Raw genomic sequence first — 115,343 nt, 5'->3', positions numbered from 1 at the left:
TGGCGCCAGGGGTCGTCCGCCGCGGCGTCCACACCTGCCGGACGGTGCACGCGGCATGCACGCGGGGTGCACGCACCCGTGGCGATCCTGGCCCGCATGACCGTCCTGACCGCACCCGTCGCCGACCTCCTGGAGTCCACCGTCCACGCCTGGCCGTCCCGGCTGTCCAGGCGGGAGGCCGAGGTGCTGGTCCTCGTGGCCGCCGGACTCTCGAACGCCGAGATCGCCGAGCGCCTCGTGGTCACGGTCGCGACAGTCAAGTGCCACGTGGCCCAGCTGCTTCGCAAGGTGGGTGTCCGCGACCGGGTCCAGCTGGTGGTGGTCGCGTTCGGCAGCGGCTACCTGGCCGACCCCGGCGCCGATTGTCGGTGAGGGCACGGTCCATCAGCCGATCGCCAGGCCGTCGATGATCACCGTGCGGCCGCGGCTGGTGACCTGGATCCTCACGGTGGCTTTCTTCGTGGCCGGCACCGAGCCGAGCCGGATCAGCCGTTGGTGGCGCACCTTCGGGGCGCTCAGCTTCACGGTGCGCAGCTTGTTCTTGCCGTAGAACACCGCAACGGTGCCGTGCCGCGGGCCCTTGCTCGCGACCAGCGACAGTTTGCCGCCCGGCACGCCGGAGCGAGTGAGCGTGGCCCGGTGCGCCCGGGTCACCATGGCGGTTCGCTTGGCGTACCTGGCACCCTTCCGCGCCTTGAACTTCTTCGCCTTGAAGGCCCGGTCGTCGAACATCTGGACGGTCCGCCCGCCCGGGAGGGTCACGGTCGACGTACCGGCCGGGACGGTCGGCTGGCCGGATCCAGCGCCACCGGGTCCCTTGCCGCCGGGCCCCGTGCCACCGGGCACCGCCGGCGGCGCGATCGGCGCCGGCGACCAGTACGGGTCGGAGGCGCCCGTGATGACCTTGGTGCCGGTGCTGGCGGCGCAGTCACCGATCGCCACGGTGTTCACCCAGATGTCCGCGCCCTCGCGGTACACGATCGCCGAGCCGTCGGCCGAGATGGTGATGCTGTCCAGGATCGGGCCGTCGTCGGGACGCGGCTCCGCGGCCGCGCCGAAGCAGCCCTCGCCCGGCGGCGGTGGCGGAGTGGCCGAGCGGGGGTCGCCCGACGTCGGCAGCACGCCGAGGTACCCGAGGCTCTGGTCGGTTGCGTCGTCCCAGACGGCGTCGATGCCCACCGCGACCAGGGTGCCGTCCCTGCTGGTGGCGGGATCGAGGAGATCGTTGTAGCACCCCGCGCAGACCTCCGTGGAGGTGAACCAGGCGACCCCGTCGGGGTCGCCGTAGCCCAGCGGGAACAGCGCGATGGTGCTGCCCTGTCGCAGCACCAGCCGCTCGTTGGACACCCACGCCGGTGAGCTGCCGATCACCACCTCGTAGGTGCCCGGCCCCGTGGGCAGCGTGTCGACCACGGTGGAGAGCGCGTCGGTCTTCAGCGATCCCGCGCAGTTGCTCAGGCGCACCTGGTAGTAGGCGATCCTGGAGCCGTCGGGCGAGATCGTCGGCTCCAGCGCCGGGGTGACGCTCATGGTCGAGCAGCTCCCCTCGATGAAGCTGCTCGGTGGCGAGAGCCGGTTGACCACGGCGCCGTTCTGCTGCAGCACCTCGATGCTGCTGCCGCGCTGGACGGCGATCAGGCCCTGGTCGGACATCGAGGGCCCGGCGTACGGCGCCGCCGCGCTGCCGCCGTGGGTGACCTGGTGGCGCCCGCTGCCGTCGAGCTTGGCCAGCCAGACGTTGTGGTCCTGGATGTAGACGATCGTGCCGTCCGGCGGGGCGGCGTCGGCCGGCTGCGCCGGACCGGCGATGGTGAGCGCGCCGCCGAGCAGGACGCCCGCGAGCACAATAGGCAGCCGTCTGGTCATCGGCGCACCCGCCGCTTCGCGAGGGTCAGGGTGAAGCGATCATGGCCCGGCTTGGTGGCGATCACCCGCACGACGATCCGCTTGCCGCGGTCGCGCCCGGTCAACCGGTAGCGGGGACCGGTCGTCTTGCCGACCCGCTTCGCTCCGCGGAACCACCGGATCGTGACGTCCGCCCGGTCGAGCGCGCGCGAGATCCGCTTGGTGCCGAGCGAGAGCCGCAGGGTCCTGCCGACGACGGCCTTGCCGGTCAGCCGCAGCGGCGTCCCCTTCCACCGCAGGGTCAGCGGGGCCACGACCGGGGTCGTGGTGTCGGCGCGCGGCTCGAGGGTCGGCTCCGGGCTCGGCGTACTCACCGGGCCGGGTGCCGTCGTGGGCTCGGGGTCGGTCGTGGGCTCGGGGTCCGGGTCGGGTGCCGCCTCGACGGCGAGGGCCGCGGAGTAGGCGGGCGCGGAGTCGGGGTGTCCGCCCCGGGTCGCCCGCACCCGGATCCGGAGCTGCTGACCGGCGTCGGCGGCCGTGAGGGTGTACGACGTGCCGGTCGCCCCGGCGACGTCGACGCCGTTGCGCTGCCACTGGCGCTGGTAGGTGTACGCGAGCTCCGCGGGCGCCCAGCCGCCGGCCGTGGCGGTGACGGTCTGGCCGCTGCGGGTGAGCTGGGGCGCCGTCGTGCTCGTCGGAGTGGCCCCGAGCGCGACGGTCGCCGCTGCCGAGTAGTCGGCGACGGACTCGCAGTCGGGCGCGCTCCCGACCACCCGCAGGGTGAGCTGCGTGCCGTACACCGCGGGCGTGGGCGTGTAGGTCAGCGCCGTCGCGCCGGCGATGACGGCGCCGTTGCTCAGCCACTGGTAGGACCACCGGGTGGTGGAGCCCGACCAGGTGCCCCGCGTCCCGGTCACCGGCGCGTCCGTCCGCGGCACCGACGTGATCGTCGGCTCGCCGGTCGCGGCGATGCCGCAGTTGGGACCGCCGGGCCCCGGGAGCTCCGGGTCCTCGCAGTTCAGGCACGGCCGGGCACTGGCGACCCCGGCCGGGGAGAGCAGCAGGACGGTGAGGCTGGCGACGAGCAGGCGGCGTGAGCGCACGCGGCGGGACGGCAAGGTGGAACCTCCTGGGGAGACGACTGAGCCGTCAGCCTGTCCCGGCACCCCACCTCGCCACATCCGTCCCGAGACTGAACCTGGGTGGTCGGGCCGGGACGTCATGCGTGCCGAGGAAGGGGTTCCTCCCACCGCATGACGTCCCGGCCGCCCCGCTCGGCACGCGAGCTTGCGAGCCGAACCGGAGCGACATCGCCCGCGTCCGCAGCACACCGCATGCCTCACAGAGCATGGGCCGCAGACAGACCTGCTACTGCGCGTCGAGGAGGCTCCGCCATCCCGTGGCCGATCCGGGCAACGCCGCGGTGAGCGCCTCCGCCAACGCGTCGCTCCAGGCCAGGCGAGCCGTCACGAACAGGTGGGTGTGATGCACGGACTGCGCGAGAGGCCCCGTGCGCATCGAGAGCACGACCCAGGTGCTCGGGCCAGAAGCCGGTACGACGACCCGCACCGCCGCGGTTCCGTCCAGGGCGGACAGCCCGAGCACGGCCTTCGCGTACGTCGGGTAGCTGCTCCCGGGCACGTCCACCATCATCGGCTTTCCCTGCCCGCCCCACTGCTCGAGGGCCGCCGAGACCGAGCGGGGTCCGGTCGGCGCGCTCCCCCCCGACCCGACGACCATCGTGTCCCACCTGCCGGCGTCCACACCACCGTCGGAGCAAGGGTCCTCCGCGGCGCAGTGCGATCGACCCCAGGCTGGACCTGGGGTGGCGGCCAGCAGCGCGACGAGCGCCGTCAGCTCGGTCAGGGCCGCGATCGGCACCGAGCCGACGCCAGGCTCACCGATGGCCAGGACGAGTCGGTCCGACAGCTCGATCGGGAGCACCTCGGCCGCCTTGACGTCGGCAGGGTCGCCGCGCGGCACCGATCGACAGATCCCCCTGCCGTCGAACTGGTATCGGTGAACACCGCACTGCAGGCCGAGCGGCGTCAGCTTCCCTCCCGAGAGTGGATAGCCCAGATGTGGACACACATCGTGCAGCGCTGCCACGTCTCCCGCCGGGTCTCGGAACAGGACCGCCGGTTGCCCTCCCACAGACAGCGCAACGGGCTCCTCCTCGACCTCCCCCTGCCAGGCGATCGGTTGCAGCACTCCGCCGGCCGGTTCCGCGGGAGCCCGCTCCGACGGGACGGCATCGAACGTGGTTGACTCGGACATCTCCATCACCTTGCCCATGCGAATGCGTCTGGCCGCCGCGGGTCCGCCGCGGCCTCGATGTGACCGTGCTCGGTGGCACGAACGGCGCCGACGGCGCCCGTGCCGTAGCTGTAGGCGGGCAGGCCGGCGACGTCATGCCCCCGGGCCCGCAGACCTGCCAGAACCTCGTGGTTGTCACGGACCTCGAGGACGGCCCTCGGAGCTGCGTGCGCGTGCGGGAAGAACGACGATGGCAACGCGTGGCTCGCGACGCGGGGCGCCTCGACGGCCGACTGCAACCCCAGGCCGCGATCGAGGAGACTGTTCACGAACTGTGCCATCGCCTGGCACTGCAGATCCTCACCCGGGCTGCCGAACGCGAGCACGGCACGATTCCCGCGCATCACCATCGCCGGATTGGGCGTGATCCGGGGCCGCTTGCCGGGCGCCAACCGTCCTGGGTGGCTCGGGTCCAGCCAGAACTGGCCGCCGCGGTGCGAGACCACGAAGCCACGGCCCGCGACCATCGGGCTCCCGAAGACGTGATCCGACGGCAGCGCGGAGAACATGTTGCCCTCGGCATCCATGGCACACACATGCGAGGTGTCCGGCGGGCGATTGCCGGCTGCCGGTGGTGGCGAACCGGCCCCACCGCGGGCGGCCAGAGCTCCGGGGAGAGGGACGCCCGGAGCCGGGAGCTCCGGTGCCGCCGTCTCTGCGATGAGGGAGCGGCGACGTGCGGCGTACTCCTTGCTCAGCAGGCCCGCCATCGGAACCTCGACCGCCCGAGGATCGCCGAAGTACGCCTCCCGATCGGCGCCCGCCAACTTGAAGGCCTCCAGGAAGACGTGCAGGTACTGCTCCTCCGTCATCGCGTCCGGGCTCAGGTCGTACCCCTCGAGCACGTTGAGAACCATCGGTAGCAGCGGACCCTGGGACCAGGGCCCACAGGCGAAGATCGAGTGGCCGCGGTAGAGCGTCTGCACCGGACGCTCCACGCGCGTGCAGTGCCCGGCGAAGTCGGCTGCCGTCATCGGCCAGTCGAAGGTCTTCAGCAGGGCGAGCATGTCTTGTGCGATGCGCCCCTCATAGAACTCACCGCGGGCAGCATCGATGGACGCCTCCCGGCTCATCCCCGCGCCGCGCGCGGCCGCCTCGGCATCGACCAGGTCCACGAAGGTCGAGGCGAGGTCGGGCTGGCGCAGCAACTCGCCGGCTGCCAGGGGAACGCCCCCGGGAGCAAAGACCTCCATCGTCGTCGGCCACAGCCTCATCCGATCCATGAAGAAGCCGCAGAAGCTGGCCAGCCCCGGCGAGACCGGGACCCCGGTCCGACACAGCTCGATGGCGGGCTCGAGCACATCGTGGACCGACAGCGTGCCGTAGTCCCTCAGCGCCGTGAGCCACGCTCCTGGCGCACCCGGGACGACGCTGCGCTGCACGCCGATCGGGATGTCGTCGCCGAACCACTGTGCGATGTGCTCCGGCGAGATCCCCGCCGGCCAACTGCCGACGCCGTCGATGACGACAGGCTCCGCGGTCCGGGCAGGACGCACCATGATGGGCGCGACTCCGGCGAACGTGCACATGTGTGGCTCGATCACCGTCAGCGCTATCCCCGCGGCGACCCCCGCATCGATAGCGTTTCCGCCCGCGCGGAAGATCATCGAACCCACCTCGGTCGCAAGGTGGTGAGAGCTGCTGAGGCCGTGGTTGGAGCCGAGCGACTCCGTACGCCGGAGGGTGCTCGGGTCCCTCGGCGGGATGGCCTCATCGCGACCGGAGAGGACGGGATGCGGATACTTCTTCAAGGCCGCTCGCATTCTGTGTGGGTCACTTGCGGGACTGGACAGGCGAGGGCGAGCCACCGGACGGCGGCTCGCCCTCGCGCGTCATTCAGTCGGTCCAGGACGGCAGGCGCAGCGCTTGGTGCGCGCCCGGGTCCTGCCGCAGGGCGTCCGCCCCTGCCGGGGTCGTGTACTTCTCCCCGGTCGTCAGCGGGATCACGCCGTCGTCGCTCTCGTCGGGCTTCTGCCCCTTGGCGAGGCCACCGCCGTCGACCTCGCGCACTGAGTCGATGATGACCTGCCGGATGAACTTGAGGCCGGCGTCGGCGGTCGGCAGCGGGTTCTCGTTGTGTCGGTCTTCGCGCGGCGGCATGCTCCCGACGACGGATGCGTCCTCGTACCCAGCGCCTTCGGGGATGGTGTAGCCGAGCGTGAGTGGCTCACCGGTCCGCTCGTGCTCCAAGTACTCGTGGAAGGGCTCGATCTCGACGGTGCGCCACATCGTGTCCCACTTGAGATGCTCCGGCTGGGTTGCGATGTCCTCGGCCGCGTGGGCGAACTGCGGAGGCAGGTACATCACGCGGAACATCAGGCTCGACTCGTCGTCGATCGGGACGTTGACGCGTGCGGTGATGGGCGGGGAGTCCGATCCGCGGGCGCCCTCGATCCACATGCCCGTCGCGCCGCTGCAGCCCCAGGCCGGCAGCACCAGGTTGTTGACGCGCACCTGCCACTTGTCCTCCTCGTCGGTCGTCCGGAGAGCGACGTACGCGACACCATGCGGCGTCTCCTCGAACCACATCTCCGGCACGGCGTTGAGTGCGGTGAAGGTGGGTGCGTGGGTGAAGCTGAGGTGCAAGGGGTCCATGCTGTTCTCGGTGACCTGGAGCCAGTTCCCCTTGGTGATCCCGATGAAGCTGGCGATGTGCACCCCCTCCGCGGCAAGGAAGTCGTAGCGCGGGAGCTCCGGCATGTCCTCTGCCGGACCGAAGTACGCGAACAGCAGGCCGGCAAGCTCCTGCACCGGGTATGCCGGGGTCGTCACGTTCTCCTTGAAGGAGTCATCGGGCTCTCCGGGAGTGTCCAGCACCTTGCCTTCCTTGCTGATCAACCAGCCGTGGTATCGGCAGCGGATGCCGTCCTCGACGGTGTTGCCCAGGCACAGGTTGGCGCGTCGATGCGGGCAGTACGCGCTCACCAGGCCGGGGTTGCCGTTCGTGTCCCGGAAGAGGACCAGGTCCTCACCCATGACCTTGATGAACGTGGGCTTGTTCTTGAGATCCTCCGACAGCCCGACCGGCCACCAGTAGCGGCGCAGCCAGTTCCCCATGGGCGTGCCCGCCGCGGTCTCGGTCAACATGGTGCTGGTTTCGAAGTCCATGGTTTCCTCCAATGCCTTGATTTCCTTGCGGTCTGAAACGTGCTGGGTGCTCATGCGGGGTCGATGACCGCGATCGCGTTGATCTCGACGCACAGGTCGGGGTCCATGAGCTCCACCCCGACCGTCGTTCGCGTGGGGCGCAGGTCCTTGAAGCGCTCGGTCCAGACCTGGTTCATCGCCGGGAAGTCCGCCGCGTTCCCCAGGAAGACGGTGAACATGACGGCGTCCTCCAGGGAGCCACCCGCTTCCCGAAGCACCCGGTCGATCTCGTCGAGCGTCAGCCGGGTCTGGGCCGCGGTGTCGTTGCGGAGCGCCTCGGGCACGCGGCCGTCCTCATCGATCGTGCCGGCACCGCTGACGAACACCAGGTTCCCCTGGCGCAGACCCGCCGAGATGCTGAATCCCAGACCGTTCTCGGCATGGCCGATGTAGCGCCTATCCAACTTCTTCACAATTGCCTCTCCTGTTGACCGATCACATTTCGTATGGCGACAAGTGACACGACACTGGCCTCGACGACGTCCCCCGGCTTCAAGAGCGCCGTCGAAGGGTCCTCGGCGAAGATCCCGACGCCGCCCGGGGTCCCGCAGAAGACGACGTCCCCCGGCTGGAGGGTCATCCGCGACGAGGCGAACGAGACGATCTCGAGCGGGGAGAACAGGGCGTTCCCCATCCGCTCCGACTGGCGGATCCGTCCGTTGACCCGTGACTCCAGCACGAGCTCATCGAGGTCCCCGACCTCGTCGCTGGTGACGAAGGTCGACGCCATGGGCAGGAAGCCGTCGTAGTTCTTGCCCTCGAACATCCCGTTGGGCGCGTGGAACAAGACGTCGCGGAGGCTGAGATCGTTGACCACCGTCGCACCGGCGATGACATCGCTCGCCCGCTCGACAGGGACGTCGCGACACGTCGCTCCGATGACCACCGCCAGCTCGACCTCGTAGTCGAGATGAGTACCGAAGGCAGGGATCGCGATCTCCTCGCCATCGCCCGCGAGGGCCGTCGGGACCTTGGCGAACAGCGTCGGTTGCGCCGGTGCCTGCACCGGCTCCCCCGCGCGTTGGGCCTCCGCGATGTGGCTCGGGAAGTTCAGGCCCACACCGAGCAGCTTCCGCGGCACGTCGAACAGTCCGACGCCCGGCGTCGGTGGGCTTCCCCCCTCGGCGTCGCTGACGCAGGCGCCGTCCGCATGGCCCAGCGCATGGTCGTAGGCCGCGCGCAGGCTGCGCAGGAGATCCGGATCGGACAGCAGCCCGACCAGGTCGGTGCCCTGCCAACCCGGCTCGGTCACGCCGTCGAGGCCGGCACAGCGGTGTGCCTGCGCCAGGTCCAGCCGGCCGGAGCCGTCGGGCCGCTCCGCCCACCAGGTCGTTGCGCCGCTGTTGGTACGGCGCCGTTCAATGCGCATGGGTATCGAGCTCTTTCGTCTCAGGGTGATCGTGATGTCGTCGGCGAGATCGGCGGTGTCAGGCCGATGGGGAGGTGAGGGGGTGATGACAGGCGGTGAGGTGCCTGGTCTCCGGGTTCTGCACCAGGCGCGGGAGATCGCGTTCGCAGGCGCCGATCGCCCGGGGACACCTCTCGAGGTAGGGGCACAAGGTGTGCGCCTGCTGCCGCGCCACGGGTACGGCGCGGCCGCTGGACCTGGCCTCACGCTCGGTGCTCGACAGGTCGAGCACCGAGTCCTGCAGCTCTCGGGTGTAGGGGTGGGTCGGCATCTCGGCGACTGCGTTCGACGTACCCGACTCCACGAGCTGTCCGCGGCACATCACGGCCGTTCGGTGCGCCATGTGCCGCACGACCGCGAGGTCGTGCGAGATGAGGAGATAGCTCACCCCCAGCTCGCGCTGGACCTTCTCGAGCATCTCGATCAGCTGGGCCTGGGAGATGACGTCGAGTGCACTCACGGGCTCGTCGAGAACGATCAGCCGGGGCTCGGCCGCAAGCGCGCGGGCCACGGCGATGCGCTGACGCTGACCTCCCGAGAACCGGCTCGGCCTCTCCTTGGCCATCTCTGCCTCGAGGCCGACCACCTCCAGGAGTCGGGCCACCTCCGTCGCCACCTCCGCGCGCGAGCGCTTGCGTCGTCGCGCGAGCGGCTCACCGATCTGGGTCCCGATGCTCATGCCCGGAGTCAGCGAGCGGTACGGGTCCTGCCAGACGACCTGGGCCACCCACCGGTAGTCGAGCGGCACCCGGGTGCCGAACGCGCCCACGTCGAATCCGGCGACGCGGATGGTTCCCTCGGTGGGCCGGACGTTGCCGAGCACGCACTGGCCGATCGTGCTCTTGCCCGACCCGGACTCGCCGACCAGGCCGAGCGTCTCGGCGTGACCGATGGACAACGAGACTCCTCGGACCGCCCATACGTCGTTGCGGGCCCGGCCGAGGCGCAGGTCGGCGGATCGGTACCGCACGCCGACGTTCTCGATCTCGACCAGGTTCGGCGTCCTCATGGCAGGTCCCCCCGTCGCCCCTCGACAGCGAACACATCGCTCTCCAGCTGGGCCCTGAGGCACCGCGAAGCGTGTCCGTGCCGTTCGACGAAGGGCACCCTCCCGGCCGTACACGCGGCCGCCACGTGCGGACAGCGCTCGGCGAACCGACAGCCCGGCAGCTCGCGGGTGGGCCGAGGTACCGAGCCACTCAGTCCCTTGAGCTCCCGCTCACGCATCCTGTTCTGCGGCACGGCGGCGAGGAGGGCCTGGGTGTACGGGTGCTCGGGGTGGCCGAGGACCTCGGAGACAGCGCCGGACTCCACGATCTCACCGCTGTACATCACGTAGACGCGATCGGCGGCGTGCGCCACGACTCCCATGGAGTGGGTGATCAGCAGCAACGAGAAGTGCCGCGTCGCCCGCAGCCCCAGCAGCAGGTCGAGCACTCGGACCTGCACGGTGCTGTCGAGCGCGCTGGTGGGCTCATCGGCGATGATCACCGAGGGCTCACCGGCCAGGGCGGCCGCGATCATCACGCGCTGCGCGATCCCGCCGGACAGCTCATGCGGGTACTTCCGCAGGCACCCCTCCGGGTCGGCGATGCCCACCTCTCCGAGCAGGTCGACCGCACGCTGTCGCGCCTGCTCCCGCGTCAGCCCGCGCAGGACCACGCTGGGGAAGGTGAGATGCTTCTCGACCCGCCAGGTCGGGTTCATGGCTGAGATCGGGTTCTGGAAGATGACCCCCACGTCGGCAGATCGCAGTGAGCGCATCAGTCCCGGGCTGGCACCGACGAGGTCGTGGCCGTTCACCTGGACCTGGCCGGCGACGATCTCCGCCCCCGGCGGCAGGAGGCCCGCCGCAGACATGGCCGTCATCGTCTTCCCGGAGCCCGACTCTCCGACGAGGGCGACGACCTCGCCCCGCTCCAGGTGGATCGACACGTCACGGACCACCGCTCCCTCGTCCACCTGGATCGTGACCGACTCGATCACCAAGGACCTCGACCCGGAACTGACCTCGGGCAGGCGACTCAGGCGTCCTCGCGCGCCGTCCAGTAGCCGGCGGGGTGTCCCAGAGACCGCCAGGAGGTCCGAGATCCCGTCCGACGTCAGGTTCAGCAGCAGGATGATCGCCACCAGGACCAGCCCGGCGGGCAGCACCTGCCACGGCGCTTCGACCGCCGCCTCCTGTGCGTCACGCAGGAGGTTGCCCAGGCTGGGGTGGGGCGGTTGCACGCTGAGGCCGAAGTAGCTGAGCGTGGCCTGGAGCATGAAGCCGGCCCGAAGGATGACGGCCGTCTCCACGATCAGGGGACGGGCCAGCGTCGGCATGATGTGCCGACCGACGAGGCGTGCTCGCCCCACCCCGGACTGCCGCGCCGACATCACGAAGGGCTCGTTCTTGATGTTCAGCGTCTCGGTTCGAGCGATCCGCGCATAGATCAGCGAGAAGCTGAACCCGACACCCAACGCCGTGTTGACCAGGCCCTGGCCGAGCGAGGCCACCGCCACCATCACGACGACCAAGGTCGGGATCGACAAGAACGCGTCGACGACCCTCATGGTGACGCGGTCGAACCAGGGGCCGCCCATGCCGATCAGCACCCCCAGCGGGACGCCGATCACGACAGCCACGGCCACGGCGAGGAGGACCGCGTGGAAGTCCACCGAGATCGCCAGCAGCGTCCGCGCCAGCAGGTCCCGCCCGTACTGGTCGGTGCCCAACAGGTGGTCGCGACCAGGTGGGGCCAGCCGCTCCGTCAGGGACTGCTCGGTGGCCGACTCGGAGGAGATCGTGAACGTCGCTACCAGCCCGACGACGTAGATGAGGACGAGCAGCGCGGCACCGATCCTGATCTGCCGGCGAGTACGTCGTCGCCTGCCGCGGGGCGACGCGGCCGGACGGCCTGCCTGGCCCTTCACGAAGCGGCTCCCAGCCTCGGGTTGAGCGTCGCCTGGAGCACGTCGGCCACGAGGTTGGTGACCACGACGATGGCGCCATACACGATCACTCCGGCCATCAGGACGGGGATGTCCTGACTCAGCGCCGCTGAGAGCACCAAGCCGCCCATGCCCTGGATCGCGAAGACGCGTTCGACCACGATCGAGAGGCTGAGCATGGCGAGCATCTGCAGCGCGACGATCGCCACCACCGTGGTGAGCGCGTTCTTCAGGACTGCACCCCACATGATCGTTCTGCGCCCCAGCCCCGTCGAGACACTCCAGCGGACGTAGTCCTGCCCGAGCTGGGCGACGACCGCGCTGCGCGAGTGACGTCCCAGAGTTGCGGCCACCGGCAGCGCCAACGCGACACAGGGCAGCACGAGGGAACGCGCCCACTCTGTGGGGGACTCCCCGAACGGGACGTATCCCGTCGCCGGGAGCAGCGACCAGTGCAGGGCGAAGGCCGTGACCAGGAGGATGCCGAGCCAGAACTCGGGGACGGAGTGCCCGACGGTGAATCCGGTCGAGATCAGTCGGTCGGTCGCCCGACTCTGGTGCAGCGCGGCGAGCACCCCGAGCCCGACGCCCACGAGAATCGCCAGCGCCATGGACCCGATCACGATCGAGAGCGTCGCCGGGAGCCTCGACAGCACCAGGTCGAGCACCGCCTGCGAGCTCGCCCACGAGGTGCCGAGGTCGCCCTGGACCGCACCCGCCAACCACCGCAGGTACTGCACCAGCAGCGGGTCGTCGAGCCCGAGCTTCTCGTGCAGCAGCTGGACGGACTCGGGCGAGGCGGTCGGACCGAGCAGGTAGGACTCCGGACGCCGGTCGATGAACGCCGTACCGAAGAAGGTCGCGGTCGCTGCGATCAACAGGACGGCCAGGCTGGAGCCCAGCCTCCCGATGACCAGGCGAGCGAGGTACACCATCGCCGCTAGCCCTTGGTTGTGGTGCGGGGGTCGGGCAGCGTCTGCGCCTGGGTCTCGAGCTCAGGATCGACCCCGTCCTGCATGGCCACCGGGGTGTACACCGTGAAGATGGGCTGGATGAAGGCGTTGGTCAGGATCAGCTCCTCCATGAGGTCGCCGTAGCCTGCCGCAGCCTCGGCACCTGTGGGATCGGCCAGTGCCATGACCTCCTCGGCGGCAGCATCGACGCCGTCCGCCGTGATACCGAACGGGTTGTACCGGCCAGTTGCGCCGCCGAACGCCGTGTGGATCTCCCACGGCGATCGAAGCCCCGATGCCACGATCAGGATGGGCGACTGCTTGTCAGCGACGGTGGCTGCGAAGGTCCCCGCGTCGGGCACCGGGGTGATCTCGAGCTCGATCCCGATCTCGGCCAACGAGCCCGCCACGGCCGCGGCGATGTTCTCGTTCGTGGACATCACGAAGATCTTGACGGTGAAGCCCTTCTCGTATCCGGCTTCGCGCATCAGGGACTTGGCCAGCTCGAGGTCATAGGTGACGCCCTCGTCGACCTCGGCGCTGTATCCGATGGAGCCCTCGGGGAAGATGGTCGAGGACGGGGAGCCGTAGCCGCCGAAGACGGCGTCCAGGAGAGCCTGGCGATCCAGCGCGAGGCCGATCGCCCGGCGCACCCGCACGTCACCGAGTGCCGGCACTACCTCGCCCGCCCGGTCGGCGATGTCGACTACGTAGACCATGCTTCCGGTGCTGCCGATCGGGAAGCCCTCCTTCTCCAACTGCACGGCCTGCAAGCCATCGGATCCGATCAGGTCGACCTGCTTGGCGCGCAGCGCGTTGCCGGCGGCGGTCCGATCCGCGATCACCTTCATCACGTAGGTGTCGACGACCTCGGCATCGGGATCCCAGTAACCGTCGTTCCTGACGAACGGGTAGGTGTCGCCGGGGCGGACCTTGTCGCTGTCGAGCACCCACGGCCCGCTGCCGACCGGCTCGTTCTTGAGCGCATCGGTGTCCTGCAACGCCTCGGGGCTCACCATCATCCCGGGGATGAAGGCCAGGTCCGAGACGATCGACGGAAGGGGTTCCTTCAGGTGGACGACGACCTGCGAGTCGTCCGCGACCTCGACCCTGTCGAAGGTGGCGAACACCGAGGTCCACGGGCCGGCCTTCTCGGCCATGCCGCGCTCGAAGTTCGCCTTCACGGCCTCGGCGTCGAACGGGGTGCCGTCGGAGAACTCCACCCCGGTGCGCAGGGTCAGTGTCATGGTGAGAGCCGCCGGGTCGTAGTCCCATCCGGTGGCCAGCCCGGGCTCGAACTCGTCCTGACCCTTGCGCACGATCAGCGTGTCGTAGACCGGAAGCAGGAAGTCGGCGGTGAACGCAGGGTTGGCCAGCGGGTCGAAGCTCGCGAACCCGTAGCGGAATCCGACCGTGAGGGTCGAGTCGTCCCCCGCGCTGCCATCGCCGCTGCCGCACGCCCCCACGACCGAGGCCAGCAACAGGGCCGCTGCGGTCAGAGCGACCCGCCTCGCCGGGCGACGGAGGAAGGAGCCAGTGAAGCCTGACGTACTTGTCATGAAGGAACCTCGTGTTCGTATATGCGAATGCGAGTTGTAAATGCGAATGCCGCACTGTTGCATGTGATCCCGGTCGCTGTAAATAGGTTCGTATGACCGCAGTTGCCCGACAGGAACGGTTGACAGGAGCTGAGCGTGAAAGCTAATCTCCGGATATACGAACAGTGTCCGCAAATACGAGCAGGTGAATGTTGAGCAGATCAGTGGATCGGGCCATGGAGATCCTGTGGCTCCTGGCCGAGGTCGACGAGCCGAAGTCCTGCGCCGAGATCGCGACCGTGCTGGACCTGCCCAAGAGCACCGCGCACGGCATCCTGCGCTCGATGCTCAACCACGACTTCGTGGCGATGAACGACCACAGCCTCTATTCCGTCGGCCTCCGTGCCTTCGAGGTCGGCGCCGCCTACCGACGCAGCATCGACGCCGTGGCCGCGGTGACGCCGCAGCTCGAGACCCTGACCCAGAGCCTGGGACTCACGTCGCACTACGCGATCCTGGATGGGGACGACGCCGTCTACCTGTGCAAGCAGGACCCTCCGGGCCGAGGCATCCGGCTGGCCAGCTCGATCGGGGCCAGGCTGCCCGCTCGCCTCACCGCCGTGGGCAAGGCGTGCCTCGCGTGGCTTCCGGAGTCGCGGGTGGTCACACACGTCGGCGATACGACGGCGGCGGACCCCGCACTGCTCGACGAGTTGATGGCCGAGCTGGAGAAGGTGCGTGCGCGCGGCTACGCCAAGGACACCGGGATCGCTGCGGCCGGCGTGCACTGCGTGGCCGCCCCCGTGTTCCGGGGTACCGACGAGCCCATCGGCGCTATCGGCGCGAGCTTCCTGATGGGCAGCGACGTGGACTCCGCGGAGGTTGCCGAAGCGGTCATGACCGCAGCCCGTCAGGCGACCGTGCTGCTGAGCGGTCGGCGCTGATGTCGCTGCGTCCCAGGCCGTGGCTCGACGCACTGGAGCCCTACGTTCCAGGCCAGACGGCCCCACTCCTCGAGGGATCGATGGCCTCGAACGAGTCGCCCCTCCCGGTCAGCCGCGCCCTGCTGGAGGCCATTCAAGGGGCCGCTCGAACGATCCAGCGATACCCGGACCCCTTGGCCGACGAGGTGCGTCAGGAGCTGGCCCGACTCCACGGGGTCAGTCCGGACCAGATCTTGATCGGCAACGGCTCCGACGAGCTCATCTACCTCTTGGGTTGGGCCTACCTCGCGGGCGGCGGGAGCGTGGTCTGCGCGGATCCGGCGTACCGGATGAACACCGTGATCGGCACGATCGTGAACGCTCGCATCACCCAGGTTCCGCTGCGGGACTGGCACCACGACCTGGCAGCCATGGCACGGATCGAGGCGGACATCGCGTTCGTCGTCAATCCGCACAACCCCACCGGCACGTTGCACTCCCGCGAGTCCCTCGTCCGCTTCATCGAGTCGTCGCGAGCGAAGCTGATCGTGGTCGACGAGGCCTACATCGACTTCTGCGATGACCCCGAGGGGACCACCGCGATCAGCCTGACCGGGTCGGGACGGGTGGCGGTGCTCCGCACCTTCTCCAAGGCGCACGGTATGGCGGGCCTCCGGATCGGGTATCTGCTGGCGTCCCCGGAGATCATTCGCACGCTCCGCACCATCAGGCCGCCATTCTCGGTCGGCACGCTCGCCCAGGCCGCGGCCGTCGCGTCGTTGCGTGATCGAACGCACTTCACCGAGATGCGCGACTACGTCTGTGCGAATCGCACGGCCCTCAGCGAGCTCCTGGCGGCCCACGGCTTCTCGGTCGTTCCTTCGCAGTCGAACTTCGTTCTGGCTGAGGTGCCGGCGGCCGACAGGCTGATCGAGCACCTGCGCCTCAGCGGTGTAGCAGTGCGACCGGGCGCCTCTCTGGGAGTTCCCGGCACGGTGCGCGTGAGCGTTCCGTCTCACGCCGGGCTCGAGCTGATCGCGGCAGCTCTCACCACCTGGGCCGCACAGATACCCGCGACAGCAGACCCGGCGTGAAGCTTCCGGGTCTTCCCCGGAGTGCCGTCCCGCGCACGCACGAAGGAGACGCAGCGCATGGCATTGGAACCTCGACGAACTCAGGCCGAGAAGCCGTCGGACTCCCCCTCGGCATCGATCCGTCTGCTGCCGGACTGGTACCGCAGCGGCCGGTTGGCGCTGACGGCCCATGACAACTGGGGGGATATTCCGATCCAGGCCCGCGACCTGGTGTCGACCGGCGACGAGACGTCCTTCGTCCTCGTCCTGTCCGGTGGTTCCTATGGCGGCTCCGTGCTGAGCGTGGGGACCGCCCTCGGCGTCAACAGACTGCCGGCAGCATGCGACGAGGGCTCCCACGGTCGAGCCCCGGCAGAACCCTGGCTGCTGTCCCCCAACCAAGTGCCGTTCCTGCCCCACCCCGCACGGGCCTTGTTCGAAGCCACGGTGGTCGAGCACCGCCGCGACGGACCCGAGGTGCGCGTCACCTGCCATGTCGACTGCACGTGGGCCGAGACCGACACCACCGCGTGGCCTACGTGCCGCCCCCGCCGGGACGGAGCCGCTCGTGCCCGGCAGTAGAACGTTGGACCAGTCCGGACGCCGAGAGCACACCACGGGCTTCAGGCGTCAGCTGCGCCGACAGGTCCTCGAGCATCGGCACCTCGATGTGAGTCTGATGATCACGCTCACGTTCGTGACCGGTCTCGTCGATGCGGTCGGCTTCCTCTCCTTCGACAGGGTCTTCACCGGCAACATGACGGGCAACCTGGTGATCCTCGGCATGGCCCTGGGCGGAGCGGCAGACCTTCCCGTGCTCGGCCCTACGATCGCGGTCTGCACCTTCGCGTTAGGTGCGATGCTCACGGGAGTGATGCTGCGCCGCCAACCGCCCGGCTGGTCCGGACGCACCATCTGGATGCTGGCGACGTGCAGCGGCGCGCTACTGCTCGTCACCCTGACGGCATTGTTCGTCCCGGCCCACACCGAGGAGATGCAGCTTCTCGGAGCAGCGATCACGGCGGCCGTCATGGGCGCGCAGGCCGGTGTGGCGCGCAAGGTCGCGGTCAAGGACATGACGACAGTCGTCGTCACCTCGACCCTCACCAGCCTGGCCAGCGAGGACCTGATCCGAGCCGATCGAACTGCCCTGCTCAACCGTCGCGGCGGGGCGATCGTCACCATTGTGGCCGGCGCCCTCACGGGCGCGCTGCTCCTGCGCCAGGAGCTCGCGCTTCCCCTGGCGTTGGCCTCGCTTCTGACGGCCCTCGTCGCCCTCACCGCCTGGTGGGCACACCCGCAGGCCGACCGGCGCTCCTGACCTCCGAGATGTCACGTCGCCGAGACCTGGCCGCACCGGTGACCGCGAGAGACTGGGCCGACGACCCACCCCGCCATGCGGACGCCATTCCGACGGGCGGCGACCTGGGCCGCTCCGTCAACCCGATCCAGGACTGCCCGCCGAGTGATCGATCCGCTCAACGAGCGGCCAGTCTTGCGACGGCGTGCATCACCGCCGCGCAGATCGCGACGACCACCAGGACCTCGAGCGTCATGGTCGAGGCCTGCGTGCTGTAGCCGCTCGCGCGGGCGATCGCCACGGCCGGGCCGACCGCGAGCGCACCGGCCGCCAGCAGACCGCCTCCCGCAGTGAGGGCCAGGCGCCGGGAGCTGCCGCTGTCGCGGTGGCCGAAGCCGACGAACACGGCACCTCCGGTCGCGGCCAACAGCCCAGCCAGTACGTGCAGGGTGAGCGCGATGAGACCCTCCTGCGCATAGCTGTCGGCGAAGGCGTCCATGAGCGTCAGACCGACCGGGTAGACGGTGAGCAGCGAGAGGAGGCCGCCGACCAGGGCGCCCGCGAAGGCGAGCATCACGAAGGCCCGCTGCGGCGAGACCTGGCGTGGGGGCGCGGGGCGCCGGGCGACCTCCATGTCGTACGGCGCCTGCGCGGTCGCCACGTCATCGGCGAACCGCACCGGGTCAACCGCCAGGACCTCGCCGAGCGCTGCGCCGTCGAGGCGGGCCTGAGCGAGATCGACGACGAGGTCGCGCCGCCACCGGACCCGCTCCGCCTCTGCCACGCCCAGAGCACGCCACCGGCCCTCGACCCGGTCGACCCAGGCGGTCAGCCGCGGGTGCCAGCCCGCCGACCCGCCCGACGTGCGGCTCATGGGGTGCCGTCCAGCTCGGCGAGCACTCGCTCGGCCGCGGCCGAGGTCGCCGCCCAGCGGTCGCGCCAGTCGCGGAGCGCCGCCTCGCCCGCGGTCGTCACCCGGAGCACCTTGCGCGGCGGGCCGGCCGGACTGGGCTCGGACTCCTGCACGACCAGGCCCTGCTTCCGCAGCCGCGTCACCAGCGGATAGACGGTGCCGTAGCCGATCGACCCGAACCCGCGCGAGCGCAGCCGGTCGACCACGTCGTACGCGTGCGTGGGTGCGGCCGCAAGCGTCGCGAGCACGCACATCTCGAGCACGCCGCGCACCAGGTGTCCGTCGCGCTGCGCCACCACCTCGTCCACTACCATGCGACGCATAGTAGTTCCGCGCGGCCGCCGCCGCCAGGCCTGCACCTCACAGGCGAGCGAGGACCAACCGCTCCCCCGCGTCCAGCACGGCCGCACGCACCTCGGCATCGGCGAAGTCGGCACCACCCGGGTCGATCGCCGGCCCCAGACAGGCGCCGAGGAAGCAGGCGACCGCCAGCCGGGTGGCCATGTCGGGGTCCGCGCCGCCCAGCGCACGGCGTACCCGGTCGAAGAGCTCCGCGAGCTCGGGGTCCGACTCCAGCAGCCGCGTCGCGGTCGGGTCCGCCATCATCACCTGGTAGCCGAGGCGGTTGGTGACCAGGCACTCCGCCATGCCGGCGACGACCGTGCCGGCCCGGGCCCGCTGGTCGGCGTGGCTCTCGGCCAGCCGCACCGCCGCGGCGAGCTGGTCCAGGCCCGGCCGTAGCGCCGTGATCACGATGTCGGCCTTGGTCCGGAAGTGGTGGTACACGGCGGCCTTCGTGACCCCGAGCCGGTCGGCGATCATCTGCAGCGACGTCGCGCCGATGCCGCGTTCGGCGAAGAGCTCGAGCGCGGCCGTGAGCACTCCGTCGCGACCCGGCGCGCGCCCGGGAGCGGCAGGCTTGGTGGTGACCATCCGCCTAGCCTAGCGGTCAGGGAATACTAGCCGAACGGCTAGCATTGAACCGAGCACTACGTCGCCCGTCGAGAAAGGACCCGTGTCATGAGTGCGCAGCAGCCCTCCGATCCCCGCCGAGTCGAGGACACCACCGTCGACCTGCTGGTGATCGGATCCGGCACCGGCATGGCGACCGCGCTGGCCGCCCACGAGCGCGGCCTGAAGGTCGCCATCGCCGAGAAGACCGTCCACGTCGGCGGCTCGACGGCCCGCTCCGGCGGAGCCTTCTGGATCCCCGCCAACCCGGTGCTGGAGCGCGACGGCGCGATCGACTCCGAGGAGCGCGGCGCCGAGTACGTCGAGGCCGTGGTCGCCGGCTCCAGCCCGCGCGAGCGCTGGCAGCCCTTCATCGACAACGGCGCCGAGACCGTCCGGATGCTCGAGCGCACCACGCCGCTGAAGCTGTTCTGGGCCAAGGGCTACTCCGACTACCACCCCGAGAAGCCGGGCGGCAGCGCCGCCGGCCGCTCCGTGGAGTCGCGGGCGTTCAACCTGGGCAGGCTGGGCAAGGAGCGCAGCCGCTTCCAGCCGGCCACCATGGAGGCGCCGCTGCCGATGCCGATCACCGGCGCCGACTACAAGTGGCTCAACCTGATGGCGAAGAAGCCCGGCAAGGGTCTCCCGAAGGCGATCAGGCGCGTGCTGCAGGGCGCGGGCGGCAAGGTCATCGGTCGCGAGTACGTCGCCGGTGGCCAGGCGATCGCCGGTGGCATGTACGCCGGACTCATCGAGGCCGGCGTACCGATCTGGACCGAGACCGCACTGACCCGCCTCGTCGTCGAGGACGGCCGGGTGACCGGCGCCGTACTCACCCAGCGAGGCCGCGAGGTCACCGTGACCGCACACCTCGGCGTGGTGCTGGCCGCCGGCGGCTTCGACCACGACATGGCGATGCGGCAGCAGTACCAGTCGCCCTCACTGGTGGAGGACCTGAGCCTCGGCGCCGTCGGCAACACCGGCGAGGTGATCCGGATCTCCCAGGAGAGTGGCGCGGCGATCGGCAACATGGAGCAGTCGTGGTGGTTCCCGGCCGTGCACCCGGTCACCGCCGGCGCGATGCCCTCGATCCTGCTGGCCGAGCGGTCGCTGCCCGGCTCCTTCATGATCGACTCCCACGGCGAGCGCTTCATCAACGAGTCCACCGACTACATGACCTTCGGCCAGACCGTGCTCCGGCGCGAGCGCGACGGCGACCCGATCGGCGAGATGTGGCTGGTCTTCGACCAGACCTACCGCAACAGCTACGTCTTCGCGGGCGACTCCTTCCCTCGGATGCCGCTCCCGAAGGAGTGGTACGAGGCGGGCATCGCCCACCAGGCCGCCACCCCCGCCGAGCTCGCCCGCGCGATGGGCGTCCCGGAGACCGCGTTCGAGACCACCGTCGCCCGCTTCAACGCGAACGCCGGCGCCGGCACCGACGAGGACTTCGGCCGGGGCAACTCGGCGTACGACCGCTACTACGGCGACCCCACCGTCGTACCCAACCCCAACCTGCGCCCCCTCGACGGCCGCACCTACTACGCCGTCAAGGTCGTGCTCTCCGACCTCGGCACCTGCGGCGGCCTGGTCGCCGACGGCCGCGGCCGGGTGCTCACCGAGGCCGGCGAGCCGATCGAGGGCCTCTACGCCCAGGGCAACACCGCCGCCAACGTGTTCGGCGCCGTCTACCCCGGCGCCGGCGCCACCATCGGCCAGGGACTGGTGTTCGGCTACATCATCGCCTCCGACGCCGCCGAGCGAGCGGCGTGACGCGGGGCGGCGGCCGGCACTGCGGCCGCCGCCTTACCCGACGCTAGAAGAGCTTCCGGTGATGGCCACTAGTCGCCACGGTGATCGACGACGGCGACCGGGCGGTCGGCATCGTGGAGGACCTGCCGGCTGACCGAGCCCATGAGGACTCGGCGGACGATCCCCTTGCCGTGCGTGCCGACCACGACCAACTGCGCGTCGCCGGCATGGGCCAGGATCGCCTCGGCGGGCGGGCCCTCCACGACGACCTCGGCCACGCCGACGGCCGCGGGATCGGCCCACCGCGCCTCCTCGGCGGCGCACGTGATCGTCTCGGCGGCCTGCGCCTCCGCCTCCTTGCGGATCCGCTCGGTGAGCTCCGCGTCGATCCGGTAGACCTGGGACAGGAAGTCGTACGCCGCGACGGCTCTCACCGTGGTCCTGCGCAGCGCCGCCTCGCCGAGTGCGTAGCGGAGCGCGCTGGTGCCGAACTCCGATCCGTCGACACCCACGACGATCGGCCCCCTCGTCGGGAGCTCCCCGTCGCCCACGACGACCACCGGGCACTTCGCCTCGACCGTCAGCCGGTTGCTCACCGACCCCAGCAGGGCGCTTGCGGCACGGCCCAGGCCACGGCGCCCGACCACCACGACGTCCGCGCCCTCCGAGGCGGTCGCCAGGAGGTTCGCGGCGTGCCCCCGCGCGGGGGTGAGAGTGCAGGCCAGCTCGGGAGCCAGCTCGCGCACCCGCGTCGCCGCGGCCTCCAGCACCTGCTGGGAGTGCTCGGCGTACCAGTCGATCGGCTGGGAGTCGGCGAGAGCGTGGTAGCTGTAGAAGTCGAGGGCGGGAGCCACGCTGTAGGCGCTGATGAGCTCCAGCTGCTCTCCGCCGAGGCGGGCACGAGCCACCGCCCACTCGAGCGCGTTCCCGCTGTGTTGCGAGCCGTCGATGCCAACGACGATCCGACGGGTCATGGGTCTCCTCCAGTGTCAACCGTGATCGCGGACGTGGCGGGAAGGTGCCCCCGGTGCCGTTCGGCCCCGCGGCACCTCCTGCCGTTGGTCTCGATATTCCTCCTTCAGGGCCGCAGATGGCGAGGGTTCCTCGTCGTCGGCCGGTACGACGTGGGTCGGCACGCGCCGCCCGCCGCCGGAGTGCAGCCGAAGATGCAGCTCACTCGGAGATGCTGTGGATCCAGATGTGGGTCCTCTCGCCGCGACGGCCAGCGTCTCCGCGGCCGCATCATCAGTGCACAAACGGGTGTTGCGCTCGAACGGGACGAGTGACAGCGTCGGTAGGCAGCACCTCACGACGCCGGCAATCTCGGTGCCTGTACCTCTAGTCGTCGTACTGGGATCCACTCGCAGATCCCGGGTTCTCGGGGAGGGAACTCCGACATCTGGCGGCAGCCATGCGTGGCTTCGGGCTGCCCGCCGTCTCTATCGGTCGGGCGTGCCCCGGAGGGGCTCGCTCCTGTCCTGAATCAGGAGCAACTCGCAGATGAAGACCTGGAAGATCGCCAGCGTCTCGCTGGCCACCGCGGTGACAGCGGCACTGTTCCTCGCCACGCCGATACCTACGGCAACCAGCCAGGCGGCTCCGCTGCCGTGGATGGACACGAGCAAGACCCCCGAGCAACGCGCGGACCTCCTCATCAGCGCCATGACGCTGGACCAGAAGATCGAGCAGATCGCCAACAGACCGGTCTACAACGCCGACCTGGACGACGGCGACCCGGACAATGGCGAGGGCTGCGACTTCACCGAGGTGGGCCGCCACATCGAAGGAATCCCCGAGCTGCAGATCCCGGACTTCCGGCAGGCCAACGGTGGCACCGGCATCCGCGGCGGCGACTGCTCGCCCGAGCCGACCGCGACCGCCCTGCCCGCTCAGGTCGCGTCGGCTGCGACGTTCAACCGCAGGCTGAACTACGAATGGGGCCAGCTTCTCGACCAGGAGATGCGGGCGTGGGGCCACCACGTCCTGTGGGGCCCGGGCATGAACCTGATCCGCACGCCCTACGGCGGCCGCAACCAGGAGTACTTCAGCGAGGACCCCTACCTGACCGGCGCCCTGGCCTCGCAGATCGTGGACGGCATCCAGGCGCGCCGGATCAGCCAGGCCACCATCAAGCACTTCGTCGCCAACGACTCCGAGTACCAGTTCGAGCGGTGGACCTCGGCCAACCGGGTGCCACCGCGTGCCATGCACGAGCTCTACCTGCTCCCGTTCGAGATGGCGGTCAAGGATGCCGACCCCGCCTCGATCATGTGCGCCTACCCGCACGTCAACTTCAGCTACAACTGCGACAGCTCTCCCCTGCTGCAGCAGACCCTGCGCCAGAGCTGGGGCTTCGACGGCTACGTGTTCTCCGACCGGCGGGCCCAGCAGTCCACGGTTCCCTCGGTCCTCGCCGGCGTCGACGTGGAGCTCGACGAGCAGCCCGAGTGGTACACGCCCGAACGGATCAAGGCCGCGATCAACTCCGGTGAGATCACCGAGGGACACATCGACGACCTGCTGCGCGAGCGCTACGTGAAGATGTTCGAGTTCGGCGACTTCGACGACCCCTACGACGCCTTCCAGTGGGACACGATCAGCTTCAGTCCCGAGGCTACCCACGCCCAGCTCGCCAAGCAGGCCGCGGCCGAGTCCCTGGTGCTGCTGCGCAACGACCGCAACATCCTGCCGCTCAACGCCCAGGCCGTGAGCTCGATCGCGCTGATCGGACCCAGTTGGTTCGCCGGCGAGGCGACCCTGCCACCCCGCAGCGGCGATCGCTTCGACAACATCGGCGTCGTCGAGCCGTACCAGGTGACCCCGGAGCAGGGACTCCACAACGCCCTCGACTCCCTCGGCAGCGACGCGACCGTCACCTACAACGACGGTGACGACATCAGCTCTGCCGAGCAGCTCGCCGCGGACTCCGACGTCACGATCCTGATGGTCGGCGACGTCGCCCGCGAGACGTGGGACAAGAACGGCAACGTCGACCAGGAGAACCCCAGCGGCAGCGTCGCCGGCGCTCCCAACGAGGTCGCGGACCTCGATCTGCCGTCCGTCACCGGCACCAACCAGCAGCTGCTGATTCCTCGCATCCTCGCCGCGAACCCGAACACGATCGTGGTCATGAAGACCGAGGGGCAGGTCAACATGCCGTGGATCAACGACGTCCACACCATGGTGCAGGCCTGGTACCCCGGACAGGAGGACGGCAACGTGGTCGCCGACGCTCTCTTCGGCCGCACGAACTTCTCCGGCAAGCTCCCCCTCACCATCGGCCGCACCGACCGCGAGGCCGCCTACCAGACACCCGCGCAGTACCCGGGCTTCGAGGAGCAGACCGGCACCCCCGGCGGCTACGGCCGTGACCCGATCCCCGGTCAGCCCCAACGGGTCGTGCGCTACAACGAGGACCTCACGATGGGATATCGCTGGTACGAGGCCACCGGCACGCAGCCGCTCTTCCCCTTCGGCTTCGGTCTCTCCTACACGACCTTCGCCTACAGCGACCTCCAGGTCTCGCCGATCGGCGGCGACCACGGGCACGGCGGGCTGAAGGTCGACTACACCATCACCAACACGGGGAGTCGCCCGGGCAAGGAGGCCTCGCAGGTCTACCTGACGCTGCCATCCGTCGCCGCCGAGCCATCCCGGCGCCTGGTCGGCTTCGACAAGGTCGATCTCGCACCCGGCCAGAGCAAGCGGGTCTCGGTGATCATCGACGCCGATGCGTCCAACCACCCCTTCTCCTACTGGGTGCCCGCCACCACCACCGACCTGACCAAGTGGGCCGACGGCGACTGGGCGACCGCCAACGGCCCCTACACCGTGCACGTCGGCGGCTCCTCCGCGAGCACGCCCCTGAACCAAGCGGTGCGACTCACGTTCCAGAACACCGCGCCCACGGCCCGGGATGTCACCGCCACGGTCGAGCGGGGCAGCTCGGTCGCGATCGGGCTCGATGCCGCCGACCCCGACGGCGACGCGCTCAGCTACACCTACTCCGGCTACGACGGCCACACCGTCACGCCGATCGGCGACGGATCGGCGATCCGGTTCATGCCGCGCGCCGGATTCACCGGCGCGACGTCGTTCACCTACACGGTGTCCGACGGTCATGGCGGCACGGCGTCCGCGACCGTGCGGGTCGCCGTGACCCAGGGCGAGAAGAGCACCTCGAAGATCCGCGACGTCAAGGTCCGGCCCAAGCGGCTCACCACCGACGACCGCGCGCGCGTGACCTTCCAGGTCCGCTCGGGCGGCGCACCCGCCGAGGGGACGTTCACCGTTCGCGAAGGCCGGAGGACGCTCGGTGGCGGCACGCTCGACGACCGCGGGCGAGGCGCGGACCGGATCAGGCGTCTCGACGCGGGCCGCCACCACGTCAAGATCGTCTATGCCGGTTCCGCCGACTCCGAGCGGGCCGCCAAGACCGTCACGGTCCGCGTCAGGAGGTGACCCACGGCGCCGGTCTGCGCCCACACCAAAGGGGGCGCAGACCGGCGACCACGCACCAGGCGGGTGGCCGCGCTCGGGCCACGCCGATCGAGTCTCAGCCGGGAATGGCGAGGATGGTCCAGATCATCTCGAGCGACCGGTCCATCCAGTCGTCGTCGGCCTGGCCGCGACGGACCAGCTCGCCGAGGTAGGCACCGAGGAGCAGGCTGACGACGCCCTCGGCGTCGACGTCGGACCGAAGGAGGCCCGCGGCCGAGTCGGCGCGGATCCGAGCGACAAGGGCTTCGTCGTAGGGGCGCAGCGCGCCACGGAAGACCTCGGTGAACTCCGGATCCGAGTCGCCGAGGATGGCGGCCAGCCCGCCGGGGCCCAGCACGTCGGTCATCTGGCGCCATGCGTTCCCCAAGGCGAAGCGGAGCTTCTCTCGCACCGTCCCGTCCGGAAGCTCGTCCGGACTGCCGATCGCGTGTGCCAGGGCCGACCTCAGCAGCTCCGCGCGGTTGGCGTGGCGACGGTAGATCGTCGTCTTGGCGACTCCCGCGACCTCAGCCACGGCCTCGACGGTGACTGCCGACGGCCCGCCGCTGCGCAGCAACGACAGGACCGCCGACTCCAGGCGCTGGTCGACCCCTTCCTGGCGCGGTCGTCCACGACGTACCGCCGGTCGATCGGGTGACGAAGACGACAATGGAGCCCCGTGAAATACGAAACGCTTCGCGTAGCGTTATAGAGAGAAGAACGAAAGGAGATTACCCCCATGTCCGACCTCGGCTATCTCATCTGGATCGTCGCCACCGCGCTGATGATCATCACGGTGCTCACCCTCGGGACCCTCGCGTCCGCCGGCATGCTCGGGCGCGACCCGCGTTCCGACCGCAGGACGCAGGACCCGACCGATACCCCGACGCACGCCGTCACGTGGACCGAGCCCGACTCGCCCGCCCGCGAGGCCGCACCCCGGAGGGATGAGCCCGAACGTCAGCACGCGGCCTGAGTCGCCGCGGAGCATGATGGAACGCATGACCGACGACTCGGTGACCGCGGTTCTCGATGGCCTGGGCGCCGTACGAGGCTGGCAGGAGGATCTCTATCGCGACCTGCACGCGCACCCCGAACTGTCCCATGAGGAACAGCGGACCGCTGACCGGGTCGCCGACCTGTTGCGGACCGCGGAGTACGAGGTCTTCGAACGGATCGGCGGCACCGGGGTCGTCGGCATCCTCCGCAACGGTGAGGGTCCGGTCGTGCTGGTGCGCGCCGACATGGACGCCCTCCCCGTGCGCGAGCAGACGGGACTGCCATACGCGAGCACGCAGGTGCGGGACGACGGGACGCCGGTCATGCACGCCTGCGGTCACGACGTGCACGTCAGCTGCCTCGCCGGTGCGGCTGCCCTGATGAGCGCTGCTCGCGACCGGTGGTCGGGCACGCTCGTCGCCCTCGTCCAGCCGGCTGAGGAGACCGCCGATGGAGCCCGCGCGATGGTCGAGGACGACCTCGTCTCACGCGTCGGCCCGGTCGACGTCGCGTTCGCCCAGCATGTACTCCCCTTCCCTGCCGGCAGCCTCGGCACCCGGCCGGGTCCGGCGCTGTCGGCCGCAGACAGCATGCGGATCACGGTCCACGGACGTGGCGCCCACGGATCCATGCCCCAGGCCGCCGTCGACCCCGTCGTCCTCGCCGCGATGATCGTCGTCCGGCTCCAGGGCGTGGTAGCCCGCGAGGTCGCCCCCACCGAGACCGCCGTCCTGACGGTCGGCAGCGTCCAGGCCGGCACCAAGAGCAACGTCATCCCCGACCGGGCCGTACTGCAGCTCAACGTCCGGACCTACGACGAGGGCACCCGCGCCGCCGTGCTGGGCGCGATCAAGCGGATCGTGCGCGCCGAGTGCGCCGCGTCCGGGTCACCGCGAGACCCGGAGTTCGAGCTGTTCGACCGATACCCGCTGACCGACAACGACGCCGACGTGACCCGTCGGGTCGCCGATGCCTTCGCGGGCTTCTTCGGCGACCGTGCCCGCGACCTGCCGGCACAGAGTGCGAGCGAGGACTTCAGCGACATCCCCGCCGCATTCGGTGCGCCCTACGCCTACTGGTTCTTCGGCGGCAGCGACCCCGACGCCTACCGGGCCGCCGAGGAGTCCGGTCGCGTCGGCCAGGACATCCCGGTCAACCACTCGGCCGCCTTCGCGCCGGTCCTCCAACCCACCCTGGACACCGGGACGCAGGCGCTCGTGGTCGCCGCCATGGCGTGGCTCGGCAACCGATGACCTGACGCCTCACGGACGTCGGACGAGCCACCCAGCGGGGTCGCGCCGGGGTGCAAGCGCGGCAGCGACCGCAAGGGCCGAAGCAAACCAAGCAGGCCCTGACCTGTGCCCCGCCGCTCAGTGGCCACCTTCTTGCAGCCGGGGGCAGGATCTGAACCTGCGACCTCCGGATGCCGTCGCGCTCATCGCGACTACGACGGTCTCGGGCGGGGAGGCCAACCGTCGACGGCCATGCTCCGATCCGATCTCCCGGCACGCAGATCACTCACGACAGCCGGTCTGGCCTGCGTGGGCACGAGCGGAGCTTCCGTCGTCGGGGACCTACCGTCCACGTGAGCGACGCGGCTGTCACGGTGCACCCGATCGGTGAGGCCACCGGATCAGTCAGTCGACGGTTGCCGGGGGCACGCCCTCGTCGTCGAGAAGGTGGGCCTCCTCGTGCTTCCGCGGGAGCATCAGGGCAGGGATGAGGGTCAGCACGACGAGCACCCACGCGACCCAATAGGTCTCCGCGAACGCGGCGGCCGCGTCGACGAGGCCCCGCGCCACGGCGGCCGGGTCGAGGTTCAGAGTGGCGAACTGCTCAGGGTTCGTGTTGGAGAGGATCGCCGCCTGGGTCTCGGTGAGGCCGTCGGGCAGGCCGGGGATGTTCTCGGTGCCGGGGATGACCGGGGAGTCGTTGAGGTGACTGGTGAGAAGCACCGACATCAGCGCCACCCCGCAGGAGGAGGAGACCTGCTGGGTGATGTTGAGCAGCGTCGAGCCGCGCGCGACCTCGTGGTTGGACAAGGTCTTCAGGGCGGACGTGAACAGCGGCATCATCGAACCGCCCATGCCCAGCCCCATGACGAACAGCATGGCGATCAGCGCGGGGTACGGCGTGGTGGCGGTGACCTGGGTGAGGCCGAACATGCCGATGATGATCCCGATCAGCCCGAAGGGAACGATCCGCCCGACCGGCATCTTGTCGACCAGCCGGCCGGCGATCGGCATCGTCACCATGGCGCCGATGCCCTGGGGCGCGACCAGCAGCCCGGCCTGCAGCGTGGACTCGCCGCGGATCTGCTGGAAGTAGGTCGGCACCAGCAGCAGCCCACCGAAGAAGGCCGCGGCGAACATGAACATCGTGATGATCGAGACGGTGAGGTTCCGGTTCTTGAACAGCCGCAGGTCGAGCAGCGGGTGCTCGGGACGGAAGGAGTGCCAGACGAAGGCGAGCATCAGCAGGACGCCGACGAGCATGGACACCCACACCCGGGGCGCGCCGAAGTCACCGCCTTCGGCGGGAAGCGACGAGACCCCGAAGAGGAAGAGCGCCAGGCCGGGCGACATGAGCGCCATGCCGAGGAAGTCGAAGGACTCCGACGGCTCCGGGCTGTCCTTCTCCAGGACGAACCAGGCGTAGATCAGCGCCGCGATGCCCAGGGGCAGGTTGATCAGGAAGATCCAGTGCCAGCTGGCGACCTCGATCAGCCAGCCGCCGAGGATCGGGCCGAGGATGGGACCGAGCAGCATCGGCACGCCCAGGATCGCCATCAGGCGCCCCATCCGATGAGGTCCGGCGGCGCGGGTCATGATCGTCATGCCCAACGGCATCAACATCCCACCTCCGAGCCCCTGCAGCACCCGGAATCCGATCAGCACGTTGATGTCCCAGGCGGTCGCACAGAGTGCGGAGCCCGCGGTGAACAGGAAGATGGCGGTCATGTAGAGCCGCTTGGTCCCGAACCGGTCGGCGGCCCACCCCGTCAGCGGAATGACGGTGGCCAGCGCCAGGGTGTAGGCGGTGACGGTCCACGCGACGTGCGAGTACGACACCGGGTTGTCGGGAGTGCCGAACTCCTCCTGGAACGTCGGCAGCGCAACGTTGACCACGGTGATGTCCAGGATCGACATGATCGCGCCGAGCACGACCACGCCCGCGATCTTGAGGACCGCACCGTCGATGTGGTCGGGGTACTCCGTGGTCGGTCCGGGTGCGGACATCTCACCTCCTCGACCGGAGGCGCCGTGTCCCACGGTCCCAACGAGACTACGCCGTCGAACGAAGCCCAGCACCTGCATGGCAGTGCGGCGTCGGGATCTGCGTACGAGAGCGGGCTTCGGTGCTGCTCAGGACGTCGCAGCCGCGTGCCGCGGATAGAAACTCCACAGGTCCGCTGTCTTCAGCTGCCGACTCGCCGCCGCCTGACCGATGCCCAGAGCAGTCGCGATCTCTCGCTGCCCATGGCTGGCGCCCGGCTTTCGTCGTACCCGACCCGAGTGTCGCGCCACCCCGGATCGGGAGCAGCCTCGTCAGGTGCGTGAGTCGCCTTCCGTCGGGAGACGACGGCATGTCGGTCCGTCGCAGGGTCGTGTGCCTGACGACGGTCCATGACACGGCCTGAGGAACACGACCCGAACGCCGGAGATGGAAAGGCTCAAATGACGAAGTGGTCCGTGGCCTGCGTTTCCGCAGGCCACGGACCACTTTTCAGTAGCGGGGGCAGGATTTGAACCTGCGACCTCTGGGTTGAATCAGCGTCTTGCCGACCACTACCGAACGTTGTGGGAAACAGCCGAATCCCTTGTGTTTACTGGGATTCGTCGCTTCGGACTCTGCCGACTGTACCCGATCATCACTGCCCCGACCCGGCTCAATCTGGAGGGTTGTTGGAGGGCGCACCGAATCCACAATCCAGCGTCGATCCGCCCACTAAGACACGGCGTCGGGCCGCCCAGATTGGCGCTCGCTTAGACAGCACAGACTCGCGACCGTCTGGTCAAGGTGGATCCGAGCTTCGCTCCGCCTGGAGCGGATTGTGACGGCGCCCCCAGGGTGGGAGGTCGCCTAGTGGGCTCGCCGCTAGTGCGGACTAACCAGGATCGGGCTAGCGATACCGAACTGCAAATTCAGACGATTTCCGGAGTTGGGGGCCACGAATAGCCGTGCATTTCGAAAAGGTGGTGGAGTCTGATGAAATCAGCTCGATCCTGCCAGTCTTCGGGCAGCGCGACTGGGACGAGCATCTGTGCCTCAATTTGGAGCTTCGGGATCGAGTCCACCACCTTGAGTTGGCGGATCACCATAGCTTGGTAGGCAGTCATCAGACTTCGGTTCACGGGGTCGTCCTTCTCAGCTTCGTCCGCAGCCTCGCGGTACAAACGCATACCCGTAGGAATATCGCCCTTGGCGAGGTGAGCCAGTCCGAGCGTCGCCTTCAGGACGAAGTCGTCGTAGCCCAACGCCTCAATGACGTCGATCGCTTCGTCTGCGCGCCCGGCCATCGCGAGCACGTAGGCGGAGTTGTTCACAACGACCTTGTTTTCGGGGAAGTGGCGTAGCGCGAACTCTGCAATGAGTGCCGCCTCGGCCCAGTTTTCTTCCCCAATGCCGATCGACACCACGGCGGCTGCGGCCGCGCCCGGATTGTTTGGCTCGAGCCGCAACCACTCTGCGGCAGCATCGGCTGCCACTGTGGAGTTGCCTTCAAGCGTCGCCAACTGATGCTTGAGGTAGGCGGCATAGGAAGGAGCCAGGTTGCCGAACCGCGAAAGGGCGGAACGAAGCGGCGCGGCCTCGCTTCGCCTCGTGGCCAACGCGGCGTAGTTCACGACGGCGACGTCCGAGTCCGGGTACTGGTCGATCACATCCTTCATCTGCTGTAGCGCGACCGCGCGACTGATACGTCCCAGTTCCCACCTGAGGCTCGCGAGGTTGCTGAGGACCTCGGCTTCCAACTCGTCGTCGCCCTCTGCCTTCGCGGCCTTCGCGGCACTATCAAGGAGCGTCACCGCTTTGGGCTTGTTCTCTCCCTGCAGAAGCGCTCGGCCGCAGAGCGCCAGCAACCGCGCATTAGCGACGATGCCGCTTTCTTTGAGGTTGCGCACCTCCAAGTTGAATTGCTCGATCTCACCCTGCGCAAGGAGGAGTTCGAGGTAGTGAAGCGAGGCATCCTTGCGACCTGGGGCGACGCGCGTAGCCTGCAGCGCGACGCGGGTTGCCTTCTTCGCGGATCCGAGCGCCCACAAAGAGATAGACAAGTTCAGGAGAGAGTCGACGTCGAACGGTTTCTCCTTCAGCGCGGATCGAAGATGCCGCACGGCGTCGCTCCAACGCTGTTCGCACGCTGCGATATAGCCTCTGTAAGCATCTGCCACGGGACCAGCGAGTTCCTGGATAGCGGCCTTTGCTTCTTCCGTACGCCCGAGAGCCGACGCTACGGCAACGAATGCAAGCGTGAGAGCGTCATTAAGCCGGACGGACTTGAGTGCGTCATAGGCGGCCTGCGGCTCATTAAGTCGAACAAGCACTTCGGCGGCAAGGCGTGCGGATGGAGCATCCGCTATGTGCCCTTCAGCCGAAGTCGTCAGCGCCAATTGCAACGCCTCGCGAGCGAGAGACGTCGCCAGATCCGAATGAGCCGGATCCGAGCCGTACGCTTGAGCTAGGGCAGCGAGCGTCGTTGACGTTCTATTGGATTCAACCCTGCGCTCAGCGCGGCCAACAGCCGCTGCGGCTGCCTCTCTGGAGGCCGCGATCACCCGCTCCTCCGTTGTGCTGCTTACCTTGGCCCCGGTCACTAGCATGGGGGCGGCGATCCCTGGACGCGCAACCGATTCCGAGACCACCTGATCGTCGGGACGAATTGCGTCCAACACACCAAGCGCGGTCATACAGCGCCCTTCCTTCTCCGATACGAGGGCTTGCGCGCCTCCACTTGGAGGCGACGGCCGAGAATGTCAGCCTTATCCAGGAGCCACTTGAGCCCATCTTCGCGACGTGTACGTCTTCCGCTGTATCGGGGAAGTCGCCCGCCCGGAACAGGGTCACAAAGTTGCTCGAGCAGTGTCGCTACGTCATTGCGGATCACGCCTGGGACGTCCTCCACTGCCTCCGCGCACGCCCTCTTGTACTGCGACCGCAGCGTCGAGAGGTTCCTGGTAACACCAGCTGCGAGATCTATCTCGGCCTGCCGAAGAACGTCGTTCCACGAGCCGAGTGCGAGTGACGTCATCCCGTGCCCTGTAGCCAGTTCGGCGAGAAGCGATCCAAGGCCGTATAGATCCGCGAGGCGAAAGTCGTCACCAGAGTTGCCGCCCTGGAGATAGAGGAACTCTGGCGCCGCATGACTTCGGTCTCCCAGCCCACCGAGGTACACCCATGGCGGCAAGGTCGGCGCCAGGCCGAAGTCCTTCGAGCGGCCGAGATCTGAGACCCGAACTTCAATCGCGTTGTGGGTTCCTGCCATCAGCAGGCAGTTCTCCGCCTTGAGGTCCCGGTGGGCGACAGTGCTTAGATGCATCTGATGCACGCCGAGGATGGCCCCTCGCCAGTGCGCCACCCTCTCGTCCCAAGCGATCGTTGCAAGATTTGACGGAACCGCAGTTATTTCGGCGAGCCCACCGGAAGCCAGAGCCATCACGTGGTGGATTCAATCGGTCGAAGCAACACCGATCTGGAGGGTGTTGTGAGATGGGCCGAGGTGTGCCGGGCGAGGTGCGGGTCAGGTTCTTTGATCGGGTGGCCGAGGGTTGGTCGCTCTCGGCTGCTGCCGTGGAGGCGGGCGTGGCGAAGCAGTCGGCGTGGGAGTGGTGGCGGCAGTCTGCTCCGGTGATGTTGAGATTGGTTCAGACCAGACGTGGCGGGTTGCCCGTGGCTCGATCCGACGCGCCGCCCACGGGGTCTGCGCCGCCCACGGGGTCTGCGGGGTCTGCGGGGTCGGTCGTTGTGGGTGATCGGCCCGGGCGGCGGCCGTTGACCAGTGAGGACCGGGCGGTGATCGCGGTGTGTCTGCGGCGGCGGGCTGCGGGCGAGCAGATCACGCTGGCTCAGATCGGGGATCTGATCGATCGGGACAAGTCGGTGATCAGCCGCGAGATTGCCCGCAACAGTGGTCCCGACGGCAGCTACCACGGTGGCTTGGCACATGCTGCCGCGCACCAGCGGCGACGACGGCCCAAGGAGTTCCGGCTGGTGGCCAATCTCCGGCTGTGTCGGCAGATCGAGGCGTGGATGGACGATGGCTGGTCGCCGAAGCTGATCGCGATGATCCTCAGGCGGGACTACCCACACATGATCATGGAGCGCGTGTCCCACGAGACGATCTACCAGGCGCTCTACGTCCAGACCCGCGGATCGCTGCGCAAGGACCTCTACCGCCGGCTGTCGACCAGCCGGTCCCGCCGTCACCCCCGCACCGGCGCGAGGCGGGCCAACAGCCCCTACAAGGAGGCGTTCAAGATCAGCCAGCGCCCACCCGAGGTCGCTGACCGGGCCGTGCCCGGCCACTGGGAAGGCGACCTGGTGATGGGGACCGCCGGCGGCGTCGCGGTCGGCACCCTGGTCGAGCGCCAGACCCGGTTCACGATCCTGCTGCACCTGCCCGGGCGCCACGACGCCGAAGCCGTCGCGCAGGCCATGATCCGGGAGATGCGCCAACTGCCCGAGCACCTGCGCCGATCGCTGACCTGGGACCGCGGCACCGAGCTAGCCCGCTACGACAAGATCCAGCTCGACCTCGCGATGCCGATCTACTTCTGCGACCCACACTCGCCCTGGCAACGCGGCACGAACGAGAACACCAACCGGCTGCTGCGGCACTGGTTGACCAAGGGCACCGACCTGTCCCGATTCACCGCCAACGACCTGCGCCAGATCGCCGCCACCCTCAACGCCCGCCCCCGTCCCACCCTGGACCTCAAGACCCCAGCTGAGATGCTGAACCAGCTGCTCACCGAACCGACAGCAGCATGAACCACGTTGCTACGACCGATTGACCTCACCCGTGAAACGAAACTGGTATCGGCAGGCAAACGCCGCCCAAGGTGACTTGAACCGTCTGAGCCCCCGACTCGAACCAGTTGATGACGTGGCTTCGGCCTTGCAACTTCTGCAAGAGCACGCCTTCGTTCTGGAACTCCGCAGACACATCTGGGTGACCTGCCTTTTCCGGATCGAGTACCTTCACAGCTACGACGGCATCAGTCACGACGTTGCGGCCGCGGTACACGATCCCAAACCCGCCAGCATCGATGTACTCATCGAGCATGTAGTCGCCCACCTGGCACCCGACGAGCGCCAACGCCCAGGCCCCCGCATTCACGCCGGTTCGCCGTACTGACGCCGCAAGCGTTCGATCTCTTCCGGATGCTCTTGCAAGATGCGGAGGACATCGGCAGGTACGTCTCCACCCGTGATGGAGATTAACTCTGCCGGTACGCCGTAATAGGACGAAAGCCGCTCGGAAACCTCTGGAGCCAGGCCGCGTTGCCCGCGTTCCAATCGGGAGAGCTGCGATGGAGCGATACCGATGTCCGCAGCGGCGGTCCGCAGCGACGTGCCCTGCTTGCGCCTCAGTTCGCGCAGCAGGCTCGCAGTCGTTGGGGAAGTCGCCACTTCACAAGTCTACGGACCGTTGCCACAGTTGGCAACGCGAGATCAAAGCGCAAGTCGCGGTCGCAGTAGCAGCCAGGCGTCGCGATGAGCGCGGTTCCGACCGGGTCATTCCACCGCCTTTGATCGGCGGCGGGCCGTCAGAGTCCGAGGTCGCGGCTGGTGGTGGCCATTGCCTCGGCGGGGCGGATGTAGTGGTTGAGCAGGGTGCCGAGGTCGCGGTGTCGAGTCTGGGCGGCGATGCGGTCGATCGAGGCCCCGTTGACCGCTGCTGTGGTGGCGTGGCCGACTCGCAGGGAGTGACCCGAGACGGGGATGCCGTCGAAGCCGGCGACGATCGCGCGTTCCTGCACGGTCTTGCTGATCGCTCGTGGGCCGAGGCGGTCCGCGTCGGGGTGGTCGTGGTGTCGCACGCAGGTGAAGAGCGGTCCTACTCCCGCCGGCCGCACCGCGAGCCAGGCGTCCAGGACGCGGATCGGGTCGGTGATCGGGTGCTCGCCGCGGGCGATGCCGACGAGCTGGCCCTGGGCGTCCGGATCGGTCTTGGACCGACGGATCCTGATCAGGACGCCGGTGGGTTTGCGGAGCAGGTCCTCGACGTCGAGGGCGGAGATCTCGCTGGGTCGCATCGCGGAGGCGTACCCGACGAGCAGGATGGCGCGGTCGCGGACGCCCCTGACCCGGTCGGTGTCGATGGCGTCGACGATCTGCCCGAGCTCGGCAACGGTGAGCGGATGGGCCTGGCGGATCGGCGCGACCCCGAGTATCCGTCGCAGTCCCCGGCGGACCCGGCGTACGACAATCTCGGCGGTGGGGTCCGGGAGACCCTCCTGGTGGTGGCGGTGCGCGATGGCGGAGCAGTAGCAGTCGAGGGTGGTGAAGTGCAGCCCTGCCTCGGCGCGCTCGGCGAGGAAGGCGGCCAGCGCCTCGGGCGGTGCCGGGAGCGGGACGATGCCTCTCCCCCGGCACCACCGCTCCCACTGGCGCCATCCGGACGCGTAGGTCTCACGAGTCGATGGCGCAAGCTCGGCTTCGACGGCGGTGGCGATGCGCTCGGCGTCGCTGGCGGTCAGCGGCCCGCGCGCGGGTCAGGGGGAGCTGCTCAAGCGGGGTGGGTGGGGTGGGTGGGGTGGGTGGGGTGGGTGGGGTGGGTGGGGTGGGTGGGGTCGTCATGGCCCACTCTCGGCGACGCGCCCGGGCCCACGCGAACGGCGGCCGAGGCCGCCGCGACAAGCGGCCGGAAAGGAGGGGTTCTTGGATGGCAGATCAAATCCAAATGCTTTCAGGCGTGGGATCCGGCTGGATCCCACGCCTGAACTTGGTAGCGGGGGCAGGATTTGAACCTGCGACCTCTGGGATATACCCGTAGTGCACTGAGCGCCTGCAGTCGCTTAACGCTGTTCGACATTCTGGGGTCCTGACCTGCGCAAACGCGACAAGCGCGACTTCAGTGATTGACACCGGCTGACTCGAGTCGTCGTCAAATCCGCCCACTTTCCGCCCACCCTCAAGTCTCCAGCCGTACTCTGGCAGGTCCCGAAAGGTGGACGACAAACCCGTTTCGACCCTCAACTCTCTTGCGTCCTACGGGACCGCGATAAACGGGCAACGAAGGAGTCCGATAGTCAGTGGCACCACGCTGACAAGGCCTCGCGTCGCCAGATCTATGGCGCCCATCGTGAGGACCGCCGGTACGCAGTCGAAGGGGCATCGGGACAAACGCTCTCGCCGACGGCGAGGGCAGCCACACCCCCTGAGCCCAGGAAGCGGCGTGCGAAGCGGATGTTGAGCCCGTCGCAGAAGTACGAGATCTGGCTACAGCTTGGTGCGTCAAAGGCCAGGGTGGGGTCAAGTCCCAGGTAGTGGTGTATCGCCTGTGATCCTTCGTAGGGGTTAGGCGCTGAGTTCGAGGACGGGGTCGGTGCTCACCTCCGTCGTCGTGTCGGTCACTGGAGCGAGTCGGCAGCGGGCGAGGACTTCGAGGCCGAGGTAGCGGCGGCCTTCGGCCCATTCGTCGGTCTGTTCGGCCAGCACGGCCCCGACGAGGCGAACGATGGCCTGCCGGTTGGGGAAGATGCCCACGGCGTCGGTGCGGCGCCGGATCTCCTTGTTCAGCCGCTCGGAGGGGTTGTTGGACCAGATCTGGGTCCAGACGTCCTTGGGGAAGGCGGTGAAGGCCAGGATGTCGGCGCGGGCGGCGTCGAGGTGCTCGGCCACCGCCGGCAGCTTGGCGGCCACGTAGTCCAGCAGCCGGTCGAACTGGGCGTGCACCGCGGCGGCGTCGGGCTGGTCGTAGACCGAGTGCAGCATCGCCTTGACCGCCGGCCACATCGACTTCGGGGTCACGCTCATGAGGTTGGCGGCGTAGTGGGTGCGGCAGCGCTGCCAGGTGGCGCCGGGAAGGTTGGCCGCGATGGCCTCGACGAGGCCGGCGTGCGCGTCTGAGGTCACGAGCCGGACCCCAGCCAGGCCGCGGGCCACGAGGTCGGCGAAGAACTCGTTCCACGCCGCCCCGGTCTCGGCCGTGGCCACCCGCATGCCCAGGACCTCGCGGTGCCCGTCACCGTTGACACCGGTCGCGATCAGGACCACGGCGTTGATGACCCGCCCGCCCTCGCGCACCTTCATGGTCAGGGCGTCGGCGGCGACGAACGTGAAGGGTCCGGCCTCGTCGAGGGGCCGGTGGCGGAAGGCCTCGACCTGCTCGTCCAGGTCGGCGGCCATCCGGGACACCTGCGACTTCGACAGGCTGTTGATGCCCAGCTGCTTGACGAGCTTGTCCATCCGGCGGGTGCTCACCCCGGCCAGATAACAGTCCGCCACCACCGTGATCAGCGCCGACTCGGCCCGCTTGCGCCGCTCGAGCAGCCACTCGGGGAAGTACGTCCCGGTGCGCAGCTTGGGGATCGCGACGTCGATCGTGCCGACCCGGGTGTCCAGGTCGCGGTGCCGGTAGCCGTTGCGCTGCGCGGTCCGGTCCGGGCTGCGTTGGCCCCACTCGGCACCGACCACCGCGTCGGCGTCGGCGGACAGCAGCGCGTTGATCACCGTCTGCAGCAGGTTGCGCATGAGGTCCGGGGAGGCTTCCGCCAGGGCCTCGCCAAGCAGGCCGGCAGGGTCGACAATGTGAGGTGCGGTCACCGTGATGCTCCGTTCGAGAGTGCTGTGAAGGGTTCACTCGAAGATCACGCGGTGGCCGCTCCACGTCTACTACGACGAGGCCGGCAACCGCGTTACACCATCATCGGGGACTCAACTCAGGGTGGCCGAGGCCGCCTCGGCGCAGCGGGTCGACCGCTCCACAATCATGCGTATAAGGCACGTCGCTAAGGACGGTGCCCTGGCGGCGCTCGCGGCGTCCAAGCCGGGGATCAAGGGCAGGGAACGCGACTACGAGCTGGACCTGAGTCGGGCCAAACTAGTGCGCACCTCGTCAGTTGATCTGGGCGAGCGCGTCGCGTAGGCGCCGATCACGAACTCGGTCAAGGGGTTCTCGACGTTGGTGATGTAGGCCTTCAGCCCTGCAACGGCGCGGGCTTTGGCTTCCAGGTCCCTGTTGACCGACTTGTCGCCACCGGGGAGCTTCACGAACCGGTTCCGCTTCACGGGTTCCTTGCCAGCCACAGCCCGCTCGGCTTTCGCGACCTGGGTATCGATCCCGTGCAGGCTGCGCCGTGCACTGTCGGCCTTGTACCTGTGATACGTGACCTTGTCGCGCCGCACTAGTTTGGCCCGACTCAGGTCGATGCCGTCGACGCCCGCCACGACGACGGGCTGGTCGACCTCGGCGTCGACGACCAGACGCGGCCCGGTGCTGCTCGCCGTGAGCGACAACCGGCCCCAGATGACCTCGGGCTCGACCAGGGAGTTCATGGCACTGTGCGCGATCGCTCAGCACTTCGGCCGTCCGGGCACACCGACCAACCAGGCCTGGATCGAGTCCCTGAACGGACACATCAAGGCCGAGTCCCCCACCTGCTCGCGATCGCCGACCCTGCCACGTTCCGCGCCCAGCTCCGCACCGTCCGCACTACAACACCGTCCGGCTGCACCAGGGCGTCGGATACGTGACCCCCGACGACGAGCACGAAGGACGCGAGACCATCCGAAAAGCCCGCGAGGCCGGCCTCGAACAAGCCCGACTCCGACTCCTTGCCATGCACCGAGCCGAACTAGAAGATACGACTGTCGGCGGCCATGAAATTCTGCCCGGAGACGGCCACGAAACTGCCCGCTGGCGGACATGAAACCTGCCCGGTGGCGGTCATGGGATCTGCCCGACACGACGTCGTCTGCCTCACCGGCTCCGACGGTTGAGGCCCCTCCTCAGGTGCGATCGGCGGTGCTGAAGCGCCCGTCGCCCTGAGGAGGGACAACTTGAAGTCTGCCGAGGAGATCATGGAAATCCTGGATGCCTACGACCTGACAGGGTCGTTGCGTGATGCCGGCGAGCTGGCCGGATGCTCGCACCACACGGTCAAGCACTACGTGGACCGCCGTGCTGCCGGGGGTGAGCTGGACAAGGCCGTGACTCGGCCGCAGTTGATCGATGAGTACCTGCCCAAGGTCGAGGAGTGGGTCGAGCGGTCCAAGGGCAAGGTCCGTGCCGACAGAGCGCACGAGAAGCTGCTCGCGATGGGCTACAAGGGTTCGGAGCGCACCACCCGTCGTGCGGTCGCATCGGTGAAGAAGTCATACCGGTCAGGACATGTGCGGGTCCACCGGCCCTGGGTCACCGAGCCGGGGATGTGGCTGCAGTACGACTACGGCGACGGACCTGTCGTCGACGGCGTCAAGACGGTTCTGTTCGTGGCGTGGCTGGCGTGGTCGCGGTTCCGGGTCGTGATCGCGCTGCGCGATAAGACCATGCCGTCCGTGTTCGCCGCGCTGGACCAGACCTTCCGCCGGTTGGGTGGGGTGCCGACCTACGTGCTGACCGACAACGAGAAGACCGTCACGACCGAGCACATCGCCGGGATCCCGGTCCGCAACGGACAGCTCGTCACCTTCGCCGAGCACTACTCGGTCGTGGTCCACACCTGTGTGCCGGCGGATCCGGCGTCCAAGGGCGGCACCGAGTCGTCGGTGAAGATCAGCAAGGCCGACCTGGTGCCCAAGGACACCAACCTGCGTGAGGAGTACGCGTCGTTTAGCGAGCTCGAGGAGGCGTGTGAGGCGTTCTGTCAGAAGGTCAACACCCGGGCTCACCGGACCACGAAGCGGCCACCGGTCGAGATGTTGGCCGAAGAGCGGACACGGCTACACCCGGTCCCGACACAGCCGCACACAGTCGCGTTCGGCACCACCCGGGTAGTGCCGGGCAACACGCCGATGGTGATGTTCGAGTCCGGCCAGTACTCGGTGCCACACACCCTGCTCGGCGCCACGGTGTGGGTTCGTGCCCAAGGACTCGGCGACGGCGAGGAGGTCGTCATCGTTCACGTCGGCGAGGACGGACCCGCCGAGGTCGCCCGCCACGCGCGCGCGACGCCGGGCACGCCGAGGATCAACGACGAGCACTTCCCACCGCAGCCGGAAGGTCCGTTGAACCGGCAGCCGCGAGCGAAGAACCCAGCGGAAGCCGAGTTCCTCGACCTGGGCGAGGGCGCCCGCCTGTGGCTGGTCGAGGCCGCTGCGGCGGGCACGCCGCGGATGAGGGTCAAGATGGCCGAAGCCCTCAGCCTGGCCAAGCTGTTCGACCCCGTCGAGGTCGACTGGGCACTCGGCCACGCCGCCGTCCACGGCCGGTTCGCCGAGGCCGATCTGTCCTCGATCCTCGACCACCACGCCCGGCAACCCGCTGTTGGCGAGCACCGTGCCGGCGAAGAACGGTCGCTGACCCAGGGCACCGCCGGATGGGCACGTCTCGGCCAGCACGACAGCCAGCACGACAGCCGCGAGGGGAACGAGGTGACCCGATGACGACCAAGACCACCACACCATCGATGGCGTCCGCGCCGCCGTTGCCGGCCGAGTTGGAGGACCTCTTGCGGCGGCTTCGGCTGCCCCACATCCGTCGCCACGCACCGGAGGTCGTCGCGACCGCGAAGGCCCAACGCTGGGAGCCCGCCGAGGTGCTCAAGGCTCTGTTCGCCGAGGAGGTCGCCGGAAGGGAACGCTCCGCACTGGCCACCCGCAGGGCGGCTGCGGGGTTCCCGACCGGGAAGACGTTCGATGCGTGGCAGCCCGAGGCATCCTCGATCCCGGCACCGACCCAGCAGGCACTCCGCACCCTGGAATGGGTCCACCGTCGGGAAAACCTCGTCGTGTGCGGGCCGTCGGGGACCGGGAAGACGTTCCTACTGGAGGCACTCGGTCACCAAGCCGTCGAGGCCGGGTTGAAGGTCGCCTGGTTCACCCTGGAAGACCTCGGGGTCCTGCTGCGCCGCCATCGTGCCGACGACACGGTGTCCAAGGCCATCGCCCGTGTGCTGCGCGCCGATCTCGTTGTCGTCGACGACATCGGCCTGTTGCCGGTCGCCCAGGATGCCGCCGAGGGGCTCTACCGGCTCGTCGACGCCGCCTACGAGAAGCGGTCGGTCGCGATCAGCTCGAACCTGCACCCGTCCGGGTTCGACGAGCTGATGCCCAAGACGCTGGCGACCGCCACCGTCGACCGGCTACTGCACCACGCCCACGTGTGCCAGACCAGCGGAGACTCCGTGCGACTTACCCAGGCACTCGCCGGCCGAGGGGTGAGTCCCTTGAGCTGAGTGCTCTGGTCGGTGGTGGCCGCAAGCCCACTGGGCAGATCCCATGGCCACCACCGGGCAGTTCTCGTGACCGTCAGCGGGCAGGTCTCACGACCGCCCCTGGGCAGTTCCTACTGTCCCTTGACACGGCGCCAGCGTCAGCTACGAACCGACCTCCAACCCCCCGGGGGAAACGGGGAGGGGGAACGGGCCTTGGGCTCGTGGCGAGTCGCAGCAGCCAAAGCTCAGCGAATCGGCCACGGGCCGAAGCCGGGCGCGGGCCGACGGATCCCTGCGGTGGGTGCCTATAGGGTGTGCCCGCGCGGACTCGCCAGCCTGCAGAAGTGGACTACGCCCTCGTGCGGCGTCGGTGGGGCCCACGTCGGCGCGTGTATCGGGTGCGAATCGTGGCCCGGCTCAGCGCCGGTATCCCGGCGTGTGGTGTCGGGACGATCGGCCCCGTCGGACGAGCGGTGCTCCTCTTCAGTCGCGGGCTTGGCCGCGCCTCGCCCGGAGCTCGTTGATCTTCGCTCCCAGGTTGCCGAGGTCGTCGGCAGCGCGTGCTGGGGGCGAGGAGAGGTCCGTGGTGCGGCCCGTCCGGATCCAATGTTCGGCAGCCACAGGATCCTTGGTGAGGTCGCGGACATAGTCGGCGAGCATGGGAATCGCCCATTCCACGACGCCGCGGGTTTCGCCGCTGATCAAGGCGCGATCGATGAGGCGCTCGCGGTACTTGTTGGCGTAGTCGGGCGCTACCTCTAACCGCTGCGCTACCTTCCGGGTCGAACTGACCTCATCATGGTCTTGGGCCATCGCAGCCAGATACCGCCGGTCGTTGGCGCTTAGCGGTTTCATCGCCTCATCGAGGACCTGCCGTCGCAGATCGCGGAGGGCTTCGTCGAGTCCTGCCTGCACGTCGACGACCTCGAGCCTCGGAGCCCCGGCGTCCGCGTGACGCCACGTGTGGTAGCCGACCAACTGGACCATGTACGGGTATCCGTGCGACTCAACCACCGCCAGTGCCAGCGCGTCGTCGGAGATCGCCCACGTGGCGTCAATCGGGTCACGAAACGCACGCGCGGTATCAGCGTCCGACAAGCTGCCCAGGTCGACCCGCACGGAGCGGCGCAAGAAGGTCAACGGGGAAGGGTCCTTCTCATCCTCGACCTGGAGCAGCGCGGTCATGCTGCCCGGGAGACCGGCTGCCGCGAACGCGACCTGGCGCCGCTCCCGCACCGCGTGCTGCAGGGTCGTCGTCACCGCCTCGAGCTCGTCGTAGACCCCCTTGTGGATCTCGTCCAACGTGATCAGGACTCCGCCGCCGGTGTCGCGCAAGATGTCTGTCAGATCCTCCAGCTGGGATCGCAGCGTCGGCACGGGGGTGTGCTTGTTGCTGACCTCGCGGCCAACGCCGCCCGCCGACAGCGGGAGGTCGAGGTTGGTGACGTGAGACGTGGTCGGTCGAGGGTCGTGATCACGTAGCAAACGCGGCAGCCTGTCGTTGGCGATCCGGTCGACGAGACCCTTCGTCGCGGTCTCCGAGATCACCAACCACCCCTTCGGGCCCGCGATGTCCTCCAACGCGTTCAACGTCACGGTCTTCCCCGTGCCGCGCTGCCCGACCAGCAGCAGGATCCGCCCGTAGGCGCCCGGGCCGGAGTCCAGGGCCTCACCGAACAGCTCAAGGTGGTGGTCACTCTCCACCAGCTTCGGAGGGCTGCTGCCGAAGCCGGGGCGGAACGGATTCGCCCTGCGGTCACGCGTCATGTTTCAACACCTACTAGTCGTTTCATTGCTTCCTAAACCAGCTCGGCAAGGGCAATTCAATGCATACTAGTCGTTTCATTGCTTTCCAGTTAGGGGCAGACCGCGGCGACCCCGCGACGCAGGAGCCTGCGCGCGGAGTCGAGACGGAGGCTGCGCTGAAGCACCTGCGATGTTTCAAGCAGGGCAGTGAGGCGCTGCTCGAGGTCGGCCAGCCCGGACCGCAGGTCGCCGACCTGCACGGGGACGTAGCCGGCGGGTCGGCGTTGGCCGAAGTCGGTGAGTTCGGCGCGGGCCATACCTAGGAACGGCAGCACCGTGGAGTGCTCGTCCTGTCCGGTCGCGTCCTCGAGCGCGGCGAGCAGCGAGACCGCGTAGGCGAAGTCCGGGGCCGCGTCGTACACGTCACCAGAACGAGCAGTGGTGGGAACAGCCATCACGTGTGTCCTTTCGAGAGAGGTCGGTAGCAGGCGGGACCCCGCTACCCAGTGGAACAGAACAGGCGAGCACGGTGCACCCGGCAGTCCTGAACCGGTGGACAGCAGCTGCGCGGGATGAAATTCGCCTTCCGCTCCACCGTCTGCCCCAGGTAGATGTCGAAGCTCGACTCGGTGAAATACCGGTACACCTGAACGGACCACAGCGCCAGCTGATCTGAGTCGTCAACGCTCGCACGCCGTCGCGCCACGCCTGGCACCTCCAACCCTTTGGAGGACGTCGGCCGTAGCACCAGCCCAGGGCTCACCCCCGCCCTCACCACGAAAGGCAGCCACCGGGGTCGCGGATCGGACACCTCGGCGAGAAATTTTGTGGAACGCAAACCACCGGACGTGCGCGAGGCGTCCGATCCGCGCAGTGGCTCGTTGCCTTTCCGGGCATGACCACTACACAGAGCCCAGCCCCGGGCCGGGCAGACCCGACCGGCGAGCATGCCAGTGACCGGCGGACCTTCGAGCTCTGGTCAAGTCCCAGGTAGTGGTGTATCGCCTGTGATCCTTCGTAGGGGTTAGGCGCTGAGTTCGAGGACGGGGTCGGTGCTCACCTCCGTCGTCGTGTCGGTCACTGGAGCGAGTCGGCAGCGGGCGAGGACTTCGAGGCCGAGGTAGCGGCGGCCTTCGGCCCATTCGTCGGTCTGTTCGGCCAGCACGGCCCCGACGAGGCGAACGATGGCCTGCCGGTTGGGGAAGATGCCCACGGCGTCGGTGCGGCGCCGGATCTCCTTGTTCAGCCGCTCGGAGGGGTTGTTGGACCAGATCTGGGTCCAGACGTCCTTGGGGAAGGCGGTGAAGGCCAGGATGTCGGCGCGGGCGGCGTCGAGGTGCTCGGCCACCGCCGGCAGCTTGGCGGCCACGTAGTCCAGCAGCCGGTCGAACTGGGCGTGCACCGCGGCGGCGTCGGGCTGGTCGTAGACCGAGTGCAGCATCGCCTTGACCGCCGGCCACATCGACTTCGGGGTCACGCTCATGAGGTTGGCGGCGTAGTGGGTGCGGCAGCGCTGCCAGGTGGCGCCGGGAAGGTTGGCCGCGATGGCCTCGACGAGGCCGGCGTGCGCGTCTGAGGTCACGAGCCGGACCCCAGCCAGGCCGCGGGCCACGAGGTCGGCGAAGAACTCGTTCCACGCCGCCCCGGTCTCGGCCGTGGCCACCCGCATGCCCAGGACCTCGCGGTGCCCGTCACCGTTGACACCGGTCGCGATCAGGACCACGGCGTTGATGACCCGCCCGCCCTCGCGCACCTTCATGGTCAGGGCGTCGGCGGCGACGAACGTGAAGGGTCCGGCCTCGTCGAGGGGCCGGTGGCGGAAGGCCTCGACCTGCTCGTCCAGGTCGGCGGCCATCCGGGACACCTGCGACTTCGACAGGCTGTTGATGCCCAGCTGCTTGACGAGCTTGTCCATCCGGCGGGTGCTCACCCCGGCCAGATAACAGTCCGCCACCACCGTGATCAGCGCCGACTCGGCCCGCTTGCGCCGCTCGAGCAGCCACTCGGGGAAGTACGTCCCGGTGCGCAGCTTGGGGATCGCGACGTCGATCGTGCCGACCCGGGTGTCCAGGTCGCGGTGCCGGTAGCCGTTGCGCTGCGCGGTCCGGTCCGGGCTGCGTTGGCCCCACTCGGCACCGACCACCGCGTCGGCGTCGGCGGACAGCAGCGCGTTGATCACCGTCTGCAGCAGGTTGCGCATGAGGTCCGGGGAGGCTTCCGCCAGGGCCTCGCCAAGCAGGCCGGCAGGGTCGACAATGTGAGGTGCGGTCACCGTGATGCTCCGTTCGAGAGTGCTGTGAAGGGTTCACTCGAAGATCACGCGGTGGCCGCTCCACGTCTACTACGACGAGGCCGGCAACCGCGTTACACCATCATCGGGGACTCAACTCGAGCTCTACGGACACCGGATCACCCAAACCAACAATCCCGATGCGCAGCAGCTCCTCGCGGCCGCGCACACCGAGCGGGTCCGGCCCCTGTGCATGTGCCGCAACGACGGGGTCGCCATGTACGTCGCCAAGGTCGGACCCGAGAAATACGTCATCAAGCGGATGCCCGACTCCGGTCTCGAGCACGCGCACCGCTGCGCCTCCTACCTGCCGCCCGACGAGCTCTCCGGGCTCGGGCAGGTCCTCGGCAGCGCGATCACCGAGGAAGCCGACTGCGGCCTGACCGCCATCGAGCTCGGGTTCCGCATGTCCAAGGCCGAGCGAGCAGCCCCGACCGGTGCAGGCGGCGGGGGAGTGTCCGACTCCGTGGCCGCGGACCCGAACCGGCTGACCCTCCGCGCGGTCCTGCACTACCTGTGGCAAGAAGCCGACCTCGCGACCTGGTCGCCCGGCATGGGCGGCAAGCGCAACTGGCGGGTCGTGTCGTGGTACCTGCGCCAGGCCGCCCGCGGAAAGTTCACCAAGGGCAAGCCGCTCGCCACCAGGTTGTACATCCCCGAGCCTTTCAACGTCGAGAAGAAGACTGAGATCGCCGCCCGGCGGCTCTCGGCCTGGGCGCCGATGCAGCAGCACGGCTCGGCCCAGCAGTTCATGATGCTCATCGGTGAGCTCAAGGCCATCGACCCAGCCCGGTTCGGGCACAAGCTGGTCATCAAGCACCTGCCCGACGCGCCGCTCACGGTCGACGACACGCTCCTGGCCCGCCTCAACAAGCGGTTCGGTGACGAGATGGAGCTGTGGCAGACCGACGACGAGGGCCACCTGATCGTCATCGCGACCTTCTCCGTCAGCCGGGCCGGCCTCGCCACCGCGGAGGAGATCTCGCTGGTCATGACCGACCGCAACTGGCTGCCGTATGAGTCGCTGTTCGACAAGCTGCTGCTCGACACCGCGCTCGATGCACGCCGCCGGTTCACCAAGTCGCTGCGGTACAACCTCGCCCCCGATGTGCCCATGGCCTCCCTGGTTCTCACGGACACTGAGACACCCACTGCCGCGTTCCTGCTCACCAGGGACGACAACCGCGAAGCGGTCGCGGAGATCGCCACCGGCATCGACGTCTGGACGTGGGTCATCACCGAGGACATGCCGGCCCTCCCGCCGGCGGTCGACCATCGGCTTACCCTGCCCAGCAACGAGCACTACTGAGCAGCGTCATGGTGGTCATCGACGCCATGCCGCCCCGGGGGTCCGGGAACAGCCGTAGGCCAGCAGGCCTCTACGCGTCGTCGGCTCCCGAGGTGCGATCCTCGGCGTCCGTGACGAGTCGAAGGTGAACTCGTCCGGTCCAGTCCAAGTCGAGGCGAGTGTCGTGTTCGGCCGTAGACCTGGAGCCTGGGCAGGTCGGATCATTGCAGGGGCCGAAGATCCGGTCGGCTTCCAGGTGCAGGTCATCCACGACGGGGCCTGCCGGCTCACCTGAGGGCCGTGGGGTGGGTCAACACCCGCCCACCGGCCTCTTCCTCGGGCGCCGGTACCTCGGCGGTCGGCGTCCATGCGCGGCGATCGGCCGCAGCCGCTCGGATGCGGTGGACCCGCTCCATCGAGTCGGCGCCTTGGCGCCACTGCACGAAGTGGATCAGGGGATCAGTGAGGCCACGCCGGGCCACGATGCGGTCGGCGGCGCGCTCCACCACGGCGCGCCAGGTCCGGTCGGCCGCTGGTGCGACGTAGCTGATCGCGACCAGCACACCGGTCGCGCCACCGAGCGTGGGATTTCCGCCCGGCTGGAAGCCCTGGAAGACCGCGACGACACCGATCACGATCCGCAAGTGCCACGCGAACCCGCCCGCCGGCACCCACGAGAAGATGCGCGCGACCTGACGGATGACGACGAACACCAGCGTCCAGGGGAACGCCCACAGCCGCGCCGCCAGATCGAACCGGGACGGCCCGACCCGCTGGCTCGCTACCGCGTGCCCGATCGCCGTCGCAGCATCCGCGGCCGTCAGCCGGCGCTCGTACACGCCCTGCACCAGCCACTGCTCCACGATCACCGTGTCCCGGCCGATCGGAGCAGCAGGAAGCCCGTCAGTGTCGGTCAGCCGCACCAGCACCCGCCCGGGAGCGAGCTCCAGCCTCTCGACCAGGGCCAGCGTCGGCTCGAGCACGGCGCGCTGCCCGGGCCGAAGGCCGCGGGCGAACCCGAAGACCCGGGCAGCTGGAGCCTCCCACCACCCGCACGCCAACACGACCGAGATCACCAGCGTGCCCAGGAACGCGAACACCAGGCCCGCGCCCGGCAGAAAGCCCAGGCCGATGACCGCGACGAAACTGCCGGCGAGACCGGCCGGCACGACGGCGCAGAGGCGGATCAGCTTGGTCGACGTCCGCATGTTCCTCACGTCCCCTCGTGGGCGGCGGGACCCTCACGAATCCGCGCCCAGCCGGCACGACCCGATCGTGCCGACACTTCCACTCTGAGTGTGTGCCGAACCAACGACAGCGCAACCGCACCGCCGACGGCCTGTGGATAGCGAATATCTATCCACAGGTCGCCGGCCGTAACCTTGACAACCGCGGCGTTGGCCTACTCACACAGGCCGCTGTTCAAGCGGTCTTGGTCTCCTCGGCGAGGTAGACCAAGTCGACCTTGGTGCGTCCCGCCGTGTGCCGAGCAGCGAGCGGGAGAGTGGCGGCGAGGAGCTTCGCGAGGCGCTTCTCCAGTCGCGAGCGAGTGTTCTGCACGGGTCTGCCTCCGTCCATCTCAGCGGCCCGGGGCCGACGACTCCGGGCCGGCACCGTTGACGCCGGGGGCGTTTCGGGCGTCCCGGTCGTGGGCACGGCGCTCCTGCGCGAACGTGTCGCTCAATGCCGCCTGCTGCATCAGAGCACCCGCCGCCGCGGGCACCGCACGGTCCCACTCACGCGGGTCCACGGCCTGATCGAGGGCAGCGGCCACCAGGTCCGCCAACGGGTCGCTCTCCGAGAGCTGGTCGAGGGCGGTCCATGCCTGGGCTCCCTTGCCCTCCAGGAACGAGCTCAGCGCCAGCATCGTCGCCGGGCTGTCACGCACCTCACTCGGCGCCCGTCGCACGAGGTCCTGCCAGAACTCCGAGAAGACGGGCGCGTCCTTCCGGCTCATGCTGAACACCGCCGCGTCCCGGGCGCCGCTGTCGTGGAGCACTGCCAGGACCCGGGCCGCGTCGTCGTCGGAGAGGTACTCCCGATCGCGGCGGAAGTGGTCGAGCCGTGCGCCCAGCCACTCGACTTCGGACCGGGTGGTGGCCACATCCATGTCGAGTGCGCGGGCCTCGGCGGCAGGCAGGTGGTCGGCAACCGCGGTTGGATCGCCCTGCATCGCGGCGGCGAGGTCCTCGCGCCGGCCGACGGGCATGACCCGGCCCATCAGGGCGAACTCCGCGTCGATCCGGGCGCGGGTGCTGGGGTCGACGGTTCCGCGGGTGCCTTCGAGAAGGTCGGTCCACTCCTCGCCGTTGACCCACAGCATCGGGCCGACGTCGGGGCCGCGGACCTCGCTGTTGATCAGAGCCTCGCCCAAGGCAGCCAGCGCCTGGACGCAGGCGCGGCCGTCCTCGCCGTACGCTACGAGGGCGACGCGGCGAGGGTGGTGGCGGTGGAGGTAGACGTCGGTGAGCGCCTGGAGGAACTCACCCATCTCCTCGGGAGACTCGGGAATGTCGAGGCGCGCGGTGGGACCGTCGCCGAAGGCGAGGCAGACCATGCCCCGTGGAGTGAATCCCAGCGTGTGGGGGATAGACGAGATTAGCTCGTCGTGCGAGCTGATCTTCAGAGTGTTGGTCATCGACGATCACCTGCTCGGGTTGGAGGGCACGTTCGTCTGGAGAAGCAACCGGTCACGCCCGGGTTCGGACAGCTGGCGTCTACCGATCTGGGGCCGTTGTCGACCGGGCCTGGCCGGGGGCGTCAGCCCCGACCAAGCCGCGTGCCTGGCCGTGGATGACAGCGACCGTCACGGCCCGCGGGTCCTTTGCCGGTCGACAGCGTTCGCAGGCTGCTTCCTCATGGAGCGGGTCCGGAGACCGGAGGAATTGCATCCGGTGAGTGCGCCCAACGTGGGACTGGCATGAGGCGCTGAAAGATTCGCGTGCGCGCGATCGCTGGCACCGCTGCGTGACCTAGGTGATCGAGAAGTCCGACGACAGGTGTCCGAAGTTCCACGATCGCGGTTGCTTCTCCAAACAGACAGCAACCCTGCGGTCGATTCACGAAAGGAGGTGGGCCGTGACCATCGCTCCGATCCGCGTCCCCGATGAGTGGGACGACAACGGCATCATCCTGTTCGAGGAGTTCTGCGCCTTCATCCGTACGCCGCAGTGCACCGTGCGCGACTGGCGCCGTTGCGGTCGAGGCCCGACCTGGCACCGGTTCAACGGCAACGGCCGGCTCTACGTCACCGTCGCGGAGCTGCGGCGCTTCCTGAGAGGAGACCGGTGATATGTCTTCTTCTTTGCGACGCCCCGACCAGCCGATTCCTGGCGACAGGCACTGGATGACCCTCCAGGAGGCCGCGGTATACATCGCGACGTCCGTCAAGACCGTCCGCCGGCGCATCGCTAGCGGTGAGCTGCCGGCCTACGCCTGCGGCAAGCGCGGACTGCGAGTGCTGCGCGAGGACCTCGACAACCTGATGAGGCCAGTCTGAACGAGCAGGCTCATGTGTGTCGTGCGATCAAACCGTGGCAAGAACTCCGCCACCGTGCCGGTCTTCCAGATGCGCTTCGAGCGATCACTCAGTTGCACCTCGAAGAACCAATCGTCCGGCGACCAGAATGAGAATGGCTCAACTATTTGTGCGGGTGCTGACTGCTCGTCCAGTGGGGGGTCAAATCGCTGTCGCGGGGACGCATGATGACGAAGTCGATGTGCTGCCGGGCGCGCGCGGCGTTAGAGGAACCGTGGGTGCTCCGAAGTTCAGCGGTCGCCGCCGAACTGACGCCCAGTGAGTTGACGAGGCGTGACGCGGATGTGCAGTGTTCGAGAACCCGCCGCCCACGGTTCCAGCATCCGCAATGTCGTCTGCTCGTGCGCCTCGTCGCCTTCGAGCGCGCGCGCCCGGCCATGCGCGATCACGCTCCAACCATGGTGGTGCTCGCGATCGAACTCGTCGACTTCGAACGCGACCTCGTTGTGATGAACAAGGGAGGTCAACGGTCCGTACGCGGAAGTGCGGAACACGATGGTGCCGTCGTCGACGGCGAAGTTGACGGGGTAAATCTGGGGGCCGTCGTCGGCGCAGAAGATAACTCGGCCGACGGAGTGAGACCCGAGCCGCTCCAGACATTGGTCCGTGGACAGTTCCACTGGATGCTCAGCCACGACGCCTCTCCCAACTTAGGACCTAGAGGCCATCACCCAACCTATCAAGGAACATTCGCGACGCGAGAGTGCCATTCCAACTTCCCTCCGTTCACGGACCCGGTGCGACGGCCACGGGGCCTGCAGCGAGCTCGTGCCAGAGCTGCTCCGAGCCGAGTGGGGCTATCCCATATCCCTGGGCGGGGAGCGTGACCCGGTGGTCCCGGTCGGCGCTGAAGCCCGCGCCGAGCACGCCGTCCGGTCCTGCCCCGCTCATGGCTCTCAGGCTCGTACAGCCCACCCTTGGAGACGCGCGCCGCCCGTCATCGCACCGTTGACGGCCCGATCAGCGCCAAGCGCAGCGACCATGCGCATGCGTATCTGGATCGCAGCCCCAACGGACCACCTCGTTGTCGCGGTCGGACGTGTTGGCCGACGAAGCCACCCCCAACGCCCACGCCGCCGTGGCGCTTCGGCCACCCCCTCCGTGATTCAACGCCCCATCTCAAAGATCGCAGCGTCAGCCACAACCAGGCGCGCTGCCGACCTCAACGGCGCAACGCCGAACCTGGCCGGGGCCCAGGCTTCGACCTTTGGGTGAATCGCCCAATTTGCGCAGATTCAACCCGCTTCGAGAGTCGCAGAGCTGTCGCAGGCGACGCGAAACGCCAGTCTGCCGCTTCCGGCTTAGTCCGGAAACCGGCCGCGTAGCCTCGCGCAACCTAGCCCCCAGACACGAGGTCAGCGGCGCCTCGACCAGGGCGATCCAATTCAACTCCCAGGAATACGAGTCCGAAAACAACAAATGGGACGATTGCCGGGTGTCAATCCTCGTTCGACAGGCCGAGGATTTCGTATTTCATAGCCTTTGGGGAGAAATCATTGATCTCATTTATATCAGGGCAGGACACGGCTGCAACGAGAACATCCATCTCGGCTCTGAACTCTATTGCATCACCACGTCGGCACCGCGGTGACTCAAATATCAACCCACCGGAATCGTCGTGCGAAACGGACATGAAAACATTGAAGGTTCCTTGGCTGTCGGTGTCCTCGGCGCCGAGCCCGAAAGGCCTCAACGCGTCATCGAAGAGGTCCCAGCAGGTCTTGTCCCCCATAACGACAACCTCCATTCCTCCGCTCAACTCTGCCCAGCGGCGCGAACAACTTCCATTCAGGAAGTGCCTAGCGGAATCGTCACGGACCACCGTGAGCATAACGTTCTCGTATGGTGGCTTCGACCAGAGCTTAGTAATGGCGTGATTGGTCCCCACACCTTCTAGCGTATTTAGCAGCACAGACCAGGAGGACGAGAATTGCTCTTTCATATTCTCGCGACGGATAAACTTCAGATCCGCCACCTGTTTGCCCTCGTGAGCGGTCACTCTCAGAATCTGCCCCTTGTCGAGCGGAAATGCTCGAGCCGAGCATTTGTCTACAATGAATTGTTCCACGAGATCACGGTCTTGATCCATTACTTGCTCTTCCTCTAGGCTAATAGTCGATTCGTGCATTCGTGCATTCTACTCAACCTGTTCCGCCTCAGCCTCTCGCGCACTACCGGTCGTGGGTCGATGAACGAGCACGAAGACAACCAAGCCGGCCATGGCTAAAAAGAATATCCCAATGGGAATCGACCAGTTTAGGTACCACTCAGGATAGATTTTACGGGGCCAAGCGATATTCACAAGCTCCAAAATAGTCCACAGGACCGCCGCAACGGTGATCGGAAAAGTAGCACGGCCGAGACTAAAGACCCCCCCAAGCAATTGGCCACGGGCCTGGATCACCAAAGCCCCGATCAAGGGAAACAAGAATGCGAGAAAGAAACTGCCAGCAGTCAGGTTCAGCATGAGGGCGTAAATGTCGGATGCGACGTTGCTAAGCAGCAGAAGTGCCGCACCGATTGCGGTCGTGAGCAATAGTGCGTTGACTGGTTGACGCCGGCCAGGGCTCAAACGCACCAAAAACTTAGACCCAGGTAAGGCACCGTTGCGCGCGAATGACCAAATGATTCGCGATGCTGACGTTTGGACAGCAAGGAAACTCGCCATGAACCCTATTACAAATAGGATCTCCAAGGGCCTCGCGATTCCAGCGCCGAGTTGACCCGTGAGCGTGTAGTAGACGGGATCGGCAACTTCACCGGCTGTTATAGGGCGCAGGTCTGGAATTGCGAGGATGATGGCCAGGCTGGAGAGCATTACGACAATCGCAACCAGGACCAGGGATCGAAGCATCGCTTTCGGCAACGACTTCCGAGGCTCATGTACTTCCTCTGCAATCGCGCTAGCACTCTCGAACCCGACGAAGGAGAATCCTATGAATACCAAAGCGACAACGAAAGGACCAGATATGGCTAGATAGTCCCCCGATCCTGACGGGCTCCCTTCCGTTAGCACACTCAACGGTTGCTCACGGTGAAACGCGAGCAACCAGATTGCAAGACCTATTGATCCGATAACCTCCGCGATAATACTCGCGGACACGAAGACGCGGAGGACTCGACGGCCGGCCATGTTCAATGCCGTTCCGGCAACTAGGATCGCGAGCGCGATCCAAGCCCTTGTCGCCCCCGATGGATGAGCAATCCCCACAACGTTCGCAATGAAGCCCGCCGTCGCTAGAGAGAGAGTGGACATGCCGATGATCAGGGTCCATTGATATGTCCAACCTGCAAACCAGCCATATCTTGGTCCCAGTAGCTTCCCAGACCATTGATAGATCGACCCCTCGTATGGCCACCTTGACACGAGCATTGCGAACACAAGTGCGACCAGGAACTGGCCCGCGAAGACGATAATGAAGCCCCACCAGAAGGAGGGACCCGCCGTAGAAATTGCTAGACCAAAAATGGAGTAGAGCGCCACGATAGGTGAGACGAAAGCGAAGGAGATCGCGAAGGACGACCACAACGTGAATTCACGTCGAAGTTCGGTGTTACCTTCGATGCTCGTCGTTCCCATGAGAAACCTTCCCAACAGCCTTAGGTGGATGGCAACTGTGACCGCATCCAGCGCGGGTCGCAATACAATAGTTCCATTCAGCAGACCAGCTGGCGGCGGCACTCGAAGGGGAACACTTCCGGCGGTGAAAAGTGATACTCAACGATTGGAGAGTGAGCACCTTGGAGGACTTGGCGCTGATCAGGATGCTGGCTGCTGAGGGGGTGCAGAAGGCGCGGATCGCGGCGCGATTGAGGTTTCGCGGGGCACGGTGATCAAGGCGGTGAACTCCGATGCGCCGCCCGCGGATGAGCGCAAGCCTGGGCCGACATTGTTCACGGTGGTCGAGCGCCGGGTGCAGGGCGTTGTTGGAGCAGACGCCGGACATGCCCGCGACGGTGCTGGCCGAGCCGGTCGGTTGGACGGGGTCGATCCGGTGTTCTCTGAAAACGTGAATCGGCTGTGGCCTGAGCGTCGATCGGTCGATCAGGCCGACCGGCTGGTCTGGCAGCCTGGTGATGCCGCGCCGTGCGATCTGTGGTTGCCGACGCGCTGCGTTCCCGCTCGAGGACCGCACGACCAGGTTGTTGCCGGTGTTGGTGATCACGGTGTCGGGCGCGCCAGCGCTGCGAGGCACGGTCGATTGGGCCATCGGCTCGCGGATGGACTTGTCGCCGCCGAACAACGCCTCTTCGCCGCCGAAAGTGAGGTCCCTCTCGACCTGGATCCATAGGTCCGCGTCGCCGAGCCGAATCTGATCGCCCACCGTAGGCCCGTATAGGGCCTGCTCGCGCCGGGTCGGGTCAGCTCAGCCATGGACTCGCGCCTTGACCTGGATTCCGGGGACGACACGACGTCCGCGCAGCGCCACGATCGGCATGTCGCGCGAAGCGCCGGGATCGAATCGACGGGAGGTGCCGGGAGGGATGTCGAACCGGAATCCATCAGCCGCTCCTTGGTCGAACTCGAGAGCCACGTTGGCGTCGGGAAGGTGGAGGTGCGACCCGATCTGCACAGGCCGGTCACCTGTGTTCACGATTACGAGAGTCCCACGCTCGTCGGGCGACCGGTCAGCATTGATCTCGAGCACCCCGTCCACAGTCGCAAGGCACCCGACCCCTCGTGCGGCTGGTGTGCGATGGGGTCGTGGATCGTGACCAGCTTTCGGCCGTCCGCGAACGTTGCCTCTACCTGGATGTCGCGCAACAGCAGCGTCACGTCCAGCAGCACCTGGGCAGCTGTCAGCACGTGCCTGCCGGTCTCCATCAGTTTCCCCAGACCAAGACCATCCCGAGCCTGCTCGATCACCCAGCAACTCAGCACCGCGACAGTCTCCGGGTGATTGAGCCGCACCCCGCGCTCAAGCCGTCGCGCGCGACCATCCCCACCACCGCGAGCAGCCGCTTCTCGGTATCCTCGGGAGTCAAATGCATGACGCGTCCCTAGATTGATCGTGCAGCGGTTGTAGCGTCAAATGAGATGGGGCTTCATCGCATGCGCAATGCCGAGTCGGCCAACGCACCAGCTTGCTGTGCGAACTGGCTCTGACCTTCGTCAGTTCACGTGAGCCAGTGCCGACCTCAATTCGAACTGTTGCTGATCCCGGCAGTGGGGGCCTCGACGGCAAGTGAACGTGCGAGTGAAAGCGCCGCGGACCGGACCGTGGGTCCTATGTGATGCGGATCAATTTGGTTCCCCAGCCCTGAAACTGAGATGGCCGCGAGTGGCTTACCAGCTGAGTCAAGAACTGCGGCCGCAGCGCACACGACGCCGACTGCCGACTCTTCCCATTCATACGCAATTCCTGTCTTGCGCACTGCGGGAAACTCGCGGACTAGCGACGAAGGCAGCACGATAGTGCGGGGTGCCCGTCGCTGCATTCCGCCGTCAATGACGGCTTGAACAGTCTCCGGCCCTGAATGGGCGAGCATCACCTTCCCCAATGCCGTGCAATAAGCCGGCATCCGTCCTCCGAGGCGCGATGGTATGCGTGGACCCATGGGACCAATTAGCTTGTCCAGGTACACGACTTCCGTCTGCTCGAGCACGGCCAAATGCACGGTCGCGTGAGTCGCGCTGTGCAACCGAGTCAACATGGGCAGGGCTGTCGCGCGTAGCGTCTGTGCCTGTTGGGAAAGTTGGCCGAGCTCATAGAGTCGGATGCCGATCCGGTATCCGTTTCCTTCGCGTTCTACGGCTCCGAACTGAATCAGCGACTGGAGCAGCCGATGCGCTGTCGCCTTCGGCATGCCGGTGCGGCGTGAAAGTTCGCTCAGTCGTATTTCGCCCTCATGCCCCTCGAAGCAGGAGAGCAGCGCGAAGGAGCGACCCAGAACCGATGAGGCGGCGCCATCCCGCTCTGCGTACCGCACTCCGTCAGTGTGCGGCTTGCGCAACGTTCTGTCTAGTACCGCGGCCTTGAACCTTCGCCCTTCCGGTGACGCGCCGGGCGGGGTCCGCTGATCGGGGCTGTGAGTGCCGCAGGCTCGAACCGTTGGGTCCTGTCTTCCCCCAGGAGTACCGATGGCCGAGAGAGTTCGGGTCCGGGAAATCACCAACGACGAGGGCAACCGGCTGTTGCGGATCGTGCGCCGCGGTTCGGGGTCGGTTGTGACGTGGCGGCGGGCGCAGATGGTGCTGCTGTCCGCTCAGGGCATGGACACCGCGCAGATCGCGGAGGTGACGTTCACCAGTCCCGATCGGGTGCGCGATGTGATTCACAACTTCAACGCCGACGGGTTCGACTCACTCGGGCCGAAGTACGCCGGCGGGCGGCCACCGAAGTTCGACACCGCCCAACGCGAGCAGATCAAGCAGATCGCGCTGGCTCGGCCTGGCGATCACGGGCTGCCGTTCTCAACCTGGAGCCTGTCCAAGCTGGCCGACTACCTGGTGGCGCAGGGGGTGGTCGAGGACATCTCTCACGAGGGGCTGCGGATGCTGCTGCGTGATGAGGGCGTCTCCTTTCCAGGCGGTCAAGACCTGGAAGACCAGCACTGACCCGGACTACGAGGCCAAGAAGAACCGGGTGCTGGAGCTGTACGCGATCGCCGACGGCAAGAGGCCTGCCGGTGAAGGCGACCCGGACGTGGTGATCTGCATGGACGAGTTCGGACCGCTGAACCTGCAGCCCCACCCGGGTCGGCAGTGGGCGCGGGTCGCGGATGGCCCGGGCGATCACGCCCGGCCGCGTCGCCGGCGACGGCGAGCCACCTACAAGCGCCCACACGGGGTCCGCCACCTAATGGCCGGCTACGACCTGTCCACCGACCGGCTCTACGGTCACGTCGTGGCCCGCAAAGGACGCACCGAATTCCTCGCGTTCTGCCGCTACCTGCGCTCCCTGCACCCGCCCGAGGTGCGGATCGCGATCGTGCTGGACAACTACAGCCCGCACCTGTCCACCAAGACCGACTCTCGGGTCGGGGACTGGGCCGACGCGAACAACGTCGAGCTCGCCTACGTTCCGTTTTACGGCTCCTGGCTGAATCGGATCGAGGCCCAGTTCACCGCCCTGCGCTACTTCGCCCTCGACGGCACCGACCACCCCAGCCACCGCGCGCAGGCCAGCATGATCCGCCGCTACATCATCTGGCGAAACACCCACGCCACCGACCCACGGCTACGCAAAGTGGTCAAACGCGCCGCCACCATCAAGAGGGCGAAGGTTGCCTGACGCGGTACTAGCAACGCAGCCGGCGTAGCAGGGGTCGGTCTGTTGAGCGGTAAAGCACTCACTGGATCTCCGATCGTAAAAGCATCCGCGTCGCCATGGAGACGTGGTCCCACCTGACTCGCCAATTAGCCAGATGAGCGTCAATCAGTGACTCTTGGAGTCAGGAGCAGGCGATGACCGCACCTGTCGGCATCGGTCTCGGCCGGGCCAGCACGGCGCCCGTTGCCGCGCGAGGCCACCACCGAGCTGCATTCCCTCAAGCGATTGTCCACGAACCGCACGCCCCGCTCGGCCCAAGCAACGGCGTTCGTGGACAATCACGTGTGCTTAGAACCTCAAGCGAGGAAGCCAACACGCTGCCCACCTGCCACCGAGAGTGGCCTGTCCCAGCGCCTTGCGGAGCCGTGTTGTCGACCCAGGAGGTTCTCTTCCTCGTAGTTGTTGACACCCCACGTCGCAAGATCAGTTCCCGTAATCTCAGTCGCTTCGCCCCCGCAAGACGCCCAGCGCCTTGGATAGCACGCACAGGAGGTAGCACGGGACCGCCGCGACAACGACTACCGTGGCCACTCCGATGAGCTGCCAGAGAGGAGTGATCTCCGAGGCCCTCAGGGCGTCCCTTCCCACGAGCTGCGTTTCTTTCGATAGCCGCGAGCGTGACCATCGACCCAAGTGCAATGGAGTCGTTCGTGTCCTCGACTTGGTACAGACCTGCGACCCTGCCTAGGTCCACCACACATTCAGGCTGGGCCAGCCGCATGTTGAGCATAGGCACCAGGCTCTGTCCGCCAGCGAGCAGCACCACGTCGTCCTGTTTCTCGTCGAGGAACTGAAGGACTTCCTCAACGGTACGTGGGTCGTAGTAGGAGAACTGCGCAGGCTTCATCTCGTCCTCCTTCGTAGCTGGCAGGCAACGAAGGCCACTAGGCCCCCTTGCGGGAACGGTTTGCGTTAAATGACCCAAATCGAGGCGCGTCCCACCGAGCTGGAACGCTGCTCGGACGTACAGGCTCGTCCGTGGCGCATTTCGTCACGACGAGCGCATTCGCACGCGCTGCTAAGAGCCCGCCTGCCTGCGGGGTGGCTCGATGTCCGCCGAGGGGCGGAGTAGTGCCGCCTCTGACGCCCGAGTGCCGACGCCGAGAACGATTCACAAACCAACAAGGCGCCATCACCCAATCGCCAACGCAGAACCGAACACACGCTGACTAGACTGCGGCCGTCGTAATCGAATAACAAGAGCGTGGTGTCGTTGAGTGGAACTACCGGCCTGAGGACGGCAAGCCGCGTTTTCTCAGGCCTGATCTTCGGTGCCGTGCGATCGAGGCGCCGGAAGGTCCGGTTGAGTCACGACAGTGTGGCGACCGTCAGCACATAGCGACAACGCAGAGGCCAGCGGTACCTTGCGACGGGCAGGCCCCGAGGTCGAAGTACAGATGGCAGCGCAATCAACGTCTCCCCCCGCACCGACCTCAAGGATGACGGACAGCGGCCTGAGCCCGGAACGGAGCATCACATCCGCCGCAGCGGGGTCGGGAAGGCTGTCAAGACGCAGCCATACGCGCTCGCCAAGAGCGCTCTCTACTTGCAGCTCCGTGCTGTGAACTCCTACCCTGAGTCGGCGAACGATGCCGTAACGGACAACTCGGTCAGGGATAGCAGGACGATCGTGTCGCTGGCGAGCCGACTTCAGATCTACCAGAGACGAGGCGCCGAGTTCTCCTGGGCGGCCGTGGTCGGTCGTCGAGGAGCTCATGGCACGTGACACTAGGTCAGGGCCCTACTTGAGCGCCCGCGATCGGTTCCGCTAACCGAAACACTCTTTGCAAGAAGCGCTCTACGTCTGCCGTGCGACGACGCGACGGAGATCATTAGATGTATCCGCAAGTTCCGCCGGCACCACTGCGACGCCCGACTCCATCATGCGCATCGCGACCCGCACATCGCGTCCGCGATTAATAGCGAAAGTGCCAACTAGTCGCCCGTGACGAATGTGGAATGCACAGAAGTTGCCATCTTCGACGCTGCCACGGACAACGACATCGTCTCCGCCTTCCACAACGCCGGCCGTTTGGATATTGAGCTCGTACTGATCGGACCAGAACCAGGGTGCCGGGCGCTTCGGGAGTTCTTGATCAAGGATGGCCGCCGCCACGGAGTCTGATTGCTCCTGTGCATTCTGGAACGACTCCAGACGGCGGAACCCCGAGCCAGTCCACACGTCGGGCTGAATCGTGACGTCACCCGACGCGAAGACTCGGGGGCGACTGGTCCGGCCCGCTTCGTCAACGAGAATGCCACCGTCTACTTTCAGCTCGAGGGATCGCCCTAGCTCGACGGCCGGCTCCATACCGATGCCGACAACCACGGCATCCGCCTCCAGCAGCTCTCCGTCATCCAGCTCAACTGCACGCACCCGGCTATCTCCGACAAACCGCCGTACCGAGGTGCTGATACGAATCTGTACGCCCTTCTGTCGGTGCTCATGCGCGATCACGTCGCTCCACCGGGGGGGCAGCGCGCGGGACAGGATGTGCGGCATTGCTTCGAGAACCGTAACGTGGCATCCGCGCGTTGTCGCGCTGGCTGCGATCTCACACCCGATATAGCCGCCTCCCACGACGACTAGCCGTGTTCCCGGTTTCAAAGACGTAGACAAGGTCGCGGCGTCCTCGAGGTCTCGCAGGTAGTAGATGGCCTCGAGATCTCCGCCTGGCACGTTGAGGATTCGATTCCGACCTCCCGTGCACAAGACCACGACGTCTACGCCTGAGTGGACCTCTCCCGACTCAGCGTGTAGTGACGACAGGGATCGGTCGATGCTCGCGATTGTCTCCCCGGTTCTGACCTCGACGTCGAGATCGGCCCACTGCTCTGTCGGCGGCCATGAAATTCTGCCCGGAGACGGCCACGAAACTGCCCGCTGGCGGACATGAAACCTGCCCGGTGGCGGTCATGGGATCTGCCCGACACGACGTCGTCTGCCTCACCGGCTCCGACGGTTGAGGCCCCTCCTCAGGTGCGATCGGCGGTGCTGAAGCGCCCGTCGCCCTGAGGAGGGACAACTTGAAGTCTGCCGAGGAGATCATGGAAATCCTGGATGCCTACGACCTGACAGGGTCGTTGCGTGATGCCGGCGAGCTGGCCGGATGCTCGCACCACACGGTCAAGCACTACGTGGACCGCCGTGCTGCCGGGGGTGAGCTGGACAAGGCCGTGACTCGGCCGCAGTTGATCGATGAGTACCTGCCCAAGGTCGAGGAGTGGGTCGAGCGGTCCAAGGGCAAGGTCCGTGCCGACAGAGCGCACGAGAAGCTGCTCGCGATGGGCTACAAGGGTTCGGAGCGCACCACCCGTCGTGCGGTCGCATCGGTGAAGAAGTCATACCGGTCAGGACATGTGCGGGTCCACCGGCCCTGGGTCACCGAGCCGGGGATGTGGCTGCAGTACGACTACGGCGACGGACCTGTCGTCGACGGCGTCAAGACGGTTCTGTTCGTGGCGTGGCTGGCGTGGTCGCGGTTCCGGGTCGTGATCGCGCTGCGCGATAAGACCATGCCGTCCGTGTTCGCCGCGCTGGACCAGACCTTCCGCCGGTTGGGTGGGGTGCCGACCTACGTGCTGACCGACAACGAGAAGACCGTCACGACCGAGCACATCGCCGGGATCCCGGTCCGCAACGGACAGCTCGTCACCTTCGCCGAGCACTACTCGGTCGTGGTCCACACCTGTGTGCCGGCGGATCCGGCGTCCAAGGGCGGCACCGAGTCGTCGGTGAAGATCAGCAAGGCCGACCTGGTGCCCAAGGACACCAACCTGCGTGAGGAGTACGCGTCGTTTAGCGAGCTCGAGGAGGCGTGTGAGGCGTTCTGTCAGAAGGTCAACACCCGGGCTCACCGGACCACGAAGCGGCCACCGGTCGAGATGTTGGCCGAAGAGCGGACACGGCTACACCCGGTCCCGACACAGCCGCACACAGTCGCGTTCGGCACCACCCGGGTAGTGCCGGGCAACACGCCGATGGTGATGTTCGAGTCCGGCCAGTACTCGGTGCCACACACCCTGCTCGGCGCCACGGTGTGGGTTCGTGCCCAAGGACTCGGCGACGGCGAGGAGGTCGTCATCGTTCACGTCGGCGAGGACGGACCCGCCGAGGTCGCCCGCCACGCGCGCGCGACGCCGGGCACGCCGAGGATCAACGACGAGCACTTCCCACCGCAGCCGGAAGGTCCGTTGAACCGGCAGCCGCGAGCGAAGAACCCAGCGGAAGCCGAGTTCCTCGACCTGGGCGAGGGCGCCCGCCTGTGGCTGGTCGAGGCCGCTGCGGCGGGCACGCCGCGGATGAGGGTCAAGATGGCCGAAGCCCTCAGCCTGGCCAAGCTGTTCGACCCCGTCGAGGTCGACTGGGCACTCGGCCACGCCGCCGTCCACGGCCGGTTCGCCGAGGCCGATCTGTCCTCGATCCTCGACCACCACGCCCGGCAACCCGCTGTTGGCGAGCACCGTGCCGGCGAAGAACGGTCGCTGACCCAGGGCACCGCCGGATGGGCACGTCTCGGCCAGCACGACAGCCAGCACGACAGCCGCGAGGGGAACGAGGTGACCCGATGACGACCAAGACCACCACACCATCGATGGCGTCCGCGCCGCCGTTGCCGGCCGAGTTGGAGGACCTCTTGCGGCGGCTTCGGCTGCCCCACATCCGTCGCCACGCACCGGAGGTCGTCGCGACCGCGAAGGCCCAACGCTGGGAGCCCGCCGAGGTGCTCAAGGCTCTGTTCGCCGAGGAGGTCGCCGGAAGGGAACGCTCCGCACTGGCCACCCGCAGGGCGGCTGCGGGGTTCCCGACCGGGAAGACGTTCGATGCGTGGCAGCCCGAGGCATCCTCGATCCCGGCACCGACCCAGCAGGCACTCCGCACCCTGGAATGGGTCCACCGTCGGGAAAACCTCGTCGTGTGCGGGCCGTCGGGGACCGGGAAGACGTTCCTACTGGAGGCACTCGGTCACCAAGCCGTCGAGGCCGGGTTGAAGGTCGCCTGGTTCACCCTGGAAGACCTCGGGGTCCTGCTGCGCCGCCATCGTGCCGACGACACGGTGTCCAAGGCCATCGCCCGTGTGCTGCGCGCCGATCTCGTTGTCGTCGACGACATCGGCCTGTTGCCGGTCGCCCAGGATGCCGCCGAGGGGCTCTACCGGCTCGTCGACGCCGCCTACGAGAAGCGGTCGGTCGCGATCAGCTCGAACCTGCACCCGTCCGGGTTCGACGAGCTGATGCCCAAGACGCTGGCGACCGCCACCGTCGACCGGCTACTGCACCACGCCCACGTGTGCCAGACCAGCGGAGACTCCGTGCGACTTACCCAGGCACTCGCCGGCCGAGGGGTGAGTCCCTTGAGCTGAGTGCTCTGGTCGGTGGTGGCCGCAAGCCCACTGGGCAGATCCCATGGCCACCACCGGGCAGTTCTCGTGACCGTCAGCGGGCAGGTCTCACGACCGCCCCTGGGCAGTTCCTACTGTCCCTTGACATACGACCACCCCGGGACCCGCCGAAGATGTTTGATTCGCCGCAGATCTCTATGGCAAAGTCAGAAACACGTCACCCGGATCGCCAGTGGCGCGATCCACGCCTCGGCAGCCGACCCATCCGCAGCAGATCCGCCAGTTCGGTGCCGTCCCGGACATCGTTCTTGACTCGCCGGTACTTGAACGCCTTCCCTCTCAGCGGGTGCGCAAGATGGACTTGGGCACCGGCCGCTTGGGGCGCCTCGCCGGCCCACTACCAGCCATACGTGGCCTCGAGCACGACCTCCGGCGACTCGCCCGCGCGGGCAATCACACTGGTCAACCGGTCGGTGTCATTGACGATCCGCACCGTCTCCAGCGCCTCGTCCTCGGCGGTGCTCCAGACAATCAAGCTGCGTCGTCGATGAGGTCAGTACCGACGAATCGCTTCCCTGCTGCGTACCGTGGCAAGAGGAGCCTCCTCCGTCGTTGAAGTCGAGTACACCCCCCGCATCCGCCGGGGACGCACGAGGAGGGGAGCCCCACCCCTTCATCGCACCAGCGGCCTATGGGCAGTTGAGCCTCAGCCAGGGCAAGAGGGCGGACATATGAGTGAGTGCCCGGGCCCCAATTCAACTGTCGCGGTGGGCAACGGGAGCGTCGATGGCAAGTGAACCTGCAAGTGAAAGAGCTGCCGTCCGGACCGTGGGACCTATACGATGCGGATCAATCTGGTTCCCCAGCCCTGAAACCGAGATGGCTGCGATTGGCTTACCCGCTGCGTCAAGAACGGGGGCTGCAGCGCACACAACGCCGACGGCCGACTCTTCCCATTCATACGCGATTCCTGTCTTGCGAACTGACTGAACCTCGCGGACTAGTGACGAAGGTAGAACGATTGTGCGGGGTGCCCTCCGCTGCATCCCCCCGTCAATGACGGCTTGAATGGTTTCCGGCGTGGAATGCGCGAGCATCGCCTTTCCGAGGCCAGTGCAATAGGCCGGCATACGCCCGCCGAGGCGCGACGGTATGCGTGGGCCCATGGGACCGACCAACTTATCCAAGTACACGACTTCAGTCTGCTCGAGCACAGCCAAATGAACGGTCGCTTGAGTCGCGCTGTGCAACCGTGTCAACATTGGAAGTGCTTTCGCACGTAACGTCTGTGCCTGTTGGGAAAGTTGGCCGAGCTCATAGAGTCGGATACCGATTCGGTATCCGTTCCCTTCGCGTTCCACTGCCCCGAACTGGATCAGCTTCTGGAGGAGGCGGTGTGCGGTCGCTTTCGGCATACCGGTGCGGCGTGAGAGGTCGCTCAGGCGTATTGCGCCGTCATGCCCCTCGAAGCAAGACAGCAGCGCGAAGGTGCGCCCCAAGACGGAGGAGGCGATCCCTTCCGGGTCTGCGTGGCGCATCACATCAGTCTGACGCTCGCGCAAGGTTCTGTCCAGGAATCGACGAGACTCACGAAGACCGCCCGCGAAACGCTCTCCGTGCCTCACGCAGGAATGCCCGCGAAAACGGTGAACGGCAATGGATCTGGCGGCGCAGGGTCGGTCCGTTGACCGGCAAGGGGTCCATTGGCAGCTCCGTTCGTTAAAGGCGCAGGCGGCGTTGAAGACGAGACGGCCCCCGATCGTCCGCGTCAGCCAGACGGCAGTCATCGGGGTCGACTTTGAGTGACGAGAATCTGGCGGTGACGCCTCTAAGCCCCTCTCGCATCATCGGTTGGCGCAAGCGGCCCAAGTCCTGTCTCGTCGCACAGTGCTGTGTGCCGCTTGGGACATCCAGACTGGCCCCTGGGCCGTTTCTCACCATGAGCACGATCGCAAGCGCTGGTCAGTGATCTGGTTGTCTGCAAGGTGGCTCACATCCCGACGAGGGGCGCGGTCTCCGGCTATTCGGTCGCTGCGGCTAACGGTTCGGTCGCGTGACGACCGTGTGGCGACCATCGGCGCATAGCGATAGCGCAAGGCGCAACGGGACTTTGTGACGGGCAGGTCCCGAGGACGAAGTACAGATGACGGTACAGTCGACGTCTCCCCCAGCACCGACTTCAAGCATGATCGACAGCGGCTTGAGCCCCGAACGGAGAATCACATCGGCAGCAGAGCGATCGGGAAGAGAGTCAAACTCTAGCCAGATGTGTTCGCCAACAGCGCTCTCCACCTGCAGCTCCGTCTTGTGAGCTCCCACCCTGAATCGACGAACGACGCCATAGCGGAAAACGCGACCCGAAGTAGCAGGACTATCGTGTCGCAGGCGCGCAGAAGTCAGCACTACCATGGATGCGGCGCCGGGTTCTCTTGGGTTCTCCTGTTCGGTCGTCGACGAGCTCATGCTAGGTGACACTAGGTCAGGGCCATGCCTCAAGGCGCGCTCCCTGTTCCACTAGGCGACACACTCTTTTTGGAGTCCACAGGCTGCGGGCTGGAAGGACACCACGGCCTGCCAGCTAGCTTTCGTACGAGCAGTCAAGAGTGACGACTGGCGTGCGGCATCGGCCGAGCGCATCGAAAGACCTCGGCTGGGTTTCGCGACGTAGCGGGATGAGTGAATCCGGCCCGGGGCCGCCGGAGGGCGGCAGGCTGATTAGGCGCCGTGTTCGGCAGGCTTTCGTGTGCGCCGTGGAAGGCAGCCCAGCGCGCACGGGCGGCAGCTAGGTTGCGCCGTCGAGCGGCATAGATATCGTGGCCGCCACCGTCCGCGGCATGAGCTTTCCTTCGATGCCCTCGCCGAGCGAGTCGACGCCACGGGGAAGCAACTTCGCAGGCTCGAGCGCTCGAACCGCTGAAACCGTTAACCGGCCAACGCATCGGTCCGACCCTGACTGGCCGGATAATGCTTCGACAGCTCCGTGGCCGAGAGCTTCTTCGCCACTTTGCAGACCGAACTGCTCGACCGGTCCACCTGGCCCACCCGGGGGGCCTGGCGAATGCGATCTTCGCCTTCGTCGAGGGCTTGTCACAACCCACCCGCCGGCACTCCACCCCCCTGGGCTACCTCAGCCCCCGCCGACTACGAGACCCAAGCCGCCCTCCCCGGCCCCGCTGGACCCGCCACCGAGAACCTGACTCGTGCCACCGGGGTGTGTCACTGAGCGCTGATCTCGAGGGCGTCGAGGATCGCCTCGGCGACTGGGGTGATCGGATCGGCGGCGAGGTGTTCGTGGCCGGCGATGCGGACGGTGATCTGCTGGATCGGTCGCAGGGTCTGGACGATCTTCTTGATGCTCAGCCCGGTGGCGTTCTGTATGTGGCGGGCGATCGCGAGGGCGGCGAACACGATGGTGAGGTGGGCCTCGATGGCCTCGCGGGTGTGGTGGAACATAGGTCGCGCGGCCAGGTCGGTCTTCGACATCCTGAAGGACTGCTCGACGTGCCACAGGTCGTGGTAGCTCGCGATCACCTCGCCCGCTGGCATCAGGTCGGCTTCGATGTTGGTGACGTAGCCCTTCAACCCCACGAGGTCGCGTGCCCTGGCCAATGAGGTCTCATCGAGCTCGTTGGCGCCGTTGCGGGTCTTGACGAACCGTGGCGTCCTGGCGGCCTTCTCCCCGGCCACGACGGCACGGGCCTTGTTCTCCTGCAACGTGAGCGTCGCGTTGTCGCGCACCGCTCGCTTCCGCGAGTAGGCCCACACCGCGCGCCACGACTTCGCATGCACCCCCGGGTCCCAGACGGGCTCGGCTCGACGCTTCGGGTCGCTGCTCTTCACCGCGGTGCCACGTTGGTCGCGTGGGGTGATGGTGTCGATGACCTGCCCGTCGGTGAACGCGGTGCCGTGCCAGCGAAAGTGAGACTCCAGGTCCTTCGGCGCCTTGGTGACCCGGGAGCCGACGATGAACCGCAACCCAGCCTCGTCCAGATCACTCAAGTTGCTCGAGGACAACATCCCGGCGTCGGCGACCACGACCATGTCCGCGATGCCGTGACGCTGCGCGAACTGCTTGACGATCGGGATGATCGTCAACGTCTCGGCCTTGTTGCCCTCGAAGCAGCCGATCTCGAGCGGGAACCCGTGCCGGTCGACCAGCAGACCCACGACGACCTCGGGGTCTACGCGGCGCTCCTTGCTGTAGCCGACCTTGCGCAGCTCGTCTTCTTTCTCTGCTTCCAAGTAGAGCGTGGTCACGTCGTAGAGCACCAGGCTCACGTCGCCGTGCGTCATCGCGTGGTTGAAGCAGGCGGTCGCGATCTGGGCGCGGTAGTCGCGTTCCTGGGCTCGTTGCAGCGAGCGGAACATCGTGCGCAGCGACGCCGACGCCACCCCGATCTCCTTCAGCACCCGCACCGAGTCGGCCTTCGAGGTCGGCTCGATGATCCGCGCCAAGACGAGCTGGGCGAAGGCCTCATCGTCGATGGCGTCGAACCCGAGCCGGGTGTACGCCTCGCTCAGGACCTGCCACAACAGCACCGAGCGCTTGCTCGTGATCGGGCCAGGCCGCTGCGGCACACCCTCATCCTCAAGCCCGACACCGTCGAGGTCGAGAGCCTCCTGCCCCTCGTGCAGCCGCCGACGCGCCTGGGCCATGAGCAGCGCCAGCTCGGCGTCAGTGCGGGCCGTGCCGACATGCTCAAGGACGACGTCGCGGCCATCACGGCGCTCAGCGAGCTGGACCTTCGTGCTGCCCGAGCGCCCCGGCGCCTTCCGCACGAACACCAGCAGCGGACCCTACCGAGCCCCGGGGTGTGTCAATCACGCCGTCCGCAACGCGCTCACCTGCGAAAACGCCGACGCAGTCACCGCTCCGCCGTCAAGTGGCACGAGTCAGGCCGGGACTTCGAGGAATGAGTTGCTGAAGCCGACGATGGCCATGATGACACCGGGCGACGACCGGGTCGTGCCCATTATCGGGCCCAGCGCCGGGCCCAGGGACGTCGAGGCTCAGGACAGCACCAGCACCAGGTCGCCGCCTTCGACTGTGTGGGTGCCGGTGAAGGCGAGGCGTTCGACGGTGCCGTCGGCGGGGGCGGTGATGGAGGCTTCCATCTTCATGGCCTCGATGGTGGCGACGGTGTCGCCGGCGGCGACCTTGTCTCCTTCGGCCACGGCCATGGTGACGGCGCCTTGGAAGGGTGCGGCGACGTGGCCGGGCTTGGAGGTGTCGGCCTTCTCGGTGGCTGCGACCTCGGAGGCGACGCTGGTGTCGCGGACGCTGATCGGCCGGAGCTGGCCGTTGATCAGTGCCATCACGGTGCGGTAGCCGCGTTGGTCGGGGTCGCTGATGGCTTGGACGCCGAGGATCAGGGTCTTGCCCTCGCCGAGCTCGACCTTGTGCTCCTCGCCCTGGCGTAGGCCGTAGAGGTAGTCGAGGGTGGGCAGCACGGAGACGTCGCCGTAGCGCTCGCGGGCCTCGCGGAAGTCCTGGGTGGGGCCGGGGAAGAGCAGCTGGTTGAGGGTGGCCCGCCGGGTGGCCTGACTTGCTCCCAGGCGGGAGTCCAGCCCTTCTTCCTGCTCTGCTGTGAGGGTCTCGGCCGGCTTCTTCCAGGTGCGACCCGCCAGGGCCTTGGTGCGGAACGGCTCGGGCCAGCCGCCGGGAGGGTCACCGAGCTCACCGTTGAGGAAGCCGATCACGGAGTCGGGGATGTCGAACTTCGCGGGGTCCTCGGCGAACTCGGCGGGGTCGGCGCCGAGGCCGACCAGCGAGAGGGCCAGGTCGCCGACCACCTTCGAGGAAGGGGTCACCTTGACCACGTTGCCGAGGATGTCGTTGGCAGCGGCGTACATGTCCTCGACCTGCTCGAACTTCTCGCCGAGGCCGAGCGCGATGGCCTGCTGGCGGAGGTTGGAGAGCTGGCCGCCGGGGATCTCGTGGCGGTAGACGCGACCGGTCGGTGACGGCAGTCCGGACTCGAAGGGTGCGTAGACCCGGCGGGTGGCCTCCCAGTAGGGCTCGATCGCATTGATCGCCGACAGCGACAGCCCGGTCTCGCGCTCGGAGTGGTCGGTCGCGGAGACCAGGGCCGACAGAGCGGGCTGCGAGGTGGTGCCGGCCATTGACGCGCAGGCCGCGTCGACCGCGTCGACGCCCGACTCGATCGCAGCGACCAGCGTCGCGAGCTGGCCGCCGGGGGTGTCGTGGGTGTGCAGGTGCACCGGCAGGTCGAACCGGTCCCGCAGTGCGGTGACCAGGGTGCGGGCGGCGGGAGCCCGGAGCAGCCCGGCCATGTCCTTGATCGCGAGCACGTGGGCGCCGGCATCGACGATCCGCTCGGCCAGGGCCAGGTAGTAGTCGAGCGTGTAGAGCTGTTCGCCCGGGTCGGAGAGGTCGCCGGTGTAGCAGAGCGCGACCTCTGCGACGGTGGTGCCGGTGGCCCGGACGGCATCGATCGCGGGCCGCATCTGCTCGACGTCGTTGAGGGCGTCGAAGATCCGGAAAACGTCGATGCCGGTCGCGGCGGCCTCTTCCACGAACGCGTTCGTCACCGCCGTGGGGTACGGCGTGTAGCCGACCGTGTTGCGCCCGCGCAGCAGCATCTGCAGACAGATGTTGGGGACGGTCTGTCGCAGCCGGGCGAGCCGGTCCCACGGGTCCTCGGTCAGGAACCGCAGCGCGACGTCGTAGGTCGCGCCGCCCCAGGCCTCGATCGACCACAGCTCGGGGGTGGTGCGGGCGACGTGGCCGGCGACAGTGACCAGGTCGCGGGTGCGGACCCGGGTGGCCAGCAGCGACTGGTGGGCGTCGCGGAAGGTGGTGTCGGTGACGGCGATCCGGCCCTGGGCGCGCAGCCGACGGGCGAACTCCTCGGGCCCGACCTCGAGCAGCAGCTGCCGGCTGCCTGCGGGCGCGGGCACCTCGAGGTTGGTGTCGGGGAGCTTGGTGGCCGGGTCGAGCGTCACCGGCGCCTCCCCATACGGCTTGTTGACCGTCACATGGGCCAGGTAGCCGAGCAGCTTGGTGCCACGGTCCGCCTGCCCGCGGGCCTGCATCAGGTGCGGGTGGGTCTCGATGAACGAGGTCGTGATGTTGCCCGAGGCGAAGTCGGGGTCGTTCAACACAGCCTGGAGGAACGCGATGTTGGTCGTGACTCCGCGGATCCGGAACTCCGCCACCGCCCGCTTGGCTTTCTCCACCGCCATGTCGAAGGTGCGGCCACGGCAGGTGAGCTTGGCCAGCATCGAGTCGAAGTGGGCCGAGACCTCAGCACCGGTGTACGTCGTGCCGCCATCGAGGCGCACGCCGCCGCCGCCCGGTGAGCGGTAGGTGGTGATCATCCCGGTGTCGGGTCGGAAGTCGTTGGCAGGGTCCTCGGTGGTGATCCGGCACTGCAGTGCGAACCCGTGCGGGTTGATGCTCTCCTGGGAGAGCCCGAGATCGGCCAGTGTCTCTCCGGCCGCGATCCGCATTTGCGACTGCACCAGGTCGACATCGGTGATCTCCTCGGTGACGGTGTGCTCGACCTGGATCCGCGGGTTCATCTCGATGAACACATAGCTGCCGTCGGGGTCAAGCAGGAACTCCACGGTGCCGGCGTTGCGGTAGCCGATCTCGGTCGCGAACCGAACGGCGTCCGCGCACATCCGCGCCCGGATACCTGGGTCAAGGTTGGGGGCCGGTGCGATCTCGACCACCTTCTGGTGGCGACGCTGCACCGAGCAGTCGCGTTCGAAGAGGTGGATCACGTTGCCCTGACCGTCAGCGAGGATCTGGACCTCGATGTGGCGCGGGTCGACCACCGCCTGCTCGATGAAGACCGTCGGGTCACCGAAGGCGCCCTCGGCCTCCCGCATGCACACCTCGATCGCCTCTCGCAGCTGGGCACTCTCCACACCGGGGTCATCGACGCGGCGCATCCCGCGACCCCCACCACCGGCGACAGCCTTGACGAACAAGGGATAAGGCATCGGTTCGGTCGCAGCGACGAGCGCGTCGACGTCTGTCGACGGCTCGACCGACGCCAGCGTCGGTACGCCGGCCGCCTTCGCCGCAGCGATGGCACGGGCCTTGTTGCCGGTCAGCGTGAGCACTTCGGCGGTCGGCCCGACGAACGTGATGCCGGCGTTGGCACAGGCCTCGGCCAGCTCTGGGTTCTCCGACAGGAAGCCGTAGCCGGGGTAGACCGCGTCGGCACCCGAGCGCACCGCGACGTCCACGATCGCCTGGGGGTCGAGGTAGGCCCGCACCGGGTGCCCGCGCTCACCGATCTCGTAGGCCTCGTCCGCCTTCAACCGGTGCTCGGACCAGCGGTCCTCGTACGGGAACACCGCCACCGTCCGGGCGCCGACCTCATAGGCTGCCCGGAACGCACGGATCGCGATCTCGCCACGGTTGGCCACCAACACCTTGGAGAACATGGCGCTCCTACACTCAGAGAATACCGGGCCTCCCATATGTCGGATTTGTCGAGCACGCAACCTCGCGTGGGAGATGGCGAACTGGCGTGAAGCTCCCGCCCCGTCCACAGCAGCCCGGCGCCGTCACGCCATACGGTCTGCCGCGTACCGGCCTAAGTGGACAACGCGAGCATTGATCGCGGGCTTGGACTCCGGAAATCGACTTCGCCACCCCGTGGAGCTATCGCGACGATTGAACAGCTGGGTCGTTACCGGGGACCGCGGCTCATGCATGTCCGCTTCTTGTATGGGCAACAAGAGAAGTCGAGGTCATGGCAGATGGACTGGGTCATCCAAATCGATCAACGGATCCATAACCCCAAGATCAGAACGATGTTGGGCCGAAAGCCAGGATTGGACGAGCTCGTTGAACTTCTCGGCTTCATCGAATTGCGGCCACATGGCGGAGTCGGAGAAAACCTCAACCTCTGCAGTCGGAAGGTACTCAGCCAGCCTTAGCGCCGAGTCGAGACCAAATAGCGGGTTCTGCTCTGTCCAGACTAGGAGCGCCGGAACCTCGAGTTGCTGCAGCGCCGCTCGACTCAGGGAGGTGCGGGGGTTCTGCCTTGCCGTGCGCAGGGATCCCAACAGTTTCCGATGGGCGGCCGTGAAGCCTGGCCGTGTCCAAAAACCCACACGCAGGTCGAGCATCTCGTCGTTGACTTGTTCGCGCTTCAAGTGCAACCAGCTCATACGCTCGCGCATCAACTCGATCGATCCTGGGTCTTCAAGGGCGCGCGCCGTCAACTCTTGAAAGGCAGCTTGGGACTCCATGAGGGACACGTCGTCTGCATCTTCGGTCGGAAGAATGCATGCACCGCACAGGACCACGCGCTGTACCCGAGCCGGGTATTGAACAGCCAACCACTGGGCGACCTGGGCACCGAGCGCTTCTCCGACAAGCGCTGCTGACTCGATACCGAGCGTGTCCATCAATGAGAGGACGTGCTCCGCGACGGTGCGCCAGTCGAACAGGCTGTCGTCGTGGGGTAGATCCGTGTACCCATGCCCCAATAGGTCCATGGCGACGATGTGGAAGTCGTCGGCGAAGAATCCGATATTTCGGAGGAACACCTCAAGGTGCCCACCCGTTCCGTGCAAGAAGAGGAGAGGGGGGCCATCACCTGCCTCGATGATCCGCGTTCGGACCCCAAGGCTCGTTTCGACGTATCGCACCTGGTGAGGTACTCCAGCCAAGCCCTGCCACAGCGACTCACTCCGCAGCGCTGCACCAGTTGACGAATGCAACGCTACGTCGTTGTACGTACTTGCGCTCACGTGTATCGCTCTCCCTGCTCGAAACGGCTCCATCCCCTAGAAGAAGACGCTGAGGTTCTTCGCCAGCACCACATTCTGGTCTAGTAGCACTGTGCGACGGGCAATCTTGAACCCAGCGCGGTCACGACGCAGCAGATCGAACCTTTCGCCGGCCCAAAGGTCGACTTCGGTCTCGAGGCGGTTCCGATACACGATGAAGTTCGACCGGACCTCGTACTCGTCGCCGTCGGATTCCGTCGGCAGGGAGATGCGGACGTTGCTGATGAGATGGCGTGTACGTGAGGGCGGGTCTTCAGCCCAGAACTTCCCCGTCTCCCGCTGCATGATACGAACATTCAGGGACTCTTTGTCGTCGTCGAACAGCGGCATCTCGATCCCGCGTTCGGCAACTTCGTCTTCAAGGCGCTGACGGCGCAGTCGATTCTTGCGAATGGGAGCGCGGTATCGCAGGTCGTCCGCCATGAGATCGAACCAGTCCCGGTAGCGCCAATCATCCAGCAACTGAACCTCACGGTAAAGAAACTGCTCCACCTCGTGCTGCACTTCCACCGTCACACCACTGGCGACGGCTTCTACGGAACGTTCGAGCTGCGTAGTCATCGGTTCACCTTCTTTGACCAGTCGTCGTCGAAGTCGTCACAATGCGGCCATTTTTCGCTGGTCATGAACTCCAACCACCGCCGGTAGAATGCGCGCTGCGGTCCTTCACCGAAGTACATATCGTTGATACGCCCGGGAAGCTTGTCATGGTCGTCGGTTTCATGACCGAGGCCCATCTTATAGTTCCACTTCAACAGCCTGGTTTGATGACCGTCTTGGAGCAGTTGCCCCATCAGGTCCCAGTTCTCTCCGTCGTCGACCTCCACTGTGCCGGCGGCGCCTTCGGTTAGGGCGGACGACAACATCTGCGCCCGCTTCACCTCATCAGGGGCGTCCTTGTCGACGAGCGTCCATGACCAGATCTGGAACGCGTTCGGGCCCTTAGGGTGCCAGACCCTGAGATTGGACTGCCCAGGCAGGCCAGAGAGATTCGGGAAGACCGTAAAGTTCCCCACGGTGTTAGCGCGCTCCGGTCCCAGTCGGTCAATCGCGGTCTGCATCCGCTCCGTCCGGTAGTCGGCTGCGCCATCCTCGAACCTGCTGGGCTGATTGTAGATCCCCGAGTAACCGTGCCCGAGCCTGGAAGAGAACTGGAATCCGGGCGGAGAGGGACCCGTGTAGAGCTCGGTATTGCTGATCTGTGCCAGCGAGCTCATGTGCGTCACATTGACGTGGTACCCGTCACCGGCGAACTGCTCTGCAGCGATTTTCCAGTTGCCGTGGATCGTCCACTTCACGACACCAGGCAGGACCTCGACACCGCCGGGCACGTGGTCCACCCAAGCATCGATGTAGTACACAGAGTCGCCCAAATACTCTAGGAGCGGCGGCGCGTCAGGGTCGAAGGTCGCAAAAATAAGACCCTTGTACGTGTCGATTTGCGCAACCTGCTTCAGTCCGAACTCGGCCTTGTCAAGTTCGCCGTGGTACGCGTCATTCTCGTTGGGAACATTCACCAGATTTCCGGCGATGTCGTAAGTCCAGCCGTGGTAGGTGCACATGAAGTGCTTCGTATTGCCGTCCTCGGCGCGACATACCTTCATTCCTCGGTGTCGACAGGCGTTCAGGTAAGCCTTCACCCCGCCGTCTCGCTGTCGCGCGACGAGGACGGGGTCACCCCCCATGTAGGTGTTGAGGAAGTCGCCGGGCTTGGGAATCATGCTGTCGTGGGCCAGGAACAGCCAAGCCCTTCCGAACAGGCGGTCGAGCTCCAGACGATAGACCTCTTCATCAATGAAGATATCTGCGCTAATTTCGCCTCGCTCCCAGTCAACCTTGGTCGCCAGGTCGTTCATGTCGACTGCCACTGGGCACCTCCTTGGGATGTAGATGATGGTCAAACCAGTGTTCGCATGCCGCCAGTTTCAGGCCGGCGAGTGCATGGATTTGAGTTACGATCCGAGGTTACGTGAGTCCGGTTGAGGGCCTCGGCCACCCACCGATCCAGCAGTGTTCCCGTTTGATGACGACAATGAGCATGCACCGCGCGCTGTCCCTGGACAACGTCGTTGTTCCGTTCAATGGACTCACGGTCAGGAATGGTGCCGCGAGGCAGTCCTCATGCCTACGGTTTCGGGCTCGCAGGAGAGCGATCAGCCTCACCCCCCATCGCGATCGCACCCACCACAGTCGTATCGACGAGAGTTGAAGGCTCGTTCGCTCTTTTTGCGGCTGCGCCCATCGCATGTGTCACAACCCGGCGCGACATCTTCCTCGTCCCGTCAGCGGCCAGCCCGTCATCAACGCTCGAGTTGCCGCAGCGTCTCGAGGTCACCCAACCCGGGCAGCAGCAGCCGCATCTTGGCGTTGGACAGCACCGTCCGCGCTACGTCGCGGGCGCCGAAGAGGTGCTCGAGCTGGGCGATGTCGTGGTAGGCGAGCAGCAGCTGCACGCCGTTGCCCCGCCCGGTGGTGAGCAGGTGCGGCAGCCGCGGGTACCTGAACACGTTCCCCGCCTCGTCGAGTGGAGGAGCAGCCGCGGCGTCACCGGTCCGCCGGCTTGGGCGGCTTGCTGCTCCGCCTCGTGAACGATCGAGGAGATCAGCGCGGTGAAGTACGGCGTGAACCGGTCGACCTCTGACTGAGGAGTGACCATCAACAGGGTGGCCGGTCGGTCGCGGAAGAGGTCGGCTTCGCTGAAGTCGCTGCGGCGTGCCGACTCCAGCACCGTCGGACGGTTGTAGGTGTCGGCGAGCCCGAAGGCGGTGAACATCACTGACCCCTTGCCCTCCTCGTGGATGCGGCAGGTGCTGCGGTACTCGCGGAGCACCTCGACGAAATCGTTGTCGGCGAGGATGTGCTCGACCTGGTCGCGCGCGAGCTCACCCTTGTAGGCCCATTCGACGAAGCCGGCCACTCCACGGCCAGAGAGCTGGGCGGCCAGCAGCAGTCCCTTGAGGTATTTCCGGGCCTGCGCATTCCACGGCCGCGCCTTCGGGTCGCCAGTCATGCCGGAGGAGTCGACCAGCCACTCAGCCATCCGATCTGCGGCGTCGGCGTCCGTGCAGTAGTCGACCGGTGACCACGCAGCGGTGTCGATTCCAGGAGCGCCGGCCGGGGCGATCACCCACACGGGCCCCATCGCCGCGCGGCGAGCCAGCACGGGCACGAGGTCCTGGGGTTTGGCCATGGTCATCACGGCGCTCCCAGCCCACTCCAGCACGTTGGGAGTGATGAGCCCGACCGTCTTGCCGGACCCGTTCGGCCCCTCAACCGGGATCGTCGCAGGTCATGGTCCGTGAGGCTTCGCAAGCGTCCCGCAAGACCCGTCCGCTCGGGTTCCCGGTGAGGGGCCCTATTGGGAACGCGGCCCCGACCATTGGTGCATCTTGATCCCTTCCGGTGTCCGGGCACCTAACGGTTGCTGCGCCTTCCACCAGGGCCGTGATCGCCAGCGAGGCGAACCGAACCGGCGTGCTCGCGATCACCGGCCCCACACGCCTCGAGACGGCGCGTCCAGCGCGGTCGCCTTGTGAGCCGACCGAATCGACTCGCGGTGGTAGGCGGCCTCGCGCAGGAATTCCGCCTCGCCATCGGGCACGTCAGTGGGGGTGACGTGTCCGTGCTCATCCTGGGCGCATGCGCGCACCTCGGTGCCGGTCGACCCCGCGGACGAGCTGTCGACAGGATTGGTGTCCCGGTCGAGTTGCTGGTCGAGTTGCTGGTCGTCGAGCAGCTCGAGGAGCTCGCCGGCGTCCGCGCCAGCGGACAGCCCACGGCCCGACCGTGAAGGCGAAGCCGCTCGGCATCCAGCTCCGCTCGCCGTTGTTTCCCACGCCGGCAGTACCTCGCTGGCCTCGAAGGCCTCGTGCTCCCGCACGTAGGCCTCCTGTCGCGCCGTCAGCGGTTCACCGGCCATGATCGGGCCACACCCAACCGCGGCCGCGCTCGCGGTGAACCGCGGGTAGGCCGACTGGTGCTGCCGCCACCGCTCCCTGGAACTCGACGAGCTGTTCGCGAACCTCGTCGGGCACTGCCTGGCGATCGCCTCGAGTTCTGACCACCGGACCACCTCGACCGGGTTGTGCCAGGAGTCGTCGACGCCGAATCCGAGGCCATCGGCCGTGCCCACGCTCCGCTCCCCGTCTCGAGGTCGCGGCGGCGCGTCGGCCGACCAACCCGCGTCACGGACCTGGACGACCTCAGCCGGGTTGATCAGGATCGAAGTCAATGACCATCCCGACCACGATCTCAGCGGCTCGTGCTGACGCCGTCGCCCAATCACAACCCTCGGCCGGTTCAGCATCACGCCACCTCGGCCTCGGCACCCGCAACAGTGGTGCGGCCCTCGTCCATGCCGTTGTCGGGCTCGTTGTCGTCTGTGGTGAGCTGGCGCAGCCGACGGACCGTCGCCTGGTCGAGTCCGGTGAGCTGCACGACGTCCTTGACCGCGAGCTTCTCCGCCAGCAGCCGCTCTATCGCGCACGCGGCCGCAACGTCCGCGTCCGTGACCGCCTGCTCCGCGCGGGTCCGTTCCTCCCAGGCGACCTCGACGTCGACCACGGCCTCGTCGATGCGCCGCTCACGGGCCAACTGGTCCGGGTCCAACTTCAGCCGGCGCTCACGCGCCGCCTTCAGCCGAGCATCCCGTGCCCGATCCCGACCCGCCTGTGCCTGTGCTGCCTTTCCCACTGGGGACCACCTCTTCCTTGATTTGCAACGTCACGGAGATCGACCGCAGCCCTTCACAAGCAAGAGGCAACCTCGCCCAACCCGAATCGGACACTTCCGATCCACCGAATTTGAACCGCACCACGCCACTCCACCGACCGGACTTCGAACCTCACCAGATCCCTCGCACCCCATGCACTGTCGGAAATTGGTGCCGGGCAGGTGTCCGAAACCGGGTCGCCGCGGTTGCTTCTCCATGGCGTGATGGGTGTGCACAAGCTGACCGCGGGAGACGGGTACACATACCTGACCCGTCAGGTCGCCGTGCACGATGCGACCGACCGCGGCCACCAGGGACTGGCCGACTACTACGCCGAAAAGGGCGAGTCACCAGGCCGCTGGTTCGGTGCCGGTCTCGGTGACCTCGGGCTCACCGCGGGCTCCGAGGTCACCGAGACCCACATGCGGAACCTGTTCGGCGAGGGCCGTCACCCGGACGCGGAGCGGCTGGAGAACGCCGCTCTGGACGCCGGCAAGAGCGTCGCGCAGGCGAAGAAGGCCTCCCAGCTCGGTCGCGTCTTCGCGATCCACCGGGGCAACCAGCCGGAGTTCATCCAAGAGACCGCGAAGCGCTACATCGCCTACAACCTGCAGCACAGTGAGCACTGGAAGACGCCCGTCCCCGCCGAGGAACGCGCGCGGATCCGCACCGAACTGGGCAACGAGCACTTCCACCGCGAGCACGGTCGGGCCCCGATCGACGATCGCGAACGCGGTTCCTTCATGGCTAAGGCCACCCGCCAACAGACCACCGCGGTCGCTGGGTACGACCTCACCTTCGCCCCGGTGAAATCCGTCTCGACGCTGTGGGCGCTGGCCGATCGCGACGTTGCCAAGGAGATCGAGGCCGCCCATCACTCGGCTGTCGAGGCCACGCTCTCGTGGCTGGAGAAGGAAGTGTTGTTCACGCGCCGCGGCCGCGGCGGCCTCCAGCAGGTCAAGGCGAAGGGCCTGATCGCGGGCATGTTCACCCACCGCGACGCACGCTCTTCCGACCCGCACCTGCACACCCACGTCGCGGTCAGCAACAAGGTCCAGGACGAGACCGGCCGCTGGCTCGCGGTCGACGGACGGGTGCTCTACAAGGCCAACGTCACCCTCGCGGAGATGTACAACACCCTCATCGAGTCCGAGCTCATCGCCCGGCTGGGGGTTCGTTTCGAGAACCGCAGGAGCGGTTTGGATAAGGGTGTCGACAAGCGGCCCGTGCGCGAGATCGTCGGCGTCGACGAGCGGCTGGCTAAGACCTGGTCCAAGCGGCACAGCGCAATCGAGGCCCGCCGCCGCGAGCTGGCGGCCGCCTTCCAGACCGAGCACGGTCGGCCGCCGACCGAAGGTGAGGCCGTCACCCTCGCGGAGAAGGCGTGGGACCAGACCCGGCAGGCAAAGCACGCACCCCGCGCCGAGGCCGACCAGCGGGCCGCGTGGCTGGCCGAGGCCGCCGCGATCATCGGTGGTGAGCAGGCCGTCCGGGACATGATCGAGGACTGTCTCGGCCACCGCCCGGACGCCCAGGACGTCACCGACGAATGGACCGCCGAGACCGCGCAGCGTGTCGTCGAGCGCGTCGCCGAGGACCGTGCGACCTGGCAGGTCTGGCACCTGCGCGCCGAAGCACAGCGCCAGGCCCGCGCCCACGGCGTCCGGCTGCCCGACCTCGACGCCGCCGTCGACCGCGTGGTGGCCACCGCGATCGGCGAGCACTCCATCGCCTTCAACGACCCCGACCCGCTCACCCACGCGACCACTGCGGCCGAGCAGGACGTGACGGTCCCCTCTCCCCTGCAGCGCACCGAACACGGGGGCGACGGTGAGGAGATCGTCAGCGTCTACAGCCTCGCCGGCGCCCGCCAGTACACATCCCCGGCCGTGATCGACGCCGAACGGCGCATCGTCGAGTCCGCCCGACGCACCGGCGGCCGCACCATCAGCGAGGTACGCGTCGGCATCGCGATCGCCGAAGCCGCCGCCAACGAGCTCCAGCTCAACGCCGCCCAGCAGTCCCTGGTCCGCGAGATGGCCACCAGCGGCCGCGCCGTCCAGCTCGCCCTCGCGCCCGCCGGTACCGGCAAGACCACCGCCATGCAGGTCCTCACCCGCGCCTGGCAGGACTCCGGCGGTGACGTCCTCGGCCTCGCTCCGTCCGCGGTCGCGGCGCAAGAACTCGGCGCCTCGATCAATCCCGAGACCCGCAATGCGGGTGCGGCGAAGGCCAAGGGGCTCCTGAACGGGCCGTGGCGGCCGGGTCGAAAGAAGGTTCGCGCCGACACGCTGGCCAAGCTCGTGTGGCACGCCCAGAACGGCAACCCACCCGCGTGGATGGAGAAGATCAACCCCAAGACCCTCGTCCTGATCGACGAGGCGGGCATGGCCGCGACCACCGATCTGGCGGCCGCGATCGACTACATCACCTCCCGCGGCGGCCAGGTGCGGCTCGTCGGCGACGACCGACAGCTCGCCTCGGTCGCCGCCGGCGGCGTCCTGCGTGACATCGCCCACCAGATCGGCGCCGTCACCCTCAGCGAAGTCCACCGCTTCCGCAATCCCGACGGCAGCCTCAACCACGCCGAAGCAGCCGCCACCCTGGCGCTGCGCGACGGCGACCCGTCGGCGATCGCGTTCTACGCCGACCGGGGACGCATCCATGTTGGCGACCTCGGTGCCTGTGCCGACCAGGCCTACGCCGCGTGGGCCGCCGACCGGGCCGACAGCACCGACTCAGTCCTGATCGCGCCCACCCGAGGCCTCGTCGCCGAGCTGAACACCCGCGCCCGCAACGACCGCCTCGCCGGACTCGACGAGAAGGAAATCGGACCCGTCTTGACGCTGGCCGACGGCACCAAGGTGTCCGAAGGTGACCGGATCATCACCCGCGAGAACGATCGCCGCCTACGCATCAGCCGCACCAACTGGGTCAAGAACGGCGACCGCTGGCACGTCAAGATGGTCAACGCCGACGGCTCCCTGCGCGTGGTCCACGACCAACTCGGCAAGACCATCACTCTGCCCGCCGACTACGTCTCCAAGACGGTCCAGCTCGGCTACGCCACCACTGTCCACGGCGCACAGGGCATCACCACCGGCACCTGCCACGTCGTCCTCACCGGTGACGAAGACCGCAACCTGCTCTACGTCGCGCTGTCGCGCGGCAAGTTCGCCAACCACCTCTATCTCAACGTCGCCTCCGACGGCGACCCGCACAACCTGATCCGGCCCGAGGCGCTGATCCCGCCGACAGCGCTCGACCGGATCGCCGAGATGCTGCGCCGCGACGGCTCGCCGGTCTCCGCGACCACCGCGCTGCGTGAACAGAGCAACCCGCACCAGCTGCTCGGCGACATGGCCGCCCGCTACCACGACGCCGTCACTGCCGGCGCCGAGAACCTCATCGGCCCGCTCGGCATGGACAAGATCGACGCGCACGCCGAAGCACTACTCACCGGGCTCACCGAGGCCCCCGCGTGGCCGACACTGCGCTCCCACCTCGCGCTCATTGCACTCGACGAGCACAGCCCCCTGAAGCTGCTGACCGCCGCCGTGGGCGTCGGTTCGCTCGGTGACGCCCGCGACCCCGCAGCCGTGCTCGACGCCCGCATCGACGACCTCGTCACCGAACTCACCGCGGCCCGGCCACACGACCCGGACGCTCCCCCGCCCACCGACGGGCCGCTGCCCTGGCTGCCCGGCATCCCCGCCCGGCTGGCCGAGGCCCACGACTGGGGACCGTTCACGGCCGCCTACCACCAGCTCGTGCGTGAGCAGATCGACGCCGTACGGGAACAGGCTCGGGGATGGACCGGAGCCACCGCACCCGTGTGGGCACAGCCCTTCCTCGAGGACCAGGACGCCGACCTGCGGGCCGACCTCGCGGTGTGGCGAGCCGTTGCCGGGACCGACGAGAACGACCTGCACCCCACCGGCGACCGCACCATCGGCGCCCCCGGCGCCTACCAGGCCACGCTCAACCGGGCCGTCCGCTCGGCACGTCCGAGCTACCCCTTCTCCCAGCGCACCTGGTACCAGGTGCTGCCCGACAACGTTCGCGCCGACCCGTGGATCACCCCGCTGTGCCAGCGACTTGCCCGGCTCGAACGCGCCGGGCTGCCCGTGACCGACTACATCAAGCAGGCACTGGCCACCGATCCGTCCCTGTCGGGCGACCAGGACACGGACACGGACACCGCCGCGGCCGCTCGGCCACTGCCCGACGAGCAGCAGGCCGCCGCGCTGTGGTGGCGCATGGTTCCCCACCTCGGGCCGGCTGCACTCGGCGCCGACGAGCACTCCGCGAACCTGCTGCAGCCCACATGGCGCACCGCGCTGGCCGAACTCGTCGGCACCACCAAGGCCGATTACCTGCAGAAGGCTCCCGCCTGGCCCGCGCTCGTGGCTGCGGTCGACGAGGCCTGCGAGCACCACGGCTGGAGCCCGACCGAGATCCTCGCCAGCGCACTGGCCGGTGTCCCCCAAGACGGGAGCCTGACCGGCGTCGAGGTCGCCGACGCGCTCGTACTCCGCATCGCCATGCTCACCGACAAGCCGACAGACGCGCCGCCACCCCGTGACGACGCGGCCCCGTACCCCGAGGCCGACATCCCCGCGGACCCCGACCTGCTGCCACCCGAGGACGCCGACGAGTTCATGGCCGCCTTCCACCGCGACCAGCCCGACCACGAGAGCGCCCCCGTCTTCCACTCCCCCGCCCCGTACGACGCCATCGCCACCGAGCCGGTCGACCGGGAACCGCCACCGGACGAGCACGACACGACGCCAAACGACGCCGTCGCGGCCGTCGACTACCCGTACGTCGAGGACCCGTACGCGACGCCCCTGCCGTGGGAACAGACCGACCAGGTCACCGCCGAGAACGCCTTCCCCGACCCCAACGAGATCCCTGCCGAGCGGATCCACGAGCTCAACCAGCAGGCACTGGCCTACTTCGAGTCCTGCTACCCGCGCTCGTGGGCGCCGGACTACCTGCGCGAGCGGATGGGGACCGACCTGACCGAGCAGCCCAACTACGCCATCGGGTACGCACCTGGAGGCGGCCGCAGCCTCATGCGCCACCTCACCGACCAGGGCGCCACCCTCGACGAACTCGCACAGGCCGGCCTCGTCACTCGGCGTGAACGCGACGACGGCACGAAGTACTACCGCGACTTCTTCCGCGACCGACTGGTCATGCCCATCCGCGACCCCCAGGACCCCGCAGGAGCGGCGATCCTCGGGTTCGTCGGCCGTCGCAACCCCACCAAGACCGACGACGACTTCGCCGGACCGAAGTACCTCAACACCCGCAACACCAGCATCTTCACCAAGGGCGAGGCACTCTGCGGATACGCCGAAGCCCTAGAACTTCTCGCCCACGGCGCGCTCCCGGTCATCGTCGAAGGCCCCATGGACGCATTGGCCATCACCCTGGGCAGCAACGGCGCCGCCGTCGGCCTCGCCCCGATGGGCACCGCGCTCACCATCAACCAGATCAAGCTGCTGCGCGCCAACATCGACATGGTCAACGGCCGCGACCGCATCGCCGTGGCCACAGACTCCGACCCGGCCGGGTGGAAGTCGGCGCAGAAGGCCTTCTGGCACCTGACCGCCGCAGACCTCGACCCCACTCAACTCGACCTGCCCGACGGCCTGGACCCGGCCAAGCTGTTCGAGACTCAGGGTGCCGACGCGATCACCGCCGCTGTCGAGAACCGGTCCCCGCTCGGAGACGCGATGATCGACCACCTGCTCCGCACCGCCGGCCACTGGGCCGAGACCGACGTCCGCCAGAAGCTCATCCACCAGGCCGCGCGCATCCTCGGATCCCGCGGCTCCGAGCGCTGGCTCGACGGCTTCGAACGTCTCCGCCAAAAGCTGCACCTCGCGCCCGGCATCCTCGAACACCAGACCGTCACCGAGAGCATGGAGCGCGACCGCAACCGCCCGGCCTACGCCCAGGCCCGCATCGATGAGATCAACGCCGAAGAGCGCAAGAAGACAGCCAAGGCCGATCCTCAGTCCCGGCGCCGGGCAGCCGAGCAGCGACTCGCAGCGACAACCACCACCACGCTCCGGCCATGCCACGACGTGCCGCCAACAGACCCCGATCACGCGGGTCCCGCCCGGTGACAGCACCTGGCTCAGTATCGCTCTGAGCGAATCAGTGGACCCCACTGTGCCCGAACGGGCCATTCACAGTTCAGGAAGCTCGTCAGAAAGGGCGCCGAACCGCTTGGCGCGTTCAGCGGCCCCCCATCCGGTTCGTCGAACAGCACCATCTACTGCGCCTCGTCTGTCAGTGAAAGTCGAGTGAGTGGGTTGGGGAGAAGCAGCCACCCTGGCCAGCGCGAAGGCTGGCCAAGACTCAAACGGCGCAAGTGGAGTCCAGCAGGCAGCACCCAAGGCGCTCGGGTCATCCTGCCCGTGAAGTGACACGTCGACCGACGACCACGCGAAGCCACCCTTGCGGCGCACCGATCCGACATCGACGCCGAGAACGAGCGGGGGGTGCTCCCTCACTCCTCCCCCTCGGACTGGCCAATGTCAGTGTCGATGTTCAGAACCTGCGTAGCGGGAGTCGTCTGAGCTCGAAGGACGGCGGCGTTCTCCGCCAGGCGACGGGCTGACTTCAGGCGAAGATCAGTGTCTTCACCGTCCTGGATGCTCACGCCCGTAGCGATCGCAAACTCAATCGAGCCCCCGGCCAGTAGATGCTGGACGATCTCCTTGTGGATCCTCCGGCTCGTGCGCTGACGGCTTCGATCCGTCTTGGCATTGCGATAGTTGCTGGCGCGGCGCATGAGCTCGACTGACTCGCCGATGTACAGGGTACGGACACCGGCATCATCTAGGCCGAAGTCGTATCGATACAGGCCAGGCAGTCGCGGTAGCGATGGGAACTTTGGCAGCCCCTCAGCGTCCAGGACGACGGGGCCAGCGCGAAGCCAGTCGAAGGTGACTCGCACGTCCACAGACTCGAGGACGTCGAGTGCCTCTGCGTCGAACGCGGCTCGGTTGGCTCGCGGCTTCGCGCTCCTCGCGTTGGCCGAGATCACCGACCCTCCCTGGCTGACCGAGAAGCCAAGGCGCTCGAGAAGGCGCCGGCTGTTCTGGGATTGGAAGGCCCGACGATCGAGACCCGTAGCAAGCGCCATTACCTGCTTCACCGGCCAGCGGACACCATCGATCTCGACCCAATACTCCTTGATCGATTCCGGCACGCGATCCGTCAGCTTGCGACGGACAAGGTCAGCCGTCAGATCGAATGACCGACTGGCTAGCGTGAATTCCATGCCCACCTCGCCTCTTTGAACGGTTGCTAGTCGCTAGACCCTTCGGGTCTCAGCAAGGACACCACACGCCCTCTGTCCTCGTCAGTGTCGCTCCGTAATGCATTCGAAGTTGCCAAAGGGCTTCGACTCGTCGCTGACCGAAAGAGCTCGATGGGGACACGGCACTGCGCGGCCAGAAGCCCAGCATCGACGCCCTCGCCCTCCAGCAGCTCGAGCGCCCTGGGCAGGAGGGACGGCTGCTCGAGCACTTGAATCTGACCGGGTTCGGCACGGCGCCAGCCGCGCGTCGAGACTGTGGTCATCGCGTTCCGATAGGACACGTCACCCATGACACCAAGCTCCCTTGCGCGGAAGAGGAGCGCCTGCATGCTGACCCCCCACTGCTCCTTGAGCCTGGCCAATGAGGTCCAGCTGCTGCTGTTGATCGAGCGGGGCAGCATCGGGGCTATCTCCTCCGCCGGCATAAGCAGCTCGCCCGCGAATCGGTGCGCCTGAGTTTCGACGATGCGTCCGCCTGGCTCGGCATCTGCGTGCATCACCAAGTGGCCGAGTTCATGCGCCACATCGAACCTTTGTCGGTAGTAGTCCCGCTTCAGCGGGTTGAGGACGACGACGGGACGGAGGCGACTGTCGAATGAGTAGGCATCGACCGCTGCGGCTTGTGGCGGGCTGAACACCACCAGCACGCCGTGGTTCTCCAACTCGCGCACGAGGTGACCAGCGGGTCCAACACCGAGTCTCCAAGATTCCCGAACCTGACGCGCCGCCTCCTCGGGTCCGTCGTTTTCGATGTCGTCGACGTCGACGGCAAGCCGCTGGATGTCAACGTCGGGGAACTCGACGTGGCGCTCAAGGCCCGTCGCGATATCGACCGCAAGTTGGCCGTAGGCCTGTGCTTGATCTCGGGCGAGCTGGCTTGTGGAGCGCAGGGATCGGAAGTGGGGAGGGCTCGTCAGGTTCGATACGTCCTCATGAGCGACCGCGAAGAATGCGGGGTCGACTCCTAGGCCGAGAGACAGCTCGGCAACGGTCGACGCCGTCGGCCGCTTGGTTCCCGACTCCCAGGCCGCGACAGCTGTTGGACTCTTGCGGATCACTCCCGCCAGGTCACTCTTCCGTTTGCCGGCTAACTGGCGAGCAAGAGTTAACCGGGCGCCGTCAAAGAGAGCGGCAGCATCGGCTGCCGACATCGAAGCGTTCATCGCAGGTCATCAGCCTGGGACTGCTGCGCGCGTCGCTGACGAAGACGAACCTGCGCATCCGGGACCTCGTCCGGCGCCGAAGGTGCCGGACTCTCCAGCTGTCGCGAGCCCGAAGTCGTCGGACCACCAAGGAGGTCGACATACCAGTGCCACGCATCTCCCCCGCCGTCGTTAAGGCGTGGCCGGCCAAGGACCAACTCACGGCGCTGACTAACGGTGTCAAGGGAGTGGGCAGACACAAGGGTCGTCAGATCCAGCGCATCATCATCGATGGCGAGCAGACCCGCAACCTCCTCGGCGACCAAGTCGTCGAACAGCGTCATCTCGGGCTCAGGGTTCGGCTGTTTGGCGACCAACTGCTTGGTCGGACTCTTCTGCGGCCAGGGAAGCGAGTCGATCTTGCCGAAGGCGCAGGAGGCGAGCAGGAAACGTAGGTCCTCAATGCGCCAGCCGGGGCTGTGGTTGAGATCCGCACGCCGAACGAGATCCGGCGGCAACTGGGGCATGGTCTCAATTTCGCGCTCGGTCAGCTCGGCATGGACGAGATCCAGACCCTCGCTGGAGTCAGCTCCGACTTGGAGCGCGTACTTGCCACAGGAAGTCACCCGATCGATGCGATCGCGGAACAGGGTGAAGCGCGTGCTTCCCAGCCAAGCTGCGTCGTACCCGGCATCCTCGGAGTAGTCGTCGAGGGTGCGGGTCACCGCGGAGGTGTACGCCCACGCCAAGGCGCCCAGGAGTCCACGGTCCTCGAGCTGGCTGATGATGTCGGTCTTCTCGGTCACGGAACCGAATCTACACCCTATGCCAGTATTTTCTGTGGCAGAATGAACTTATCGGCGATTCCTTCGTCGCGAACACGACTACGCGGCGCCAGCGCCGAGCAGGAAGCAGGGGGTCGAACCCGGTGGACGACGAGAAGCGTCGCGACGAGGTCAAGCGGCTGGGGCGTGCCGTTGTCTTCGTCCACCAGCACGACCACAAGATCACCGATCCCCTGGTGCGTGCCGAGGTCGAGATCCTGCTGCTCACCGGCAAGGCCATGGACCTCGCGGCCCGCCTGAAGGGCCACCAGAGCCTCGTCGTACTCACCCACGAGCTCGTCGTTGGCTACGCCAAGCACGCCGGCCTCGGCGGCCTGGAGCTGACCAACACCGTCCTCCCGGCGCTCAAGGCAGCTGGCCTGATCGACTACCGCATCGACCAGGCTGGGCGGATCTCTCACCTCGAGGAGTACATCGGGGTCTCGGCGACGGTGACCGAGCAGACGGTCGCCCTGCTCGACTCGCTCGGGCCGCAGCGTTCAGACCTGGCCTTCTTGCACTCGGTGGAGATCGGCGCGATCGCGCCACTGGCGGCGAGCCAGCACCTGCAGGAGATCACCAAGCGGGGCTTCACCGAGCCAGAAGCGCTCGAGGCATTGCGCCTGGCCCGAGCTGTCGGCCTCAACCTCGACGCGCCGTCCGACGAGCTCAACGAGCTGGTGGTGTTCAGTCCGTACGTCTGGGGCACGAAGCAGCTGTCGCTCGCCACCTTCCTTGGCGGGCTCCCGCCCAACGAGCGCGAAGCGCTCCTGGGCATGAGCGAGCAGGTGCTGTCGACGCCCGGCCTGCACCTGTCGAAGCTGAACGCCAATCCGGCAATCATCCGCAGTGCCACGAACGTCGGCCTCATCCAGGCAGCCACCGTTCGTTCCGCCACCGGCGCCTCCTCGACGTACGTCTTCTCGCCCCTCCTCGAGGTAGAGGACAACGCCTGCACGACCACCGAGGCCTTCCACCTGCGGAAGCTGTTCGTCGCGCACATTCTCTTCGGTCGCGACTCGGCGGCCCTAGGTGGTGGCCGGGTCCAGGACCCGGCTGTTCTGGTGAATGCGCTGCTGCGCAGGGGCACCGTGGGGCCCGCCACCAACATCGGCACGGACTACCACTTGCTGGAGGCCGCCGGCGTCGTCGCCGTCGAGCCGAACGAGGGTGGCCGGGCCTTCCTGCGTCTCGTCAAGCCGGAGATCGCGGAGTCCGCGCTCACCTGGATCCGTCGCATCACCGACACGTCTGGGACTGCCGACCTGACCCGCGGGCAGCGACCCGCTACGTTCATCACGCCGGAGGACGGCCGGACGAAGGAGAGCCTCGGGGCCTCTCACGAGATCATGGTCGCCTCCATCCACGAGCTGCGGAAGGAGATGCAGCGTGCCGCGCGCCGCGACGACCCCTGGGCTTGATGCCGGAGTCCTGGCCGAGATTCGGGTGGCCCAGGCCTGGTTCTGGGACGGCTTCTACGTACGTCGTGGAGTCGACCTGCAGCACCGCTTTGGCTCCGAGGTCTCGACCGTCACCGACCTCGACGTCTTGGGCTACGCCTTCAGCCAGGCGCTGACGCTCCACAAGCAGATCGGCGAGGTGAAGACCGGCACCTCCAAGAGCACCCCGCGTCCGCTCGACCGTGCCCTGTGGAGTCGTGGTCTCCGCGAGCTCGTCGGCGCCGACCGAGGTGAGATCACGACGGCGTTCAAGACCACCACGGCCACCCGCGACGCTTGCCGACGGCTCGGCGTGACCATCCAGCACATGGATGACCTGGCCTCGCGCGAGAAGCGGCTCGCCATCGGCAGCGTCGACGACGTCGGCTCTCAGGGTGTAACGATCGCCTTGCTGCGCAAGGAAGTGCTGGCGTTCGTGAAGTCCGACGCCATGTTGGAGCGCGGCTTCTGGTTCCTGGTGTCCGAGGTCTGGTTCCTCGAGCCCTTCGACGCCGTCAAGCGCACCCTGGGCTTGATCCGCGAGTTGAGCAAGGCCTGGCCGCCTGAGACCCACGCGGAAGCCACCAAGGCCGCACGGTGGTTCTTCGCAGAGGCCATCTCCATCGTGACCTTGAACTTGGCGATCATCGCGGGCGAGGCGAACACGATGGACGCGGCAACGTTCCAGGAGGTCGCCACAGCGCGCCTTGCGACCGGCGATGTCCCGTACTACGCCATGCGTAAGCAGGCCGAGCGGGTCGACGAGTACGTGGCTAAGATCCTCAACTCCCTCGACGCCCCAGCAGACGTACGCACTGGTGCCATGGGGGCGTTCCTCCCACTGGCACCGGACTACGCCGACCCACTGCTCGAGCTCATCTCGCGTCTCGCCGCTGACGCCGCGACCACGGCCAACCTGCCGCGGCAGATGGACGCCCTACTGTTCGAGCGCCTGGTACGACGACGCGATCTCACGGTCGCCCTGCAGGGTCGGCTGCACATGACCCAGGCGACTGAGCGTCAGGTCCACCTGATCGCAGCGTTCCTGCGCGGCCAGTTTGGCGTGCAGGGGCCGGTCGACAAGGTGCTGACCGCACCGTTGTCGCAGGAGACCAAGGGTGACCGAGCCGAGCAGGCAGCGTTGTTCGACGGTCTCACTGGCCCAACCGGTTAGACCGGTCAGCTGGCTCGGATCGGCGGGACGCTCTCTTCAGGGGAGCCTCCGGCCATACGACGGGCCGCCAGGACTGGGCTCTCGGCGATCACGGTCACCGACCGTGCTCCCCGCGACAGCGCCACGTAGAGCTCCTGAGCCGAGTAGCGGCTGGGATCCAGGATTACGACGTGGTCGTACTCCAGACCTTTTGCAAGGAGGGGCCTGGTCACGATGCGGTCGCTCGGTCGCCGGCCAGCAACTCGGGCGTGATTCCGAGTCAGCAGAAGTGCCTCAGCGACAGTGCAGTCGTCGGTCTCTGCGACGGCGATCGACCGAGTGACCTCGTACCAGGCTTCCCGGCAATGGATGGTGACGCCAGGTAGCGCGGCGATCTCAGTCAACGCCGCACGGATTGCAGTCGGCGATACCTTCGATCGAACGTTGTTGATCGCGGCATAGGCGCTCTTGAGCTCATCCTTGGTCGTCGTGAACGTCTGGCCATTTCCAAGCCGAACTCGTTTAGCGCTGGGGATGTGCCCCGCCAGTCCGGCCGAGGCGTTGATCGCGAAGTCCACGAGCGCCTTCGCCACTTGGGCGGCAGGCTTGGTGTCGATGGTGCTCGCCAGCTTGGCGGGGACTTTCTCGTCGATCGCCTCCATGACCGAGTAAGTGCCCTGCAGGTTGGAGGCGGCGCTGACACAATCGTTGCGGAATTGGCCGAGGACTGCGACGGCGCCGTCGAGTTTCAAGGCTCGGAAGCAGATCCTCACGAACGTTCGTGCATCGTCGCGTCGCACCAAGGCGATGGGGGCAGTCGAGAAGTCGATCGGCCGACCCTGCAGCAAGTTCTCCCGGATCTCGACCAGCCAGGTGCCGAGCGCTTCGTTCTCGGGCCAACGCCGCGGCCGATAGTCGACTTCGACAAGGGGGAAAGTGGGCAGCACGTGGATCGCCCAATCCACCGGCTGGTTCCCGCCGAAGTTGAACAGGCTCTGCAGAGGATCACCGAGCACAGTAGTTGGCACTGCCTGTGCGACGGCGACGACGAGACCATGCTGGTCGATGAGGCAGTCCTGATACTCATCAACAAGCACCATGTCGTAGCTCAGACGCAACATCTTGCGCACTGCCTGGGACTGCGCGGCCGTGGCCGCGCCTCGGTGATACTCGGCCGATCGGTTCCAGTCGGGTGATGGCGGGACGTCGAGTTCGGCGAGGAGCGGGAAGTGACTGATTAGGTCGAAGGCCCAAGAGTCGATGGTCCGAACAACTACCTGATCCCGTGGGACCTCGAACTTGGCCATACGCCGCCGAAGTGCGTCGACACCGGCATGGGTGTGGGTGAGGACGAGAGCTGTACCGCCGTCGGCTGCCGTTGCCGCGACAACAGCGGCGATGAGCTCGGTCTTTCCACATCCCGCAGGGAGCGACACAGAGCATGGCATCCCCTCGCGTATCGCTCTGACACCATCCTCCAGGGAAGGGTCGTCAGGCATCGGCTGTCTCGGCCGTCTGCTGCTCGGCTGCCGCGTCTGGGACGGGGGCTTCGTAGTAGGCGAACTCCTGGACGCGACCGAGGATACTCATCAGTGCGGTGCCCTCGAGGTTGGCCGAGTCCGTCATCACGACTGCCGCCAACGACTCGCCAGCATCTTCACGCTTGAACCAGGCGTTGCCCTTACTCTTTGTTCCCTTGGCTGCGGCGGCGACCGCGTCGCGGAGACCGCTCTCGTCAACCGCTGCTTCAGTCTGCCACTGCGCAAGATCGGTCCCCGTCAGTTGTGCGTCACCGAGCTTGGCGCCGACCGATGCACGGATCGACTCCTCCCCGCGAAGTTCGATGGCGAGATCGAGGAGAGCCTGCAAGCCCTCGACCGTGAGTGATTGCACAACCTCATCTTCAAGCGCCCGACCGTAGGACCATCGTTCGGCCACAACCCCGTCAGCCACAGCCGAAGCGACCTCGTCGTCAACCGTTCGGTCATCGTTGTCCATGAGGAGCAGGCTTGGATATCCGAGGCTCTGAAAGTTGCGGGCGCGCTGTGTCGGTTGCGTGCCTCCGCTGCCGTTGACGATCACGGTGCCGATCGCTGACACCAGACTTAGTTCGGCCGCAAGGCGCAGCTCATCCCAACGACGGATCAGACCGCGCAGGAAGCCAACTTCGGTTGCCCCCTCTCCGACGATTGCGCGGCGTCCCAATAGCGCCGAAGGGGCGGAGCGGAAGGCCCCTTGAGCATTCTCCAAGTGGTCCGGGACGGCGCGGCAGGACGTCGTGCCGCCGTCCGTACGAATCACCGCGAGGTGCTGCACTTCGAGGGTCTCAACCGTGATCGGAGAGTGCGTCGTCAGGATGACTTGCAGGTGCTGGTCATCCGCTCGCCTCTTGAGATAGCGCAGGACGTGCGCCAGGCGATGCGGTTCCAGGCCGTGTTCAAGTTCATCGATACCGATGATCGACCCGCCAGCCATGGCCTGGTCCTGGACAGAAAGGCTCGTGAGGCGACGGGTGCCGAGGCCGTAACTCGACAACGGAACCTCGCCGTCGTGGAGCATCAGGGCGTGGGCGGATGCAGCGGTGCCTGGCTCCAGCCCGGGTCGCAGTTTCGTGAACGGGGAAATGCCGAGCTTGGTGGCCGACGACTGGGCCGTCCCTGCCGCCGCGTGAAGCGGGTTCGGCTCAGCGTCGAAGACGGCACGGCGTGCCTCGCGTTGCGCGTCGAGAATGACCGACGATGCACCATCACTCCCTTCAGTAAGGCCCGAGAGCGCTGACCCGCGCGCCCACCGCAGATGGAAGTCCGGCCGCTCCCCCAAACGAAAGAAGCCGAGTTGGCGCCGCTGAGAAGCGGTGATCCCACGGGTCTCATCCGAGCCCGGTCGCACGACCTCCCACGTCGGCTCGAGTTCACGGGTCACCGTCAACCGGATGACCAGGCACTCCTCGGCGTCGTCGAGTGGGTCATGAACCAGGGTGCCGTCTGACTTCAGGCCAGAGCGCTCCTTGCCCAGCTGACTCTCCTTGACGAGCGAGTCCGGCAGCTCCGTGATGACGGCTTCAATCGTGAGGGGCGCCGACATATCCAAATTGAAGAAGTCCGCATCGGTGAACTGCGGGCTGTAGTTCGGACTTAGGACCAAGCCAACGGCGTCGAGCAGTGTGGACTTAGCACTGTCGCCGGGCCCGACCATGGCGATCAGACGCTGGTCTATGGACCAGTCGCAGGACTTGATCCCGCGGAAGTTCCTGATGCTGAGTCGTCGCAACATCATCGGCTCATCCCCCCGCTACCGATCACGTGCCATCCTCGTCAGCGGAAACTGCGAACGTGTAGCTGGCCCCGGACACCGGCGCCTCCCTCCATGGTGACGACAAACAGCGGCTCACTGCCCGAGCCAAAGTCGCGTTCATGACCATATCCGCCAGGTCCGACGGATTGTGGGAGTGCGCCCCAATCCAGTCCCTTAGACGAGTGGCGAGGCGTTGGCGACTGCGCGTTACCTCAAGTAGGTGCAACACAGAGGACAAATAGACCGCCATGGGTCGGAAGAAGGCATGAGAGAACGAGAGCAAGCGTCGCAACTCCGCGTAGTCCTTGCAGAGCACGTTCGCGCAAGAAGAAGCCGCTCTGGGCGGTGCCTGTAGGTCACCGAGCCGCGGTGGCACACCTCAAAACCATCTGCCATCTCGAGCGCGGAGGGACGTGCTAAGACAATCCCGCCTCGCTGATCTCCGACTGAGCCGCGACTAGCCTTCGATGTCGGGCTGAACGGGGCCTCACCGTCGAAGCACAGGGGCGCAGGGACGCCGCTGCAAGCTGGGCGAAGTGCAGCGGGGCTTGGGGTTGCCTGCATCGAATCACCGGCCTGGATGGCGGCGGACTGGGTCAGCACGGCAGGTGCCGCTGGCTGCCGGTCGAGAAGCTCGAGCAGGTCCACAGGCTCGTCATCGACGATTTGCGGAAGAGCACCGGCGATCGCCGCCTCCCCAAGCCACCTTCCAACACGACCTTCGGCCGGATACGGCGCCAGGTCTCCTTGTCGGTGCCGGCTGCCTTCATCGTCGCCTCGGAGAACCCTGAGTGGTCTTCGAGCCAAAGCGCGTTGCGGTTGTAGTTGATCCAGCAGCCTTCCTGCGGTGCGGAACGGCCGCCTTCCGGTGTCCCGCGTTCGTGGAGGCGATCGAGGAGAGCGTCGGCTGCCATTGCGGAGCCCAGTGCACCCATCAAGTTCTGCTGGTCCCGGTTCAGCATCGCGCTCGGCCCTGCCCTACTTGGCGGGCGCGGCCGAGACCGCGAGCCGCTGGCCGTCTTCGTCCTGGTGCCGCCGGGCAGTCTCGTTGCGGGCTTGGTCGAGGGCGGCCAGCTGCAGCGTTGTGCTGCGCCCGCTCTCGGGGGCGGCGGGGTCCTCGGCGGGGATGCTGGTCGGCTCCGCGTAGTGCTCGTCGAGTTGGTCGACGATGCGGGAGCACACCGCGTTGAGCCGAGGGTTGTTCGCGACCTTGTTCTGGGCATACATGACGCTGGTGTGGTCCTTGCCGAAGTGGGCCGCGATCGCCGGCAGGGTCAGGCCTCCGCGCCGGGCTGCCGTCATGGCCACGGCGCGGGCGTCGGTGACCGCGCGGTGGCGGTCGGCGCTGAGCACCGCGTCGCGGGTGGTGCCGAAGGACTGCGCGGCGGTGGCGATCGCGATCGCGCAGATGCCGTCGGGTCCGACGTCGGCCACCTCGCCAGTCGCGGTCTCGGTGGCGTTGACCTGGGTGGCCAGTGCGATCGCGAGCGCCCGCAGCTGCTCGGCGTTCATCTGGTCGAGTGTCCGCTCGACGGCGGACTGATTCGTGTTGGCGACCAGCGCGGCGAATGCCGCCGCCTGCTGGGCGGTGAGTTCGCTGTCTGGTGCAGCCGCCTCGGCGTGCTGGTCCTGCTGGTCGTCAACGAGCCGGAGCCGCCGGCTGTTGTTGTCTGGAGTGGCCATCGCGGCTACCACCTTTCGTGAAGGTCGTCGTGGTCGGGGGTGGCGTCGTCGTGTCGGGTGGCGGCCGCGGCCAGTTCACCGGCGCGTTCGACGTCGTCTCGGTAGCGCTGCTTGCGGCCGCGGCGCACCGGAGTGGAGGCATGGCTCTCGTCGCGTTCGCGCCGGGGCCGGGGCTGGTGCTTGCTTGGCTGGCAGCCGTCGCCGAGCCGGTCTCGCAGCCGCTCGAGGAAACCCGGCAGCCCGTAGCGGTGCCAGTCCTCCAACGCGGCCGGGGTGACGGCGAAGTTGGTGTAGTAGCGGCTGCAGGCCAGCACCGCGAGGTCGTGCACCAGGTGCGGGTGCGCGGGCCAGCACTCAGGGATCCCGGGGCGGGTCACGTTCCATAGGTGCTGCTCGTTGACCCACATCGCGACCAGGTCCAGCCACGCCCACAGCTCGGAGCGCATCAGTCCGGTGCATGTGGCCGGGTCCCAGGGCCGCGGCATCTGCGCGAGCTCGCGCAGCTCGTCCTCATCGGCCGGCGGTTCGACGGTGGCCTGCTGCAGCTGCTCCATCGCCGTGCGGATCGTGGGACCGGGCTCGGGAAACGGGCGCACCATCAGCCCGACCAGCGGCATCATCCCGTTGCCGTTCGGTGCGGCGGCCCCACCCGCTGCGCGGGAGGCGACCTGGGAGGGGTGCATCGTCGTCATCGGCTACTCCTCGCCTACTTGGGCATCCCGAGCCGCTGCCAAGTCCGGGACACCGGCTCGGTCGGCGTCGGGGGCTCGACGGTCACAGGGTGATTGGGCTGTGCGACGGTCTCGTGGCCGCGCGCTGCGAGCCGGGCACGCTTCTGCGCGGCCAGCAGCTCCTTGCCGCGCTTGCCGTCGATGCAGCGGTGCAGGTTCGCGATGATCGGGTCGTACATCTCCGCCAGCACCAGGGCCTTGCGCTGCTCGATGCGGCGCAGCTCGGCCGGTTCGAGGATCGGCACCCGCCGCTGGTCAAAGGACCGGTCCATCACGCCGAACAACTCGTGGCCGCGCGCCGAGTACCGAGTCTCGGTGTGGCTGGTCGGCCCGATCAGGTCGGAGAGCTCTTGATAGAAGCGGATGTCCTTGCCGCCACCGAAGACCACCAGGTTGTTCGACAACCCGTAGATGGTGCGGGCCTCGTCCTCGCCGTAGCAGACCACGAACTGCCGCCAGGTCTGGGCAGCGAGGACGAAGGAGAGCCCGAGGGCACGTTCGTTGGCCATCCGGGTCGACAGCGTCGGGATCGGCGCGGTCGACGGGAGCTCGTCCAGACAGGCCAGGAACGGAGGGCACAGCCGCCCGTGCGGAGAGGTCTCCCCCAGCCGCTTGGCGGTGTCCAGGATCTGCTCGGTGACTGCCGTCATCAGCGGCGACGCACTCGCGTACGGGTCGTCGCGGCCGAGCAGATAGAGCGTGCCGCCCGCCCGGATCAGGGCCTCGAGGTCGGTCGCCGGTCGCGTCGCGGAAGGAACGCAGCGTTCCCGGATCGAGCGCTGGAAGAACAGCGCCATGGACTGCTGGACGGTGGTGATCGTGTTGCCGGCGGTCCGCTCGTCACCGTACAGGGCTCCGCGCAGCAGACCGTCCCACAGCGGCTCCGCGGCCGAGTGGGTACGCAGGATCTCCTCGGCCTGCGGGTACTCGCGCGGGCTGGAGACCCACATCAGCACCCCGTCCAACCCGATGCCGGCGATCGCCGCGGCGTGGAAGTAGGCCTGCAGGACCTTGGCGCACTCGCCGGCGTAGAACCGGGCGGCCTGGTCGGAGGACTGAGAGGTGGCGCCCTTGATGGTTCCGTTCGCGAACGCCTTCGCCCGCCGTTCAGCGAGCATCGCGTCCTCACAGCCAGCGATCGGGTCCCACACCAACTCCGGGGTGCCGGGGGCGGCGTTAAACGGGTCGAGGACCGCGACCGGCCGGCCGCCGCGCTGCCGGGCCTCCAAGGTGAGGAACAGATCCTCGGGCTTCGTGAGGGTCACCAGCGCGCCACCGGGCGCATCGAGCAGGGCGGGCACCAGCAGGTCTAGGGTCTTGCCGGAACCCTGGGGGCCGATCACGCACGTGGTCCGGTCGAAGGGCACCCACAGTTCGGGTCCGCTGCGCCCGACCTGGCCGAGCCGCCAGCCCACCTCGTGGGGGTTCACGTGCTTGAGGACTGTGGCCATGATGGGTTCTTCCCTTCCGCTGTCTATTGGCTGTCGGCTACTTGCTGCCGACCGGGGTTCGGCGCCCGGAGCGGGCGTAGAGGTCGGGTCGGATCACCGCGGCGCTCTTGCGCAGTCGCGGCACCCCGAGGGCCTCCGCGGCCTGCGTCGGGGTTGCCAGACCGTGCCGGGAGCCGGTGCCGGCGGTCAGGTCGCGCATCCACATGCCGAGGACGACGGCGGCTCCGAGCACCAGGACCTCGCCGAGGAGCGTCAGCACCCATATCACGGCATCCGACGGCAGAGCGTCGGCGACGCCGCGGTGCAGGCCCGCACCGAAGTGACCGTGCAACAGCCCGGCGTAGGCGTCCAGAAGGTGCCCGTTCGGCAGCGCGAAGCCCCCTGAGGTGGCCCACGCGACACCGCCCTGGACGACCAGCGGCGTGATCAGGAAGAAGAAGAGCCCGGCCAGGAGGACGGCCACCGTGAACTCGCCCGCCGTCGGGGCGACGTTCGTGAACCGGGCGCGCCGGGAACGCTCCATGCTCATCGCCCCACCGCCCCCGCCACCGCCCAGGCACCGGCCGGTGCCTGCCAGCGGTGACACGGGAAGTCCATCGGCCCCCGCTGATCCGGGATGACCGCGACAGTGCCGATCGGCCAGTCCAAGCGCCCCTGCCCGTCCAGTACGGCGGCCTCGGCCGGGTCGGCGTGATCGGGTCGGACCAGGCCCAGGCAGTCGACTTCGCTGTCGAGCAGCGCGCGACCGGCCAGGCTGTTGCCGCCGTGAGAGGTCAGGATCGTCCGCGCTCTTCCCAGCGGCAGGAAGGAGATGCGGCTGTCGTCGAGCAGGTCCATGTCGTCGACCACGACCAGACAGGCTCCCGGACGGCAGTCGCGGCCGACCGGGTCCTCCAGCTGGTCGGGGTGCTCGGGCTCGCAGCGCAGGTCTGCCCATTCGCTGGGTGCTTGGGCGTACACGTGGGTATGCCGCCGGGTGTTCGCCAGCCACCACCGGGTGAGGTAGCGCGCGGTGGTGGTCTTGCCTCGGCCGACGTCGCCGACCAGCAGCAGCGGCCGGGCGCTACTGGTTGCGAACCCGGCGGCCCGGCCGTCGACTGTGGTGCCGATCCGTACGTCCATGCTTGGAAAGGCAACCCAGAACGGCGCCGATCGGACACACCAGCGCGACTGAATTTCGACTTCCGCTGCCATCGCCCGTCTCCCGTCCCGGCTTACGCGACCGCCGCCGGCACCCCGCCCAGGTCAAACGCCTGCTTGGGCAGGGCCCAGGTGACCGAGCCACCGGGGGTGTGGACGTCGGCGAACCCGACGCAGCCATAGACGCCGTTCGCGCTACAGCCGTAGTCGTTGCCGAAGATCTTGCCGCCGCCCACGTAGATCGCCACGTGGCCGACGCCGTTGCCGGTGTTGTAGGAGACCACGGCGCCCACGGGCGGGAGCGGGTCGAGGCCTGTCCCGTGGGACTGGGCCAGTCCGGCGTTAATGATGCCTTCGGCGACGTCCTGCCCGTTTCCGTAGCCCCGGCCGACGCCAGGGCCGCCGTAGAGCGCGTCGACGACCTTGGGGCACTGGTTGTCGTAGGTGCAGGGAGCACCGCTGGTCCACGACAGCCCGCAGAGGCCGTTGGAGGTGTCCATCATGGCGTCGAGGCGGGCCTTGAGTGCGGCCGAGAGCTCACCGGCGACCTGGATCGGCGAGGCGGTGCAGCCGGTGTTGCCGACGTTCCCAGCAACGTTGTTGGTGCCTGCGCCGGTTGCGGCGACCGCCTGGCGGGCGACGTCGAGGAACTGGTGGTAGTCGGTCTTCTCGAAGGGGATCCAGTCGGCGAACTTGGCCTCACCCGACCCGGGTCGAGCGGAGTAGAGCGCGAAGGCGTAGCGGGCGTTGAGGAGCGGGTCGAAGATGTCGGCCTGCGTGTTCCAGCCGGGCACCTTGCCCTTGTGCTGCACGGAGATCTGCCACAACCCGAAGTGGCTCCCGTTGGTGGCCTCCGGATCCCAGGTCGACTCCACCCGGGCGATGGCCACCGCGGTGACCAGGTCCTCCCCGCGGAAGCCGGCCTGGTAGGCGGCCGAGGCCGCAACCTTGCCGGCCTCGATGTTGCCGATCGCAGCGACCGGCTGGAGCAGTGTGCCGAGGTTCCCGGAGGTCGGGCACGGTGGGCAGCCGGCCGGCCTGGTCGCGCCCGGCTGGGTGCCGGGGGGTGCGTTCGTGCCGGGACCGGCACCATTCATGGCCATGCGTGTGAACAACGCGGGGTGATCGGAGTGGACGGCGGCCTTGCTGATCTCCCAGGTCTTGGTGACTTCCACGGGGGCGGCGTAGAAGTTGTAAATGACGCCGGAGTCCTTGGTGTACCGGTAGCCGGCCGCCGCCATTCGTGGCGCGGCCGCGTTGGGTCCGTCGTTGGGGTGGGAGTTCATGTCGCCACCCACCAGCACCGCCCCGTACGGGGCCAGGACGCCGACCAGGCCGGTCAGGTAGTCCATGCCGAGTCCGTACTGTTCGGCGCGGCTCATCGACGGGTTCCCCCACTGGCGGGGGAACCGATAGACGTTCGTCATGTGGTGGACCGCGATGACCGAGACGACCGCGCCGTCGGAGCGCAGGAAGATGCCCCAGGCGGCGAACCGGTCCCACAGCTTGTTCGTGCCCTTGAACACGGTGTGGTCGTCGTCGACGATCTTGACGCGGCCACCGTCGAGCATCGTCCAGGTATCCGCGCGCCACATGATCGCGCTTCCCATGGCCTGCCCCGCATCCGGGCCGGCCGGCGGCTTCTCGCGGTAGGCGTCGTAGCCGGGCGCGGCCGAACGCATCTGCGACAGCGGCACGTCCTCGACCTCGTTGAGCGTGATGAAGTCCGGCGACGGGCCGGCGAGGGCGCGGACACCGGGGTTGAAGCCACCGCGGGTCTTGATGTTGGCGTTCGCGACCAGGACCTGACCGCGGACCGGCCCACCGGGCGTGGCCGTGATGCCGGTCGGCATCACACCAAGGTCGGCGCTGCCTCCCGGCTGGCGCGGCGTAGAGCCGGCCAGCTGGGCGGTGGTGTGAACGAACGGGTGGTCGGTGTACTTGTGCGCCCTGTCGTTGGTGCTCCGGTCGACCACGGTCCCTGAGAAGGTGACGACAGGGCTGCCCATGATCCAGTCGATCTGCTGGTCGCTGGGGTTGGCGGCCGACCAGCCCGGACCGGCCACCGACAGGAACAGGCGCTTGAACCGGGCCTTGTCGTTCATGTCGCCGACGAGGAACAGCGGCGTGCTCGGCTCGGCGGCTTGCAGTTCCCCCAACGCCTCGGCCTCGGCGCGGACGGCGGCATCGCGCATCGCGTCCGAGCCGCCGACCGCGTTGGCGGGGTTGTGGGCGTTGAGCACCCAGATCGACCCGAGTCCTGAAGTGGAGGTGAACCGCACCAGAGGGACCTGGATCATTGGGCCGCCGTACCTGATCGAGACGTAGCGGACCTCGTCGACGTTCCAGGCCGAGGGCTGATAAGCGATCGCGTCCGCGGGGGATGAGTGCCCTCGGCGCTTGCCCGCCACGATCTTCCACGCCCCGTCAGTGGCCTCGAGGAAGGCCTCAGCCTGCGGCGGCTCGAACTCCTGGAACCCGATGATCGAGGCCCCTGAGGCGCCGATCTTGGTCACCATGTTCGGCACACGCTCGCTGTAGGGCCGCTCGCCGGGGTGGGGATTCTTCTTGTAGTGCGAAGCGCCGCGCCAGTTCAGCGTGCCGATCCCGAAGGATCCGCCCGCGGTTGAGTTGGTCGTGGTGGCGCATGCCGCGCGGACCGCCTCGATGTTCGCGCTCCCCATGCCCAGCATGAGCAGCATCAGCGGAGCGATGAGCACCAGCGGCAGGCCGAGGAGGATGCCCTTCTTCACGACTACGACCTCCTCAGGCGGACGCCGAGCGTGTGCGAGTTCGGCGCGAGACCGTCAGAAATCCGGCGAACATTCAGGTCACAATCCCCATCCGCTCAGGTTCGTTGGCCTGATTCGCGGACGGGATTCGCGTTTGGGCAGGTGGCGTCAGTTCAGCGCCGCTTCGGCGAACAATTGATGAACTGTCACTGTGCCTGACGATTTGCTGGTAGCGTCGACGCATGGCCGCCTCCGTTGAAGGTGATGGGTGATGGGACTTGTCGCGCTCCCGGGCGGCAGCGGCGAGGATCCGGTACTGACAGGTGCTCACGCGGTCGCGGACTTCGAGCAGGAGATCGTCGACCAGTACGCGCTCGCGATGGCCGCGGCGGGACTGAGCGATGGACACGTGCGGCGGACCCGGGCGGTGATCATCGAGTTCGCCCGAACATTGACCGGTCCGCTGTGGGAGGCGACCTTCGCTGACGCCGACTCGTTCTTGGCCGAGCAACGCCGTCGCGGGCACACGGTGTCCACCCGGGCCGGCAAGGCCGGCACGCTGTCGGTGTTCTACGAGTTCGTCATCGCCCGCTACGACGGAGTCATCCGCCGCACGACCGGCGTCCAGGTTGAGCAGCCGATCGATGAGTTCAACCGCCAGCACGGAGCCTCGCTGGGCAAGGTCCGGGTGCCGCCCTCCGATGAGGAAGTCGATGCGCTCTTCACCGCCTGGCGGGACTCGGTGACCCACGCACGCAAGTACCTGCCGGCCGCACGGGACTACTTCGCCGCCTCGCTGTGGCGCCGCGTTGGTCTGCGGATCAACGAGACCGTCAAGCTCGACATCCGCGACTGGCGCCCCGACCTGGGCAGCTACGGTAAGCTCCACGTCCGGTACGGCAAGGGCAGCCGCGGCAGCGGCCCCAAGCAGCGCCTGGTGCCCGCGATCAACGGCGTCGACCAGTTGATGGACTGGTGGATGGCCGAGATCCGTCCCCAGTACGGCCACGACTTCGCCGACCCGGACGCGCCGCTGCTGCCCTCGGAACGATTCGACCGTGACCTCGACCGATGCGGCCGCGTCGGTGACAACGCGCTGCGACGGGCCCTCGGGATCCAGGTCGAGCAGTCGCTGCCGGCCTGGACGGGACGGATGACACCACACGTGCTGCGCCACTACTGCGCCTCGTCGCTGTATGCCGCCGGGATGGACATCAAGGCCCTCCAGGAGCTCTTGGGTCATCTCTGGTTGGCCACTACATCCGGGTACGTGCACGTCCGCGCCGAGCAGATCGAACGGGCCTGGGACGCCTCCAACCAGCGCCTCGAAGTCCGGTTCGCCACCAACGGACTCAACGGCTTTCAGGGAAGGTAGGGACGAGCTGATGCAATGGAACCTGCGGCTGCGTGCCGCCGAACGAGGGATCTGGAAGTCGGCCCAGATGCGCCGGATGCTCGCCGATGCCGGGCTCGAGATCTCCGCCGGCAAGATGTCGTCCTGGTGGGCCGGAACCCCACCCACGATGCGACTCGAAGAGCTCGACGTGCTCTGCGCGGTGCTGGAGTGCACCCCCAACGATTTGATGAGCCTCGAACCCGACAAGGTCGCAGCCCGTCGCCCCCGAGCCACGGATGTCGCCAACGGCAACGGTGGCGGCGACGACGACCCCGATGGCAACGGCGGTAAGGGTGGCAAGGGCGGCGATGGCGGCGGGCCGGTGGTGGCGCCGCGGTTTGGGAAGCCGCGTTCGCGGCCCCCGCTGTAGGACCCGGCCACCACCCGGATCGCGGTTGGGACGTTGGTGAGGTTGTCGTGCCCGCACCTGGACCGAACGCGGCGCTGCGGGTCCCACCGAAATGCAACCGCTGCCAGGCCAGCCGGGTCGCGTGGACCAAGCCCCGAGTCGACTTCTGCTACGAGTGCCTGCCCGGCGGACCGTTCGCACCGCCGCCGTGCGTGCGCTGCGGGAGCCGCGACGAGTACTTCAGCCAGGGCATGTGCCTGCGCTGTCACCCCCGCAGCCCCGAGCACGTCGGCGCCTGCAAGGGATGCTTCGCGTGGGGTGTCTACCCCTCGCGCAACTGGACATGTTCGTCGTGTCGGTGGTGGGACACCCACAACCCGGAAGGGACCTGCCGCTACTGCCGCCGCCAGACCCGCGTCAGCGATACCCAGGCCTGCCGGCTGTGCCTCGAGCAGGCGCGGATGGTGCAAGAACCCGGCCGCGGCCCCGACGTCGCGGCGGCCAACCGCCACAGCCAGCAGCTGTTCTTCGCCAACATGCTGTTCAAGCGGCGCGCATGGCCGATGCCACCAGCCGAGCCCCGACGACCTGCCAGGAGCCGGTACAAGAACCGGCTGCCGTACCAGCCCGGCACCCGGTTCGACGACCAGGCCTGGGTGCAGCTGACGCTGTTCGACATCGCGCCGGATCCCGAGGTGGTCCGACGACGTGTGCTGGACGAGGACAGCGAGTTGACCCGCTACTGCGCGGGCGTCGTCAACGCCCACGCCGACCGGTACGGCTGGAGCGTTCGTCAACGCAACGCCGTCATCCGGTCTCTGCGGGTGCTGCAGACTCTGCGTCCGACCTCGACCGCGAAGATCCTGGCCAGCGACGTTGTGGCGCTGCGCCGCTACGACGGCACCATCTCCTCCACCCTCGACGTGCTCGCCGAAGCCGGGCTGCTTGTCGAGGACGTCCCCACCCTGGCCGAGCGGTACTTCAACGCCAAGTTCATCGCCACCGGCCAACTGCCACCCGTGATGCGCGAGCACCTCCAGCTGTGGCTGCAGATCATGCTCGGCGGCTCTCGGCAGCAGCCCCGTCAGATCCCCCGCGATCCGGCCACGGTGCGACTGCACATCCTGGGCATCGCTCCGGTCGTGCAGACCTGGGTCGAAGCCGGGAAGCGGACCTTCGCCGAGATCACCCAAGACGACATCCGTGACGCCCTCGCCACGCTCCCGGTCGACAACACCCGGCGCCACTTCGCAGAAAACGGTCTGAAGTCGCTGTTCAAGATCCTCAAGGGTCGCCGGCTCGTCTTCGCCGACCCGATGAAGGGATTCCAGACCGCACCGATCGCCACCACCATCCCGCTGCCGATGGACACCGCGCTGATCCGGGCCGAGCTGCACTCGCCTAACCCCGCGGTCGCGCTGTCCGTTGCCCTGGTGGCGTTCCATGCCCTGACCGGCAAACAGCTCCGCGAGCTCCGGTTGACCGACATCAGCGACGGTCGGATGGAACTGGACGGTCGCGACATCCCGCTCGCCGCACCGGTACGGACCCGCCTCTCGGCCTGGCTGGACTACCGCAACCAGACCTGGCCGAGCAGCGCCAACCCGCACCTGCTCATCAACCGCCGCACCGCACCCCGGCTCGTCCCGGTCGGCCGGGCCTACCCGTGGAAGGACACCGCGTTCCGACCCCAGGCCCTGCGCGAAGACCGCATCCTCCACGAGATCCGCGCCAACGGCGGCGACGTACGCCGCCTCTGCGACCTCTTCGGCCTGAGCGTCGCCGGAGCCACCCGCTACCTCAAGACCGTCGAGCACCCCGACCTTACCGTGCACGGCGCGCTCACACAGTTTCCAAAGGCTCACCCCGAAACCGAATGAGCCGGACGGATCGACCACGATCACCGGTTGCATGGACACACCACCCCCCGTGCCCCCACGTGGAAGCTCGAGTTCGCTGCGATCAGCCCATGGACCCGAGCTCGGCGCGTCCGCGTCGCCGACAATGCGGGTTGGGCAAGCCGCACGGTGACGGCGCCTCCCGCCCGCGATCGGACAGTCCGCGCATCCCACGCAGCCGACAGCCGCCGGCCGGAACTTCGCACCGACAGCGGCTTTGCGATCTGCATGCCAACGTGACTCCAACTCGCCACGTCTATATAGGTAGAGGCCCGGCGACGGCTGGGCCGCGGTAAACCATGGAGGCACGAGACGATGAACAACACCGACGAAGGTCCACACATGGACCTCGACGACTTCCGCGCCAGGCTCAACGAGGCGGTCGCCCACCCGCCACCGATGCCCACGGACACCCTGTGGCACATCAAGCGTGAGGGACGACATCTGGTACGACAGCACCGTCTGGAGGCACTAGTCACCGCGCTCTTGGTCATCGTCGCCGCAGCGCTACTGACCTTCGCCCGCTGAGTCCAAGGGTCTGGCTCCGTCTCGGCCGACTCGGCCACCTGACCAACCGGACGCCGAGTGCCACACCTCGGTCGGCCTATCGCGGCTGCCCACCCTCCGGAGGGTTCTGCCCCACAGATGCACGAGTTCCGTGAACCTGAGCATCCAAGTACGCTTAGAGCACCGAGCGTGCTCAAGTTCGCGTCAAAACCGTCAATATTCATGGGAACTTCTAAAGAGCCGGGTCGATCGCGTCGTTGGTGTACGTGAGCCGCCTTTCGAGAGGCGTGAGCAGCGTCTGCACCTTGTACCGCTGGTCGCCGACCATCCACAGGGCGCGGCCCTTCTCCTGCATCGCCCAGTTCGTGATCACGGACTGCTGCATCTCCGAGAGCCCCATCAGACGGCCGAGCTCGTCGGCGACCGACTCGTCCTGACCCATCAAGATCCGCACGTCGGAGAGGTTGAGCAGGTCCTTGGCGATCTGAGCGGCCTGGCTGCCCTCGTCGCCGGCCGAGAGCGGGTCGGACGGCTTGTGGTAGGTCACCAGCTGGATGTCGCCCTCGGTGCGGGAAAGCCGCAGGTTGGCGTCCAGCGCCATGACCGCGTCCAGCGACAGCCGGGTCTGCAGCCACGCCTCGTCTCGGAGCACGATCCGCCGATCACCTGCCGATGCGGTCTCCCGCATGCCCTGACCCCAGGAGTTGAGGCACATCAGCGCGATGCCCACGGCGACCTTGTTGCCGGTCTCGTGAAGCGAGCGCAGCGACAGCGTCTGGATCGGTGCACGCCAGTCGGGGTTGAAGGTCGACTCAGTGTCGAACATGCCCTGCAGCGATCCCTCGCACAGAGCACCCAGCGCGTCGCGCAGCGGCCGGGTGCCGTCGTAGAAATCCTGCTCGGTGGCGTAGCGGCAGTCCGCGACCAGGTCTTTCGTGGGCGAGTCCAGTGCTGCCCACACCTGCGGAATGGTGACCGGCTTGAGCCGGGAGGCGCCAACAGACCAGCCGGTCAGGTGCCGCAGCACCTTGTTGATGACCCGCTCCTCGGTCGGGGTGAACGTCACGCCCTGGGAGCCAATCAGACCCCGGATCAGGAACAGCCAGCGGTTGAAGATCACGTTCGCGCGGCGGTGCTGCTCCTCGCGAGTCTGCTTCTCCCAGTCCACGCCGAGCGGGCCGAGGTCGAGTGGGTTGATCCGGCCCGCGAGACCGGGGCCGATGCGGAACGGGTCGACGCCGAGGAACCGGGCGAGGTCCTCGTACTCGTCCTTGACGTCGCCGAGTACCAGGGACCGGTAGCCGTATCGGATCATCCGGAGCATGAACGCCTTGACGGTCGCGGACTTCCCTCGACCCGGCTTGCCGAAGATGAAGATGTTGGGGTTGGTGACCGGGATCGAGTCGTCGAGCACCCAGCCCATCGGGTCGCAGTAGAACTTGCCGCCCGAGAGGACGTCGTATCCCATCTCGGCACCCGACGGCGGGAGCCCGTCACCGGAGATCAGAGGCCACAGGGCCGGGGTCTCCTCCGAGGTCATCTGATAGCCGGCCAGCGGCGGCATCGTGGCCGCCCACCCATGCCCCATCCGGCGTACGCCGTTGGGCTTGACCGAACCGGGGAACAGCTTCTCGGTCGGGGGATCCGCGACCGGAGCCGCCTTGCGCGGCATCGTGGTCCCGAAGTCCGACAGCAGGTCGTCGATCGTCCGCGACGACGGCCGCGAGGTCTTCGAGCCACCACGAGCGCGGGTCTTGGTCGCCGCCACGCTCACCACTCCCCCGTCGTCACGCGCGGCGAGGGGTGCGTGATCGCCATCGCGTGCAGGCGACCAACCAGCGGCGGTCCCGCCGCGCCCAGGTCCGAGCGGTTCCTCGATTGCGTCGATATCACAGGTGTCTCCTTCGGCAGGGCGGATTGGTGCTCCATGCCTGGAGAAGCAACAGCGCGGCCGCCAAATCGGACATCTGACGACCGGGCTGTTCAGGCCGGGCCGGGTCTGCGCGCTTCTCGGGTTAGCGGCGCTTCTTCGGCAGGCCTGCCCCCAGCGGGATCGCGGACACGGCGAAGGCCGCGTCGTGTGCCCCGTCCAGAGGGAGTGGGGTGAAGCCGCTGATACGGATCGAGGCGTCGAGACGGCGGCCGAAGTCCTGGATGTTCCACCCCGCCGGAACCGTGACCGAGACCGCCGAGGACACCTTGACCAGTGAGCGACCCATCTCGAGCCTCTCGTCGCGCTCGTGCAGCTTGCCCACCGACTGTCGGTCCTTGGCCCGCTCGACCTTGCCGGCCTTCTCGCGCAGCGTGCCGGCCATCACCGCCGACATCTGCGCCTGGCCGGTGGCCCGGTCGGCCGCCTGCTGCGAGACCGGCCGGTAGAACACCGTCAGCGCGCGCCGCTCGCCCGGCTGGGACGGCACCAGCACCCGCGCCAACGCACCCATCCGGGCACCCTTGCGGGGCAGCAGGATTGTGGAGGAGATCGACTCCCACTCCCCGTGCCGGTAGGACCGCAGCGCGGTCGACGCGTTCGTCGGACCGGCGGCGCCAAGCGGGACACCTGCTGTGATCGCCGGGTCTTCGCGGTGGTGGATCGCCGCGTCCGCGAGCGCGGGCGCATCACCGGGCTCGAAGCCGGTCCGGATCGCCACTGCGAGCTCGGAGCTGTCGAGCCAGTTCACCCGCGTGCAGCCGATCGACCCAGTCAGTCGGGCTTCCACCTCGGCCAGCACCGAGTACAGGATGCGTGCGCGACCCATCACGCCTCGCCCAGCGCGCTTGGCGTCCTTGTTGATGACGTCCTCGCGAACCACCACGGTAACGAAGGCCTCGCGGCGCACGGCCGCGCCGGCGGTCATCGACTCCAGCTGGGCGTTGACCCGGGCTGAAACCTCGGGCTCGTCGGGGCGCGCGTTGTGACGCACCCACTCGTCGCGCTCGGTGCCGTCGTCGGGGATGGTGCGGACCTGAACGACGACCAGGTCGATCTGGTTGCCGGCGGTCGCGGCCTCCATCATCTCGGTCAGGCCGGCGCCCATGCGGAACCGATCTGCGTCGTCGCTCATCCCGATTCCGGGGTGGACGACCCGCGCGGTGGCCGCCCACGTGCGGGTTGCGTGGTTCTGGATGATCGCCGGGCGTGCGGTCTGTCCGGTCATCGGCGGGCCGTCGTGGATCTGGATGCCGGACAGGATGCCGGGGAGGTCCGCCTCGCCCGCGTCGCCGTCGTCCTCATCGTCGTCTGCGTCCCCGAGGTCGAGGTCGCCGGCGGCGGCCTTGGACTGGAACCGGGACCAGCCGAACGCTGCCCCGGTCAGGTGCCGAAACAGGACGCCGATCCATTGGAAGGCTGAGTGGCCTCGGATCGGTAGGCAGGTCAGTAGCGCAACCACGCCCCACATCGGGACGAGGCCGAGCAGTACGAGCCACTGCCCGATGGCGATCGCCATCCAGGTCGGGAACCCGGCGGCCAGCACCATGAAGAACTGGGGGCCGGTGAGCCCGAAGAGCCAGGCCTGCCGGTCACGGGTCGCGGATGCTCCGTAGACACTCATGCGAACGCTCCGTCCTCAACTGCGGCCTGGGCCTCGGGTGGAATGTCGTTGGCGACGCCGTCGCCGTTGGTGTCGTTGAGGGGCCGGAGCTTCTGCCTCTGCTGTCCCTGCTGCTTCTGCTTGGGGGTGTGGTCGGTCGGGTAGTAGCCCTGGTTGCCGATGCCGGACTGGCCGAGCACGTCGACGCTCATCGAGGCGCCGGCCTGGGCGACCTTCCCGGTCTTCTCCATGGCGCCGCCAACGACCCCGCCGACCTTGCCGCCGAACTTCTTGAACCCCGAGGACTGGAACCGGTTCGCGGTCTCAGCCTCAGCACCGTTCTCTGAAGTAGTGCGTCCGTCCGAGGCGGTCTCGCTGGCAGCACCAGAGCCAGACGCCTGGGCGCCGGCGCCCTTGCCCTTCAACAGGCCGGCGACGCCGCCGTTGGCGTGCATCGTCGACCGGAACGAGGCACCCGAAGCGGTGCCGGGGTCGACGAAGGCCAGCAGCCGGAACAACACCAGCGGCATGAAACAGGCCACCAACATGATGATCGACCCGACCACGGACATGCCGATGTTCTCCGACGTCGAGGAGAAGTGCAGCACCGTCTCAGCGGGGCTCTGCTCCTCACCGTCGGGCATGCCGGCCCAGGCGAACTGCGTGCCCATTCCCACCATCAGCGCCAGCAGCGGCTCCATCAGCACACAGGCCAAGAACCAGCGGATCGACTTCCACATCCACGACTTCGTGCCCTCCGACAGCGCTCCCGCGGCAGCCATGGGCATGGTGGCCACCAGGATCAGCAGCGCCGCCGAGCGCACCATCATGATCACCATGTGACCGAAAGACGCTGGGATCAGGATGAACAGCGCACAGATCCCGAGCGTGGCTGCCTGTGTCGTGCCCGAGACGCGGTCAACGAACCCGTCGCCTGCCGCGTAGCCGGAGAAGCTGTCGACACCGAGCAGCGTGTCCAAGATGCCCTTGGTCAGCCCGGAGGCGGCTGCGATGAACCCAGCGCTCACGGTGATCCAGCAGGACAGGACGACGCCGTACTGGACCGCCCCGGCTGCCAGGGTGCCGAACCCACGGCCGTCCTGCCGGATGATCGCGAGGCCGATCTGGCCGAACGCCATCACCAGGGCGATCACCAGGGCGATCCACAAGGTGACCGAGTACAGCTTGGCCAGGTCGGGGTCGGCGACGTTGGGGGTGAAGTTGTCGATCAGTCCGAAGGCGGTCTTGAGCAGCCACAATGCGCCCGACCAGATCGACATCATCATCGACGTGAACCCGTCGGCCAGGCCCTCCTTGGCCTTGTCCCCAAGCCAGTCCAAGGGGTTGAGATCGATCATGGGGACGATGCCCGCAACGGTCTGCGTGCTCATGACTGAGCTCATGACTGGGGCACCTCCAGCCACTGGTAGCCGGCGTCGAAGGAGGCCTGGGAACCGGGCCACAGGGACGGTGCCGGTGCCGGCTCCTCGCCCTCGCCGATCACCCACCGGCCGTCCTGCCACACCATGCGCTGGCAGTCGCCGGCCGCGACCTGCTGCGGCTGGCCTGACGCGGTGGTGGCGGTGATGATGAAGTCGATGCACGGAATGACGAAGTCGTCACCGACCGTGCCCTTGATGAAACCCATCTTAGGCTCTGCGCCGATCGTGATCGTGTTCTGAGCCTCCGAGGGCATTCCGGCCGACTCCAGGAGTGCGGCCAGGCCCCGCACACCCGACCAGCTCTCGGCCGTCGGGCCACCAGGGGCGGCCCACGCAGTGATGACCTCCTGGGCCACTCGAACCGACGCCGAGGTCAACGCGGTCGTGTCGATCGCGGCCAGCTGAGCCAGGGCGCCCTCCGGCGTGTGCGGGAACCCGGTCGCAACACCGACCTCCCCCACCTCCATCGGTGCCGGGATCTGGAGGGTGCCGGTCTCGCCCGAGGACAGGCTTCCGGGCTGTGCGGCCTCCAAGGGCGCGTCGGGCAGCTGCTTGTCGGCGAGCTGGTCCTGGGCGGGCTGTGCCGAATCGGACCCGGTTCCGTCGCCGGCCGTGTGGTCGGTGAGCATGCTGACCACCGACCACACGGCCCCCGCTGCCATGGCGAGGACGACGACGGCCACGGCCCCCAGCAGGATCTGGAGCCTGCGGCGGGTCCATTCGGTGTCGGGGTCAACCAGCTTTGACTGGTAGACGTGTCGGGTCCGGGTGAGCATGTCAGCAGCCGTTCCCGACGATGCCGTTGAGGATGGCGTAGATGCAGACGAACGCGATCGCGCCGATCACGGTCCAGAACAGCCCCGAGGCGCCGATCTGAGCGGCCCGGCCCATCTGGCCGAACTTCCCCACGATCAGCGCCCCCGCGGAGGCGAAGCCGGCGCCGATGATGATGGCGATCACGCCGTACTTGACCCAGCCGAGGATGTCGTTGACGTACGGCTTGACTCCGGTCGGGGCCTGAGCGCACACGTCGCCGACGCCTTCGGCCTTGATGTTTCCGGCGGCCGCGATCTGGATGGCGACCTCCGAGATGGTCTCGACGATCATTTCTTCTCCTTCTTTCCTTTCAGGTCCGGTTCGCCGTCAGCGGGCCGGTGATGGTGATGATCCGCTTCAGCAGGCGCTGGGAGGGGCTTGTGAGCTGCTTGGGCAGCGGGTCGGGGCCCAGACCCGGCAGGGCCTTGGCGGGCAGCAGCGGCGCGAACAGAACGGCCTCCTGCTGTCGAACTGCGCGCAGCAGCCGGCCGGCGGGGGCGAACTCGCGGTCGCTCCAGCGGGCCGCGCCCACGACGACGACCACGACCCCGTCGCGGGTGAGCTGTCCCTCGAGGTCCGCCAGCGCCGCCTCGGTCTGGCTCAGCGCCAGTCCATGCGGCCGGGTCACCAGGACCTCCGCCCGTGCCGGCGTCGTGGCGACCCAGGAACCCGCCCCGGAGGCGGCGAGCTCACGCATCGACCAGCCGGCGTCCAGAACCGTCAGGTCGACGCCGTCCACCGACCTCGGGCTGGGCACCTCCCCGGGGACCCGGACCGGGTCCTCGACGCGGTCGATCAGCACTCCGTCGCCGCGGCGGCCGCGGCGCCATCCCTCAGCGGCGCCGAGCTCGGTGACCGTGGCGCCCAGCAGTCCGGACCACGCCGGAGCGGCGGCATCAAGCACACGGGTGCGGATACCCGCGGCGTCTGCGACATCGGCCAGGGCGAGGGCGATCGTCGACGCCCCAGCGCCAGCGTTGGCGGCACGCACCCGCACCAGCGGCCCGGCCCCCGTCGACACCGCCGACGTGGCGCCCGGGCTCGGCGTGTAGCCGGTGCCACGGGGGGCACGGTCACGCTCCCCCTCGGTCGTGGCGGTCGCCTCGAGGGTCGCCCGCGGGTTCTGGCCCTCGGCCGTCTCCAATGTCGCGGGTCGCGTGGGCGGGGTGGCAAACGTGCCGGCCGCCAAGGCGGCGGCCGCAGCCCGCAGCTCGCGGGTGGAGTACCGGGTCGCGGTGCGGGTGCTCATCGGGTCGCCCCAATCCGGGCTGCTGCCCGGAGCCGCAGCGCTTCACGGAGAACGGCGGCGGGGGTGTTGCGGAGTACTTCGCGTGCCTCCGCGGCCTCGACGGCGTCGGCGCGCAGACGCGCAATCATCCGCTCGATGTCGGACAGCGCGTGGTCGACGCTGTGGTCGGCCACCACGTCCAGCAGCTGCGCGGCGACCTCGGGGGTCGGCTCGGGGACGGTGACTGCGGTGTGTGCCTGCTCGCTCATGTTTGGAGAAGCAACCGCGCCCTGTCCGGATCGGACAGGGCGCGGCGAGGTTCTTCGAGAATGCTGAGCGAGGTGCTCAGGCGATGGCGGCCAGGTACCTCGGGGCGGCGTCCCGCAGCCGCGCGGCGGTGCGGTCGCGGCGACGCCGGATCGTCCGCATCGCGACGCCATGGCGCTCGCCGACGACCCGCTGCGCCTCCTCGCGAGCGAGGCCGTCGTTCTCGGCGGCCAGGAGCTCGACGAGCAGGTCGATCTGCTCGGTGTCGATCACGCCGACCTCGCGCGCCCAGATGAGCAGGTCGGCCAGGTCCTCGACCGGGTCCTCGACGTCGGGGACCGCGAGGATCAGGTCGCGGTCCTGATCCGAGCGGCCTGCGCCGTCGGTATGGCTGCCGAGCACCAACGAGTTGTTCGTCTCGGTCCGTGCGTCCAGGGACGTCGTGTCGATCCGGGAGACCATACCGGCGGCCGGGCGGCTCAGTCGCTGCCGGGCGCGGCGCAGCAGGTAGGTGGCGGCGTGACAGCCCACCTGCGGTTCGGCTCCCTTGACCTCCTCCCACACCGTGGCGTTGACGTCGTCGATCTCGCACACGTCGGCCAGAGTCATGGCTACCCGGTTCACACCGTCCTCGAGCAGCACCGCCACTGCCAGCGCGGCGTCGTCGTCGTCGCCCCCGCGCCGGGACCCGAGGGCGGTTAGGCCGGCCACCACCTGATAGCAGCGCTTGTCGCGTCGACGCCATCCTTCGCGTGCTTCCTCGAGGCTGGCGAACCCGGCCAGCCGGGGCTCGACCTGCTGCCACTCGGTCCACTTCCCGGACCCCTCCAAGCTGCTGATGACTGAGGTCGCCAGGGCACTCTGGGCCTTGCGCCGCCGGTGCTGGCCGTCGCTCCACGACAGGCGTGGGTTCGGGATTTGGGATGCGGTGCCGATAGTGACTTCGTGGGCGGGGTGACTGGCCGACATGGCGGTCCTCCGAGAGCAGAGCGAACAGGAACCCGCCCACTGCAGAACCGACCCCTCACCACCTCGCTCACCACGGCGATCACCACACCCCCGCACCCGCCCGGTGACCGCTCACCAAGCCGCTCACCAAACGCAAAACCCGCAGGTCAGAGCCGGTGAGGCCGCTCACCAGACCATCGGCGAAAGAGCCGGAAAAGGATCGGCCGAACGGGTTGCCGTGCCCACCGGGCCACCCCATGTCGAGATGCAGCGAAGGTTGAACCTGCCTACGGATCGTGTACTTACCCGGGTTATGTCAACTGCGAGGTTGGCGTTCGAGAGTCTGGGAGGCCGTTCACTGTCCGGCCCGGCCCCGTCCGGGCTGGTCCGGGTTGGTCCGGGTCCGAGCTGCGGCGAGCGGAAGGTGTCCGATCTGGGTCGGTCGAGGTTGCTTCTTGCTTGTGAAGGGGTCGCGGTGGATTCCGCGCCGTTCCGAACCAAGGAAGAGGTGATCCCCGATGGGGAAGGCGACGCAGGCTCAGGCAGCGAGGGATCGGGCTCGGGATGCCCGGTTGAAGGCGGCGCGGGAGCGGCGGCTGAAGCTGGACCCGGATCAGTTGGCCCGGGAGCGGCGCATCGATGAGGCGTCGGTCGACGTGGAGGTCGCCTGGGAGAACAGGGCGCAGGCCGAGCAGGCGGTCACGGATGCGGAGATCGCGGCCGCGGCCGCGATCGAGCGGCTCCTCGCGGAGCGGCTCGCGGTCAAGGACGTCATGCAGCTGACCAGACTCGACCAGGCGACGGTCCGTCGGCTGCGCCAGCTCACCACAGACGACAACGAGCCCGACAACGGCATGGACGAGGGCCGCACCACTGTTGCGGGTGCCGAGGCCGAGGTGGCGTGATGCTGAACCGGCCGAGGGTTGTGATTGGGCGACGGCGTCAGCACGAGCCGCTGAGATCGTGGTCGGGATGGTCATTGACTTCGATCCTGATCAACCCGGCTGAGGTCGTCCAGGTCCGTGACGCGGGTTGGTCGGCCGACGCGCCGCCGCGACCTCGAGACGGGGAGCGGAGCGTGGGCACGGCCGATGGCCTCGGATTCGGCGTCGACGACTCCTGGCACAACCCGGTCGAGGTGGTCCCGTGGACAGAAGTCGAAGCGATCGCGCGCGCGGTGCCTGACGAGGTTCGTCAGCACTTGGTGGAGTTCCGGGCGAGGTGGCGCGACCACCAGGTCGCCTACCCGCGGTTCGTCGCGAGTGCGGAGGCGATCGGGTGTGGCCCGATCGTTCCCGGTCAGCCACTTACGCCACGCCAGGAGGCCTACGTGCGCGAGCACGAGGCCTTCGAGGCCAGCGGCGTGCTGCCGGCCTGGGAGCAGAAGCGGGCCCTCCTCGACGCGGAGCGGCTGGGCCTGCACGCCCGCGCGCTCTCGGTGGATGCCGATTCGGAGGCCGGCGACCTCCTCGAGCTGCTGGACGACCAGAAGCGCGACCGGAGCGCGGAGAAGCCGGGCACCGCGGCCGGGCCGCCATCGTCGACGGATCGGCCGGCGCTGCGACCGCCCTCACCCGGCACGACCTCTGCGGCGCGGGCAGCGGGATCGTCGAGCCCGATCGCGCCAACCACGGGAGGAGGGGGCCGATGATCGCGAGCAAGCCGGTCCGGCTCCTGTCGCTGGCGATCGTGGCACTGGTGGTCCTCGTCGGCGTACGGGGCATCGTCGGCGGCATCGCGTCCAGCGGCGCCCTGTTCGATGGCGCGGGCGCCGACTCCGTGGCCGCCGGCAAGCGGACACCCGGCGTCGTCGCCTACGTCGTGGACGGTGACACGGTCGAGGTCACCACTCCCAATGGCCGGGACGTCCGAGTGCGGTTGCTCGGAATCGTTCATTAGTCAAGTCTGGTGTCGGGATTGAACCTGTCGCGCCCCGTGGGCAGCGGAACCTGTCGTAGTCGGCACCCGCGGAACACCGGAACGGAAGGTCCCGGTAACGGGATTCACTGGCCGCTGTGCGTGTGTCGCAAGAGGCCCCCGTCCCGGTGACGGAACTCGGACGGCTCCTATGGGACGTCCGCCGGGTTGTCGGGCCCAGGATGGCCTTCTGGCGTTCACCGTTTGTGGTTCCTCATCCGGAACCGATCCGCTCAGCAGCCGCCCGCCTTGAAAGGGACAGTGCCCGTGGGCGGCCTCGACGGTGTCGACCGA

At 67.6% G+C, this 115,343-nt stretch carries 98 protein-coding genes and 2 pseudogenes; 30 read left to right on the top strand and 70 right to left on the bottom strand.

What is annotated here, in order from left to right:
• The first annotated feature begins 96 nt into the window (after window positions 1–96).
• On the top strand, window positions 97–372 hold the full coding sequence (locus tag FHU40_RS16300; protein WP_183593297.1) for a helix-turn-helix domain-containing protein: 276 nt from the start codon (window positions 97–99) through the stop codon (window positions 370–372).
• Between the two features lie 12 nt (window positions 373–384).
• On the opposite strand, the gene FHU40_RS16295 is transcribed toward FHU40_RS16300, so the two are convergent.
• The 11 genes from FHU40_RS16295 to FHU40_RS16245 form a co-directional block, all read right to left on the bottom strand.
• On the bottom strand, window positions 385–1,866 hold the full coding sequence (locus FHU40_RS16295; RefSeq protein WP_183593296.1) for a TolB-like translocation protein: 1,482 nt from the start codon (window positions 1,864–1,866) through the stop codon (window positions 385–387).
• A complete protein-coding gene (locus FHU40_RS16290; protein WP_183593295.1) occupies window positions 1,863–2,963 on the bottom strand; it encodes a hypothetical protein in 1,101 nt (366 codons plus the stop codon). Before FHU40_RS16290 ends, FHU40_RS16295 begins: the two co-directional genes overlap by 4 nt.
• Window positions 2,964–3,213: 250 nt before the next feature.
• Window positions 3,214–4,122 (bottom strand): Rieske 2Fe-2S domain-containing protein, encoded by a 909-nt coding sequence (locus FHU40_RS16285; protein ID WP_183593294.1) that lies wholly within the window; start codon window positions 4,120–4,122, stop codon window positions 3,214–3,216.
• Between the two features lie 5 nt (window positions 4,123–4,127).
• Window positions 4,128–5,768 carry a gamma-glutamyltransferase family protein gene (locus tag FHU40_RS16280; protein WP_183593293.1) on the bottom strand — a complete coding sequence of 547 codons (1,641 nt, stop codon included), beginning with the start codon at window positions 5,766–5,768 and terminating at the stop codon, window positions 4,128–4,130.
• Window positions 5,769–5,997: 229 nt separating this feature from the next.
• Window positions 5,998–7,269, bottom strand: a complete 1,272-nt coding sequence (locus FHU40_RS16275; RefSeq protein ID WP_183593292.1) for a Rieske 2Fe-2S domain-containing protein — start codon at window positions 7,267–7,269, stop codon at window positions 5,998–6,000.
• 50 nt (window positions 7,270–7,319) lie between these two features.
• Window positions 7,320–7,721, bottom strand: coding sequence for a RidA family protein (locus FHU40_RS16270; protein WP_183593291.1), 402 nt, complete (start codon window positions 7,719–7,721; stop codon window positions 7,320–7,322).
• Complete coding sequence (locus FHU40_RS16265) at window positions 7,718–8,677, bottom strand: fumarylacetoacetate hydrolase family protein (protein ID WP_183593290.1); 960 nt, start codon at window positions 8,675–8,677, stop codon at window positions 7,718–7,720. The genes FHU40_RS16270 and FHU40_RS16265 overlap by 4 nt, the downstream gene beginning before the upstream one ends.
• Before the next feature lie 58 nt (window positions 8,678–8,735).
• Window positions 8,736–9,725 (bottom strand): oligopeptide/dipeptide ABC transporter ATP-binding protein, encoded by a 990-nt coding sequence (locus FHU40_RS16260; RefSeq protein WP_183593289.1) that lies wholly within the window; start codon window positions 9,723–9,725, stop codon window positions 8,736–8,738.
• Entirely contained in the window at window positions 9,722–11,632 is a 1,911-nt protein-coding gene (locus FHU40_RS16255) for an oligopeptide/dipeptide ABC transporter ATP-binding protein (RefSeq protein WP_183593288.1), read from the bottom strand. Before FHU40_RS16255 ends, FHU40_RS16260 begins: the two co-directional genes overlap by 4 nt.
• Complete coding sequence (locus FHU40_RS16250; protein WP_183593287.1) at window positions 11,629–12,585, bottom strand: ABC transporter permease; 957 nt, start codon at window positions 12,583–12,585, stop codon at window positions 11,629–11,631. The genes FHU40_RS16255 and FHU40_RS16250 overlap by 4 nt, the downstream gene beginning before the upstream one ends.
• Before the next feature lie 5 nt (window positions 12,586–12,590).
• The gene (locus tag FHU40_RS16245) at window positions 12,591–14,225 is read right to left on the bottom strand and encodes an ABC transporter substrate-binding protein (protein WP_183593286.1); all 1,635 of its coding nucleotides are present in this window, start codon (window positions 14,223–14,225) and stop codon (window positions 12,591–12,593) included.
• Window positions 14,226–14,350: 125 nt separating this feature from the next.
• Between FHU40_RS16245 and FHU40_RS16240 the strand changes: the two genes are divergently transcribed.
• The 4 genes from FHU40_RS16240 to FHU40_RS16225 all read left to right on the top strand — a co-directional run bounded on the left by FHU40_RS16240 (window position 14,351) and on the right by FHU40_RS16225 (window position 17,458).
• On the top strand, window positions 14,351–15,085 hold the full coding sequence (locus FHU40_RS16240; RefSeq protein ID WP_281374674.1) for an IclR family transcriptional regulator: 735 nt from the start codon (window positions 14,351–14,353) through the stop codon (window positions 15,083–15,085).
• Window positions 15,085–16,158 carry a histidinol-phosphate transaminase gene (gene hisC, locus FHU40_RS16235; RefSeq protein WP_343057890.1) on the top strand — a complete coding sequence of 358 codons (1,074 nt, stop codon included), beginning with the start codon at window positions 15,085–15,087 and terminating at the stop codon, window positions 16,156–16,158. Before FHU40_RS16240 ends, hisC begins: the two co-directional genes overlap by 1 nt.
• Window positions 16,159–16,215: 57 nt before the next feature.
• A complete protein-coding gene (locus tag FHU40_RS16230; RefSeq protein ID WP_183593283.1) occupies window positions 16,216–16,719 on the top strand; it encodes a hypothetical protein in 504 nt (167 codons plus the stop codon).
• 97 nt (window positions 16,720–16,816) lie between these two features.
• Window positions 16,817–17,458: a YoaK family protein gene (locus FHU40_RS16225; RefSeq protein WP_183593282.1), complete on the top strand. Its 642-nt coding sequence runs from the start codon at window positions 16,817–16,819 to the stop codon at window positions 17,456–17,458.
• Between the two features lie 157 nt (window positions 17,459–17,615).
• Here the strand turns inward: FHU40_RS16225 and FHU40_RS16220 are convergent, their stop codons facing one another.
• The 3 genes from FHU40_RS16220 to FHU40_RS16210 are packed head-to-tail and all read right to left on the bottom strand — an operon-like array spanning window position 17,616 to window position 19,283.
• A complete protein-coding gene (locus FHU40_RS16220) occupies window positions 17,616–18,311 on the bottom strand; it encodes a hypothetical protein (protein WP_183593281.1) in 696 nt (231 codons plus the stop codon).
• Window positions 18,308–18,664 (bottom strand): PadR family transcriptional regulator, encoded by a 357-nt coding sequence (locus tag FHU40_RS16215; protein WP_183593280.1) that lies wholly within the window; start codon window positions 18,662–18,664, stop codon window positions 18,308–18,310. Before FHU40_RS16215 ends, FHU40_RS16220 begins: the two co-directional genes overlap by 4 nt.
• Before the next feature lie 46 nt (window positions 18,665–18,710).
• Window positions 18,711–19,283, bottom strand: a complete 573-nt coding sequence (locus tag FHU40_RS16210; RefSeq protein ID WP_183593279.1) for a TetR/AcrR family transcriptional regulator — start codon at window positions 19,281–19,283, stop codon at window positions 18,711–18,713.
• Between the two features lie 87 nt (window positions 19,284–19,370).
• Between FHU40_RS16210 and FHU40_RS16205 the strand changes: the two genes are divergently transcribed.
• Window positions 19,371–21,074 carry a 3-ketosteroid-delta-1-dehydrogenase gene (locus FHU40_RS16205; RefSeq protein WP_183593278.1) on the top strand — a complete coding sequence of 568 codons (1,704 nt, stop codon included), beginning with the start codon at window positions 19,371–19,373 and terminating at the stop codon, window positions 21,072–21,074.
• Window positions 21,075–21,142: 68 nt separating this feature from the next.
• On the opposite strand, the gene FHU40_RS16200 is transcribed toward FHU40_RS16205, so the two are convergent.
• The gene (locus FHU40_RS16200) at window positions 21,143–22,027 is read right to left on the bottom strand and encodes a universal stress protein (RefSeq protein ID WP_183593277.1); all 885 of its coding nucleotides are present in this window, start codon (window positions 22,025–22,027) and stop codon (window positions 21,143–21,145) included.
• A gap of 526 nt (window positions 22,028–22,553) precedes the next feature.
• Between FHU40_RS16200 and FHU40_RS16195 the strand changes: the two genes are divergently transcribed.
• The gene (locus FHU40_RS16195) at window positions 22,554–25,514 is read left to right on the top strand and encodes a glycoside hydrolase family 3 C-terminal domain-containing protein (RefSeq protein ID WP_183593276.1); all 2,961 of its coding nucleotides are present in this window, start codon (window positions 22,554–22,556) and stop codon (window positions 25,512–25,514) included.
• A gap of 94 nt (window positions 25,515–25,608) precedes the next feature.
• Here the strand turns inward: FHU40_RS16195 and FHU40_RS16190 are convergent, their stop codons facing one another.
• On the bottom strand, window positions 25,609–26,109 hold the full coding sequence (locus tag FHU40_RS16190; RefSeq protein WP_183593845.1) for a TetR/AcrR family transcriptional regulator: 501 nt from the start codon (window positions 26,107–26,109) through the stop codon (window positions 25,609–25,611).
• Window positions 26,110–26,271: 162 nt separating this feature from the next.
• Between FHU40_RS16190 and FHU40_RS16185 the strand changes: the two genes are divergently transcribed.
• Window positions 26,272–26,508 carry a hypothetical protein gene (locus FHU40_RS16185; RefSeq protein ID WP_183593275.1) on the top strand — a complete coding sequence of 79 codons (237 nt, stop codon included), beginning with the start codon at window positions 26,272–26,274 and terminating at the stop codon, window positions 26,506–26,508.
• A 25-nt stretch (window positions 26,509–26,533) separates the two neighbouring features.
• A complete protein-coding gene (locus FHU40_RS16180) occupies window positions 26,534–27,784 on the top strand; it encodes an amidohydrolase (protein WP_183593274.1) in 1,251 nt (416 codons plus the stop codon).
• 384 nt (window positions 27,785–28,168) lie between these two features.
• Here the strand turns inward: FHU40_RS16180 and FHU40_RS16175 are convergent, their stop codons facing one another.
• The 3 genes from FHU40_RS16175 to FHU40_RS16165 all read right to left on the bottom strand — a co-directional run bounded on the left by FHU40_RS16175 (window position 28,169) and on the right by FHU40_RS16165 (window position 33,186).
• The gene (locus FHU40_RS16175; RefSeq protein WP_183593273.1) at window positions 28,169–29,770 is read right to left on the bottom strand and encodes a DHA2 family efflux MFS transporter permease subunit; all 1,602 of its coding nucleotides are present in this window, start codon (window positions 29,768–29,770) and stop codon (window positions 28,169–28,171) included.
• Between the two features lie 906 nt (window positions 29,771–30,676).
• Window positions 30,677–32,440, bottom strand: a complete 1,764-nt coding sequence (locus FHU40_RS16170) for a tetratricopeptide repeat protein (RefSeq protein ID WP_183593272.1) — start codon at window positions 32,438–32,440, stop codon at window positions 30,677–30,679.
• On the bottom strand, window positions 32,437–33,186 hold the full coding sequence (locus tag FHU40_RS16165) for a protein kinase domain-containing protein (protein ID WP_246391014.1): 750 nt from the start codon (window positions 33,184–33,186) through the stop codon (window positions 32,437–32,439). Before FHU40_RS16165 ends, FHU40_RS16170 begins: the two co-directional genes overlap by 4 nt.
• 53 nt (window positions 33,187–33,239) lie before the next feature.
• On the opposite strand from FHU40_RS16165, the gene FHU40_RS16160 reads away from it, so the two are divergent.
• Window positions 33,240–34,520, top strand: a complete 1,281-nt coding sequence (locus FHU40_RS16160) for an IS30 family transposase (RefSeq protein WP_183591672.1) — start codon at window positions 33,240–33,242, stop codon at window positions 34,518–34,520.
• 25 nt (window positions 34,521–34,545) lie between these two features.
• Here FHU40_RS16160 and FHU40_RS16155 read toward each other — a convergent pair whose 3' ends face one another.
• The 5 genes and pseudogenes from FHU40_RS16155 to FHU40_RS28350 all read right to left on the bottom strand — a co-directional run.
• The gene (locus FHU40_RS16155; RefSeq protein ID WP_183593270.1) at window positions 34,546–34,827 is read right to left on the bottom strand and encodes a hypothetical protein; all 282 of its coding nucleotides are present in this window, start codon (window positions 34,825–34,827) and stop codon (window positions 34,546–34,548) included.
• Window positions 34,828–34,865: 38 nt separating this feature from the next.
• Entirely contained in the window at window positions 34,866–35,162 is a 297-nt protein-coding gene (locus tag FHU40_RS16150) for a helix-turn-helix domain-containing protein (RefSeq protein ID WP_183593269.1), read from the bottom strand.
• Between the two features lie 137 nt (window positions 35,163–35,299).
• Window positions 35,300–35,908, bottom strand: a complete 609-nt coding sequence (locus tag FHU40_RS16145; RefSeq protein ID WP_343057936.1) for a site-specific integrase — start codon at window positions 35,906–35,908, stop codon at window positions 35,300–35,302.
• Window positions 35,909–37,052: 1,144 nt separating this feature from the next.
• On the bottom strand, window positions 37,053–38,300 hold the full coding sequence (locus FHU40_RS16140; protein WP_183591284.1) for an IS256 family transposase: 1,248 nt from the start codon (window positions 38,298–38,300) through the stop codon (window positions 37,053–37,055).
• A 318-nt stretch (window positions 38,301–38,618) separates the two neighbouring features.
• A pseudogene (locus tag FHU40_RS28350) lies at window positions 38,619–38,843 on the bottom strand (IS1634 family transposase); the annotation flags it as partial.
• 693 nt (window positions 38,844–39,536) lie between these two features.
• Between FHU40_RS28350 and istA (FHU40_RS16125) the strand changes: the two are divergent.
• Both istA (FHU40_RS16125) and istB (FHU40_RS16120) read left to right on the top strand, forming a co-directional pair.
• Window positions 39,537–41,081: an IS21 family transposase gene (istA, locus tag FHU40_RS16125; RefSeq protein WP_064075337.1), complete on the top strand. Its 1,545-nt coding sequence runs from the start codon at window positions 39,537–39,539 to the stop codon at window positions 41,079–41,081.
• Window positions 41,078–41,872: an IS21-like element helper ATPase IstB gene (gene istB / locus FHU40_RS16120; protein WP_183591811.1), complete on the top strand. Its 795-nt coding sequence runs from the start codon at window positions 41,078–41,080 to the stop codon at window positions 41,870–41,872. Before istA (FHU40_RS16125) ends, istB (FHU40_RS16120) begins: the two co-directional genes overlap by 4 nt.
• Window positions 41,873–42,334: 462 nt before the next feature.
• Here the strand turns inward: istB (FHU40_RS16120) and FHU40_RS16115 are convergent, their stop codons facing one another.
• From FHU40_RS16115 to FHU40_RS16105, 3 genes are all read right to left on the bottom strand, one after another.
• Window positions 42,335–43,618: an ATP-binding protein gene (locus tag FHU40_RS16115; RefSeq protein ID WP_064073823.1), complete on the bottom strand. Its 1,284-nt coding sequence runs from the start codon at window positions 43,616–43,618 to the stop codon at window positions 42,335–42,337.
• Window positions 43,619–43,707: 89 nt separating this feature from the next.
• Window positions 43,708–44,052 carry a hypothetical protein gene (locus tag FHU40_RS16110; protein WP_064073822.1) on the bottom strand — a complete coding sequence of 115 codons (345 nt, stop codon included), beginning with the start codon at window positions 44,050–44,052 and terminating at the stop codon, window positions 43,708–43,710.
• Window positions 44,053–44,621: 569 nt separating this feature from the next.
• The gene (locus tag FHU40_RS16105; protein WP_183591284.1) at window positions 44,622–45,869 is read right to left on the bottom strand and encodes an IS256 family transposase; all 1,248 of its coding nucleotides are present in this window, start codon (window positions 45,867–45,869) and stop codon (window positions 44,622–44,624) included.
• A gap of 43 nt (window positions 45,870–45,912) precedes the next feature.
• On the opposite strand from FHU40_RS16105, the gene FHU40_RS16100 reads away from it, so the two are divergent.
• Entirely contained in the window at window positions 45,913–47,196 is a 1,284-nt protein-coding gene (locus FHU40_RS16100; RefSeq protein ID WP_343057935.1) for a DUF1173 domain-containing protein, read from the top strand.
• Window positions 47,197–47,462: 266 nt separating this feature from the next.
• Here the strand turns inward: FHU40_RS16100 and FHU40_RS16095 are convergent, their stop codons facing one another.
• From FHU40_RS16095 to FHU40_RS16085, 3 genes are all read right to left on the bottom strand, one after another.
• Entirely contained in the window at window positions 47,463–48,383 is a 921-nt protein-coding gene (locus FHU40_RS16095) for a hypothetical protein (RefSeq protein ID WP_064233827.1), read from the bottom strand.
• A 214-nt stretch (window positions 48,384–48,597) separates the two neighbouring features.
• Window positions 48,598–48,735, bottom strand: coding sequence for a hypothetical protein (locus FHU40_RS16090; protein WP_156525012.1), 138 nt, complete (start codon window positions 48,733–48,735; stop codon window positions 48,598–48,600).
• Between the two features lie 19 nt (window positions 48,736–48,754).
• A complete protein-coding gene (locus FHU40_RS16085; protein WP_064073818.1) occupies window positions 48,755–49,813 on the bottom strand; it encodes a DUF4192 domain-containing protein in 1,059 nt (352 codons plus the stop codon).
• Window positions 49,814–50,253: 440 nt separating this feature from the next.
• Here FHU40_RS16085 and FHU40_RS16080 point away from each other — a divergent pair, with 440 nt between their 5' ends.
• Entirely contained in the window at window positions 50,254–50,466 is a 213-nt protein-coding gene (locus tag FHU40_RS16080) for a PLC family EF-hand domain-containing protein (RefSeq protein ID WP_156525011.1), read from the top strand.
• Between the two features lie 55 nt (window positions 50,467–50,521).
• Entirely contained in the window at window positions 50,522–50,674 is a 153-nt protein-coding gene (locus FHU40_RS16075; protein WP_152688416.1) for a helix-turn-helix domain-containing protein, read from the top strand.
• Between the two features lie 269 nt (window positions 50,675–50,943).
• Here FHU40_RS16075 and FHU40_RS16070 read toward each other — a convergent pair whose 3' ends face one another.
• Window positions 50,944–51,348: a pyridoxamine 5'-phosphate oxidase family protein gene (locus FHU40_RS16070; RefSeq protein ID WP_082893122.1), complete on the bottom strand. Its 405-nt coding sequence runs from the start codon at window positions 51,346–51,348 to the stop codon at window positions 50,944–50,946.
• Window positions 51,349–51,481: 133 nt separating this feature from the next.
• Between FHU40_RS16070 and FHU40_RS16065 the strand changes: the two genes are divergently transcribed.
• Complete coding sequence (locus FHU40_RS16065) at window positions 51,482–51,928, top strand: hypothetical protein (protein WP_231915171.1); 447 nt, start codon at window positions 51,482–51,484, stop codon at window positions 51,926–51,928.
• Window positions 51,929–52,151: 223 nt separating this feature from the next.
• On the opposite strand, the gene FHU40_RS16060 is transcribed toward FHU40_RS16065, so the two are convergent.
• From FHU40_RS16060 to FHU40_RS16035, 6 genes are all read right to left on the bottom strand, one after another.
• Window positions 52,152–52,841, bottom strand: coding sequence for a DUF1989 domain-containing protein (locus FHU40_RS16060; protein WP_064073815.1), 690 nt, complete (start codon window positions 52,839–52,841; stop codon window positions 52,152–52,154).
• A 9-nt stretch (window positions 52,842–52,850) separates the two neighbouring features.
• Window positions 52,851–54,293 (bottom strand): amino acid permease, encoded by a 1,443-nt coding sequence (locus tag FHU40_RS16055; protein WP_183593267.1) that lies wholly within the window; start codon window positions 54,291–54,293, stop codon window positions 52,851–52,853.
• Window positions 54,268–55,038 (bottom strand): hypothetical protein, encoded by a 771-nt coding sequence (locus FHU40_RS16050; RefSeq protein ID WP_082893120.1) that lies wholly within the window; start codon window positions 55,036–55,038, stop codon window positions 54,268–54,270. The genes FHU40_RS16055 and FHU40_RS16050 overlap by 26 nt, the downstream gene beginning before the upstream one ends.
• A gap of 42 nt (window positions 55,039–55,080) precedes the next feature.
• The gene (locus FHU40_RS16045) at window positions 55,081–55,362 is read right to left on the bottom strand and encodes an urease subunit beta (protein WP_343057889.1); all 282 of its coding nucleotides are present in this window, start codon (window positions 55,360–55,362) and stop codon (window positions 55,081–55,083) included.
• Window positions 55,311–55,595 (bottom strand): urease subunit gamma, encoded by a 285-nt coding sequence (locus FHU40_RS29020; RefSeq protein WP_343057934.1) that lies wholly within the window; start codon window positions 55,593–55,595, stop codon window positions 55,311–55,313. The genes FHU40_RS16045 and FHU40_RS29020 overlap by 52 nt, the downstream gene beginning before the upstream one ends.
• A gap of 257 nt (window positions 55,596–55,852) precedes the next feature.
• Window positions 55,853–56,644 (bottom strand): IclR family transcriptional regulator, encoded by a 792-nt coding sequence (locus FHU40_RS16035; RefSeq protein ID WP_064073826.1) that lies wholly within the window; start codon window positions 56,642–56,644, stop codon window positions 55,853–55,855.
• Between the two features lie 151 nt (window positions 56,645–56,795).
• Between FHU40_RS16035 and FHU40_RS27750 the strand changes: the two genes are divergently transcribed.
• Both FHU40_RS27750 and FHU40_RS27745 read left to right on the top strand, forming a co-directional pair.
• Window positions 56,796–57,272, top strand: a complete 477-nt coding sequence (locus FHU40_RS27750; protein ID WP_231915172.1) for a helix-turn-helix domain-containing protein — start codon at window positions 56,796–56,798, stop codon at window positions 57,270–57,272.
• Between the two features lie 28 nt (window positions 57,273–57,300).
• Complete coding sequence (locus FHU40_RS27745; protein WP_221199864.1) at window positions 57,301–57,948, top strand: transposase; 648 nt, start codon at window positions 57,301–57,303, stop codon at window positions 57,946–57,948.
• Between the two features lie 256 nt (window positions 57,949–58,204).
• On the opposite strand, the gene FHU40_RS29855 is transcribed toward FHU40_RS27745, so the two are convergent.
• Together FHU40_RS29855 and FHU40_RS29560 are read right to left on the bottom strand one after the other, a co-directional pair.
• Entirely contained in the window at window positions 58,205–58,834 is a 630-nt protein-coding gene (locus FHU40_RS29855; RefSeq protein WP_082893119.1) for an FAD binding domain-containing protein, read from the bottom strand.
• A 951-nt stretch (window positions 58,835–59,785) separates the two neighbouring features.
• Window positions 59,786–60,841: an NAD(P)/FAD-dependent oxidoreductase gene (locus tag FHU40_RS29560; protein ID WP_343057933.1), complete on the bottom strand. Its 1,056-nt coding sequence runs from the start codon at window positions 60,839–60,841 to the stop codon at window positions 59,786–59,788.
• A gap of 173 nt (window positions 60,842–61,014) precedes the next feature.
• Here FHU40_RS29560 and istA (FHU40_RS16015) point away from each other — a divergent pair, with 173 nt between their 5' ends.
• Both istA (FHU40_RS16015) and istB (FHU40_RS16010) read left to right on the top strand, forming a co-directional pair.
• On the top strand, window positions 61,015–62,559 hold the full coding sequence (gene istA, locus FHU40_RS16015) for an IS21 family transposase (protein ID WP_064075337.1): 1,545 nt from the start codon (window positions 61,015–61,017) through the stop codon (window positions 62,557–62,559).
• Window positions 62,556–63,350: an IS21-like element helper ATPase IstB gene (gene istB, locus FHU40_RS16010; protein WP_183591811.1), complete on the top strand. Its 795-nt coding sequence runs from the start codon at window positions 62,556–62,558 to the stop codon at window positions 63,348–63,350. The genes istA (FHU40_RS16015) and istB (FHU40_RS16010) overlap by 4 nt, the downstream gene beginning before the upstream one ends.
• A 376-nt stretch (window positions 63,351–63,726) precedes the next feature.
• Here istB (FHU40_RS16010) and FHU40_RS16005 read toward each other — a convergent pair whose 3' ends face one another.
• The 11 genes and pseudogenes from FHU40_RS16005 to FHU40_RS15955 form a co-directional block, all read right to left on the bottom strand.
• Window positions 63,727–63,864, bottom strand: coding sequence for a hypothetical protein (locus FHU40_RS16005; RefSeq protein WP_183593266.1), 138 nt, complete (start codon window positions 63,862–63,864; stop codon window positions 63,727–63,729).
• A gap of 220 nt (window positions 63,865–64,084) precedes the next feature.
• Complete coding sequence (locus tag FHU40_RS16000; RefSeq protein ID WP_183593265.1) at window positions 64,085–64,867, bottom strand: IclR family transcriptional regulator; 783 nt, start codon at window positions 64,865–64,867, stop codon at window positions 64,085–64,087.
• 1,678 nt (window positions 64,868–66,545) lie between these two features.
• Window positions 66,546–68,117 carry an IS1634 family transposase gene (locus tag FHU40_RS15995; protein WP_183593842.1) on the bottom strand — a complete coding sequence of 524 codons (1,572 nt, stop codon included), beginning with the start codon at window positions 68,115–68,117 and terminating at the stop codon, window positions 66,546–66,548.
• A 222-nt stretch (window positions 68,118–68,339) separates the two neighbouring features.
• Entirely contained in the window at window positions 68,340–71,750 is a 3,411-nt protein-coding gene (locus FHU40_RS15990; RefSeq protein WP_183593264.1) for a pyruvate carboxylase, read from the bottom strand.
• A 309-nt stretch (window positions 71,751–72,059) separates the two neighbouring features.
• Complete coding sequence (locus FHU40_RS15985) at window positions 72,060–73,100, bottom strand: alpha/beta fold hydrolase (protein ID WP_246390619.1); 1,041 nt, start codon at window positions 73,098–73,100, stop codon at window positions 72,060–72,062.
• A gap of 3 nt (window positions 73,101–73,103) precedes the next feature.
• A complete protein-coding gene (locus tag FHU40_RS15980; RefSeq protein ID WP_183593262.1) occupies window positions 73,104–73,667 on the bottom strand; it encodes an aromatic-ring-hydroxylating dioxygenase subunit beta in 564 nt (187 codons plus the stop codon).
• A complete protein-coding gene (locus FHU40_RS15975) occupies window positions 73,664–74,974 on the bottom strand; it encodes an aromatic ring-hydroxylating dioxygenase subunit alpha (RefSeq protein WP_221199862.1) in 1,311 nt (436 codons plus the stop codon). Before FHU40_RS15975 ends, FHU40_RS15980 begins: the two co-directional genes overlap by 4 nt.
• Before the next feature lie 432 nt (window positions 74,975–75,406).
• Window positions 75,407–75,613, bottom strand: a complete 207-nt coding sequence (locus FHU40_RS15970) for a TraM recognition domain-containing protein (protein WP_183593261.1) — start codon at window positions 75,611–75,613, stop codon at window positions 75,407–75,409.
• A 92-nt stretch (window positions 75,614–75,705) separates the two neighbouring features.
• Window positions 75,706–76,386 (bottom strand): annotated as a pseudogene (locus FHU40_RS15965) (type IV secretory system conjugative DNA transfer family protein); the annotation flags it as partial.
• Window positions 76,387–76,590: 204 nt separating this feature from the next.
• Window positions 76,591–77,238, bottom strand: a complete 648-nt coding sequence (locus FHU40_RS15960) for a hypothetical protein (protein ID WP_183593260.1) — start codon at window positions 77,236–77,238, stop codon at window positions 76,591–76,593.
• Between the two features lie 173 nt (window positions 77,239–77,411).
• Window positions 77,412–77,798 carry a hypothetical protein gene (locus FHU40_RS15955; RefSeq protein WP_183593259.1) on the bottom strand — a complete coding sequence of 129 codons (387 nt, stop codon included), beginning with the start codon at window positions 77,796–77,798 and terminating at the stop codon, window positions 77,412–77,414.
• 243 nt (window positions 77,799–78,041) lie between these two features.
• On the opposite strand from FHU40_RS15955, the gene mobF reads away from it, so the two are divergent.
• The gene (gene mobF, locus FHU40_RS15950) at window positions 78,042–83,957 is read left to right on the top strand and encodes a MobF family relaxase (RefSeq protein WP_183593258.1); all 5,916 of its coding nucleotides are present in this window, start codon (window positions 78,042–78,044) and stop codon (window positions 83,955–83,957) included.
• A 386-nt stretch (window positions 83,958–84,343) separates the two neighbouring features.
• Here mobF and FHU40_RS15945 read toward each other — a convergent pair whose 3' ends face one another.
• From FHU40_RS15945 to FHU40_RS15935, 3 genes are read right to left on the bottom strand one after another with little or no spacing between them, the layout of a single operon-like run.
• Window positions 84,344–85,120 (bottom strand): hypothetical protein, encoded by a 777-nt coding sequence (locus tag FHU40_RS15945; RefSeq protein WP_183593257.1) that lies wholly within the window; start codon window positions 85,118–85,120, stop codon window positions 84,344–84,346.
• 26 nt (window positions 85,121–85,146) lie between these two features.
• Window positions 85,147–86,322, bottom strand: coding sequence for an XRE family transcriptional regulator (locus FHU40_RS15940; RefSeq protein WP_221199861.1), 1,176 nt, complete (start codon window positions 86,320–86,322; stop codon window positions 85,147–85,149).
• Complete coding sequence (locus FHU40_RS15935) at window positions 86,319–87,107, bottom strand: hypothetical protein (RefSeq protein ID WP_183593256.1); 789 nt, start codon at window positions 87,105–87,107, stop codon at window positions 86,319–86,321. Before FHU40_RS15935 ends, FHU40_RS15940 begins: the two co-directional genes overlap by 4 nt.
• Window positions 87,108–87,229: 122 nt before the next feature.
• Between FHU40_RS15935 and FHU40_RS15930 the strand changes: the two genes are divergently transcribed.
• Both FHU40_RS15930 and FHU40_RS15925 read left to right on the top strand, forming a co-directional pair.
• Window positions 87,230–88,546 (top strand): hypothetical protein, encoded by a 1,317-nt coding sequence (locus FHU40_RS15930; protein ID WP_221199860.1) that lies wholly within the window; start codon window positions 87,230–87,232, stop codon window positions 88,544–88,546.
• Window positions 88,515–89,738 (top strand): DNA-binding response regulator, encoded by a 1,224-nt coding sequence (locus FHU40_RS15925; RefSeq protein ID WP_183593255.1) that lies wholly within the window; start codon window positions 88,515–88,517, stop codon window positions 89,736–89,738. Before FHU40_RS15930 ends, FHU40_RS15925 begins: the two co-directional genes overlap by 32 nt.
• A gap of 5 nt (window positions 89,739–89,743) precedes the next feature.
• Here the strand turns inward: FHU40_RS15925 and FHU40_RS15920 are convergent, their stop codons facing one another.
• From FHU40_RS15920 to FHU40_RS15885, 9 genes are all read right to left on the bottom strand, one after another.
• Window positions 89,744–91,165, bottom strand: a complete 1,422-nt coding sequence (locus FHU40_RS15920) for a UvrD-helicase domain-containing protein (protein WP_246390989.1) — start codon at window positions 91,163–91,165, stop codon at window positions 89,744–89,746.
• 43 nt (window positions 91,166–91,208) lie between these two features.
• The gene (locus tag FHU40_RS15915; protein ID WP_183593253.1) at window positions 91,209–92,993 is read right to left on the bottom strand and encodes an ATP-dependent nuclease; all 1,785 of its coding nucleotides are present in this window, start codon (window positions 92,991–92,993) and stop codon (window positions 91,209–91,211) included.
• A gap of 614 nt (window positions 92,994–93,607) precedes the next feature.
• The gene (locus FHU40_RS15910) at window positions 93,608–93,973 is read right to left on the bottom strand and encodes a hypothetical protein (protein WP_221199859.1); all 366 of its coding nucleotides are present in this window, start codon (window positions 93,971–93,973) and stop codon (window positions 93,608–93,610) included.
• A gap of 16 nt (window positions 93,974–93,989) precedes the next feature.
• Entirely contained in the window at window positions 93,990–94,694 is a 705-nt protein-coding gene (locus tag FHU40_RS15905) for a helix-turn-helix domain-containing protein (RefSeq protein WP_183593252.1), read from the bottom strand.
• Window positions 94,695–94,699: 5 nt separating this feature from the next.
• Window positions 94,700–95,386: a hypothetical protein gene (locus tag FHU40_RS15900; RefSeq protein ID WP_183593251.1), complete on the bottom strand. Its 687-nt coding sequence runs from the start codon at window positions 95,384–95,386 to the stop codon at window positions 94,700–94,702.
• A 14-nt stretch (window positions 95,387–95,400) separates the two neighbouring features.
• Window positions 95,401–96,876 (bottom strand): type IV secretory system conjugative DNA transfer family protein, encoded by a 1,476-nt coding sequence (locus FHU40_RS15895; protein WP_183593250.1) that lies wholly within the window; start codon window positions 96,874–96,876, stop codon window positions 95,401–95,403.
• A gap of 37 nt (window positions 96,877–96,913) precedes the next feature.
• Window positions 96,914–97,405, bottom strand: a complete 492-nt coding sequence (locus FHU40_RS28345) for a hypothetical protein (RefSeq protein ID WP_246390618.1) — start codon at window positions 97,403–97,405, stop codon at window positions 96,914–96,916.
• Window positions 97,402–97,998, bottom strand: coding sequence for an ATP-binding protein (locus FHU40_RS28340; RefSeq protein ID WP_246390617.1), 597 nt, complete (start codon window positions 97,996–97,998; stop codon window positions 97,402–97,404). Before FHU40_RS28340 ends, FHU40_RS28345 begins: the two co-directional genes overlap by 4 nt.
• Window positions 97,999–98,090: 92 nt before the next feature.
• Window positions 98,091–100,769: an endonuclease/exonuclease/phosphatase family protein gene (locus FHU40_RS15885; protein ID WP_183593248.1), complete on the bottom strand. Its 2,679-nt coding sequence runs from the start codon at window positions 100,767–100,769 to the stop codon at window positions 98,091–98,093.
• 250 nt (window positions 100,770–101,019) lie between these two features.
• Here FHU40_RS15885 and FHU40_RS15880 point away from each other — a divergent pair, with 250 nt between their 5' ends.
• From FHU40_RS15880 to FHU40_RS15865, 4 genes are all read left to right on the top strand, one after another.
• Window positions 101,020–102,123 carry a tyrosine-type recombinase/integrase gene (locus tag FHU40_RS15880; RefSeq protein ID WP_183593247.1) on the top strand — a complete coding sequence of 368 codons (1,104 nt, stop codon included), beginning with the start codon at window positions 101,020–101,022 and terminating at the stop codon, window positions 102,121–102,123.
• Between the two features lie 10 nt (window positions 102,124–102,133).
• The gene (locus FHU40_RS15875; RefSeq protein ID WP_183593246.1) at window positions 102,134–102,514 is read left to right on the top strand and encodes a helix-turn-helix domain-containing protein; all 381 of its coding nucleotides are present in this window, start codon (window positions 102,134–102,136) and stop codon (window positions 102,512–102,514) included.
• Window positions 102,515–102,561: 47 nt separating this feature from the next.
• The gene (locus tag FHU40_RS15870; protein WP_183593245.1) at window positions 102,562–104,373 is read left to right on the top strand and encodes a hypothetical protein; all 1,812 of its coding nucleotides are present in this window, start codon (window positions 102,562–102,564) and stop codon (window positions 104,371–104,373) included.
• Between the two features lie 333 nt (window positions 104,374–104,706).
• A complete protein-coding gene (locus tag FHU40_RS15865) occupies window positions 104,707–104,919 on the top strand; it encodes a hypothetical protein (RefSeq protein WP_183593244.1) in 213 nt (70 codons plus the stop codon).
• A gap of 211 nt (window positions 104,920–105,130) precedes the next feature.
• Here FHU40_RS15865 and FHU40_RS15860 read toward each other — a convergent pair whose 3' ends face one another.
• From FHU40_RS15860 to FHU40_RS15825, 8 genes are all read right to left on the bottom strand, one after another.
• Entirely contained in the window at window positions 105,131–106,666 is a 1,536-nt protein-coding gene (locus FHU40_RS15860; RefSeq protein ID WP_183593243.1) for an ATP-binding protein, read from the bottom strand.
• A gap of 247 nt (window positions 106,667–106,913) precedes the next feature.
• Window positions 106,914–108,452 (bottom strand): SCO6880 family protein, encoded by a 1,539-nt coding sequence (locus FHU40_RS15855; RefSeq protein WP_183593242.1) that lies wholly within the window; start codon window positions 108,450–108,452, stop codon window positions 106,914–106,916.
• The gene (locus FHU40_RS15850) at window positions 108,449–109,894 is read right to left on the bottom strand and encodes a hypothetical protein (RefSeq protein WP_343057887.1); all 1,446 of its coding nucleotides are present in this window, start codon (window positions 109,892–109,894) and stop codon (window positions 108,449–108,451) included. Before FHU40_RS15850 ends, FHU40_RS15855 begins: the two co-directional genes overlap by 4 nt.
• Window positions 109,831–110,649 (bottom strand): hypothetical protein, encoded by an 819-nt coding sequence (locus FHU40_RS15845; protein ID WP_183593241.1) that lies wholly within the window; start codon window positions 110,647–110,649, stop codon window positions 109,831–109,833. The genes FHU40_RS15850 and FHU40_RS15845 overlap by 64 nt, the downstream gene beginning before the upstream one ends.
• A gap of 1 nt (window position 110,650) precedes the next feature.
• Window positions 110,651–110,980 carry a hypothetical protein gene (locus FHU40_RS15840; protein ID WP_183593240.1) on the bottom strand — a complete coding sequence of 110 codons (330 nt, stop codon included), beginning with the start codon at window positions 110,978–110,980 and terminating at the stop codon, window positions 110,651–110,653.
• 19 nt (window positions 110,981–110,999) lie between these two features.
• Entirely contained in the window at window positions 111,000–111,938 is a 939-nt protein-coding gene (locus FHU40_RS15835) for a hypothetical protein (RefSeq protein ID WP_183593239.1), read from the bottom strand.
• On the bottom strand, window positions 111,935–112,186 hold the full coding sequence (locus FHU40_RS15830) for a hypothetical protein (RefSeq protein WP_183593238.1): 252 nt from the start codon (window positions 112,184–112,186) through the stop codon (window positions 111,935–111,937). Before FHU40_RS15830 ends, FHU40_RS15835 begins: the two co-directional genes overlap by 4 nt.
• Window positions 112,187–112,262: 76 nt before the next feature.
• On the bottom strand, window positions 112,263–113,015 hold the full coding sequence (locus FHU40_RS15825) for a hypothetical protein (RefSeq protein ID WP_246390615.1): 753 nt from the start codon (window positions 113,013–113,015) through the stop codon (window positions 112,263–112,265).
• Window positions 113,016–113,704: 689 nt separating this feature from the next.
• Between FHU40_RS15825 and FHU40_RS15820 the strand changes: the two genes are divergently transcribed.
• The 3 genes from FHU40_RS15820 to FHU40_RS15810 are packed head-to-tail and all read left to right on the top strand — an operon-like array spanning window position 113,705 to window position 115,031.
• Window positions 113,705–114,037, top strand: coding sequence for a hypothetical protein (locus FHU40_RS15820; RefSeq protein WP_183593236.1), 333 nt, complete (start codon window positions 113,705–113,707; stop codon window positions 114,035–114,037).
• Window positions 114,037–114,783: a hypothetical protein gene (locus FHU40_RS15815; protein ID WP_183593235.1), complete on the top strand. Its 747-nt coding sequence runs from the start codon at window positions 114,037–114,039 to the stop codon at window positions 114,781–114,783. The genes FHU40_RS15820 and FHU40_RS15815 overlap by 1 nt, the downstream gene beginning before the upstream one ends.
• Entirely contained in the window at window positions 114,780–115,031 is a 252-nt protein-coding gene (locus tag FHU40_RS15810; RefSeq protein WP_183593234.1) for a hypothetical protein, read from the top strand. Before FHU40_RS15815 ends, FHU40_RS15810 begins: the two co-directional genes overlap by 4 nt.
• Window positions 115,032–115,343: the final 312 nt, after the last annotated feature.

Source organism: Nocardioides soli (genome assembly GCF_014191495.1).
Taxonomy (GTDB): Bacteria; Actinomycetota; Actinomycetes; order Propionibacteriales; family Nocardioidaceae; genus Nocardioides; species Nocardioides soli.
Note: the sequence above shows the minus strand (reverse complement) of the source record. Positions and strands in the feature narration are given on the sequence as shown.

Excerpts from the sequence above, each read along its gene's own strand:
- FHU40_RS16300 (WP_183593297.1), top strand. The coding sequence starts at position 97 with ATGACCGTCCTGACCGCACCCGTCGCCGACCTCCTGGAGTCCACCGTC.
- FHU40_RS16295 (WP_183593296.1), bottom strand. The coding sequence starts at position 1,866 with ATGACCAGACGGCTGCCTATTGTGCTCGCGGGCGTCCTGCTCGGCGGC.
- FHU40_RS16285 (WP_183593294.1), bottom strand. The coding sequence starts at position 4,122 with ATGTCCGAGTCAACCACGTTCGATGCCGTCCCGTCGGAGCGGGCTCCC.
- FHU40_RS16280 (WP_183593293.1), bottom strand. The coding sequence starts at position 5,768 with ATGATCTTCCGCGCGGGCGGAAACGCTATCGATGCGGGGGTCGCCGCG.
- FHU40_RS16275 (WP_183593292.1), bottom strand. The coding sequence starts at position 7,269 with ATGGACTTCGAAACCAGCACCATGTTGACCGAGACCGCGGCGGGCACG.
- FHU40_RS16265 (WP_183593290.1), bottom strand. The coding sequence starts at position 8,677 with ATGCGCATTGAACGGCGCCGTACCAACAGCGGCGCAACGACCTGGTGG.
- FHU40_RS16260 (WP_183593289.1), bottom strand. The coding sequence starts at position 9,725 with ATGAGGACGCCGAACCTGGTCGAGATCGAGAACGTCGGCGTGCGGTAC.
- FHU40_RS16250 (WP_183593287.1), bottom strand. The coding sequence starts at position 12,585 with ATGGTGTACCTCGCTCGCCTGGTCATCGGGAGGCTGGGCTCCAGCCTG.
- FHU40_RS16245 (WP_183593286.1), bottom strand. The coding sequence starts at position 14,225 with ATGCAACAGTGCGGCATTCGCATTTACAACTCGCATTCGCATATACGA.
- FHU40_RS16240 (WP_281374674.1), top strand. The coding sequence starts at position 14,351 with ATGTTGAGCAGATCAGTGGATCGGGCCATGGAGATCCTGTGGCTCCTG.
- hisC (WP_343057890.1), top strand. The coding sequence starts at position 15,085 with ATGTCGCTGCGTCCCAGGCCGTGGCTCGACGCACTGGAGCCCTACGTT.
- FHU40_RS16230 (WP_183593283.1), top strand. The coding sequence starts at position 16,216 with ATGGCATTGGAACCTCGACGAACTCAGGCCGAGAAGCCGTCGGACTCC.
- FHU40_RS16225 (WP_183593282.1), top strand. The coding sequence starts at position 16,817 with ATGATCACGCTCACGTTCGTGACCGGTCTCGTCGATGCGGTCGGCTTC.
- FHU40_RS16220 (WP_183593281.1), bottom strand. The coding sequence starts at position 18,311 with ATGAGCCGCACGTCGGGCGGGTCGGCGGGCTGGCACCCGCGGCTGACC.
- FHU40_RS16215 (WP_183593280.1), bottom strand. The coding sequence starts at position 18,664 with ATGGTAGTGGACGAGGTGGTGGCGCAGCGCGACGGACACCTGGTGCGC.
- FHU40_RS16210 (WP_183593279.1), bottom strand. The coding sequence starts at position 19,283 with ATGGTCACCACCAAGCCTGCCGCTCCCGGGCGCGCGCCGGGTCGCGAC.
- FHU40_RS16205 (WP_183593278.1), top strand. The coding sequence starts at position 19,371 with ATGAGTGCGCAGCAGCCCTCCGATCCCCGCCGAGTCGAGGACACCACC.
- FHU40_RS16200 (WP_183593277.1), bottom strand. The coding sequence starts at position 22,027 with ATGACCCGTCGGATCGTCGTTGGCATCGACGGCTCGCAACACAGCGGG.
- FHU40_RS16195 (WP_183593276.1), top strand. The coding sequence starts at position 22,554 with ATGAAGACCTGGAAGATCGCCAGCGTCTCGCTGGCCACCGCGGTGACA.
- FHU40_RS16185 (WP_183593275.1), top strand. The coding sequence starts at position 26,272 with ATGTCCGACCTCGGCTATCTCATCTGGATCGTCGCCACCGCGCTGATG.
- FHU40_RS16180 (WP_183593274.1), top strand. The coding sequence starts at position 26,534 with ATGACCGACGACTCGGTGACCGCGGTTCTCGATGGCCTGGGCGCCGTA.
- FHU40_RS16175 (WP_183593273.1), bottom strand. The coding sequence starts at position 29,770 with ATGTCCGCACCCGGACCGACCACGGAGTACCCCGACCACATCGACGGT.
- FHU40_RS16170 (WP_183593272.1), bottom strand. The coding sequence starts at position 32,440 with ATGACCGCGCTTGGTGTGTTGGACGCAATTCGTCCCGACGATCAGGTG.
- FHU40_RS16165 (WP_246391014.1), bottom strand. The coding sequence starts at position 33,186 with ATGGCTCTGGCTTCCGGTGGGCTCGCCGAAATAACTGCGGTTCCGTCA.
- FHU40_RS16160 (WP_183591672.1), top strand. The coding sequence starts at position 33,240 with ATGGGCCGAGGTGTGCCGGGCGAGGTGCGGGTCAGGTTCTTTGATCGG.
- istB (WP_183591811.1), top strand. The coding sequence starts at position 41,078 with ATGACGACCAAGACCACCACACCATCGATGGCGTCCGCGCCGCCGTTG.
- FHU40_RS16115 (WP_064073823.1), bottom strand. The coding sequence starts at position 43,618 with ATGACGCGTGACCGCAGGGCGAATCCGTTCCGCCCCGGCTTCGGCAGC.
- FHU40_RS16110 (WP_064073822.1), bottom strand. The coding sequence starts at position 44,052 with ATGGCTGTTCCCACCACTGCTCGTTCTGGTGACGTGTACGACGCGGCC.
- FHU40_RS16095 (WP_064233827.1), bottom strand. The coding sequence starts at position 48,383 with ATGCGGACGTCGACCAAGCTGATCCGCCTCTGCGCCGTCGTGCCGGCC.
- FHU40_RS16085 (WP_064073818.1), bottom strand. The coding sequence starts at position 49,813 with ATGACCAACACTCTGAAGATCAGCTCGCACGACGAGCTAATCTCGTCT.
- FHU40_RS16075 (WP_152688416.1), top strand. The coding sequence starts at position 50,522 with ATGACCCTCCAGGAGGCCGCGGTATACATCGCGACGTCCGTCAAGACC.
- FHU40_RS16060 (WP_064073815.1), bottom strand. The coding sequence starts at position 52,841 with ATGCACGAATCGACTATTAGCCTAGAGGAAGAGCAAGTAATGGATCAA.
- FHU40_RS16055 (WP_183593267.1), bottom strand. The coding sequence starts at position 54,293 with ATGGGAACGACGAGCATCGAAGGTAACACCGAACTTCGACGTGAATTC.
- FHU40_RS27750 (WP_231915172.1), top strand. The coding sequence starts at position 56,796 with ATGGCCGAGAGAGTTCGGGTCCGGGAAATCACCAACGACGAGGGCAAC.
- FHU40_RS29855 (WP_082893119.1), bottom strand. The coding sequence starts at position 58,834 with ATGAAGCCTGCGCAGTTCTCCTACTACGACCCACGTACCGTTGAGGAA.
- istB (WP_183591811.1), top strand. The coding sequence starts at position 62,556 with ATGACGACCAAGACCACCACACCATCGATGGCGTCCGCGCCGCCGTTG.
- FHU40_RS16000 (WP_183593265.1), bottom strand. The coding sequence starts at position 64,867 with ATGCGCCACGCAGACCCGGAAGGGATCGCCTCCTCCGTCTTGGGGCGC.
- FHU40_RS15990 (WP_183593264.1), bottom strand. The coding sequence starts at position 71,750 with ATGTTCTCCAAGGTGTTGGTGGCCAACCGTGGCGAGATCGCGATCCGT.
- FHU40_RS15985 (WP_246390619.1), bottom strand. The coding sequence starts at position 73,100 with ATGGAGCCGTTTCGAGCAGGGAGAGCGATACACGTGAGCGCAAGTACG.
- FHU40_RS15980 (WP_183593262.1), bottom strand. The coding sequence starts at position 73,667 with ATGACTACGCAGCTCGAACGTTCCGTAGAAGCCGTCGCCAGTGGTGTG.
- mobF (WP_183593258.1), top strand. The coding sequence starts at position 78,042 with ATGGGTGTGCACAAGCTGACCGCGGGAGACGGGTACACATACCTGACC.
- FHU40_RS15945 (WP_183593257.1), bottom strand. The coding sequence starts at position 85,120 with ATGGAATTCACGCTAGCCAGTCGGTCATTCGATCTGACGGCTGACCTT.
- FHU40_RS15940 (WP_221199861.1), bottom strand. The coding sequence starts at position 86,322 with ATGAACGCTTCGATGTCGGCAGCCGATGCTGCCGCTCTCTTTGACGGC.
- FHU40_RS15920 (WP_246390989.1), bottom strand. The coding sequence starts at position 91,165 with ATGCCATGCTCTGTGTCGCTCCCTGCGGGATGTGGAAAGACCGAGCTC.
- FHU40_RS15915 (WP_183593253.1), bottom strand. The coding sequence starts at position 92,993 with ATGATGTTGCGACGACTCAGCATCAGGAACTTCCGCGGGATCAAGTCC.
- FHU40_RS15910 (WP_221199859.1), bottom strand. The coding sequence starts at position 93,973 with ATGCTGAACCGGGACCAGCAGAACTTGATGGGTGCACTGGGCTCCGCA.
- FHU40_RS15905 (WP_183593252.1), bottom strand. The coding sequence starts at position 94,694 with ATGGCCACTCCAGACAACAACAGCCGGCGGCTCCGGCTCGTTGACGAC.
- FHU40_RS15900 (WP_183593251.1), bottom strand. The coding sequence starts at position 95,386 with ATGACGACGATGCACCCCTCCCAGGTCGCCTCCCGCGCAGCGGGTGGG.
- FHU40_RS15895 (WP_183593250.1), bottom strand. The coding sequence starts at position 96,876 with ATGGCCACAGTCCTCAAGCACGTGAACCCCCACGAGGTGGGCTGGCGG.
- FHU40_RS28345 (WP_246390618.1), bottom strand. The coding sequence starts at position 97,405 with ATGAGCATGGAGCGTTCCCGGCGCGCCCGGTTCACGAACGTCGCCCCG.
- FHU40_RS28340 (WP_246390617.1), bottom strand. The coding sequence starts at position 97,998 with ATGGACGTACGGATCGGCACCACAGTCGACGGCCGGGCCGCCGGGTTC.
- FHU40_RS15880 (WP_183593247.1), top strand. The coding sequence starts at position 101,020 with ATGGGACTTGTCGCGCTCCCGGGCGGCAGCGGCGAGGATCCGGTACTG.
- FHU40_RS15875 (WP_183593246.1), top strand. The coding sequence starts at position 102,134 with ATGCAATGGAACCTGCGGCTGCGTGCCGCCGAACGAGGGATCTGGAAG.
- FHU40_RS15865 (WP_183593244.1), top strand. The coding sequence starts at position 104,707 with ATGAACAACACCGACGAAGGTCCACACATGGACCTCGACGACTTCCGC.
- FHU40_RS15855 (WP_183593242.1), bottom strand. The coding sequence starts at position 108,452 with ATGAGTGTCTACGGAGCATCCGCGACCCGTGACCGGCAGGCCTGGCTC.
- FHU40_RS15845 (WP_183593241.1), bottom strand. The coding sequence starts at position 110,649 with ATGCTCACCCGGACCCGACACGTCTACCAGTCAAAGCTGGTTGACCCC.
- FHU40_RS15840 (WP_183593240.1), bottom strand. The coding sequence starts at position 110,980 with ATGATCGTCGAGACCATCTCGGAGGTCGCCATCCAGATCGCGGCCGCC.
- FHU40_RS15835 (WP_183593239.1), bottom strand. The coding sequence starts at position 111,938 with ATGAGCACCCGCACCGCGACCCGGTACTCCACCCGCGAGCTGCGGGCT.
- FHU40_RS15830 (WP_183593238.1), bottom strand. The coding sequence starts at position 112,186 with ATGAGCGAGCAGGCACACACCGCAGTCACCGTCCCCGAGCCGACCCCC.
- FHU40_RS15815 (WP_183593235.1), top strand. The coding sequence starts at position 114,037 with ATGCTGAACCGGCCGAGGGTTGTGATTGGGCGACGGCGTCAGCACGAG.
- FHU40_RS15810 (WP_183593234.1), top strand. The coding sequence starts at position 114,780 with ATGATCGCGAGCAAGCCGGTCCGGCTCCTGTCGCTGGCGATCGTGGCA.